The sequence below is a fragment of the Rathayibacter sp. VKM Ac-2856 genome (assembly GCF_013205055.1).
In the GTDB taxonomy this organism is placed as follows: Bacteria; Actinomycetota; Actinomycetes; order Actinomycetales; family Microbacteriaceae; genus Rathayibacter.
In genome coordinates this window covers 1188425-1299790 of record NZ_JABMLF010000001.1, presented here as the reverse complement: position 1 = coordinate 1299790, position 111366 = coordinate 1188425, and the positions used below count along the sequence as shown (strand labels likewise).

Below are 111366 nucleotides of genomic sequence, written 5' to 3'. Positions count from 1 at the left end.
TGTTCCCGTCCTTCCTGCCGATGCCGGAGGAGGGCGGCGCCCACGTGGTGGTGCTCGACCCGGACACCCTGCTGATGGCGGCGTCCGCACCCCGGAGCGCGGAGCTGCTCCGCGACCTCGGCTACCGCGTCGTCACGGTCGACGTCTCGGAGTTCGAGAAGCTCGAGGGCTGCGTGACCTGCCTCTCCGTCCGCGTCCGCTGACCCTGCACCGTCCAGGCGCAGCGGGGTGAGGACGCGCGATCGGAGCGTCGCGGCGGAGGGCGGTGGACGTCGTCGACCGACCGGGTATAGCCTGCAAGGCTGTCCCGAGCCCGTCACGGGCCGACGGCATCCCCGCCCCCGAGTGCTTCCGCGCGAGGGCTCCGTCCTCCGTCGCGAAAGCCCTGCACCGTGCTCGCACAGTCCTCTCCGTCCACCGCGCCGAAGCGTCCGAACACGCTCCGGACTCTGCTGCGCCTGGTCCCCTTCGTCGGGGACGCGCTGCCGCGCCTGACCGGCGGCATCGCGGTCGCGCTCGTGGCGAGCCTCGTCTCGCTCGCGATCCCGATCGTGCTGCAGCAGCTGGTCGACGGTCCGCTCGGCGACGGAGCGACCGCGGCCGGCTCGGGTGACCTCGGCCCGCTGATCGGCCCGGTCGTCGTCGTGCTGCTGCTCGGCGTGCTCGAGGCCGTGGCGATCGGGCTGCGCCGCCGGATGGTGCTCACGCCGAGCACGCGCGTCGAGGCGCGGATGCGCACCGCGCTCTACCGCCAGCTCCAGGACCTGCCCGTCTCGTTCCACGACCGCTGGCAGAGCGGGCAGCTGCTCTCGCGCGCCATGACCGACCTCAGCCTCATCCGCCGCTGGATCGCGTTCGGCTTCGTGCTGCTGGTGGTCAACGCGCTGACGATCGTCGTGGGCTTCGGTGTCCTCGTCTACTGGAACCCGATCCTCGGCGCGCTGTTCGTCGTCTGCTCGATCCCGGTCTGGATCTACGGCTTCGCCTTCGAGAAGCGCTACTCGCTCATCGCCCGCCGCAGCCAGGACCAGGCGGGCGACCTCGCCACGACCGTCGAGCAGTCGGTGCACGGCATCCGCGTCCTCAAGGCTTTCGGCCGCCACCAGCACGCGCTCGCCGGCTTCGCCGACCAGGCCGAGCGGCTGCGCGGCACCGAGGTGGAGAAGGCGAAGGCCATCGCGGGCATCTGGGTGGTCCTGCTGCTCATCCCCGACATCGCCTTCGCGCTCTGCCTCCTCGCCGGCGTCTGGCTCGCGGCCGACGGGCAGCTCAGCGTCGGCGAGCTGTTCGCGTTCTTCGCCACCGCGACCGTGCTGCGCTGGCCGGTGGAGTCGATCGGCTTCCTCCTCTCGATGACGTTCGACGCGCGCACCGCCGTCGACCGCTACTTCGAGGTGATGGACAGCCGGAACACGATCACCGACCCGGAGTCGCCCGAGACGATCGCCCGGCCGCTCGGCAGAGTGCGGTTCCGCGACGTGCACTTCGGCTACCAGGACGCGCCCGAGCGCTTCCCCGACCTCCTCGACGGTGTCGACCTCGAGGTCGAGCCCGGCGAGACGATGGCGCTCGTGGGCCTCACCGGCTCCGGCAAGACGACGCTCACCGCCCTGCTGCCGCGGCTGTACGACGTGACCGGCGGAGCGATCGAGATCGACGGCGTGGACGTGCGTCGGCTCCGGCGCGACGAGCTGCGCTCGCACGTCGGCATGGCCTTCGAGGACGCGACGCTCTTCTCCACCTCGGTGCGCGAGAACGTGCTGCTCGGTCGGCCCGACGCCTCCGAGGCGGAGCTGCTCGAGGCGCTCGAGATCGCCCAGGCCGACTTCGTGCACACGCTGCCCGACGGACTCGACACCACCGTCGGCGAGGAGGGGATGAGCCTCTCCGGCGGCCAGCGCCAGCGGCTCGCCCTCGCGCGCGCGATCGCCGCGCGGCCCACGGTCCTCGTCCTCGACGATCCGCTGTCGGCCCTCGACGTGGACACCGAGGCGCGGGTGGAGAAGGGCCTGCGGCGCGTGCTCGGCGACACCACGGCGCTGATCGTCGCGCACCGGCCGTCGACCGTCGCCCTGGCCGACCGTGTCGCCCTCCTCGAGGAGGGCCGCGTCACGGCCGTCGGCACGCACACCGAGCTGCTCGCGCGCAGCCCGCACTACCGCTTCGTCATCTCGAGCCTCGAGGAGGACGAGCTCACCCGCCCCCGCGGCACCGAGCGCGTCGGCTCCCGCCCGCGCGCGGAGGGCGACCGGACCGATGCGTCCGGGATCGCGACGACCGACCTGACCGACCTGACCGAGCTGGAGACCAGATCATGAGCACGCTCGGATCGACCGAGGAGCGCGACGACCTCACCCGCGCCGAGTCCGCGGCCCTGCGCCGCCGCTCGCTCGCACTGCTGGGCTCGCTGCTGCGGCCGCTGCGGATGCGGCTGGTGCTGACCGCGGTGGTCGTCGTCGTCTCGACGGCCGCCCAGGTCGCCGGGCCGGCGCTGATCGCGCTCGGGATCGACAACGGCCTGCCCGCCGTGCTCGACGGCGATGCGACGCCGCTCGCCCTGACCGTCGTCGCCTACGTGCTCACCGGCGTCATCGGCGCGGTCCTCGTCGCCTGGTACACGGTGCTCTCGGCGCGGGTCAGCCAGGCGATCCTGATCGATCTGCGCAAGCGCGTCTTCCTGCACACGCAGAAGCTGAGCCTGGAGTTCCACGAGAACTACACCTCCGGCCGGATCATCTCCCGCCAGACCAGCGACCTCGACTCCATCCGCGAGCTGCTGGACTCCGGCATCAACCAGCTGGTGCAGGGCGCGCTCTACATGGGCTTCGTCGCGATCGCGCTCGTCTCGCTCGACGGGGTGAGCGGTCTCGTCCTCGCCTGCTCGCTCGTGCCGCTCGCGATCCTGACCCGCTGGTTCCAGAAGCGGTCGCAGTCGCTCTTCCGCGGCACCCGCGTCGCCTCCTCCCGCCTGATCGTGCAGTTCGTCGAGACGATGACGGGCATCCGCGCCGTGCAGACGTTCCGCACCCAGGAGCGCAACGAGTCGGCCTTCGGCGTCGTCGTCGAGCGCTACCGGGTCGCCTACAAGAAGGTCTTCGGCGTCTTCGGCACGTTCGATCCCGGACTGGTCCTGATCGGCAACGTCACGATGGCGGCCGTGCTCTTCTTCGGCGGGATGCGGGTGCTCGACGGCGGTCTCGAGATCGGCGCTCTGCTGGGCGTGCTGCTCTACACCCGCCGCTTCTTCGCGCCGGTGCAGGAGATGGCGATGTTCTACAACTCCTACCAGTCGGCCGCGGCCGCGCTCGAGAAGATCTCCGGCGTCCTGGCGGAGGAGCAGAGCGTGCCGGATCCGGCTCACCCGGTCGATCTGCGCGAGGCGCGCGGGGCGCTCGGCTTCGAGGGCGTCCGCTTCGCCTACACGGCGGACCGCGAGGTCCTGCCGCGCTTCGACCTGCGGATCCCCGCCGGGCAGACCATCGCACTGGTCGGCTCGACCGGCGCCGGCAAGTCGACCCTGGCGAAGCTGATCTCCCGCTTCTACGACCCGACGGACGGCGTGGTGACGCTCGACGGCGTCGACCTCCGGCAGCTGCACCCGAAGGATCTGCGCCGCGCGATCGTGATGGTGACCCAGGAGGCGTACCTCTTCTCCGGTTCCGTCGCCGACAACATCGCGATCGGCCGGCCCTCCGCGTCCTACGACGAGATCGTCGACGCCGCCAAGGCGGTCGGCGCGCACGCGTTCATCCAGGCGCTCCCGGACGGCTACGACACCGACGTGAACAAGCGCGGAGGCCGGGTCTCGGCGGGCCAGCGCCAGCTGATCTCGTTCGCCCGCGCCTTCCTGGCCGACCCGGCGGTGCTGATCCTGGACGAGGCGACGTCCTCGCTCGACATCCCGAGCGAGCGCCTGGTGCAGACGGGTCTGCAGACGCTGCTCGCCGACCGCACCGCGGTGATCATCGCGCACCGGCTCTCGACGGTCGCGATCGCCGACCGGGTGCTGGTGATGGAGCACGGCCGCATCGTCGAGGACGGGACGCCGGAGGCGCTCATCGCGGGCGAGGGCCGGTTCGCCACGCTGCACGCGGCCTGGCGCGACTCCCTGGTCTGAGCCGGAGCGGCTGCCGCGGTCAGGGCGTCCAGCGCGCCGCGCGGACGTCGACGCGGTAGCCGCCCGCCGTCGTGACGAGGGGCGTGCCCTCGCTGTCGTAGTGCTCGCGGGCGCGGTCCTCGTGCCCGATCGCAGGGGCGCCTCCGGAGCGGACGACGCGCCACCAGGCGACGTCGGAGCCGTAGCGGGCGAGCACCGTGCCCACGGCGCGGGCCGCCCGGGTGCCGAGCACCGCGGCGATCTCCCCGTAGGCCATCACGCGACCCGGAGGGATCGCCTCGACGACGGCGAGCACCGCGGAGACGAAGTCCGCGGGGTCCGCGTCGGCCGGGCCGTCCGCAGGGCGATCGCTCAACGCTTCACCGCTCGGCGCTTCAGCACTCGGAGCTTCGGAACTCAGAGCTTCAGCGCCCCGATGTTCTCGCCGTAGGGGGTCTCGCCGATGACCTCGAAGCCGATCCAGCGGAAGAACTGCTCGGGACCGTCGACGCCGGACTCCCAGATGACGGTGAGGGTGTCGAAGCCGCGGGCGCGCGCCTCGTCGGCGGCGGCGCGGACGGCGAAGGTGCCGACGCCGCGGCCCTGCTTCGCCGCGTCGATGTTGATCCGCCAGATGCAGCTGCGGAACTCCTCGGGCGCCTCGGTGTCGAAGTGCGCGTGGATGAAGCCGACGAGCTCGTCGCCGTCGAGGACCGCGCGCTGCCAGGCGGCGCCCGGATCGATCACGGCGGCGGCGGCGGAGTAGGACTCGGGGGCGACGAACTGCTCCTGACCCGGTTTGAGGCTCAGTCCGTTCACGGCGGAGATGTTCGCGGCCGACAGCTCTTCCAGGCGGAGGTCACTCATGCGGCCAATCTAGCGGCCCGGCCCGGGGGCGGTCATCCTCCTCTCGGACGAGCGTCGCGCGGTGAACGGCGCCGGGCGCCGCCTCGCGCAGAACTGTCTCGACGTCGAGACAGTTCCGGCCTCGGGTAGGCTGGTCGAGGCCGTCTGGAGCGGCCGCGGAGCCACCCGTCCCTCGCAGCAGCGGGGCGGTGCAACGAGACCCTGGGAGTGCAATGTCGAAGATCAAGGTTGAAGGAACGGTCGTCGAGCTCGACGGCGACGAGATGACGCGGATCATCTGGCAGAAGATCAAGGACACCCTGATCCACCCGTACCTCGACGTGAACCTCGAGTACTACGACCTCGGCATGGAGTACCGCGACCAGACCGACGACCAGGTCACGATCGACGCGGCCCACGCCATCCAGAAGCACGGCGTCGGCGTCAAGTGCGCGACGATCACGCCCGACGAGGCGCGCGTCGAGGAGTTCGGCCTGAAGAAGATGTGGAAGTCGCCCAACGGCACCATCCGCAACATCCTCGGCGGCGTCATCTTCCGCGAGCCGATCATCATCTCGAACATCCCGCGCCTGGTGCCGGGCTGGAACAAGCCGATCATCATCGGCCGCCACGCCTTCGGCGACCAGTACCGCGCGACCGACTTCGTCTTCAAGGGCAAGGGCACGCTCACCGTCGAGTTCACGCCCGAGGACGGCTCGGAGCCGATGAAGTTCGAGGTCTACAAGGCCCCCGACGACGGCATCGCGCAGGTCCAGTACAACCAGGACGCCTCGATCCGCGACTTCGCGCGCTCCTCGCTCAACTACGGCCTGACCCGCAACTACCCGGTCTACCTCTCCACGAAGAACACGATCCTCAAGGCCTACGACGGCCGCTTCAAGGACATCTTCGAGGAGATCTTCGAGACCGAGTTCAAGGAGCGCTTCGAGGCCGCCGGCCTCACCTACGAGCACCGCCTCATCGACGACATGGTCGCCTCGGCCATGAAGTGGGAGGGCGGCTACGTCTGGGCCTGCAAGAACTACGACGGCGACGTCCAGTCCGACACCGTCGCGCAGGGCTTCGGCTCGCTGGGCCTCATGACCTCCGTCCTCTCCACGCCGGACGGCAGCGTCGTCGAGGCGGAGGCGGCGCACGGCACCGTCACGCGCCACTACCGCCAGCACCAGGCCGGCAAGCCCACCTCGACGAACCCGATCGCCTCGATCTACGCCTGGACGCGCGGCCTCGCGCACCGCGGCAAGCTCGACGGCAACCAGGAGCTCATCGACTTCTCGCTGACCCTCGAGGACGTCGTCATCAAGACGGTCGAGTCCGGCAGCATGACGAAGGACCTCGCCCTGCTGGTCGGCCCCGACCAGGCCTGGCAGACCACCGAGGAGTTCCTCGCCACGCTCGACGCCAACCTCAAGGCGCGCATGGCGGGCTGACCTCCCGCTCGCACGAACGGCTCCGGCTCGCGGGGATCCTCGGATCCCGCGGGCCGGAGCCGTCTCCGCGTGCGGGGCGCGTCAGAGGACGCGGGCCAGCTGCTCCATCGCCGCGGCGGGATCGTCGCCGATCGGCACGAGCACCGTGCTGGCCGCCCCCGCGGCGTGCAGCTCGTCGATCCGCGCGCGAGCCGTCTCCGGAGTGCCGACCACGGCGAGGCGGTCGACCCACTCGTCGGGCAGGTCGCGGACGAAGGCGGCGCGGTCGGCGCTCCGGGCGCGCAGCTGCGCGAACTCCTCGGCGAAGGGCAGCGGCTCGAGGTGCGGCGCCCAGTCCGGCTCGCCGATCCACTCCAGTCCGGGCCGCACGGCCGCGCGCGCGGTGCCCGCGTCGTCGGCCACCGCGGCCACGTTGTACGCGACGACGCGGCCGGGCGTCCCCATCTGCTCCCGGGCCCGCGCGAGGTACTCCGGCGCGACCGGCTCGGCGAGGATCGCGCCGTCGGCGATGCGGCCGGCCAGCTCGAGCGAGCGCGGTCCGCGGACACCGGCCAGCAGCGGCGGCACGGTGCTCGGCGGCGACTCGAGCCGCAGCCCGTCGACGTGCACGTAGCGGCCGTCGCGGGTCACCTCCTCGCCCGAGAGCAGTGCGCGGATCGCGTCGAACTGCTCGGCGAGGAGCGTCAGCGGACTCTTCGGCCAGACGCCGAGTCCGCGCATCCAGCCCGGCATGCCGTGGCCGATGCCGGCGTGCACGCGGCCGGGGAACAGCTCGGCGAGGGTGCCGAGCTCCATCGCGGTGAAGGCTGCGGTGCGGACGGCGGCGGGCAGGATGCCGATGCCGACGACGATCCGCTCGGTCGCGGCGAGCACGGCGCCGGCCTGGGCGATCCCGCCGCGGAAGCCGAGGTCCTCGACGACCCACAGCTCGTCGAAGCCGAGCGCCTCGGCGCGGCGGGCGTAGGGGAGGACCGCCGAGGCGGGGAGGTCGCGGGGGAGCATGACGCCGACGGCGGCGTCGGGATTCGGGGTGCGCATGCCGCCAGCGTAGGACCGGGCGGGTGCGGTCCCCGAAATGGGGGCAGCGGGATCCCCGGGGATCGCACGGCGCTGTCCCCCGAATGAGGACTTCGTTACCTGTTCGTAACAGAGCCGAGCGATCGAAATCGTAGGGTCGACTCTGTGCGGGATCCGATCCGGTTCCCAGCCACTGTGAGTAAAGGACATCGATTGCCGCTTCACTTGTCCCACCGTCCACCCGTCCGCCGCGCTGAGAAGCGCATCCTCGCCGGCCTCGCCGCCCTCGGCATCGCCGCCTCGGGCGCCTTCGCCGTCCAGGGAGCATCGGCCGCCCCGCTCGTCGGCGGGGCCGCTCTCGTCGGCGGACTCTCGATCCCGCAGACCTTCGACGACGGCGACTACGTCGTCACCCTCGTCGAGCCGTCCGCCGCCGTCTACGAGGGCACCGACGCCCGCTTCGCCCGCACCGCTCCGGAGGCCGGCGCTCAGCTGCAGGCCCGCTCGGCACCGGTGGAGGACTACTCCGCGCACCTCGAGCAGCGGCAGCAGGACGTCGCCGCCGCCGTCGACGCCGCGATCGGCTACCACTACACGGTCGCCCTCAACGGCTTCTCCGCCTCGCTCACGGCCGCGCAGGCCGGCGAGCTCGCCGCCCGCAAGGACGTCGCGCAGGTGCAGGAGGTCGAGGATCTGAAGCTCGACCGCGCCACCGCGTCGACGACCGCCGCTCCCGCCGCGGCGGACGCGGGCATCCCCGTCCCCGACACCGGTCAGGAGTCGTCCACGAGCTTCCTCGGCCTGGAGGGCGACGGCGGCGTCTGGGACACCGTCGGCGGTGTCGACGAGGCCGGCGAGGGCGTCGTCGTCGGAGTCATCGACTCCGGCATCGCGCCCGAGAACCCGTCGTTCGCGGGCGCTCCGCTCGCCACCTCCGCGGGTGCCGCTCCGTACACCGACGGCACGACCGTCACCTACCGCAAGTCCGACGGCACCACCTTCGCGGGCTCCTGCTCGCCCGGTCTCGCCGCGGCCCAGCAGTGGGACGGCGACGAGTGCAACCAGAAGCTGATCGGCGCCCGCTGGTTCCTCGGCGCGAACGAGAAGGCCGGCTCGCCGGACAACCCCGAGTACCGCTCGCCGCGCGACGCGGACGGCCACGGCTCGCACACCGCGAGCACGGCCGCCGGCAACGCCGACGTCGAGGCCTCGGTCGACGGCTACGACTACGGCATGATCTCCGGTGTCGCTCCCGCCGCCAAGGTCGCCGCCTACAAGGTCTGCTGGAACGGCGACGTGAACGGCACCGACGACGACGACTACTGCTCGGGCACCGGCATCCTCGCCGCCATCGACGCGGCCGTCGCGGACGGCGTCGACGTCATCAACTTCTCGATCGGCGGCGGCTCCGCCGTCTCGACGCTGACCCCCTACGACCAGGCGTTCCTGAACGCCGCGGCCGCGGGTGTCTTCGTGGCCGCCTCGGCCGGCAACTCCGGCCCCGGCGACTCGACCCTCGACCACGCCTCGCCGTGGTACACCACGGTCGCGGCCTCCTCGATCCCGACCTACACGGCCACCGCCACCCTCGGTGACGGCCGGGCCTTCGTCGGCGGATCGATCTCCGTGCACGACGACGTCACCGGACCCCTCGTGAACAGCGCCGACGTCGTCGTCGCCGGGACCGAGAACCCCGACATCTGCGCGCCGGGCTCGCTCGACGCCGCGAAGGTCGCCGGCAAGATCGTCGCCTGCACCGCCGGCACGACCGCGCGCGTCTCGAAGTCGGCCGAGGTCGACCGGGCCGGGGGCATCGGCATGCTGCTGCTCAACCCGTTCCCGAACGCCCTGCACGTCGACGACCACTCGGTCCCGAGCATCCAGATCGACTCGCAGGCCTACGACGCGATCACCGCGTACGCCGGCACCGCCGGTGCGACCGCGACGCTGACCGAGGGCAACGCCACCGGCACCGAGATCCCGGTCCCGCAGGTGGCGGGCTTCTCCTCCCGCGGACCCGCTGAGGCGGACGGCGCGGACGTGCTGAAGCCCGACATCACGGCGCCCGGCGTCGCGATCCTCGCCGACAGCTTCAACGCCGAGGGCGACGACCCCGCCTTCGCGTTCGAGTCCGGCACGTCGATGTCCTCCCCGCACATCGCGGGCCTCGCCGCGCTCATCCTCGGCGTGACCCCGAACGCGTCGCCGTCGTCGGTCAAGTCGGCCATGATGACGACCTCCTACGACAGCGTCGACCAGTCGGGCGCCGCGTCCGAGGACGTCTTCGCCCAGGGCGCCGGACACGTCGACCCGACCGCGTTCCTCGATCCCGGGCTGCTCTACGAGAGCGGCCCGAGCGACTGGATCGCGTTCCTCAAGGGCGCCGGCTACGTCTTCGCCGACCCCGAGCTCAACGCCGTCGAGGCGATCGACCCGTCCGACCTCAACCAGGCCTCGATCGCGATCGGCGCCCTGGCAGGCACCCAGACGGTCACCCGCACGGTGACCTCGACCGAGGCCGGCAGCTACACCGCCGACCTCGACATCCCCGGAGTCGACGCCGTCGTCTCGCCGTCGACGCTCTCCTTCACCGGAGCGGGTCAGACCGCCGAGTACACGGTGACCTTCACGCGGACGGACGCCGAGCTCGCCGAATTCGCGACCGGCTACCTCACCTGGTCGAGCGCCGACCACGAGGTGCGCAGCCCCGTGGCCGTGCGCCCCGTGCTGCTGGACGCGCCGTACGAGGTGTCGGGCTCCGGCTCGACCGGCTCGACGAGCGTCGAGATCGTCCCCGGCATCGACGGCGCGCTGCCGCTGACGCCGAGCGGTCTCGCGGTGGGAGTCCTCGCCGAGGACGAGACCGCGGCGGACGGCCACACCGGCACGCTGCCCGAGGGCGAGACGTTCGAGACGACCGTCACCGTCCCCGAGGGCACCGGGTTCGCCCGCTTCGACCTCGACTCGCTCGACGACACCGCCGACCTCGACCTGACGGTCTCGCGGATCGTCGACGGCGAGCCGGTGGCCACGGCGACCAGCGCGACCGGCTCGGCCGACGAGCGGGTCGACCTGGCCGCGCCCGAGGCCGGGGAGTACCTGGTCTCGGCGGACATCTACGCGGTGGGAGCGGACCCGGAGGCGACCTTCGACCTCCGCAGCTTCCTCATCTCGGCCGAGGGCGGCGAGGGCTCGCTGAGCACCGCGCCCGAGACCGTCGACGCCGTCCTGGGCGAGCCGACGAGCTACTCCGTCTCCTGGACCGGCCTGGCCGGCCCGGCGCAGTACCTCGGCAGCATCGCCTACGCCGACTCGGGTCTCTCGACCCTGGTCAGCGTGGATGTGACGGAGGCCTCGACGCCGGCTCCGACCGGGACGCCGACGGCGACCCCGACGGCCGAGCCCACGGCGACCCCGACCGCGGGACCGACGGCGACGCCGGCTCCCACCGGGACGCCGACCGCCGGACCGACCGCCGGACCGACCGCGCCTCCCGCGCCGACGTCCACGCCCACCGCCGGACCGGGCGCGCCCGGCCACGGCTCGGGCGGCCTGCCCTCCACCGGCTTCGGCGGCGGACTGCTCGGAGCCGGCGCCCTCGCGCTGATCGGCGCCGGAGCGGTCCTCACGGGCCTGCGACGCCGCGCCCTCGCGCAGCGTGAGGCGGGCGCGGCGGAGTAGTCCTCCGCCGACCGTCGCGACGGTCGTCCCGCTCGCCCCTCCGGGGGCGGCGGGGCGGCCGTCGCTCGTCGCGCGCGGCTCTCGGCACCATGCTGGTCGAGCAGCCCCGCACGGGCGTATCGAGATCCACCGTCGCCGACAGGTCGGTCTGTAGGCCGTCGTCTTGCAGCTGGTGGATCTCGATACGCCCGCTGTGCGGGCTACTCGATCAGCAGGATCGCGCGGGCTCCGGACCGCCCCGCGGCGTCAGCTCAGGGCGCGGCGTCCGGAGACGACACCCGAGACGACCGCGACGACGCCGAAGACGATGGCGACGATGGGCTGGCCGAGGTCGAGCCAGGCGAGGGCGGCGGCGCCCATGATCAGCAGCTCGATCAGCGAGCGGCCGTAGACGTCGATCGCGAGCACCGCGCGGGGCGACAGGAACAGCGCCCAGAGCAGGATCGCCAGCACCGGCGCGCCGATCCCGAGCACGATGCTCCAGGGCAGATCCCACGCGAGGAAGCCCCACAGCCCGAGGCTGACGAAGGCGAACAGCTCGAGCACGAAGCGCAGCACGTCGTTCGGCCCGACCTTGAGATCGGTTCGTGCCTGGCCCGCTGTCGCTCGATTCACGCGGACCATCGTATCCGCCCGCGGCGAGTCGCCCGAGAGGGCTCGTTCTCCCGCCCCACGGGCAGCCGTTCCGGGCGACTCGGCGTCTCAGCGGCGGCGCAGCGCCCGGCGTCAGCGGAAGATGATCGTCCGCGCCCCGTCGAGCAGCACGCGGTCCTCCGCGAACCACTTCACGGCCTGGGTGAGCGTGCGGCTCTCCTCGTCCTGCCCGATCGCGACGAGCTGGGCGGGGGAGTGCGAGTGGTCGACCCGCACCACGTTCTGCTCGATGATCGGGCCCTCGTCGAGGTCGCTGGTCACGAAGTGCGCGGTCGCGCCGATCAGCTTCACCCCGCGGGCGTGCGCCTGCTTGTACGGGTTCGCGCCCTTGAATCCGGGGAGGAAGGAGTGGTGGATGTTGATCGCGCGGCCGGCCAGCCGCGCGCACAGCTCGGGCGAGAGGATCTGCATGTAGCGGGCGAGGACGACGAGCTCGACGTCGTGCTCATCGACGACCTCGACGACGCGCTCCTCGAACGCGCGCTTGGACTCGGGCGAGGTGACCGCCCGCGACTCGAAGGGCACGCCGTAGAACCCGGCCAGACCCTCCAGGGTGCTGTGGTTCGAGAGGATCAGCGGCACGTCGATCGCGAGCTGGCCCGCGCGCTGGCGGAAGAGCAGATCGTTCACGCAGTGACCGGCGGTGGAGGCGAGCACCAGCGTGCGCAGCGGCCGGCCGACGACGTCGAGGCGCCAGGTCATGCCGTAGTGCTCGGTGACCGGGAGCAGCGCGGCCTCGAACTCGTCGCGGGTGACGGGCGACTCCACCTGCAGGCGCATGAAGAAGCGCCCGGTGTCCGCGCTCGAGAACTGCTGGCTCTCGGTGATGTTGCCGCGGGCCTGGACCACCGCCCCCGAGACCGCGTGCACGATGCCGGGCAGGTCGGGGCAGGCGAAGGTGAGCGTCCAGTGGTTGCCGGGACCGCCGTCGGCGCCGCCGTCCGCGAGGGGGGCCGCAGCGGCGGTCCGGTCGGGGGCGGGCGCGGCGGAGTCGGTCTGCATCCGCTCAGGATATCGGCCGCCCGTTGCTACACTGGCCGCGTCGCGACTGGCGTTCGGATGGGTGACCATCAGGGAGCGGCACCTCCTCCGGAGTCGATCCTCCGGACACTTTTCCTGCCGCTCGCCTGGGCCGGAACGGATACCGTTGGTCCGCGCGCCCGAGCGAGCTCGTCTCCTCGCGCGGACGCCATCCGTTTCGCAGCCAAGGAGCGCCCGTGTCCTCTTCCTCCACTCCGAGTGCAGTCTCCGCCTCGTTCAACGAACCCGTCTCCGTCGTCGATCCCGAGATCGCCGCCGTCCTGCAGCAGGAGCTCGACCGCCAGCGCGGCTACCTCGAGATGATCGCGAGCGAGAACTTCGTGCCGCGCGCGATCCTCGAGTCGCAGGGCTCGGTGCTCACCAACAAGTACGCCGAGGGCTACCCCGGCCGCCGCTACTACGGCGGCTGCGAGTACGTCGACGTCGCCGAGCAGCTCGCGATCGACCGCGCCAAGGCGCTCTTCGGCGCCGAGTTCGCCAACGTGCAGCCCCACTCGGGCGCGACCGCGAACGCGGCGGCGCTCGCCGCCCTCGTCCAGCCGGGCGACACCATCCTCGGTCTCGAGCTCGCGCACGGCGGCCACCTCACCCACGGGATGAAGCTCAACTTCTCGGGCAAGCTCTACAACGCCACGGCGTACGGAGTGGACCCGCAGACTTTCCGCATCGACATGGACGCGGTCCGCGAGAAGGCGCTCGAGGTCCGCCCGCAGGTCCTCATCGCCGGCTGGTCGGCCTACCCGCGCCACCTCGACTTCGAGGCGTTCCGCGCGATCGCGGACGAGGTCGGCGCCAAGCTCTGGGTCGACATGGCGCACTTCGCCGGACTCGTCGCCGCCGGGCTGCACCCCTCGCCCGTCCCGCACGCCGACGTCGTGACCACCACCGTGCACAAGACGCTCGCGGGTCCGCGCTCCGGTCTCATTCTGGCCAAGCAGGAGTACGCCAAGAAGCTCAACTCCGCCGTCTTCCCGGGCCAGCAGGGCGGGCCGCTCATGCACGTCATCGCCGCCAAGGCGACCGCGTTCAAGCTCGCGGGCGAGCAGGAGTTCGCCGACCGCCAGGCGCGCACCATCCGCGGCGCGCAGATCCTCGCCGAGCGCCTCACCGCCGCCGACTCGAAGGCCGAGGGCATCGACGTCCTCACCGGCGGCACCGACGTGCACCTCGTGCTCGCCGACCTGCGGAACTCTCCGCTCGACGGCAAGCAGGCGGAGGACCGCCTGCACGAGGTCGGCATCACGGTCAACCGCAACGCGGTGCCGTTCGACCCGCGGCCGCCGATGGTGACCTCGGGGCTCCGGATCGGCACGCCCGCCCTCGCGACCCGCGGCTTCGGCGACGCCGAGTTCGCGGTCGTCGCGGACGTCATCGCCGAGGCGCTCAAGCCCTCCGCCGACCTCGAGGCGCTGCGCGCGCGCGTCAAGGGGCTCACGGACGACTTCCCGCTCTACCCCGGGCTGTAGTCCGCACCGCGCCCGCGGGCGCACCCGCACCCGCGGGGTCCCGGCGCCTCGTGCCGTTGGACCCCGCGGATGCCCCGAACGACACAGCGGGACGACACCCCGAACGACACGCGCGCTCCGACGCGCCGGTGAACGAGGAGATGACGATGACGGCACAGGTACTCGACGGAGTCGCGACCGCAGCGACAGTCAAGGCGGAGATCGCCGAGCGCGTGGCGGCGCTGCGCGAGAAGGGCGTCGTGCCCGGCCTCGGCACGCTGCTGGTCGGCGACGACCCGGCCTCCCGCTCCTACGTCGCGGGCAAGCACCGCGACTGCGCCGAGGTCGGCATCGAGTCGATCCGCGTGGACCTGCCCGCGACCGCCTCCGCCGACGACATCCGCGCGGCCATCCGCCAGCTCAACGAGTCGGACTCGGTGACGGGCTACATCATCCAGCTCCCGCTGCCGAAGGGCATCGACGAGAACGCGATGCTCGAGCTGATGGACCCGGGCAAGGACGCCGACGGACTGCACCCGACCAACCTCGGCCGCCTCGTGCTCGGCGTCGAGGGCGAGCTCGACAGCCCGCTCCCGTGCACGCCGAACGGCATCGTCGAGATGCTGAAGCGCCACGAGATCCCGATCTCGGGGAAGCACGTCGTCGTCGTCGGTCGCGGCCTGACGGTCGGCCGCCCGCTCGGGCTGCTGCTGACCCGCAAGGGCCTCGACGCGACGGTGACCCTGACCCACTCCCGCACCACCGATCTGGCAGCCGAGGTGCGCCGCGCGGACATCGTCGTGGCTGCCGTCGGCGTGCCGGGGCTGATCGCGGCGGACTGGGTGAAGCCGGGCGCGGCCGTGCTCGACGTGGGGATCACGCGGGTCGAGAACCCGGAGACGGGGAAGGCGAAGCTGACCGGCGACGTGGCGCCGGACGTCGCGGAGGTCGCGGGGTGGCTGTCGCCGGTGCCGGGCGGGGTCGGGCCGATGACGCGGGCGATGCTGATCCACAACGTGGTGGGGGCGGCGGAGCGGGCTCTGCTCTAGCGGGGGTCCTTCCGCGGTCTGCTGCCGGGGGTGTCGGCGGGGGGAGGGGCGCGAGTGGGGACTGGGCTTAGCCGGCCGAGGAGGTTCGAGTCGTTGAGGGCCGGAATCTGGAGATCAGGAACCTGAGACAGGGACCGGGGACCAGGCACCGGCTGTCAGGGGTGGAAGCGGAGCTCGGTGCCGGGGGTGAGGTGGGCCAGGAGGTCGAGGGAGGCGGCGGCGACGACGGCGATGACGGGGTAGCCGCCGGTGACGGGGTGGTCGGGGCCGAAGACGACGGGGAGGCCCGAGGGCGGCAGCTGGATCGAGCCGTGGACGAGGCCCTCGCTGGGCAGCTCGGGGGCGTCGCCGGTCGGGAGCGGGGTGCCGGCCAGGCGGAGGCCGATGCGATCGGCGGAGGGGCTCAGGTGCCAGGGACCCGCGAGCAGGCGCTCCCAGGTGCCGGCGGGCAGGCGGTCGAGCCGGGGGCCGGGGTGCAGGCGCAGCACGGGGTCCCGGGGCGGATCGAGGGGCCACCAGTCGGGGAGCAGGACCGGGCCGGCGGGGGAGCCGGTGGCGAGCACGTCACCGGCTCGGAGCGGCTCCGGGCCGAGGCCGGAGAGGGTGTCGCGGGAGCGGGAGTCGAGGACGGGAGCGGCGTCGATGCCGCCGCGGACGCCGAGGGTGCGGCGCAGTCCGGTCGTCATCGGTCCGAGTCGGAGCACCGTGCCGGCCGGCGCGAGGACGGGCAGCACGCGGTCGAGGACGGCGCCGTCGAGGGTCGCGGCTCCGGCGCCTCCGGTCAGGCTGATCCAGGTCGGCGCCCCGACGCGCGCGGTGAAGCCGCCGCCGAGCAGCTCCAGCGCGGCGGCGGAGGGGGCGTTGCCGAGCAGGCGGTTCGCGAGGTGGAGCGCGCCGCGGTCCATCGCGCCCGAGCGTCCGGCGCCGACGGCGGCGAAGCCCGGGCGGCCCTCGTCCTGGACGAGAGCGAGGGGGCCGGGGTCGAGCACGCGCAGGGTCACGGCAGGGCCCGGAAGCGGATCTCGTCGCCGGGCGCGAGCAGCGCGGGCGGCACGCGCGCGGCGTCCCAGAGCACCGCGTCGGTCGAGCCGATCAGCTGCCAGCCCCCGGGGGAGGAGCGCGGGTAGATGCCGGAGTAGCCGGCCGCGAGCGCGACGGAGCCGGCGGGGACGCGGGTGCGCGGCGCGGCACGGCGGGGCACCTCCGGCCAGGGGGCGACCGCGACGAGGTAGGCGAATCCCGGGGCGAAGCCGCCGAAGGCCGCGCGCCATGGGGTGCTCGTGTGGCGGCGCACCAGCTCGGCCGGGCTCCAGCCGAGAGCGGCCGCCGTGTCGGCCAGATCGGCGCCGTCGTAGCGGACGGCGATGTCGTGCCGACGACCGGCGGACCCCGCTCCGGCCGGGTCGGAGGCGTCCGCGGTCCTCGTGATCCACTGCGACGCCGCGGCGATCGGCAGGGCGGCGTCGAGCACGACGAGGACGGTCCGCGCGGCGGGGACGAGATCCACGACACCCGGCGGCCGCGAGCGGTCGAGGGCGCCGGCGAGGGCGAGGGCGTCGTCGAGACCGGCGACCTCCACCAGCACCGCGCGGTCGCCGGAGGGCAGCAGGCGGACCGGGATCACGGTGCGGCGCTCGCCAGACCGACGCCCGCGTCGGCGAGGGCGGCGCGCACCGCCTCCGCCATCGCCACGGCGCCCGGGGTGTCGCCGTGCAGGCAGAGGGAGTCGACGTCGAGCCGGAGCCCCTCGCCGGAGGCCGCCGTCACCCGGCCGTCGAGGACCATCCGCACGGCTCGGGCGGCGATCTCGGCCGGGTCGCCCAGCAGGTCGCCCGGCTCGCCCCGGGGCACGAGGGTGCCGTCGGCGCGGTAGCCGCGGTCGACGAACGCCTCGCGCAGGAACGGCAGGCCTGCGCTCGCCGCGGCCCGCTCGACGGCCGAGGACGCGAGCCCCAGCAGGGGAAGGCCGGGCAGCGCGTCGCGGACCGCGGAGACCACCGCCTCCGCCCGCCGGTCGTCGTGCACGATCCGGTTGTAGAGGGCGCCGTGCGGCTTCACGTAGCGCACGCGGGTGCCGGCCGCCCGCGCGACGGCCTGCAGCGCGCCGAGCTGATAGACGACGTCGGCGTGCAGCTCGTCGGGGTCGACGGGCAGGTCGCGCCGCCCGAAGCCGGCGAGGTCCCGGTAGGCGACGTGCGCGCCGATCGCGACGCCGAGCCGGGCGGCGCTCCGGCAGGTGGCGAGCATGATCGAGGGGTCGCCGGCGTGGAAGCCGCAGGCGATGCTCGCGCTCGAGACGATGCCGAGCATCGCGTCGTCGTCGCCGAGCGACCAGACGCCGAAGCCCTCGCCGAGGTCCGCGTTCAGGTCGATCGTGCTCCGCATCCTCCGAGCCTACGGTCGGCGTCCAGGCGGAGGTCGCTAGCGTGGGCAGACGCGCTCGCGTTCCCACCCCCCACTTGGACCACGGCACGAGCGCGCCCCCACGAAGGAGAACCCATGCTGACCGTCAACGCCTACGCCGCCCCCTCCGCCACCGAGCCGCTCGTCCCCACCACGATCGAGCGCCGCGACGTCGGAGCGCACGACGTGCTCATCGAGATCGCCTACTCGGGCATCTGCCACTCCGACATCCACACCGTCCGCGGCGAGTGGGGCCCCGTGCAGTACCCCCTCACCGTCGGCCACGAGATCGTCGGCGTCGTCGCCGAGGTCGGCTCCGAGGTCACCAAGCACAAGGTCGGCGACCGCGTCGGCGTCGGCTGCATGGTGAACTCGTGCCGCGAGTGCGAGAACTGCCTCGCCGGCGAGGAGCAGTACTGCCTGAAGGGCAACACCGGCACCTACGCCTCCGTCGACCGCGACGGCACCGTCACCCAGGGCGGCTACTCCACCCACGTCGTCGTCGTCGAGGACTTCGTGCTCCGCGTCCCGGAGTCGATCCCCTACGAGGCCGCGGCGCCGCTGCTCTGCGCCGGCATCACCACCTACTCGCCGCTCTCGCACTGGGAGGCGGGCCCCGGCAAGCGGGTCGCCGTCGTCGGTCTCGGTGGACTCGGCCACATGGCCGTCAAGTTCGCGCACGCGATGGGCGCCGAGGTCACCGTGCTCTCGCAGTCGCTGAGCAAGAAGGAGGACGGCCTCCGTCTGGGCGCCGACCACTACTACGCGACGAAGGACGAGGAGACGTTCTCGACCCTCGCGAACCACTTCGACATCATCATCAACACGGTGAGCGCGCCGCTCGACCTGGACGCGTACCTCGGGCTGCTCCGCCGCAACGGCACCATGGTCAACGTCGGCGCGCCGGCCGAGGCCCTGCCGCTGCACGTGTTCACGCTGTTCGGCGCCCGCCGCTCCTTCGCGGGCTCGGGCATCGGCGGCATCCGCGAGACCCAGGAGATGCTCGACTTCTGCGCCGAGAAGGGCATCGCGAGCGAGGTCGAGGTCGTCTCGGCGTCGCAGATCAACGAGGCCTACGAGCGCGTGCTCGCCTCGGACGTGCGCTACCGCTTCGTCATCGACATCGCGACGCTGACGAAGTAGCGCCTTCCGCGGCCGCGGGGAGGGCTACGGTCGTTCGCATGAGCGAACGGAGCCACCCCGCGGTCGACCGCGTCCTGGCCGATCTCGACGTCCACGGCGTGCGACCGCCGATCCGCTGGCTCGACGACGCGGCGTCGACGGCGGCGCTCGCCGCGGCGGCCCTCGGGATCGAGGTCGGCCAGATCGCGAACTCGCTCGTCTTCCTGCTCGACGGCGCCCCGCTGCTCGTCCTGACCAGCGGGGCGCACCGCGTCGACACGGAGTGGCTGGGCGCCGAGCTCGGCGGGGCGATCACCCGCGCGTCCGCCTCCGTGGTGAAGGCGGCGACCGGCCAGACCATCGGCGGCGTCGCGCCGGTCGGCCACCCGGCCCCGCTGCCGACCGTCGTCGACACGGCGCTGGCCGAGTACGACACCGTCTGGGCGGCCGCCGGCCACGCGCACACCGTCTACCCGACGAGCGCCGCCGAGCTGGTCCGCGTCACCGGAGGCGCGCTGCGCCCGGTCGTCCCGCCCGCCGACTGAAGGGCGCTCCGCGCAGCGGAGCAGCGGAGCGCTGCGCCCACTCCGGAGCGGCGGAGCGCTGCGCCACCTTTGCTGATCGAGTAGCCCGCGGAGCGGGCGTATCGAGATCCGACGTGTGCAGGCGCGGGGTCTCGATACGCCGCTGCGCGCCTACTCGACCGGCAGGGGTCGGCGCGGGGTCTCGCGATCCCGCGCCGGCGGACCGGTCAGCGCACGCGACCCGCGCCGTCGGCCGCGGTCACGAGGAACAGCTCGGGGGTGCGGAAGCCCTTCTCGGCGAAGGCGGCGAGGACGGCCGCGCGGACCTCCTCCTCCTTCTCGACCGGGGTGAGGGCGATGGCCGAGCCGCCGAAGCCGCCGCCCGTCATCCGGGCACCGATCGCGCCGGCGGCGCGGGAGGCCTCGACGGCCGTGTCGAGCTCCGGGATCGAGATCTCGAAGTCGTCGCGGAGCGAGACGTGCCCGGCGTCGAGGAGCTCGCCGATCGCGCGCGGCCCCTGCTCGCGGAGGGTGCGGACGGTGGTGAGGACGCGGGCGTCCTCCGTCACCACGTGCTTGACCCGGCGGTAGGTCACGTCGTCGAGGAGCTCCACCGCCCGGGGCAGATCGTCGACCGACAGCTCGCGGAGCGACTCGACGCCCAGCGTCGCCGCGCCGAGCTCGCAGGACGCGCGGCGCTCGGCGTAGCCGCCGGTGGCGTGCGCGTGCTCGACACGGGTGTCGATGACGAGGAGCACGAGCCCCGCCTCCTCGAAGCCGAGGGGGACGACCTCGGTGTCCAGGCTCCGGCAGTCCAGGAAGACCGCCGCGTCGCGCTCGCCGAAGAGCGAGGCGGATTCGTCCATGATCCCGGTCGGGGCGCCGACGGCGACGTTCTCGGCTCGACGGCCCACGCGGGCGAGCGTCGCCCGGTCGAGGTCGAGCTCCCAGAGCTCGTTCAGCGCGACGGCCATCGCGCACATCAGCGCGGCCGAGCTGGAGAGACCGGCGCCCACGGGGACGTCGGAGTCGACGTAGGCGTCGAAGCCCGAGCGCGCGCCGAGGTCGACGCCGTACTCGGTGAGCGCCCAGACGACGCCGAGCGGGTAGGCCGACCAGCCGCCGATCGCGTCCGGGCCGAGGTCGTCGAGCGAGATCTCCACGTGCTCGGGGGAGAAGGCGCTCGAGATGCGGACGACGCGGTCCTCGCGCGGCGAGACCGCCATCGCGGTGGCGCGGTCGATGGCGAACGGGAACACGAAGCCGTCGTTGTAGTCGGTGTGCTCGCCGATGAGGTTGACCCGGCCGGGTCCGGCCCAGACGCCGACGGCGGGGTGGCCGTAGGCGCGCTCGAAGTCCTGTGCGGCGCGCTCGGCGACGGCGTCGAGGGCGGCGGTGGGCGTGGTCATCGGTTCTCCTCGGGAGCGGTGTCGGCGGTGGGCAGCGACGCGTCGGGGCGCGCGGCCGTCTCGGCGGCCAGGGTGGCGGCGTCGGCGCGCTCGATCGCCTCGCGCAGGGCGGCGGCGCTCGTCTCCGGTGCGATGTCGCCGATCCAGGCGCCCATCGCTGCCTCGCTGCCGGCCAGGTACTTGAGCTTCGTCGCCGCACGGCGCGGCGAGGTGATCTGCAGCATGAGCCGCACCTCGTCGCGGCGCTCGTGCACCGGCGCCTGGTGCCAGGCGGAGATGTACGGGGTGGGCGAGTCGTAGAGGGCGTCGATGCCGCGCAGGAGCCGCTGGTAGATCACGGCCAGCTCGTCGCGCTCCTCGGGCGTCGTCTCGCTGAGGTCGGCCACGTGGCGGTGCGGGAGCACGTGCACCTCGATCGGCCAGCGCGCGGCGAACGGCACGAACGCCGTCCAGTGCTCGCCGCGGACGAGCACGCGCTCGCCGGCCTGCTCGAACGCCAGGACGTCCGCGAACATGCCGGGCCCGTACGCGTCCAGCGAGGCGAGCAGTCGCGTCGTGCGCGGCGTGACGTAGGGGTAGGAGTAGATCTGGCCGTGCGGGTGGTGCAGGGTGACGCCGATCGCCTCCCCGCGGTTCTCGAACGGGAAGACCTGCTGCACGCCGGGCAGCGCCGAGAGCGCGGCGACGCGGTCGGCCCACGCCTCCACGACGGTGCGGGCCCGCGAGGCGGAGAGGGTCGCGAACGAGCCCTCGTGCTCGGGGCTGAAGCAGACGACCTCGCAGCGGCCGACGCTCGTCAGCGTGCGGCCGAGGCCGAGCGTGCGGAGGTCCTCGAGCGAGGCGGGTGCGTCCGCATCCTCGAGCAGGGGCCCGAAGGACGGCGACCGGTTCTCGAAGACGACGACGTCGTAGTCGCTCGGCACCTCCGACGGGTTCGTGGGCGACGCCGGGGCGAGCGGGTCGAGCTCGGCCGGCGGCAGGAAGACGCGGTTCTGCCGGGAGGCGGCGATCGACACCCACTCCCCGGTGAGGACGTCCTGGCGCATGCGCGCGGTCGCGGGACGGGGATCGAGCACGCGGGCATCCGCCGCGCGCTCGGGAGGGAGGGACGTGTCCGCGTCATCGAAGTAGATGAGGTCGCGGCCGTCGGCGAGGACGTGCGGGCGCTTGACGACGCCGGCGGAGAGGGGGATCGCTTCGTTCATGGCACCGCCCACGATAGCCGCCGATCTTCGGAAAGGAAAGCCTGCTTTCCCTTTGACAAGTCCGTGGCGCGCAGGGGAGCATGGAGCGATGAGGACGGATGGCGAGCAGGAGAGCCGCTCGGCGCTCGAGCGCCGACTCGAGATGCGGCTGCTCGCGGACCGCCAGGGCTTCGTCTCCGTCGCCGACCTCGCGGACCGCCTCGGCGTCTCCGTCGTCACCGTCCGCTCCGACCTCGATCGTCTCGCCGGCGAGGGCGCCGTCCAGCGCGTCCGCGGCGGCGCCGTCCCGGTCGGCGAGCGCCCGGGGGAGCGGTCCTTCGAGGAGGGACTCGCCTCCGCCTCCGACGAGAAGGCGGCGATCGGCCGCGAGGCCGCCGCGTCCGTCGCCTCGGGCGAGAGCGTGATCCTCGACGTCGGCACCACGCCGCTCGCGATCGCGCACGCGCTCGTGGCGCGGGACGACCTCCACGACGTCACCGTGATCACCAACGGGCTCACCATCGCCCTCGCGCTCGAGCCCGCCATCCCGCGCTTCACCGTCGTCGTCACCGGCGGCACCCTCCGCCCGCTGCAGCACTCGCTGGTGGAGCCGCTGGCCTCGGAGGTGCTCGAGCGGATCCGCGCCGACGTCGTCTTCGTCGGCTGCACGGGCGTGCACGCCGAGGCGGGCGTGACCAACGTCAACCTCCCGGAGGCGACGCTCAAGCGCCGCATGCTGCACGCCGCCGCCCGCCGCGTCGTCGTCGCCGACTCGAGCAAGCTCGGCGTCGTCGACCTGGGCCGGGTCGCCGGCACCGAGGAGTTCGACCGCCTCCTCACGGGAGCCCAGGCGAGCGACTCCGCCGTGGAGCTCCTGGAGGCGGCGGGGCTCGCCGTGACCCGCTGCGGCTCGGCCCCGCTCGGCGGGCACGCCGTCGTCGGCGCCGGTCCGTAGGATTCAGGAATGGCCGACTTCACTCCCGCCCCCGCAACCGGGCGCCAGTTCGCCCTCGACCTCACCGCCGAGGGACGCACCCTGCACGCCGTCGTCACGGAGGTGGCCGCAGGGCTGCGCCACCTCTCCGTCGACGGCGTCGAGATCACCGCCGGATACCCCGAGACCGTCGTCCCGCCGTTCGGCTCGGGCATCGTCCTGATGCCCTGGCCCAACCGGGTGAAGGACGGCCGCTGGCACCACGGCGGCCGCACCCTCCAGCTCGACATCACCGAGCCGAAGTACCACAACGCGATCCACGGCCTGCTGCGCAGCGCGTCCTACCGCGTCGTCGAGCAGGGCCCCTCCTTCGTCGAGCTCGCCGCGCCGGTCGTCCCGCAGAGCGGCTACCCGTTCCACCTCGGGACCACCGTCCGCTACGAGCTGCAGGCCGACGGCCTGAAGGTCGTCCACCGCGTCGTCAACGTCGGCGCCGACGAGGCGCCCGTCGCCATCGGCACCCACCCCTTCCTCGCGATCGGCGACGTCCCGACCGACGAGCTCGTGATCACGGTCGACGCGGCCGTGCACATCGAGGTCGACGAGCGGCTCAACCCGACCGGCCAGAGCCCGGTCGACGGCACCGACTGGGACCTCCGCGGGGGCCGCCGGATCGGCGACCTCGAGCTCGACGACGCCTGGGCCGACGTCACGATCGTCGACGGCGAGAGCGTCCACGGCCTCCGCGCCGCCGACGGCCGCCGCGTGCTGCTCTGGGCCGACGCCTCGCACAACTTCGTCCAGGTCTTCATCACCCGGATCTTCCCCGACGGCGACGACGTCAAGACCGCCATCGCCGTCGAGCCGATGACGGCCCCCGCCGAGGCGCTCAACTCCGGCCAGGGCCTGCGCTGGCTCGAGCCGGGCGAGGAGTGGAGCGTCGCCTGGGGCATCCGCCACGAGGGATTCCCCACCTCCGCATGACGACCAGCAGCGCGGCCGCCGTCCGCACCGCCGCCGGGCGCGACGACGACGCGAAGCGCGCCGCCCTCGTCGCGATGAAGCGGCTCGCCACCGGGCTGCTCGTGCTGATGGCGATCGTCTTCGCGGTCTCGTTCGCGCTGCAGGACCGCTACCCGTGGCTGCAGTGGGTCCGGGCGGCGAGCGAGGGCGGGATGGTCGGCGCGCTCGCGGACTGGTTCGCCGTCACGGCGCTCTTCCGGCGACCGCTCGGGCTGCCGATCCCGCACACGGCGATCATCCCCACGAAGAAGGACGAGATCGGCGCGAGCCTCGCCCAGTTCGTGGAGGAGAACTTCCTGCAGGGCGCGATCGTGCGGGAGAAGCTCGACTCCTTCGGCATCGCCCGCCGCGCCGGGCTCTGGCTCGCCGAGCCCGAGAACGCCCACCGCATCGGCGGCGAGAGCGCCGCGGCGGTGCGCTCGGCGATCGCGCTGCTCGACGACTCCGATGTGCAGCGCGTGATCGAGGCGCTCGCCCGGCGGCACCTGCTCGACCCGCAGTGGGGTCCGCCGCTGGGCTCGCTCGTCGGCAGCGTCGTCGAGGCGGGGCACCACCGCCGGCTCGTCGACACGCTCGTCGAGCAGGCCGAGGCCTGGCTGATCGCCAATCCGGAGAGCTTCACGAGGATGGTCAGCGGCCGACTGCCGAGCTGGCTGCCCTCCGCCGTCAGCCGCGCGGTCGACGAGCGGCTCTACCGCGAGGCGCTCGTGCTCGTGGAGACCGTCCGCGGCGATCAGGGCCACCCCTTCCGGCTCGCGGTGGACGGCTACCTCGCGACGCTCGCGACGGACCTCGGCAGCGACCCGGACCTCATCGCCCGCGTCGAGGAGATCAAGAACCGCGCCTTCGACAGCCCCCGGGTGCGCGAGCTCGCGGGGGACGCCTGGGAGGCCACGAAGGCGTCGCTGCTCGGCGCGATGGACGACCCGGCCAGCCCGCTCCGCGCGAGCATCGAGTCGATCGTCGTGGACCTCGGTCGCCGGCTCTCGACCGATCCGGCGCTCGCCGCGACCGTGGACACCTGGATCGGCACCGTCGCCGCGAACCTCGTCGACCGCTACCGCGGTGACATCGCCAGCATCATCGGCGAGACCATCAGCCGGTGGGACCCGCAGGAGACCTCCGAGAAGCTCGAGCTGCAGGTGGGCAAGGACCTGCAGTTCATCCGGATCAACGGCACCGTCGTCGGCTCGCTCGCCGGTCTGGTCATCTTCACCGTCGCGCACGCGCTCCTCGGCTCCTGACCGGGGAGGCGCCGGCCGGCGAGGCGCGCCAGGAACGGGTCGCGCGGGCCCGCTCCGCAAGCCCTCGCCGGTGTCGGTGGTCGGGCGTACGGTCGCAGCATGAGCGACGACATCCCCAACACCACCGATCCCGACGTCAAGACCGAGGGCGACGTCCTCGGCGCCCGTGCCGATGACGGCAGCGACACCAGCGCCAGCAAGGACCCGTCCGACTGGGTGACCGGCGACGAGCCGATGACCGGCCCGCAGCGCAGCTACCTCGACACCCTCGCCCGCGAGGCCGGCGAGACCCTCCCGGCCGACCTGACGAAGGCGCAGGCCTCCGAGCACATCGACCGCCTGCAGTCCTCGACCGGTCGCGGCGACGGCAGCAACTGACCTTCGGGCCACCCCTGCGGGCGGCGCACGACGACTGAGCTTTGCTGCTGTCGTGCGCCCCCGTGCCGGGGCCTTCGCGCAGTCCTGACCCTCCCTAGGGTCACGGGCATGACGATCTCCCGTACCACGCAGACGGCTCTCGATCTCATCGACGCGGTGCGGATCCCCTCGGGGATCGACCCGCGTCTCGCCCGCCAGGTCTCCCTCTCGCTGCGCCTGCTGCTCGAGTCCGACAGCTTCGGCCCGAGCGATCGCACACTGCGCCGCCGCTCCCGCAGGCTGCGCGCGGGTCGCCTCGTCTGAGGAGCGGGTCGCAACACCGTCGTGACCTCGCTGGGGGCAGACAGCGCTCTCCGCGCGGTCTAGAGTTCGGGTCATCCGGTCCGCCGGACGCCCGCGGAACCGCGCACCGAGGCGACGACGCCTCCCGTGCCGGGCCCGCCGTCCGCTCGCTCGACGAGCGCCCCTCCTGCCGACGCTCAGCGCCGACGCCGTCTCGATGAGGAGACCGTCATGCCGTCCTTCCGCTCCACTCTTCTCGCCCTCGCCGCCTCCGTCGCCCTCGTGGGCGCCGCAGCGACCCCCGCACTCGCCGACCACAACGCCGGCGCCAATCTCGACGGCTACGCCTCGACCGACGTCTCGTCGAACGGCTCCTGCTACTACGGCGCCCTCCTCGCGGGCTCGCCCGACATCAGCCTCTCGACGACCAGCTACCGCTTCGTCCGCACCGGAGCCTCGTTGACGCTGCTCTGCTCCTACACGGGGATCCCGTCGTTCATCCCCGGCACCGAGCAAGGCGACGGCGGGGACTGGTACGCCCCGAAGAGGCCGACCCGCTACGTGGCTCAGGACGCCTGTCTGCCGCCGGGCGTCGATTCGGCCGGAGAGGAGTACCTCGACGATCCCGGTCGCGCGGTCGACAAGGTCGACGCGAAGACGCTGTTCTACCGCTCGACCATGACGATGGTCTGCTTCTGGGCCGACGACCCCACGCGCTGATCCGCAGGGGCGGCCGGCGGTGTCCCCTTCCGCCGGTCGCCCCGCCCCGCGGCCACCTCCGCTGGGCAGCGACTCCGCTGCCCGCCGAATACGCCGGTCGAGTAGCCGCCTCTGGCGGCGTATCGAGACCCACCCGCCGACCGAGCAGCTCCCTCGAGCGCCCCGCCCTCGCCCCACCAGACAGGACCCGCACCGATGACCCACCGCCTCCAGGCCCACCAGAGCGTCACCGTCCGCCTCGTCCGCTGGGTCCGCACCGAGGACGGCTGGCGCTCCGAGGTCGTCCGCGGCCGCCTCCTCGAGCACCGCGACGGCGTCTGGCGCCTCCTCGACACCGAGGACGACGCCCCGCGCGAGTACCCCGACTCCGACTGGTCCCTCTGCCACGAGTAGCGGCTGCGCCGTCGCGCCGTCGAGCCGTCGTGCCGTTGAGCTCCGGCCGATCCGCGAGGAGATCCGCGCAGCGCGCCTCGGCGCGAAGCCGCGCGAGGAGAAGGCTGTGCAGGAGCGGGAAGTGGGCCCCGTCGGGCTCGAACCGACGACCCGCGGATTAAAAGTCCGCTGCTCTGCCAACTGAGCTAGAGGCCCGCGGCATCCAGGGTAGCGCCCCCGCGCGCCGGCACCCGCGTCGGGCATACCCGCACAGGCGCGCGCGTTACCCTCCTCGAACCCCCATGAAGCAGGACGCGTCCGCGTGCCCTGCCCGACCGCGGAAGGCGGCCCCATGACAGACGGCTTCCACAAGCCGACCAAGTTCCCCTCCCGCGTCTTCGAGGCGTTCCAGGGAGGCGAGGACCCGGCGCAGATCAGCCGGGTGGCCCACGAGACGGCGATCGCGCTGCTCAGTCGCGTCCGGGAGGATCCGGACCCGGTCGTCATCGATCGCCTGGTCGAGTACACCGACCACCACGGCATCGACGCGCTCGCCGAGCTGTGGGCGCGCTCGAGCCCGTCCAGCCTCCCCGGTGCCCTCTGGCGCATCTACCTGCTCCGGCTCGTGATCCGGCAGGATCCGGAGAGCACGAGCTTCCTCTACCAGCGCGGCGTCGAGCTCTCGGCGACCATCGACCCCGTCGTCGCCGGTGCCGTCGCGCCGACCGGCCCGGCCGAGATCACCGAGCTGGCCGACCGCATCCTCCGCGGTGTCTTCGACGGCGACTTCGCCGTCGCCCTCGACCGCGCCGCCGCCTTCTGCCGGGTCAGCGCCTCCGGTGCCGCCTCGGTGGCCGACGACGTCGAGCTGATCGACGGGCCGCGCGCGAGCCAGCTGACGACCCGCGCCCTCCGGCTCTCGACCACCGCCGCCGAGCTGGTCAGCTGCGCCCGCCTCTGGCGCAGCGACTCCCTCGAGTAGGGCCGCTACCCGATCACCCGGGGGCGCGGCACCCCGCGTTCTCGCTCCGCGAACGCCCCTCGCGGGCCCCCGGGGGACAGTGGTTACACTGGTGGAAGCCGGATCGCAGTAACCCCGGGCTCCACTTATAGCCGCTTCGAGCGGCCTCGCGCCGAGAGGCGTTTCTGCGGTCCGGCCCCTTTCCTCTCGACAGCATCCGCCCGCGGATCCCGACGGCGAGCGAGGGCCCAGTGACGGGTGGTCGACGGCTCTCGAGTCCTCTTCTCCCGGCAGAGTCCCCGACAGACAGGCGGCATCCGGCATGAAGAACCGCAGAGCGCTCCGGATCCTCGCGCGCTGGTGGGCCGGCCTCGGCCTCCTGGTGATCGCCGTCCTCCTCTTCCTCTCCGCGCCCGGCGTGGACGACGAGATCGGCGCGCTCCTGGGCAACGGCGTCGTCTTCTCGCAGGGCGCGCTGATGCGCACCCTCGCGGTGATCGACACGGCCGCGGCGCTCTGGGTCCTCATCCGTCCGCGCAGCTACGCCGGCCTCACCGCGGCGCTGGCGGGCGTGATCGGCCTGTGGCTCGCCCCGCGGATGGGCGCGGCGGCCCTGCTCGACGTGGGTGCGTTCGCCCTCGACGTGCGATTCGTCGTCCTGCCGCTCGAAGTGTCGGTCGTCGTCGCGGGGCTCGCCGTGACAGCCTTCTGGATGACGAGGAATCTGAAGACCCGCACGCGAGCAGGACAGAGCGCATGACCGACGACACCACCGGCGAACTCGGCGCGGCCCCCGATCTCGGCGCCCTCCTCGAGCGGATCGCCGCAGGCGAGCAGGCCGCGTTCGCCCAGCTCTACGACCTCGTCGCCCCGCGCGTCCTCGGTCTGATCACCCGGGTCCTCGTCGACCGGGCGCAGTCCGAGGAGGTGGCCCAGGAGGTCTTCCTCGAGATCTGGCAAACCGCTGGACGCTTCGCTCCGAATAAGGGAAGTGCGACGACCTGGATCCTCACGATGGCACACCGCAGGGCCATCGATCGGGTTCGCGCGGCCCAAGCGGGCCGTGATCGGGACGTCCGCATAGGAATCCGCGACCTCGGTCGCGACTACGACCAGGTCGCCGAACAGGCGGAGGTGTCTCTCGAGCACGAGAAGGTCACCGCCGCCCTGGGACGGCTGACCGAGCTGCAGCGGCAAGCGCTCCAGCTCGCGTACTACGGCGGCTACTCGCACAGCGAGATCGCCGGGATCCTGAACTGCCCCGTCGGTACCATAAAAACGCGCCTGCGCGACGGGATGATACGACTGAGAGAAGAGATGGGGGTGGCCCTGTGAACGACGTGCAAATCCCCGAAGATCCGCGCGAACTCGCAGCAGGACACGCACTCGGAATCCTCACCCCGGACGAGACCGCCCGGTACGAGAGATTCCTGGCCGACGATCCGGAGGCGCGCGGCGAGGCCGACGCCTTCTCCGCGGTGGCCGATGCGCTCGCCGCCGACGCTCCGGCGGTCGCACCGTCGCCGGGACTGCGCGCAGACCTGATGGCGCTCATCGCCACCACACCTCAGCTCCCGCGTGACGACACCTCCGACGCTCCGGCCGAGGAGGCCGTCGAGCACCAGGACGCTGCTCCGAGGCTCCGTGCCGTCGAGACGACCGCGGCGTCCACTCCGTCCGCCGCTGCGACCCCGTCCGCCGCTCCCACTTCCGGTCGCCACGGCGCCGAGGCCCGCGCCCGCGGTCGCTGGTTCACGCGCCCCGCCGTCTACCTCTCGGCCGCCGCCGCTGCCGCCGTCCTCGTGGTCGGGGGAGTGGCGCTCCCGCCGCTGCTCTCGCCCGACGCCGGGCAGAGCCAGCAGCTGACCGCGCTCGAGCAGATCCGCAGTGCTCCCGACGTTCAGGAGACGGTCGGCTCCGTCGCCACCGGCGAGACCGCGACGCTCGTCTGGTCGGCCTCGCTCGGCCGCTCCGCACTCGTCGTCGACGACCTCGCACCCCTGCCCGAGGACAAGACCTACGAGCTCTGGTACATCGGGGCGTCCGGTCCGGTCGCCGCCGGCACGTTCGACGGGGGCGACGGCCGCACGGTCGCGCCGCTGGAGGGCACGCTCGCCGAGGGCGCCGTCGTCGCGGTGACCGTCGAGGACGCGGGCGGCTCCACGACGCCGACCACGGACCCGATCCTGGCCATCGAGACCGCCTGACCCCGCCTCCGCGTCGGCAGCACGGCGCACGCACGAAAGAGCCGCACCCCGACGAGGGGTGCGGCTCTTCTGCGTTCTCGGGACGAGAGCCGACGGCGCCCGGAACTCCCCGGACAGCAGAAGAGCCGCACCCCCGGAGGAGTGCGGCTCTTCGACGGACGTCGGCGGATCAGCCGAAGCGGCCCGAGACGTAGTCCTCGGTCGCCTGGACCGACGGGCGGGAGAACATCGTGGCGGTGTCGTCGTACTCGATCAGCTTGCCGGGCTTGCCGGTGCCCGCGATGTTGAAGAACGCGGTGCGGTCCGAGACGCGCGAGGCCTGCTGCATGTTGTGGGTCACGATCACGATCGTGTACTCGTTCTTGAGCTCCTCGATCAGGTCCTCGATCGCGAGCGTGGAGATCGGGTCGAGGGCCGAGCACGGCTCGTCCATCAGCAGGACGTCGGGGGAGACCGCGATCGCCCGCGCGATGCACAGGCGCTGCTGCTGGCCGCCGGAGAGACCGGAGCCCGGCTTCTCGAGGCGGTCCTTCACCTCGTTCCAGAGGTTCGCGCCCTGGAGCGACTTCTCGACGAGGTCGTCCGCGTCGGACTTCGAGATGCGGCGGTTGTTGAGCTTCACACCGGCCAGCACGTTGTCGCGGATGGACATCGTCGGGAACGGGTTCGGGCGCTGGAAGACCATGCCCACCTGGCGGCGGACGAGCACCGGGTCGACGCCCGGGCCGTAGAGGTTGTTGCCGTCGATCAGGACCTCGCCGTCGACGTACGCGCCGGGGATGACCTCGTGCATGCGGTTGAGCGTGCGGAGGAAGGTCGACTTGCCGCAGCCGGAGGGCCCGATGAACGCCGTGACGGTGCGGGGCTCGATGGTGAGACCGACTCCCTCGACCGCGAGGAACTTGCTGTAGTAGACGTTGAGGTCGTTGACTTCGATGCGCTTGGACAACGGAGATCCTTAGGGTTAGCGGCCGAGCTTGGGGGCGAAGATGCGCGCGACCAGGCGTGCGAGCAGGTTGAGGAGCATGACGATCAGGATGAGGACCAGCGCGCCGGTCCAGGCCCGATCGATGTACGCGGCGGCGTCCGCTCCCTGATCCGCGTACTGGCGGAAGACGAAGACCGGGAGGGTCATCATCCGGTCGTCGAACGGGTTGTAGTTCATCGACTGGGTGAACCCGGCGACGATGAGCAGCGGGGCGGTCTCGCCGATGACGCGGGCGATCGAGAGCATGACGCCCGTGACGATGCCGGCGATCGAGGTCGGCAGGACGATCTTCACGACGGTGAGCCACTTCGGCACACCGAGGGCGAAGGACGCCTCGCGCAGCTCGTTCGGGACCAGCCGCAGCATCTCCTCGGTGGAGCGCACCACGACCGGGATCATCAGCACCGACAGCGCGATCGCGCCGCCGAAGCCCATCCGGACGCCGTCGCCGAAGAGCAGCACCAGGAGCGCGTAGGCGAAGAGGCCGGCGACGATCGAGGGGATGCCGGTCATCACGTCGACGAAGAAGGTGATGCCGCGGGCGAGCGCGCCCCGGCCGTACTCGACGAGGTAGATGGCCGTCATCAGGCCGATCGGGATCGAGATGACCGCGGCCAGCGCCGTGATGATCAGCGTGCCCGTGATCGCGTGCAGCGCGCCGCCGCCCTCGCCGACGACGTTGCGCATCGAGGAGGTGAAGAAGGTGATGTCGAAGCGCGCGGCTCCGGCCGAGACCGCCGTGTACATCAGCGAGATCAGCGGGATCAGCGCGATGACGAACGCAGCGGTGACGAGAGTGGTGACGACCCGGTCCGTGGCGCGGCGCGGACCCTCGACGAGGCGGGCGAGGACGAAGACGGCGACCGTGTAGAGGACGGCGCCGAAGAAGACGGTGCCGACGACGTCGAAGCCCTGGGTGGTGCCCGTGGCGGCGAGGAGGCCGTAGACGAGCGCCATGAGGGCGATGCTGCCGAGCAGCAGTGCGGCGGGCGCCCACTTGGGCAGCTGACCGCTGGTGAGGGTGTTGACCGGCGCAGGGACCGCGTCCTCGACGCGGCGCTGGCGGGGCGGAGTCATCGTGACCATCAGTTCGCTCCCGAGAAGGCCTTGCGGCGGTTGATGATGTAGCGGGCGAGCATGTTGACCAGCAGCGTGATGACGAAGAGCATCAGGCCGGAGGCGACGAGCTCGTTCACCTTGAGGCCGTAGGCCTCGGGGAAGCTCAGCGCGATGTTCGCGGCGACGGTGTTCGAGTTCGTCGACTGCAGCAGGGCGAAGTTCACGACGAAGGACGGCGAGAGCACGATCGCGACCGCCATCGTCTCGCCGAGCGCGCGGCCGAGGCCGAGCATCGACGCGGAGATGATGCCGGGGCGGCCGAAGGGCAGGACCGCGGTGCGGACCATCTCCCAGCGCGTCGCGCCGAGGGCCAGGGCGGCCTCCTCGTGCAGCGTCGGAGTCTGCAGGAAGACCTCGCGCGAGATGGCGGTGACGATCGGCAGGATCATCACCGCGAGCACGAGGGCCACGGTGAGGATCGTGCGGCCCGTGCCGGAGACCGGGCCGTTGAAGAGCGGGAACCAGCCGAAGGCGTCCGTCAGGAACGCGTAGAACGGCTGGACGAAGGGGGCCAGGACGGTGATGCCCCAGAGGCCGAAGACGACCGACGGCACAGCGGCCAGCAGGTCGATCACGTAGCCGAGGCCCTGCGCGAGCCTGCGCGGAGCGTAGTGCGAGATGAAGAGCGCGATGCCGATCGCGATCGGCACGGCGATGACCATCGCGAGTGCCGCGGCGTAGACGGTGCCGAACACCAGAGGTCCGACCCAGGCCCAGAAGCCCGCGCCGCCGGAGATCGAGTCCGGGGCGGCGGTGAGGGCGGGGACCGACTGGACGACCAGGAAGAGGGCGACGGCGGCGAGGATGACGAGGATCAGCGCGCCGGAGGCGACGGCCGTTCCGGAGAAGATCCGGTCTGCGGGCCGCTGCTTCGCCTTGATGGCGCCGACGGGCCGCTCTGCGGTGGTCATGTGGGTGTCCCTGCGTTCGGTGTGGGGGAGGGGGCCGAGCCGTGGCGCGGCCCCGGACCGGCGGGGGTCCGGGGCCGCGTCATGAGGGGGAGATTACTTGATCGACTCGATGGCCGTCGCGACCTGGGTCGACAGCTCGGACGAGAGCGGCGCGGCGCCGGCGGAGGTGGCGGCCTCGGCCTGGCCCTCTTCGCTCGTCACGTAGCCGAGGTACGCCTTGACGAGCTCGCCCGTCGCGGCGTCCTGGTACTCCTGGCAGGCGATGAGGTAGCTCACCAGGACGACCGGGTACACGCCGGCCTCCTCGGAGGCGTAGTCGATCTCGTAGACGATGTCGTTCTCGGGGCGGTCGGTCGCCTCGGGGGACGCGTCGACGATGGCGGCCGCGGCCTCGGGCGAGTAGGCGACGAAGTCCTCGCCGACCTTCACCTTGGCGGTGCCGAGGCTGCCGGCGCGCGAGGCGTCGGCGTAGCCGATGGTGTTCTGGCCGTTGGTGACGGTGTCGATGACGCCCGAGGTGCCCTGGGCCGCCTCGCCGCCCTCGTAGGGCCAGACTCCGTCGGGCTCGGCGTCCCAGACGTCGGGCGCGGTCGCGTTGAGGTACGCGGCGAAGTTCTCGGTGGTGCCCGAGTCGTCCGAGCGGTGCACGGCGGTGATGTTCGCCGAGGGGAGGGTCGCGTCGGGGTTCAGCGCGGCGATCTCGGGCGCGTTCCACGTGGTGATGGTGCCCTTGAAGATGCCCGCGATGGTCGCCGCGTCGAGGTTCAGCTCGTCGACGCCCTCGACGTTGAACACGATCGCGATCGGCGAGATGTAGGCCGGGACGTCGATGGCGGAGGTGCCCTCGACGCACTTGCCGAAGGAGCCGTCGAGCTCCTCGAGCTTGAGCGCGCGGTCGGAGCCGGCGAAGTCGGCACCGCCGGCGATGAACGCCTCGCGGCCCGCGCCGGAGCCGTCGGGGGAGTAGTTGACGGTGACGCCGGTGTTCGCCTGCTGGAAGGCGGAGACCCAGGCCTCCTGGGCCGAGCCCTGGGAGGAGGCGCCGATGCCGTTGAGGGTGCCCTCGAGGGTGCTGGCGGAGGAGGACGAGTCGCCGGAAGCGGCGGCACCCCCCTCGTTGGCAGCACAGGAGGTCAGCGTGATGGCTGCGACGGCGGCGATGACGGCCGCCTGGCCGAGACGCGAGAAACGCACAAGTATCCCTTTCGGGTAGGAAAGCAGGGGGATGGACGGGCTTGGTGCGGCCCGCGAGCGAGCGTACGGAGAGGTCGTGTCCTGGCCCCGTCCGCTCGGTGAACGCGGGGTGAACGACGGGTCGCCCCCAGGCGGAGCGGAGCGCGCAGGAGCAGTATTCGCGCGGCACTCCGGCGTCGCCCCCGCGGGCTCACTCGAGCGGTGCGTGCGTCTCGATCGCGACGATCCCCGAGCCCGGATGCTCGACGGAGAGGTGCACCACGGCGAAGCCGCCGGTGGGCAGATCGGAGGCCTCCTCGAGGTACGGGCCGATCGGCGTGGCTGTGGCCAGCGCCAGCTCGCGGAGGATCACGGGGATCACCGGCCGGTGGCTGCAGAGCACGGCACTCTTGCGCGCCCGCACCCGCTTGCCCACGAGGGAGCGGACGTCGGCACCGCCGTGCTCGTTCGCCTCCTGGCTGAGGTCCTCGGAGAGGCGGACCGGCCGCTTGATCAGGGTGGCGAGCGGCGCGATCGTCGCCCGGCAGCGCTTGGCCGTGCTCGAGACGAGCCGGCGGGGTCGCCAGGCGGCGACGGCGCGACCGGCGGCGGCCGCCTCCTCGACACCCCGGCGGTTGAGCCGCCGGGTCGAGTCGCGCCCGTCCCAGGAGGAGGCGGGGACGGCCTTGGCGTGCCGCAGCACCACGATCGCGAAGGTGTCGTGCGTGCCCCGCGCGACGATCCGGGCGAACTCGTCGACGATCTCCACGTCGTGCGGATAGGTGAGGTAGCTGCGCGCGCGCTTGATCGTGACCCACTCCAGCGCCTCGACCTCGTGATTCGGCACGAAGTCGGAGGCGAGCACGGCCTTCTCGGTCACCCGCGCGGCCCAGTAGTGCACCGCCTTCGGGCGCCCGTTGGGCAGCGTGTACTCGACGGATCCCAGGGGGACGCCGAGCGCGACCCGGAACCCGGTCTCCTCGCGGATCTCGCGCACGGCGGTCTCCGGCAGGGACTCGCCGGGGTCGACCTTGCCCTTGGGCAGGCTGACGTCCCTCCGGTGCGGCCGGTGGATGACGAGGACGTGCGGGCGTCCCTCGATCACCCGCCAGCAGACGGCGCCTGCCGCGTAGACGGTGCCCGTCACGGCGTCAGCGGGTGGAGGCTCGGGAGCCGGTGCGCGTCGCAGTGCGCTTCCGATGCGTGATGTGCGCCATCAGCCGGTTCTGCAGATCGGAGAGGGGCGCGCCGTCCTCGTCGAGGTGGTGCCGCGTCCAGATCCCGTCCGGGCCGAGCCACCACGAGGCGGTCTTCTCGTCCATCGCCCGGTCGAACATGTCGGCGATCTCGCTGAGATGCGCCGGCTCGATGATCCGCACCAGCGCCTCGACGCGGCGGTCGAGGTTGCGGTGCATCATGTCGGCGCTGCCGATGAAGACCTCGGGCTCGCCGCCGTTGACGAAGCTGAAGATGCGCGAGTGCTCGAGGTAGCGGCCGAGGATCGACCGGACCCGGATGGTCTCGGAGAGGCCCTCCTGCCCGGGCTTCAGCCCGCAGATGCCGCGCACCCAGACGTCGACCGGCACGCCGGCCTGGCTCGCCCGGTAGAGCGCGTCGATGACGGACTCGTCCACGATGGAGTTCATCTTGATCCGGATGCCCGAGGGGCGGCCGGCCCGCGCGTTCTCGGTCTCGGTCGCGATGCGCTTCAGCAGCCCCTTGCGGAGGTGGCGCGGGGCGACCAGCAGGCGCTTGAACTTCTTCTCGATGGCGTAGCCCGAGAGCTCGTTGAAGAGGCGGGTGAGGTCCTTGCCGACCTCGGGGTCGGCGGTCAGCAGGCCGAGGTCCTCGTAGATGCGCGAGGTCTTCGGGTTGTAGTTGCCGGTGCCGATGTGGGAGTAGTGCCGCAGCACGCCGCCCTTCTCCTGGCGGATCACCAGCGCGAGCTTGCAGTGGGTCTTCAGCCCGACCAGGCCGTAGACCACGTGCACGCCGGCCTTCTCGAGCTTGCGGGCCCAGGAGATGTTGGCCTTCTCGTCGAAGCGCGCCTTGATCTCGACCAGCGCGAGCACCTGCTTGCCCGACTCCGCGGCGTCGATGAGCGCCTCGACGATGGGGGAGTCGCCCGAGGTGCGGTAGAGCGTCTGCTTGATCGCCAGCACGTCCGGATCGGCCGCCGCCTGCTCGAGGAACGCCTGGACGCTCGTCGCGAAGGACTCGTAGGGGTGGTGCAGCAGCACGTCGCCGCGCGAGACCGCCTTGAAGATGTCCTGGCGCTGGTTCGGCTCGCTCGGCGAGAGCTGGACCGCCGTCGTCGGGACGTGGTTGGGGTACTTGAGGTCGGGCCGGTCGATCTTCTGCAGGCTGAACAGACCGCCGAGGTCCAGCGGCGCGGGCAGCTTGTAGACCTCCTGGGTGGTGATGTCGAGCTCGCGGACGAGGAGCCCGAGGGTCTCGTCGTCCATGTCGTCGGTGACCTCGAGGCGGATGGGCGGGCCGAAGCGACGGCGCAGCAGCTCCTTCTCGAGGGCCTTGATCAGGTTCTCGGTCTCGTCCTCGTCGACCTCGACGTCCTCGTTGCGGGTGACCCGGAAGACGTGGTGGTCGAGGATCTCCATGCCCGGGAAGAGGTCGTCGAGCTGGTTCGCGATCAGGTCCTCGAGCGAGATGAACCGCATCGGCTCGCCGGGAGCGGCGACACCGGCGATCCGCACGAAGCGCGGCAGCATCTGCGGCACCTTCAGGCGGGCGAACTCGGTCTTCTGCGTCTTGGGGTTCCGCACCCGCACCGAGAGGTTGAGCGAGAGCCCGGAGATGTAGGGGAAGGGGTGCGCCGGGTCGACGGCCAGCGGCATCAGCACCGGGAACACCTGCGCGGAGAAGTAGTCGTCGAGCACCTCGCGCTCGGCGTCGCTGAGCTCGCTCCAGCGGACGATGTCGATGCCGGCGTCCCGCAGGGCCGGCTCGACGAGCTCCTTGAAGGCGCGCGAGTGCCGCTGCTGCAGCAGGTGCGCCTTCTCCGAGATGTCGGTGAGCACGTCCACCGGCACGCGGCCGATGTTCGTGGGCAGCGCCAGCCCCGTGAGGATGCGGCGCTTCAGCCCGGCGACGCGGACCATGAAGAACTCGTCGAGGTTGGACGAGAAGATCGCGAGGAAGTTCGCCCGCTCGAGCGCGGGGACCAGCGGGTCCTCGGCCAGCTCGAGCACGCGCTGGTTGAACGCCAGCCAGCTCAGCTCGCGGTCGAGGTAGCGGTCGTCCGGCAGCAGGGGGTCGGAGTGGCCCTCCTCCTCCTCGTCGAAGTCGTCGTCGAGGTCGTCGCTCAGGCCGTCTTCGAGAATCAGGTTGTCGCCGTCCATGCGACCATCCTGGCACCGCGTCGGACGCGCTCGCGCCGCCCGTGGTGAATGCCGGGTGAACCCGGCCTGGGGAGGAGAGGCGGGGTCAGCGGACCGCGGGCCGGCGGTGCAGGTACTGCACGTCGACGGCGGCGTCGGTGAAGCCGAGCGAGCGGTAGAGCGCCACGGCGGAGCGGTTCTCGGCCTCCACGTAGAGATCCGCGATCGTGCAGCCGCGCTCCACCATCCGCGCGAGGCCGGCGCCGAGCAGCGTGCGGCCGAGGCCGCGTCCCGCCGTCTCCGGTGCCACGCCGAGCACGTAGATCTCGCCCGTGGTCGCCTCCGGTTCGATCTTCAGCCAGTCGTAGCCGACGAGCGCACCCGCCGCGTCACGGAGCAGCAGGAAGTCGCCGTCGTCGTACCAGGACTCGGCCCGGCGCGCGGCCAGGTCCTCCTCGGTGATCCGCCCCTGCTCGGGGTGCGCGGCGAAGACGCGGGCGTTGAGGGCGACCCACTCCGCCGGGTCGAGGTCGCGGCCGTCCGACAGCGAGAAGCCCTCGGGGACGACCACCTCGGGCGCGACCAGCGGATCGAGCGCGAGGTGCAGCAGCGTCCGCACCGGCGCGAAGTCGTGCGAGGCGGCGAGTGCCCTCGCCGCCGGGTGGTCGCCGTGCGCCCAGGCGAGCAGCCCGGTGCGCCCGCTCGCGAGCACCTGGTCGAGGACGGCGCGGCCGAAGCCCACGCCGCGCCACTCCGGATCGACGACGAACTCGAGCTCGCCCTGCCCGAGGATCGCGGCCGCCACCACGACGTCGGCGCGGAGGCCGACGAGCAGGGTCCGCGACCCCGCACGGGCGTCGATCAGGGTCTGATCGCTGAACGGGGGCCGGCCGTCGAACCAGGCGGCCCGGCCGATCAGGTGCTCGAGACCCGCGGCGACGGCGGGCTCGGCCAGGTTCTCAACCGAGAGATTGAGCGACTCGTTCATTGTCCTCTTCGTACACGTTGAAGCGGTATCCGACGTTGCGGACGGTCCCGATGAGCGATTCGAGGTCGCCGAGCTTGGCGCGCAGGCGCCGCACGTGCACGTCGACGGTGCGGGTGCCGCCGAAGTAGTCGTAGCCCCAGACCTCGCTGAGCAGCTGCTCGCGGGTGAAGACGCGCGACGGGTGCGTCGCGAAGAAGCGCAGCAGCTCGAACTCCTTGAAGGTGAGGTCGAGCGGACGACCGTGCACCTTCGCCGAGTAGCTCGCCTCGTCGATCACGACGCCGGACGCCTGGATGCGCGACGTCGACTGCTCCTGCGCGAGACGGCCGATGACCAGCCGGATGCGCGCGTCGACCTCCGCCGGGCCGGCGGAGTCGAGGATCACGTCGTTCACGCCCCAGTCCGCCGAGACGGCGGTGAGGCCGCCCTCGGTGAGGATGAGGATGAGCGGGACGTTGATGCCGGTGGTGGTCAGGATCTTGCAGAGCGACTTCGCGCTGGCCAGGTCCTGCCGGGCGTCGACGAAGATCAGGTCGCAGCTCGGGGCGTTCACGAGGTGCGCCGGCTCGGCGGGGATCTGCCGGGTCTTGTGGCTCAGCAGGCCCAGCGCGGGGAGGACCTCCGAGCCACCGGCTGAGGTCAGTATCAACAACTGCGCCACGGATCCTCCAGGATTGGTCTCCGGCAATACTAGCGGCGGGTCGGAGAGGCCGATTCCCTGAGGCACAATTGGGGGATGGGCAGGGATCGCGCGGGGGTGGGTGCGGTCTGGGCGCTCGCGCTGGTCGGCTCCGTCGTCACGCTCGTGCTCGCCCCGTCCGGCTCGCAGCAGCTCTGGCTCGCTCTGACCTTCGGCGGCTGCGTCCTCGCGACCTTCGCCGTGCAGCTCGCCGTCGCGAAGGCGAGCGGCTACCTGGTCCGCACCATGACGAGCGTGGTCGGCGCGATGATCGTCGTCGCCCTCGCCAGCGGGATCGCCGCGCTCACCTCGCTCTGATCGGGCCTCCTCCACCCCGCCGTGTCGGTGACCGCGGATAGGATGGAGCCATGCTTCTCGCCCTCGAACTCTTCTATCTCGGACTGCTCGGGCTCGCCTCCCTCGCGATCGCGTGGGTCTCCGGCGTGGTCGTCTACAAGCTCTACCGCGGCCAGCGCTGACCGCCGCCGGAGCAGATGTGATCTCCCTCCCCACGGGACTCCCGCCCGAGCTGGTCCCGCTCTCCTGGCTGCTCGGCGTCTGGGAGGGATCGGGTGTCATCGACTACGCCGTCGGCGACGACTCCGTGCAGGCGGAGTTCGGCCACCGGGTCAGCTTCAGCTACGACGGGCTGCCGTACCTCAACTACAGCTCCTACACCTGGCTGATCGAGGACGACAGCGAGGCCGGCCACCGCCCGCTCGTCAGCGAGACGGGCTACTGGCGCCTCAGCCGCCCGCTGACCGACGCCGACGCGGGCCCCGGGATGCTGCCCGGCCGCGGTGCCCCCGCCTTCCCCGATGCGGAGTCCGTCGAGACGCTGCGCAACGGCGCCGGCGGCTTCGACATCGAGGTGTCGCTCGTCCACCCCGACGGCGTCAGCGAGCTGTACCTCGGCCAGGTCAAGGGCCCGCGGATCGACCTCGCGACCGACGCCGTCATGCGCACGGCCGCCGCGAAGGACTACGCCGCCGCCACCCGCCTCTACGGGCTCGTCGACGAGCACCTGCTCTGGGCCTGGGACATCGCCGCGCTCGGCCAGGGGCTCCGCACCCACTCCTCCGGAAGGCTCGCCCGTGTCGAATGACGCCGCGTCCACCGCGCTGCCGCCGGTCTCCCCGCTCCTCTCCGTCCCCGGGGCCGTCGTCGGCACCAGCGCGGCCGAGCCCGGCGTCGCCGCGCACTACGGCGAGCCGTTCCGCGAGCAGCGCTCGCTCGCCGCGGGCACCGCGATCGTCGACCTCTCGGGCCGCGGCGTCGTCACCGTCACCGGTCCCGACCGCCTCACCTGGCTCGACTCGCTGACCAGCCAGGCGCTCGCCCGCCTCGCGCCCGGCGGCTCCGCCGAGACCCTGCTCCTCGACCCGTCCGGCCGGATCGAGCACCTCATCCGCGTCGTCGATGACGGCGAGACGGCGTGGCTCCTGCTCGACCGCGACGAGACCGCCGGGCTCGCGGCCTGGCTCGACCGGATGCGCTTCATGCTCCGCGTCGAGGTCGCCGACCGCACGGCGGAGTTCGCGACGCTCGCGACCCTCGGCGAGGGCCCCGCGACCGCGCTGGCCCTCGAGCTCGCGGGGGAGTCCGGCATCAGCTGGCTCGACCCGTGGGCGCAGGTGCAGCCCGGCGGCTGGCAGTACGCGACCGCCCCCGCGCATCCCGCGAGCGGCTGGAGTGCGCGCGAGACCCTGGTGCCGCGCGACGCGCTCGAGCAGCTCGCCGCGCGAGCCCGCGCCGCCGGCGTCGCCCTGGCCGGCGCGGACGCCCTCGAGGCGCTCCGCATCGCCGCCTGGCGCCCCCGGCACGCGACCGAGGTCGACGACCGGTCGATCCCGCACGAGCTCGACCTGCTCCGCTCCTCCGTGCACCTGGCGAAGGGCTGCTACCGCGGGCAGGAGACGGTCGCGAAGGTGCACAACCTCGGCCACCCGCCCCGCCGCCTCGTGCTGCTGCAGCTCGACGGCTCCGACTCCGCCCTGCCCCGGCACGGCGACGTCGTCACGGCGCTGAAGGGCGGCGAGCCGGTCGAGGTCGGCACCGTCACCGCGAGCGCCTGGCACTACGAGGACGGTCCCGTCGCGCTCGCCGTGGTGAAGCGCTCGGTCCCCGTCGACCTCGAGCTGACCGTGCTCGCGGGCGACGTCCGCGTCGCCGCCGCGCAGGAGGTCGTCGTCCCGCCCGGTGCGGGAGCGGAGGCGGGAGTGCCCCGCCTGCCCCGCCTCGGGGCAGCGACCAGGTAGGCCACGCCGTGGTGGCCGCAGGACCCGCTCGGCGGGGTCGGGCGGCCTCGCGGATCCGCGGCCTCGTCCGCCTCGACGACGTCCGGCCCGGCCGCGGCGTCGCCCGCGCGGTGGCGTCGCTGCCCGCGGTGCTGCAGATCGTCGTCGCGGCGGTCCTCGCCTACTCCGTCTCGCGCTTCGTCTTCGGGCACCCGGCGCCCGTGCTCTCGCTGACGGCGACGATCTCGAGTCTCGGCATCGCCCGCGACACCCGGCCCCGGCAGGTGGCGGAGACCGCGATCGGCATGCTGATCGGGATCACCGCGAGCGAGGTGCTGCTCCTGCTCTGGGGCACCGGGGTCTGGCAGCTGGCCGTCGTCCTCGCGATCGTCTTCACGGTGGGACGGGCGCTCTCGCCGTCCCCCGGCTTCGCGGTGGCGGCCGGCACCCAGGCGATGCTCGTGATGATCCTGCCCGCGCCCGACGGCGGCGTGTTCACGCGGAGCCTCGACGGGCTGGTCGGCGGACTCGCCGCGCTGCTGTGCACGGCGATCGTGCCGCGGAACCCGCTCCGGGCGGCGCGCGGGGAGGCGCGGTGGCTGGTCTCGGCGCTCGCCGAGACGATCGACGAGCTGGCCGACGCGCTCCGCCGGGGCGACCCGTCGGCGTCCGCCGCCGCCCTCGAGCGCGTCCGCTCCACCCAGCCCGTCATCGACGGCTGGACCGCGGCCCTCGACTCGGCGATCGGCGTCGCGCGGATCTCGCCGTTCGTGCGGCGGCACCGCGCCGAGCTGGAGCGCCAGCGCACGATGCTCGCCGCCCTCGATCTCGCGACCCGCAACCTCCGCATCGTCGCGCGGCGCACCGACTTCCTGGTCGGGGACGCCGTGCCGCGCCCGGCGCTCGCCGACGTCGTCGCGGGCTTCGGACCCGGGGTCTCGCTCCTCGGCCGGGCCGTCACCGAGCCCGCCGTGCTCGCCCTCGCCCGTCAGGACCTGGTCCTGCTCGCGACGACCCTCGACCCGCAGTCGCTGATCCCGGAGGCGCGACTGGCGGAGAAGACGCTGCTCGTCATCCTCCGCCCGCTCGTGGTCGACCTGCTGACGGCGACCGGGGCGACCGCGGCCGACGCGCGAGCCGCGCTGCCCGAGCTCGCCTGACTCGTCGCGGGCCCGGCGCAGAGCCCGGCTCGCAGGAGCCCGGCGGTGCAGAGCCCGGCGGTGCAGAGCCCGGCGGTGCAGAGCCCGGCGGTGCAGAGTCCGGCGGTGCAGAGATCAGAGGAGCGACGGGGTCGCCTCGAGCGGCGCGATCGCGTCCCAGGCGACGCTCACCTCTCCGAGCCGCCACCGCCGCCGCCCGCCGAGGATCGGCCACTCGCCGCGGAGGGACTCGACTGCCGCGATCCAGCGCTGGGTCGGCCCGTAGACGGCCAGCGGGGCGCCGTGCACCCAGGCCCGCTCGAGCGCGAGGAGGAACGCGTGCACCGGCTCGCCGGCGACGTTGCGGTGGATCAGCGCCTTCGGCAGCCGCTCCGCCGCGATCATCGGCGAGGGCACGGCGCCGAGCCGGAGCGACAGGGTGAGGGAGCGCGGACCCTCCCGCCCGATCTCGATCCAGGTGCAGATCCGGCCGATCTCGTCGCAGGTGCCCTCCACCAGCACTCCGTCGGGCGTGAGCCGGTCGGTCATCATGCGCCACGCCTCGGCGACGGCGGACTCGTCGTACTGGCGGAGGACGTTGAAGGCGCGGACGACGCTCGCGCGCTGCCGTCCGGGCAGGGGGACCTCGAAGCCGCCGCGCTCGAACCGCACCCGGGCGTCCGCGGGGAAGGCGGTCCCGCCCGCGCGGACCTGCTCGAGCTGCTGCCGCGCCGTCTCCACGCGCGCCGGCTCGATCTCGAAGCCGACCACGTCGACGCCCGGTGCCGCGCGGACGAGCCGGTGGTGCAGCTCGAGCGTCGTCACCGCGCTCGCGCCGAAGCCGAGATCGACCACGACGGGCGCCGCGGTGCTGCGCAGGACCGGCAGCTCGGCCAGCCGGCGATCGACGCGGCGGAGGCGGTTGGTGCCCGTCGTGCCGCGGGTGACGGCTCCGATCGGCATGGCTCCCAGCGTATCCGGGGGCGCAGGGGCCGCCTCTAAGCTGGACGCATGTCCGAGACCTACACCCTCATCCTCGTGCGCCACGGCAACAGCGAGTGGAACCAGAAGAACCTCTTCACCGGCTGGGTCGACGTGCGGCTCACCGAGCAGGGCGTCGCGGAGGCCACCCGCGCCGGCGAGCTGCTGGTCGAGGCGGGGCTGCACCCCGACGTCGTCTACACCTCACGCCAGACCCGGGCGATCCAGACCGCGAACATCGCGCTCGAGAAGGCCGACCGCCTGTGGATCGACGTGAAGCGCTCCTGGCGCCTCAACGAGCGCCACTACGGCGCGCTGCAGGGCAAGGACAAGGCGCAGACGCTCGCCGAGTACGGTCCCGAGCAGTTCATGACCTGGCGCCGCTCGTTCGACGTGCCGCCGCCCCCCATCGACGACGAGGACCAGTACTCGCAGGCGCACGACGAGCGCTACGCCGACCTCGGCGACGACCTGCCCCGCACCGAGTCGCTCAAGCTCGTCATCGAGCGGATGCTGCCCTACTGGGAGTCGGACATCAAGCCGGACCTCGCCTCGGGCAAGACCGTGATGATCACCGCGCACGGCAACTCGCTGCGCGCGCTGGTGAAGACCCTCGACGGCATCTCCGACTCCGACATCGCCGAGCTGAACATCCCCACCGGCATCCCGCTGGTCTACACGCTCGACGAGGACTTCGAGCCGATCGGCGAGGCCCGCTACCTCGACCCCGAGGCCGCCGCCGCCGGCGCCGCCGCCGTCGCGGCCCAGGGCGCCAAGAAGTAGCCGGCACGTCCCCTGCCGGTCGAGTAGCCGCGCTGCGCGGCGTCTCGAGACCCGCGCCTGCACCCCGGCGGATCTCGATACGCGCGCTGCGCGCGCTACTCGATCAGCATGACGTGAGCAGGTCGCGGTACGCGCCCCTGCCCATGCTGGTCGAGTAGCCGCGCTACGCGGCGTCCCGAGACCCCGCGCCCGAACGACGGTGGATCTCGATGCGCGCGCTGCGCGCGCTACTCGATCAGCATGGTTCGCGCGACACACGCGCTACTCGATCACCATGACGTGAGCAGGCCGCGGCACGCGCCCCCGCCCATGCCGATCGAGTAGCCGCGGCACGCGGCGTATCGAGACCCCGCGCCCGCACGACGGTGAATCTCGATACGCGCGCTGCGTGCGCTACTCGATCAACATGGTCCGCGTCCGCGCGACACTCGATCCCCTTGGTTCGACTAGGCCGCGGCACGCGCCCCTCCCCATGCCGGTCGAGTAGCCGCGGCACGCGGCGTATCGAGACCCCGCGCCCGCACGACGGTGGATCTCGATACGCACGCTGCGCGCGCTACTCGATCAACATGGTCCGCGCTGTGGCCGCTCTACTCGATCAGCATGGTCCGCGCGCTGCGCGCGCTACTCGATCAGCGTGGTCCGACGAGGCCGCGGCACGCGCCCCTGCAAGTAGCCGCGGCACGCGGCGCATCGAGACCCCGCGCCTGCATGCTCGCGCGCGACTCGATGAGCAGGGACGCTGAGCGCAGAGACCAGCCGCCCCCCACGAGGCGAACGGGTGAATCGCGTGCCAGCGATTCGCCCTAGCCGCACGCCCCCCGCTCTGCGGAACGCACCCCGCGCCCTGCCGACCGCGGTCGATATCGCGCTCGCGCGACATCGACAAATAGGCTCAGCCCCAGTCGCCCGAGACCAGGTACTGGACCTTCTTGGCGATCGAGACGGCGTGGTCGGCGAAGCGCTCGTGGTAGCGGCTGGCGAGGGTCGCGTCGACGGTGTCGGCGGCCTGGCCCTTCCACGCCTCGCTGAGGACCTTGTCGAAGACGCTGACGTGCAGCTCGTCGATCTTGTCGTCCTCGTCGCGGATCTCCTCGGCGATGCGGGGGTCCTGCGAGCGCAGCAGCTCGGTGAGCTTGTGCGCGACGACCACGTCGAGGCGGCCCATCTCGACGAACGTCGGGCGGAGCGACTTCGGCACGACCTTGTCGGGGAACCGGTAGCGCGAGAGCTGGGCGATGTGCTCGGCGATGTCGCCCATCCGCTCGAGCGACGCGCTGATCCGCAGCGCGGACACGACGGTCCGCAGGTCGCGGGCGACCGGTCCCTGGCGGGCGAGGATGTCGATCGCCAGCTCGTCGAGGCTGATGGCGAGCTCGTCGATCCGGGCGTCGCTCGCGATGACCTCCTCGGCGAGGGAGACGTCGGAGTGGTTGAACGCCTGGGTCGCCTTCTCGATCGCGATCTCGACGAGTCCGGAGATCTCGACGAGCCGATCCTGGACCTCGGCCAGCTCCTGCTGGAAAACTTCGCGCATCTTCTTCTCGACCCTCTCTGCGGCACGCTCGGAGGCCGGTGCCGTTCCGCGTCGCGCACGACGCTGTGACTGCGCCAGGTCGGCGCAGGCGCAGCAATGATGACCACGACAGGTTAACGAACGGTGCCGAGCGTTTGAACAGTACTCGACCCGCGACCCGTCGCCGGGCATCCGGTAGGGAGACGTCCGGTGGATGGTTAGCCTGGGTGCGTGGATCCGGGCCTGATCGTCGTGCTGTCGCTCGTTCTCGGCATCGTCATCGGGATCGTCGTCACCAGCGTCGTGATGCTCGCGGCGCGCCAGGGGCGGATCGCGACGGAGGTCGTCAGTGTCGGCCTGCCCGAGGGGATCGGCGCGATCATCGACGCCGTCGGCGCCCCCGCCTTCGTGACCGACCCGTCCCACAACGTCCTCAAGGCGTCCGCCCGGGCGATCTCGCTCGGCCTGGTCTCGCAGGACACGCTGCTGCACCCGGACCTCGTCGCGATCGTCGACCGGGTGCGCCGCTTCGGCGACGACATCGAGCAGGACCTGGAGCTCGCGACCAGCCCGCTCTCCGACGCCGCGGTCACCCTGGTCGTGCACGCCACGCGCCTGGGCTCCCGCTTCGTCCTCGTGCTCGCCGAGGACCACACCGAGGCCCGGCGGCTGGAGGCGGTGCGCCGGGACTTCGTCGCGAACATCTCGCACGAGCTGAAGACCCCGATCGGCGCCGTCGGCCTCCTCGCCGAGGCCCTCGACTCCGCCGCCGACGACCCGGTGCAGGTCCGCCGCTTCGCGCACCGCCTGACCCAGGAGTCGCACCGCCTCGCGAAGATCACCCGCGAGATCATCGAGCTGTCCCGCCTGCAGTCGGCCGACGTCGCCGGATCCGCCGAGGTGGTCCGCGTCGACGACATCGTGGTCGCCGCACTCGAGACCACGCACGTGCTGGCGGAGTCGCACGACGTCACCCTCGTCAAGGGCGGGATGAAGAAGGCGTACGTCGCCGGCCAGGAGAAGATGCTCGTCTCGGCGCTGCACAACCTGCTCGCGAACGCCATCCAGTACTCGCCTCCCGGCTCCCGCGTCGGGATCGGCGTCCGCTCCACCGGCGGCGTCGTCGAGATCGCCGTCACCGACCAGGGCATCGGCATCCCCGAGGAGGACCTCGACCGGGTGTTCGAGCGCTTCTACCGCGTCGACCAGGCGCGCTCGCGCCACACCGGCGGCACCGGTCTCGGCCTCAGCATCGTCAAGCACGCCGTGCAGAACCACGGCGGCGACGTCCGCGTCTGGTCCAAGCCCGGACGCGGCAGCACCTTCACCATCCGACTCCCCGAAGTAGACCCGGCCAGGACGCCGTTCGCGTCCTCCGCCCCGATAGGAGACACCGCGTGACCAGCATCCTGCTCGTCGAGGACGAGAGCGCCCTCAGCGAGCCGCTCAGCTACCTGCTCGAACGCGAGGGCTACGACGTCACCGTCGCCGAGGACGGCCTGCGCGCCGTCTCCGCCTTCGACGAGGGCGACTACGACCTGATCCTGCTCGACCTCATGCTCCCCGGCATGCCCGGCACCGAGGTGTGCCGCGAGATCCGCACCCGCTCCGCGGTCCCGATCATCATGGTCACCGCGAAGGACTCCGAGGTGGACATCGTCGTCGGACTCGAGCTGGGCGCCGACGACTACGTCACCAAGCCCTACTCGACCCGCGAGCTGCTCGCCCGCATCCGCGCCGTCCTCCGCCGCCGCACCGAGGACCCGGGGGAGGAGCGCATCGTCGTCGCCGGCCCCGTCCGCATGGACATCGAGCGCCACACCGTCGAGGTCGACGGCGTCGAGACGCCCATGCCGCTCAAGGAGTTCGAGCTCCTCGAGATGCTGCTCCGCAACGCCGGCCGCGTGCTCACCCGCGGTCAGCTGATCGACCGCGTCTGGGGCAGCGACTACTTCGGCGACACCAAGACCCTCGACGTCCACGTGAAGCGCATCCGCTCCAAGATCGAGAAGACGCCGAAGGAGCCGGTGCTCCTGGTTACTGTCCGCGGCCTCGGCTACCGCTTCGACGCCTGATCGCGATCGCGGGGCCTGGCGGAGGCGTCTGCGGCGTTGTCGTCGGTTGCGATACCGCCGGTATCGCGCCCTCCTCCGCCTTGCAGCCACCCCCACCAGGCCCCGCGATCCACTTCTGACAGCGGTCGGTGGGGCCGTCGCTGCGCGACGAGCCGGGGGTGGGGCCGTCGCTGCGCGACGAGCGAGGGCGGCGGCGGCCCATGCTGGTCGAGTAGGCGCCGGAGGCGGCGTATCGAGACCCACCGTGGCAGTGCATGCGGAGTGCAGACGGGGCCGTCGCTGCGCGACGAGCTAGGGGGCGGCGGATCATGCTGGTCGAGTAGCCGCCGGAGGAGGCGTATCGAGACCCACCGTGTCAGTGCATGCGGAGTGCAGACGGGGCCGTCGCTGCGCGACGAGCCGGGGGTGGGGCCGTCGCTGCGCGACGAGCGAGGGCGGCGGCGCAGACGACGAAGGCCCGGCCACCGGGGTGGACGGGCCTTCGAGGGGGGAGTGCTACTCGGCGGCGGGGGTGTCGACGCCCGGCTCGGCCGTCGGGGTCGGCAGCGCGGTCTGCGCCGGGTCCGGCGTCGGCGCGAGCGTCGGGGTCGCCGACGGGGCCGGGGTGAGCGTCGCGTACGCCTCGAGGTCGTTGCGCAGGATCGGCACGAGGAGCTCCGCGCCCTCCTCCGAGCCGTACTGGAAGTAGACGGGGAAGAGGCTGCCCGGCAGCGTGTCCAGGCCCTCCATCAGGACGGACTCGGTGCTGTCCGGGCGGATCTCCGTGCGACCGGGGACCGCGTCCACCGTGTCGCTCGTGCGGCCGGTGCTCGCGTCGTACTGCACCTCGACGCTGAGCGTCTCGTCGGTGTCGTTGATCAGCGAGACGACGAGCGTGCCGACCTCGCCGTCCTCCGAGATGATCATCGCGTTGCGGATGTCGAGGTCGCCGACCGTCGCACCCACCCCGTCGCTGGGGTCGTAGATGGCCCGGGTCGCCTGCGGGGCGACCAGGTTGCAGCCGGCGGTGGCGAGAGCGACGCCGACCGCGAGAACGACGGATGCAGCGATGCGCGCCTTCACGGGTTCCTCCAGATCATCGGCTCCGCCCACCCCGGACAGGGCGGATTCGAGGTGCAGGAGCCGCCAAAAGAATAGCGCAGCCTCGCCCGCGTCCCGGCCGGGCTGCCCCCTCCGCCCACCCGCTGCTACTCTGACCGGCGGCGAAAGGACGTCCCGTTGAACACCGTCACCGGACCGGCGCCGACCGCGGCCGTCGTCATCGTCGCCGCGGGCAGCGGCACCCGCCTCGGCCGCGAGCTCCCCAAGGCCTACGTCGAGTGCGCCGGCGTCACGATCCTCGAGCGCAGCCTCCGCACGGTGCTCACCCTCGCCGAGCCGGTGCAGGTCGTGGTGGTCGCGCCGGAGGCTCTTGTCCGCGAGACGGAGGAGCTCTGCCGCCGCGCCGCCGGGAGCGTCGAGGTCCTCGTCACCGCCGGCGGGGCCACCCGGCAGGACTCCGTCGCACGCGGACTGGCCCTCCTGGCCGCGGGCGTCGAGACCGTCCTCGTCCACGACGCCGCCCGGGCCCTCACCCCCGTCGCGCAGTTCGAGCGCGTGCTCGCCGCCGTCCGCACGACCGGCGGCGGTGCGATCCCCGGGCTGCCCGTCACCGACACCATCAAGCGGATCGACGCCGACTCGGCGATCCTCGACACCGTCGATCGCGCGCAGCTCGCCGCCGTGCAGACGCCCCAGGGCTTCCCCCGGCACCTGCTCGACGAGGCCTACGCCGCCGCCGGCCGCGAGTTCACCGACGACGCCGCGCTGCTCGCCGCCCACGGCCGCGGGTCCGTCGTCGTCCCGGGCGACCCGCTCGCGTTCAAGATCACGACCCCGTGGGACCTCGCCCGCGCGGAGCAGCTCCTGGCGCCGCCACTCGCGGCCGCGGTGCCGCGCGTCGGCATCGGCACCGACGTGCACGCCTTCGACGACGCGTCGCCGCTCTGGCTCGCCGGCCTGCACTGGCCGGGGGAGCGCGGCCTGTCCGGCCACAGCGACGGAGACCCGGTCGCCCACGCGATCTGCGATGCGCTGCTCGCCGCGGCGAACCTCGGCGACATCGGCTCCCGCTTCGGAACGGCCGACCCGCGGTTCCAGGACGCCCACGGCGAGGTCTTCCTCCGCGCGACGAGGGAGCTCGTCGAGGCGGCGGGGTTCACGATCGGCAACGTCTCCGTCCAGCTGATCGGCAACCGGCCGAAGTTCTCCCCGAGGCGCGACGAGGCGCAGCAGCTGCTCTCCGGCCTGCTCGGCGCCCCGGTCAGCGTCGCCGCCACGACCTCGGACGCGCTGGGCTTCACCGGGCGCGGCGAGGGGGTCGCGGCGACCGCGACCGCACTCGTCCTCCCCACCCCCGGATCCGGCCGCTGATCCACCGCACCGCCCGGCCGCCCGGGCGCGCCGCCCCCGCCCGGTAAACTCGCCGCGTGACTCTGCGACTGCACGACTCGAAGGCCCAGGCCCTCGTCGACTTCGTCCCCCTCCGCGAGAACGAGGTCGGGATGTACGTCTGCGGACCCACGGTGCAGTCGTCCCCGCACATCGGGCACCTGCGCTCGGCCCTGGTCTACGACCAGCTGCGCCGCTGGCTGGCGCACCGCGGCTACCGGGTCACCCTCGTCCGCAATGTGACGGACATCGACGACAAGATCCTCGCGATCGCCGAGCAGGCGCGGCGCGCGGCCGGCGAGGGCGAGCCCTCCGAGCAGTGGTGGGCGCTCGCCTACCGCGTCGAGCTCGAGTTCACCGCCGCGTACTCGGCGCTGGGGATCCTCCCGCCCACCTACGAGCCGCGCGCGACGGCGAGCATCGCCGAGATGATCGCTCTCGTGCAGCGCCTGATCGAGCTCGGGCACGCCTACCCCGCCCCGGACGACTCCGGCGACGTCTACTTCGACACCCGCTCCTGGCCCGACTACGGCGCGCTCACCCACCAGCGCCTCGAGAGCATGGAGGCGGCGACCGACGCCGACCCGCGCGGCAAGCGCGACCCGCACGACTTCGCCCTGTGGAAGGGCATGAAGCCCGACGAGCCCGAGTCCGCCTCCTGGGCCTCGCCCTGGGGGAGGGGCCGGCCGGGCTGGCACATCGAGTGCTCCGCCATGTCGACCAAGTACCTCGGCACGCAGTTCGACATCCACGGCGGCGGACTCGACCTGCGCTTCCCGCACCACGAGAACGAGCTCGCCCAGTCCAGCGCGGCGGGCCACGCCTTCGCGAGCTACTGGCTGCACAACGGCCTCGTCTCGGTCACCGGCCAGAAGATGAGCAAGTCGCTCGGCAACAGCGTGTTCGCCTCCGAGCTGCTCGACTCCGCCCGCCCGCTCGTCGTGCGCTACTACCTCGGCTCGGCGCACTACCGCTCGACCCTCGAGTTCCACGACGGAGCCCTCGAGGAGGCCGAGGCCGCCCTCGAGCGGATCGAGGGCTTCCTCGACCGGTCCCGCCGGCGGCTCGAGGGCACCCGCTTCGCCGCCGTGGGCGAGCCGGTCGTCCCCGAGGAGTTCGCCGAGGCGATGGACGACGACCTCTCGGTCCCGCAGGCCATCGGCGTCCTGCACGAGACCGTGCGGGCCGGCAACGCCGCGCTCGACGCGGAGGACCTCGGCACGGTGTCCGCGCTGCGCACGCAGGTGCTCGCGATGGCCTCCGTGCTCGGCATCGACCCGGAGGCCCCCGAGTGGGCGCGCTCCGACGACGAGCCCACCTACCGGGCCCTCACCGTGCTCGTCGACCGCCTGGTCGCCGAGCGCCAGACCGCGCGAGAGCAGCGCGACTGGGCGGCAGCCGACCGCATCCGAACCGATCTCGCTGCTGCGGGAATCACGATCGAAGACACCCAGACGGGTGCGCATTGGAGTCTCGATGGCGAATAAGCCCGGCCGCCCAGGAGCGGTCCGCAAGAAGAGCAAGGGCAAGGCCGTCGGATCCGGCGGTCAGGGCCGCCAGGCCCTCGAGGGCAAGAAGCCCACGCCCAAGGCGGAGGACCGGCCGTACCATCCCGCGGGCAAGGCGAAGGCGGCGCGCGAGCGCTTCGTCGCCGCCGGCGGCAAGGGGCGACCGGGAGCGGCGCTGACCGGCGCCGCCCGCGGCCAGGGCCGCCCGGCCCCGTCGCGCAAGCCCAAGAGCGGCGACGAGTCCGAGATGGTCACCGGCCGCAACTCGGTCCTCGAGGTGCTGCGCGCCAAGATCCCCGCGACCACGCTCTACCTCGCGACGCGCATCGAGATGGACGACCGGGTCAAGGAGGCGCTCAAGCTCGCCACCGCCCGCGGCATCCCCGTGCTCGAGGTCATGCGCCCCGAGCTCGACCGCCTCGCCGGACCGGACTCGGTGCACCAGGGCCTCGTGCTCAAGGTGCCGCCGTACGAGTACGCGCACCCGAGCGACCTGCTCGAGCGCAGCGTCTCGCGCGGAGTCGTCCCGCTGTTCGTCGCCCTCGACTGCATCACCGACCCGCGCAACCTCGGCGCGATCATCCGCTCCGTCGCCGCGTTCGGCGGCCAGGGCGTCATCGTGCCCCAGCGCCGCTCGGTCGGCCTGAACTCCGCCGCCTGGAAGACCTCGGCCGGCGCCGCCGCGCGCGTGCCGGTCGCCATGGCGTCCAACCTCACCGCGATGATCAAGGACTACAAGCGCGACGGCGTCTTCGTCATCGGCCTGGACGGCGACGGCGACACGATGCTCCCGGGCCTCGAGCTCGCCGACCGCCCCCTCCTCGTCGTCGTCGGCAGCGAGGGCAAGGGCCTCTCACGCCTCGTCACCGAGCAGTGCGACGCCGTCGTCTCCATCCCGATCAGCGCGGCCACGGAGTCGCTCAACGCCGGCATCGCGGCGTCGGTCGCGCTCTACGAGATCTCCAAACTCCGCGCCGCCTCCGAGTAGCGCGGGCGCCGGTACGGCGATCTGCGGCGTTGTCGTCGGGCGCGATACCGCCGGTATCGCTTCCTCCTCCGCCTTGCAGCTCACCGCGCGGGCGCCGGTACGGCGATCTGCGGCGTTGTCGTCGGGCGCGATACCGCCGGTATCGCTTCCTCCTCCGCCTTGCAGCTCACCGCACCGGCACCCGCGCCGCGCGGGAGCCGGGGGAGGAGGTGGGCCGCCTTCGGCGAGCCGGTGGGCTTGCTGATCGAGTCGCCCGCGGAGCGGGCGAATCGAGATCCACCGGCGGAGGCGTCGGCCTCTGCTGGCCGTGCGGCGCATCATGCTGATCGAGTAGGCCGCGCAGCGGGCGTATCGAGATCCGCCTGCATCGAGGTCGGGCCTGCGGGCTCGACCACGGCCGATGGTGGGTCTCGATACGCCCCTGCGGGGCTACTCGACCAGCATGGGGGCGTCAGGCTCGTGGGCCGGGGTCAGACGTTCTTCATCCAGTCGACGTCGGCGTCCTCGTCGGTCAGCTCGGCGTCGCCCGCGTCGTCGAGCACGAGGTTCGGCAGCGTGATCGCCTCGGTCGGCGGCGCGATCACGGTCGCCTCGTCGCGACGGTGGCGGAGGATGTCGTTCACGTAGGCGGTGACCGCCTCCGCCAGCGGCACGTCGCGCGCCTGCTGCTGCGACATGAACCAGCGGTGCTCCAGCAGCTGGTGGAACATCTCCGCCGGCTCCAGGCGCCCCTTCAGATCCCGCGGGATCGAGCGGATGACCGGCTCGAACACCTGCGCGAGCCACTCGTGCGCGACCATCTCCTCGTCCAGGCCCTGCTTGTCGTAGGTCGCCGTGTACGAGTCGAGGTCGTTCAGCAGTCGGCGCGCCTGGTTCTCCTGCGCGTCCAGCCCCGTGAGCCGGAGCAGCCGGCGCTGGTGATGACCCGCGTCGACGACCTTGGGCTGGATCCGCACCGTCGAGCCCGCCTCGTCGGTCTTGATCGCGAGCTCCTCGATGTCGAAGCCGAGCTCGTTCAGCCGGTTCACCCGGTCGTTGATGCGCCAGCGCTCGGAGGTCGAGAACGACTCCGCGCCCGTCAGCTCCTTCCAGAGGCTGCGGTAGGCGGCGACGATGCCGTCGGACACCGTGATGGGGTCGAGGTCGTCGTCGACGCGCCCGCCCGCCTCGAGGTCGAGCAGCTCGCCGGCGATGTTCACGCGGGCGATCTCGAGGTCGTTCTCGCGCTGGCCGTTCGAGAGGCCGCCGGAGTAGAGCTGCCCGGTCTCGGCGTCGACGAGGTACGCGGCGAAGGCGCCCGCGTCGCGCCGGAAGAGCGTGTTGGAGAGCGAGACGTCGCCCCAGAAGAAGCCGATCACGTGCAGGCGCACGAGGAGCAGCGCCAGCGCGTCGACGAGGCGCGTGGCCGTGTCCGGACGCAGCGTCTGCGAGAACAGCGCGCGGTAGGGGAGCGAGAACTTCAGGTGCCGGGTCACCAGCACCGCGGGGAGCTCGTCGCCCTCGTCGTCTGTGCGGTTCGTGATCACGGCGCCCGGCACGACGCACGGGACGTCCAGGCGCTGCAGCGTCTTCAGCATCTCGTACTCGCGGCGCGACATCTCCGCGGTCGTCTCCTTGACGGCGACGACGTGGCCGGAGAGGTGCGCGAAGCGGACCGTGTGCCGGGAGATGCCCTTGGGCAGGGCGGCGATGTACTCGTCGGGCCAGTCGTTCAGCCGGAGGTTCCACGGCAGATCGAGGAGGGCCGGATCGACCGTGGCCGAGGTGATGTTCAGGGAGCCGGACATGGCGCGCCGTTCGTGTCGTGGATCGGACGGTGGAGGGGCCCGAACGAACGCTGCCGCCGCCTCGGAGGAGACGGCGGCAGCGTGTGCACGGGGGCGGAGCCTAGGAGAGGCGCAGTCCCGACTCGCCGTCGAAGATGTGCACGCGGTGGTTCGCGGTCACGTAGACGCGGTCGCCCGCGGTCGGGTGCACGCGGCCGTCGACGCGCGCGACGATGTCGGTGCGGCGACCCTCGACCTCGGTGTGGCCGTAGAGGTAGCCGTCCGAGCCGAGCTCCTCGATGAGGTCGACCTCGATCGGCAGTCCGCCGGGCTGGGTCGAGACGGTGACGTCCTCGGGGCGCACGCCGAGCGTGACGACCTTCTGGGTGGTCTTCGCGAGCGCCTCGCGGGCGATCGGGAGGACCGTGTCGCCGAACTTGACGCCGCCGTCGGTGACGTCCGCGTGGAACAGGTTCATCGCGGGCGAGCCGATGAAGCCGGCCACGAAGACGTTGTTCGGGTTCTCGTAGAGGTCGCGGGGCGTTCCGACCTGCTGGAGCAGTCCGTCCTTGAGCACCGCGATGCGGTCGCCCATGGTGAGCGCCTCGGTCTGGTCGTGGGTGACGTAGACGGTGGTGATGCCCAGACGGCGCTGGAGCGTGCCGATCTGCGTGCGGGTCTGGACGCGGAGCTTGGCGTCGAGGTTCGACAGCGGCTCGTCCATGAGGAAGACCTGGGGCTTGCGGACGATGGCGCGACCCATCGCGACGCGCTGGCGCTGACCACCGGAGAGGGCCTTCGGCTTGCGGTTCAGGTAGGGCTCGAGGTCGAGCATCTTCGCGGCCTCGAGGACCCGCGCGGCGCGCTCGTCCTTGTTGATGCCGGCGATCTTGAGCGCGAAGCCCATGTTCTCGGCGACGGACATGTGCGGGTACAGCGCGTAGTTCTGGAACACCATCGCGATGTCGCGGTCCTTCGGCGGCACGTCCGTGACGTTGCGGTCGCCGATCAGGATGCGGCCCTCGTTGACCTCTTCGAGGCCGGCGAGCATGCGCAGGGAGGTGGACTTGCCGCAGCCCGAGGGGCCGACGAGGACGAGGAACTCGCCGTCTCCGACCTCGAGGTTCAGCTTGTCGACCGAGGCACGCGTGGCCCCGGGGTAGACGCGGGACGCGTTGTCATAGGTTACGGACGCCATTGTTCTTGCTCCTTCACCGGCAGGTACGTGCCGGACGATCCGAGTGAATGGAAGTGACGGTCGTCGTCGCGTGGGCGACTCCGACCAACCGTCACAGTATGCCACGCGGCACCCGAGTGGGGTGCGCGTCCCCGAGGCCGCGCACCCGGGGCGGGTGGTATCCGTCGTTTGGAGGTTTCCCAGGGCTCGCGCGTAGGATTCCGGCGAGTCGCAGCCCGGCGACACGTCTTCCCCTCTCATTCGGAGTGTTCTTGTCATGACCAACGGCGGAGCCAACGACCGTCTCTCGAAGAACCAGCGTCGAGAGGCCGCGCGCGAGAAGGCCCGCCGACTCCGCGAGCAGCAGAAGCGCCGCGACCGCGTCAGCCGCTTCGCGCTGCAGGGCGGTCTCGCGGTCGTCGTGATCGCGGTCGTCGCGATCGTCGTCTTCGCCGTGACCTCGAGCATCCGCCCGGCCGGCCCCGGCCCCGCCAACATGGCGAGCGACGGCGTCCTGGTCACCGAGGGCCTGGTCGCGTCCACCTCTGCGGCGATCCCGGCCGACGGCACGCCCACCCCGAGCACCGTCGATACCTCGACGGGCACCGTCGACATCCGGGTCTACCTCGACTACCTCTGCCCCTACTGCGGTCAGTTCGAGCAGACCAACGGCGAGCAGATCAAGGAGTGGGTGACCAGCGGCGCCGCCACGGTCGAGATCCACCCGATCGCCATCCTCACCACCCGCTCGAACGGCACGAAGTACTCGGAGCGCGCGGCCAACGCGGCCGCCTGCGTCGCCGACTCCTCGCCCGACTCGTTCTTCGACTTCAACTCCGCGCTCTTCGCCGAGCAGCCCGCCGAGGGCACCGACGGCCTCTCGGACGACCAGCTCAAGCAGGCCGCCGCGGACGCGGGCGTCGAGGACACCGCCGCGGTGAACACCTGCATCGACGACCAGTCGTTCGTCAGCTGGGTCCGCGCGGCGACGGAGCGGGCGACGGCCGGGCCGCTGCCCGGCACCGAGGTCGCCTCCGTCTCCGGCACGCCGACCGTCCTCGTCAACGGCGAGGCCTACACCGGCTCCCTGACCGACGCTGACGCGTTCAGCTCGTTCGTGCTCTCGGCCGCCGCCGACACCTACTCGTCGGCGACGCCGACGCCCACCCCCGCCGCCGGCTGAGCGGCCGCCCCGGCACTCCGGGGCGCACGACGACGAAGGGCCCCGGGAGACCGGGGCCCTTCGTCGTGCCGGCCCGAGAGCCGTCGCCCGCCGCAGCGGACGGGAGAGGAGTGGAGCCGACGACGGGACTCGAACCCGTAACCGCCCGATTACAAGTCGGGTGCGCTACCAATTGCGCCACGTCGGCAGGTGCCTCGCCGCACCGGGCCACCCTATCGCGGGGCCGGAAGCCGTCTCGGCTCCGGCCCGCGCGGGCGGATCACGGCTCGAGGATGCTCAGGTGCCGCTCGGCCGGGGTGGGCCGCTTGGGCCCGCCGATCTTGCCGTCCGGACGGCCCACGTAGAGCCAGCCGAGCAGCTCCTCGCCCTTCTCCAGGCGGTGCGCCTTGCGCACGGCCTTGGCGCGCGTGTACGAGCCGGTGCGCCAGAAGACGCCCCAGCCCGCCTCGTCGAGGAGGAGGCTGAGCAGGTGCGCGACGCCCGAGGCGACCGCCTCCTGCTCCCAGGCCGGGACCTTCGACTTCTTCACGCTGACCACGACCGCGAGCAGGAGGGAGGCGCGGTGCGTCTTCTCGATGTGCTTGCGGGCGTCCTTCTTGTCACCGGACGCGGCGGCGAAGCTGCGGCCGATGCGATCGCGAGCGGCACCGCGGATCTCGATGACCCGCCAGGGCCGGAGCGAGCTGTGGTCCGCCAGCCGCGAGGCGGCCGAGACGTACGCCGCGATCTCCTCGTGCCCCGGCGCCTCCGCGGTCACCTTCGAGCGGGAGCGCCGGGCCAGGACGGCCTCGAGCACGGGAGTCGCGGACACGGTCACTCGCCCTCGGTGGTGAAGTTCATCGCGATCGAGTTCATGCAGTACCGGTCTCCGGTCGGCGTGCCGAAGCCGTCGGGGAAGACGTGGCCGAGGTGCGAGCCGCAGTTGGCGCACCGGACCTCGGTGCGGACCATGCCCAGGGTGCTGTCCTCGATGAGCTGGACCGCATCGGGGCGGATGGACTCGTAGAAGCTCGGCCAGCCGCAGCCGGAGTCGAACTTGGTGCCGCTCTTGAACAGCTCGGCGTGGCAGGCGGCACAGGTGTAGAGCCCCTCGCGGTGCTCGTCCAGCAGCTCGCCGGTCCACGGGCGCTCGGTGGCGGCCTGGCGCAGCACCGAGTACTGCTCGCGGTCGAGCTCCTCGCGCCACTCGGCGTCGGTCTTGTTCACGGAATACGACGACATGGGTCTCCCTAGGAATCCTCGTCAGTGTACGGGGGAGGGCGCTCCCCCTCTCCTCTCGTAAACTCTCCGCCGTGCAGCTGAATTCCGTGATCTCGAAGGCGTGGAGCGAACTCACGACGGAGGAGGTCCACGCGTTCGCGCGGCTGCGGACCGACGTCTTCCTCCGCGAGCAGCGGGTCGACGACGAGGAGCTCGACGACCGCGACCTGGAGCCGTCGACGACGCACTGGTGGATCGCCGACGAGCGGGGCGTCGCCGCGTACCTGCGCACACTCCGGGACGAGCGGCCGGAGCACCGGGACGCGCACCGGATCATCGGCCGCGTCGTGACCCGCGCCGATCGACGCGGGCAGGGGCTCGCCCACCTGCTCGTCAGGGCGGTCGTGGCGCGCCACGGTGACGAGGCGATGCTGCTCCACGCGCAGACCTACGTCGCGGGGCTCTACGCGCGGTCGGGCTTCGAGCCGTTCGGCGACGAGTTCGAGGAGGCGGGCATCCCGCACATCGGCATGTACCGGAGCGCCTCCCCGGTCGGCGGCGCGGGCCTGCCTACTGTGGAGGAATGAGCGGCGCCACGGACTTCGAGCGGACGACGGGCTCCGCCCTGTCCGATCGGGACCGCCGCGTCCTGGAGTTCGAGGCGGAGTGGACGGCCCGCTCCGGCGACAAGGACGACGCCATCCGCGAGCGGTTCGGTCTCTCGGTCGCCCGCTACTATCAGGTGCTCAGCGCGGTTCTGGCCTCCCCGGCCGCCCTCGCTCACGACCCGATGCTCGTCAAGCGGCTGCAGCGCATCCGCGACGGTCGCGCCGGCGCACGCGCCGCACGACGCCTCGGGCGCCCCGAGTAGACGAGCTGCTCGGGCCCACGAACGGAAGGCCGGCCGTACCGACGATGACCACCACCGCTCCGAAGGACCGCTTCGACGAGATCCCGGCCACCGAGGGGCGCGTGGGTGCGCACCGCCGCCCGCCCGCTCCGCATGCCCGGGCGATCGCCCTGGCCTGGGCGGCGCTCGCGACCGGGGTGATCGTGCTGCTCGGCTTCATCGGTCTGCTCGTCATCGACAACCGCGTGCAGTTCAACGACGTCTTCACCCCGCCGTCCGGCCTCGCCGAGACCGAGGCCCCGGCGGTCGTTCCGACGGTGGACCCCGCGCTCGCGATCGCCGTCCTGAACGGCACGGCGACGGAGGGACTGGCCGCGAGCGCCGGGGACGCCCTCGCGGAGGCGGGCTGGAGCGTGCCCACGGTCGCGAACGCGAACACCGAGGACGAGGCGACCACCACCGTCTACTACACCGACCCGGGACTCGAGGGAGCGGCGCTCGGCGTCGCGCAGTCGCTCGGCGTCGGGGTCACCGCCCTCACCTCGGACTTCGTCGAGACGGGCCCCGTCGTCGTCGTGCTCGGCTCGGACTATCCGACGCAGTAGGACGGGCGGCCCCCTCGCGCACCCCCGGAACAGGGCCTCCGAGCCGCTGTCCGGGGGTGTTCTGTTTCCGGCACGTTTAATTCATGTTGAATCCCGGGCAACTCTTTCCCGCAGGCGCATTCCACCGTTTTCCGGCGCGAAACGCTCGATTAGGATTCCTGACCAGGCACCTGCGCATCGCTCGTGTCGCAGGCATTCAGCACTTTGGGAGTAAGAGATGGCGAACGGAACCGTCAAGTGGTTCAACTCTGAGAAGGGCTACGGCTTCATCACGGTCGACGGCGGCGGACAGGACGTGTTCGTCCACTACTCCGCCATCGACATGTCGGGATACAAGGTCCTCGAGGAGGGCCAGCACGTCGCGTTCGAGGTCGGCACGGGATCCAAGGGTCCGCAGGCCGAATCGGTGCGCGTGGTCTGAGGCCGCCGCCCGTCCTGGAGCCGTCGTCCGCGTCCCGCGGGCGGCGGCTCCTTCCGTTGCGCCAGGGGTCCGCGTCACTTGCACTCCTCCCGGGTGAGTGCCAGAATCGCTGTTGGCACTCGCTCCAGTCGAGTGCCAACGACGGAATTCCCCTGACGTCCGGGAGGGACGAAGAACACACATGGCCAAGATCATTGCTTTTGACGAAGAAGCCCGCCGCGGCCTCGAGCGTGGACTCAACACCCTGGCCGATGCGGTCAAGGTGACCCTCGGCCCGCGCGGCCGCAACGTCGTGCTCGAGAAGAAGTGGGGCGCCCCCACCATCACGAACGACGGCGTCTCGATCGCCAAGGAGATCGAGCTCGACGAGCCGTACGAGAAGATCGGCGCCGAGCTCGTCAAGGAGGTCGCCAAGAAGACCGACGACGTCGCCGGCGACGGAACGACCACCGCGACTGTCCTCGCCCAGGCGCTCGTCCGCGAAGGCCTGCGCAACGTCGCGGCCGGCGCCGACCCGATCAGCCTGAAGAAGGGCATCGAGAAGGCCGTCAAGGCCGTCACCGCCGAGCTCGTCGCCGGCGCCAAGGCGATCGAGACCAAGGAGGAGATCGCGGCCACGGCCTCCATCTCCGCCGCGGACCCCGAGATCGGCGCGATCATCGCCGAGGCGATCGACAAGGTCGGCAAGGAGGGCGTCGTCACCGTCGAGGAGTCGAACACCTTCGGCACCGAGCTCGAGCTGACCGAGGGCATGCGCTTCGACAAGGGCTACCTGTCGCAGTACTTCGTCACGGACCCCGACCGCCAGGAGGCGGTCTTCGAGGACCCGTACATCCTGATCGTCAACTCCAAGGTCTCGAACATCAAGGACCTCCTCCCCGTCGTCGACAAGGTGATCCAGGCGGGCAAGCAGCTGCTGATCATCGCCGAGGACGTCGACGGAGAGGCGCTGGCGACCCTGGTCGTCAACAAGATCCGCGGCATCTTCAAGTCGGTCGCCGTCAAGGCCCCCGGCTTCGGCGACCGTCGCAAGGCGCAGCTCCAGGACATCGCGATCCTCACCGGCGGCCAGGTCATCTCCGAGGAGGTCGGCCTCAAGCTCGAGAACGTCACCCTCGACCTGCTCGGCTCGGCCCGCAAGGTCGTCATCACCAAGGACGAGACCACGATCGTCGAGGGTGCCGGCGACGCCGAGGCCATCGCCGGTCGCGTCGCGCAGATCCGCGGCGAGATCGAGAACACCGACAGCGACTACGACCGCGAGAAGCTCCAGGAGCGCCTCGCGAAGCTCGCCGGTGGCGTCGCGGTCATCAAGGCCGGAGCCGCGACCGAGGTCGAGCTCAAGGAGCGCAAGCACCGCATCGAGGACGCCGTCCGCAACGCGAAGGCCGCCGTCGAGGAGGGCATCGTCGCCGGTGGTGGCGTCGCCCTCATCCAGGCCGGCAAGCTCGCCTTCGAGAAGCTCGAGCTGGTCGGAGACGAGGCGACCGGCGCGAACATCGTCAAGGTCGCCATCGACGCGCCGCTCAAGCAGATCGCGCTGAACGCCGGTCTCGAGCCGGGCGTCGTCGCCGCCAAGGTCCGCGAGCTGCCCACCGGACACGGCCTCAACGCCGCGACCGGCGAGTACGTCGACCTGATCGCCGCCGGCATCATCGACCCGGTCAAGGTCACGCGCTCCGCTCTGCAGAACGCCGCCTCGATCGCCGGTCTGTTCCTCACCACGGAGGCCGTCGTCGCCGACAAGCCCGAGCGGAACCCCGTCGCCGCAGGCGGAGACCCCACGGGTGGCATGGACTTCTAGTCCGACCCGAACAACGCAGAAGGCGGTTCCCCTCCGGGGGAGCCGCCTTCGGCGTTTCCGGGGGCGGTGCTCGGTCAACGCTCCCGGCGCACAGTCGACGGCGCTCCGCAGTCGGCCTCGTCGGAGGACAGCGCCCACGGAGCCGTCGCCGCCCGCTCAGATCGCGAACAGCCGCGCGTTCGCCTCCTCCGTCTCGGCGTACTGCCGACTCGCCGCACCGAGGGCGACCCCGATCGACTCGAGCCCGTCGTCGACCTGGCCCTGCGTCGTCCGCCAGAGCCCGACGACGCCCTGGAACGCGGTCGAGGCCTGGCCCGTCCAGGAGCCCTCGAGGCTGGTGAGCAGGCCGAGCAGGCCGGCGACCTCGGCGCGGATGCGCTCCGAGTAGCCCTGGAGCGATCCGGTGGCGGTGGTCATCGCGTCGACGTCGGTCTGGAAGTGGGTCATGGGAGGTCCTCTCGTTCGTCTCCGCCGGTCGGCGGGTGCGAGAGAACGTACGCCGGGCGGCCTCTGCCGCGCGGCGGATCAGGCCGAGGCTGGGGAGGACTCGGTGCTCTGGTCGACGGTGAGGAGAGGCAGCGCGACGCGGAAGGTGGCGCCGCCGCCCGGGGTCTCGACGACGTCGACGCGTCCCTTGTGGGCGGCGACGATGGAGGACACGATCGCCAGGCCGAGGCCGCTGCCGCCGGTCTCGCGCGTGCGCGAGGTGTCCGCGCGCCAGAAGCGCTGGAAGATCTTCTCCCGGATCTGCGGCGGGATGCCCTCGCCGTGGTCGATGACCTCGAGGAAGGCGAGTCGGCGCGCGCGGTCGACGGCGACGCCGACCTCGATCGGCGTGTCCTCGGGGGTGTAGCGGACGGCGTTGCCGATCAGATTGGTGAGCACCTGGCGGATCTTGTTCTCCTCCGCCATCACGAGTGCCGGGACGCCCTCCTGCTCCGGCTCCGGAGCCGTGCCGGCCGCGATGTCCTCCGCCATGACGACGCGACGCGGGCGGCGACGGAAGCGCGCCAGGCGGGCGCCGGCGGCCGCGATCGGTCCCGTGAGCCCGGCGGGGAGGATCTCCATCGTCTGGGTCGGCGTGCCCGAGGGCTCGTCCATCTCGAGGGCGGGGGTCTCGACGGGGGTGTCGTCGCGCGTCTCCACGCCGAAGTCGCGGTCGGGCCAGGAGGCCATCGCATCCATCGCGGCGTCACGGGCGAGCGGCATCAGGTCGACGGGGGAGAGGGCGAGCGGCTTGGTCTCGTCGAGGCGGGCGAGCTCGAGGAGGTCCTCGACGAGGCCGCCCATGCGGATCGCCTCCTTCTCGATGCGCTCCATCGCCTGGCCGACGGCCTCGGGCGTCTGCAGAGCGCCCATCCGGTAGAGCTCGGCGTAGCCGCGGACCGAGACCAGGGGAGTGCGCAGCTCGTGGCTCGCGTCGCCGACGAAGCGGCGCATCTGGTCGATGGTGCGGGCCCGGTCGCGGAAGGCGCTGTCGATGCGCACCAGCATCGCGTTGAGCGAGCGGTTGAGGCGGCCGACCTCGGTGTTCGGCGTGGTGCCGTCGAGGCGCTGGCTGAAGTCGCCGTCGGCGATGGCGGCGGCGGTCTGCTCGACCTCGCGCAGCGGTGCGAACGTGGTGGTGACGAGCAGGCGCGTCAGCATCGCGCCGATGACGACGATCGCGACGCCGAACCCGAGGAAGATCGTCAGGTAGATCGTCATGATGTTGTCGATGTCGCGCGTCGAGGTCGCGAGGAGCAGCGTCGTGATCTGGCTGCCGTCGGAATAGGTCGTCGCGACGTAGTGGTACTCCACCTTGCCGCTCGCGCTGTAGATGGTGGCCGACTTGTCACCGAGCCCGAGAGCGTCCTCGAGCGAGAACGTCGCCGGGAACACCGGGTCGTTCGGGCCGACCGCGGTCGTGTCCTGCTGCCGGCCGAGGGAGTCGTAGAGCGCGCCGACGTAGCGCTTGTCCGTGTCGTCCATCCCGGCTTCGCGCTCGGTGACGAGGAGGTTCGCCGTCTCCTGGGCCTTCGCCCGCAGATCGACGTCGAGCTGGGTGACCAGCTGGGGCTTCAGCAGTGTCATCGTGCCGATGCCGGACACGAGCAGACCCAGTGTCAGCAGCAGGACGGTGACGGCGGTGATCTTGGTGCGCAACGAGATGGAGTTCCACCGCTCGGCCAGACCCTGGTGCATGGCGGTGGAACTCCCTCGAAGTCGTGCGGGCACCGGCTCCCTCACGGGGCCGGCGCCGGGGCGGCGGAGGTCAGACCTTCGCGACCTTCAGCATGTATCCGAATCCTCGCTTGGTCTGGATGAGCGATTCCTCCGAATGCGTGTCGAGCTTACGTCGCAGGTAGGAGATGTAGGACTCGACGATGCCCGCATCGCCGTTGAAGTCGTACTCCCACACGTGGTCGAGGATCTGCGCCTTGCTGAGGACCCGGTTCGGGTTGAGCATCAGGTAGCGCAGCAGCTTGAACTCGGTCGGGCTGAGCTCGACCGGCTCGTCGCCGACGAGGACCTCGTGGGTGTCCTGGTCCATCGTGAGCTCGCCGGCGCGGATGACCGCGTCCTCCTCGGCGTGCATCGTGCGGCGGAGGATCGCCTTGATGCGCGCGACGATCTCGTCGAGGCTGAACGGCTTCGTGACGTAGTCGTCGCCGCCGACGGTGAGGCCCGTGATCTTGTCCTCGGTGTCGTCCTTCGCCGTGAGGAAGAGGATCGGCGAGGTGTAGCCCGCCGAGCGCAGGCGCTTGGTGACGCCGAAGCCGTTCATGTCCGGCAGCATCACGTCGAGGATGATGAGGTCCGGCTCCTCCTCGAGCACTGCGGAGATCGCCTGAGCGCCGTTGCCGACCGCGCGCACGGCGAAGCCGGCGAAGCGGAGGCTCGTGGTGAGCAGGTCGCGGATGTTGGGCTCGTCGTCGACGATGAGAATGCGGGGTCCGTCCATGCGGACAGTATCTGCGCGTGGCCTGGACGAAGTCTGGGAGTCGAGTGACCGGTTTCTCTCCGCTGACCCGACGCCGACGGAAGGACGTCCGCGCTAGGAGGTCCGGCGGCGCCGGACGCCCACGATCAGCATCGCGATCATCATCAGGAACGCGATCGGCAGGCCGACCAGCGGCAGCGCGATCACGAACTGCCACAGCGCGCCGCTGTAGTCGCGGACGCCCATCATCGGCGCGACCAGGACCGCGATGAACGCGAGGACCGTCACGACGATGATCGCGACGAACATGTAGGCGAGGGTGCGCTCTGCGCGTCCGATGCCCGCAGGCTGCTGTGGCTTCACGGGTCAAGGATAGGGCGGGTGCCGTCCACTAAACTGATGGCTGCTTCATTTCCAGGAGGGGTTCTGCATGCCTACCGGCAAGGTCAAGTTCTACGACGAGGAGAAGGGCTTCGGCTTCATCAGCACTGATGACGGCCAGGAGGTCTTCCTGCACGCTTCCGCGCTGCCCTCCGGGACCGCGGTGAAGGCCGGCACCCGCCTCGAGTTCGGCATCGCCGACGGCAAGCGCGGTGCGCAGGCCCTGTCGGCCCGGATCATCGACACCCCGCCCAGCATGGTCAAGCTCAACCGCAAGTCGGCCGACGACATGTCGGTCATCGTCGAGGACACGGTCAAGCTGCTCGACGGCATCGGCACGGGCCTGAAGCGCGGCCGGTACCCCGACAAGGCGCACGGGCGCACGATCGCGACGCTGCTGCGCCGGGTTGCGGACGAGCTGGATGCCTGACGCCGGCGAGACGACCGGCGAGCCGACGACCGAGAACGACGTCGCGGCCACCGAGACCGAGTCGACCGAGGTCGCACCCGCTAGTGGCGAGCCGGCGGTGAGGACCGGATCGGCGGCGGTCTGGAGCGACGAGATCGACGACGTCGACGAGGACGAGGAGGACGACTCCGAGTCGGACGACGCTCCCGCCCCGGAGACGGCGACCGCCGCCGTCGCGCCGGAGCCCGAGCCCGTCCATGAGCTCGACACCGTGCTCGCCGGCTCCGAGGACCGCGCGCGCGAGGCGCTCGCCGACATCACCCCCGCCGACACGATCGGCGAGCTGGTCGCGACGATCGCGCAGGGCGAGCACGTCGTCTCGCTGCAGTTCGCGAACCTGATGCGCGGCTACCCGGGCTGGCTCTGGACGGCGACGCTGTCCAGGATCGACGAGTCCGAGGCCGTGAACGTCCTCGAGGTCGAGCTGCTGCCGGGCGAGGGCGCCGTGCTGGCGCCCGACTGGGTCCCGTGGTCGGTCCGCCTCGCGGACTACCGTGCCGCGCAGGACGCGAGCGGTGAGCGCGACGAGACCGAGGACGACGAGTACGAGGACGACACCGTCGTCGACGACACGGCCGAGGTCGACGAGGACGAGATCCTCGACGACGACGACGAGGCGGACGACGACGACGTCTCGGACGAGGACGACTCGGACGACGACGATTCCGATGACGACGACTCGGACGACGACGACTCGGACGACGACGATGACGACGACGACTCCGATGAGGACGACGAGGAGTCGGACGACGACTCCGACGACGCTCCGCGCGGCGGCTCCGCCCAGGGAGGCTCCGGCGACGGCCGCCGCGGCGGCAGCGGTCGCGGTCGTCGACGCCGTCGCCGCTGACCCGCACCGGCCGGGTGGGGGTCTCCCCGCCCGGCCGCGCTGACGAGCGCACGCCGGAGCGAGCCGCGCCGGGCGGCTGCGCTCAACGGCGGTTGCGGCTGTAGAAGAGGCCGATCGTCCCGAGCACGACGCCGATCACGACGGTCGACAGGACGAGCGGCGGCACGGACGTGCCCGCCGCGACGGCGATCAGCACGACGACCAGGGCGAGCACCCAGACGAGGCATCCCACCAGCAGCGCCGTCGCGTCGTCGGACGCGTACGGCGGCGGAGCGGGGCGGCGCTCATCGGGTCGGAGCCAGAGCCTCATCCCGCGCCTCCCCGCTCCGCCGGATCGATCAGACGGCCAGGCGCTCGACGACGTAGTCGATGCAGCTCAGCAGCGAGCGGACGTCGTCCGGCTCGATCGCGACGAACGTCGCCACCCGCAGCTGGTTGCGGCCGAGCTTGCGGTACGGCTCGGTGTCGACGATCCCGTTGGCGCGGAGGATCTTCGCGACCAGCGCGGCGTCGACCGAGGCGTCGAAGTCCACCGTGGCGACGACCTGCGACCGGTGCTCCGGCACCTCGACGAAGGGGGTCGCGATCGGCGAGGCCTCGGCCCACTCGTAGATCGCCGACGAGGACTCGAGCGTGCGGGCCGAGGCCCAGGCCAGGCCGCCGCTGGAGTTCATCCACTCGAGCTGCGACTCCATCAGCAGCAGCGTCGAGAGGGCGGGAGTGTTCAGCGTCTGGTTCAGGCGCGAGTTGTCGACCGCGTTCTGCAGGCTGAGGAACTCGGGGATGTAGCGGCCGCTCGCGGCGATCCGCTCGATCCGCTCGATCGCGGCCGGCGAGAACAGGCCGAACCAGAGTCCGCCGTCGGAGGCGAAGTTCTTCTGCGGGGCGAAGTAGTAGACGTCGGCCTCGGCGGCCTCGAAGTCGATGCCGCCCGCGGCGCTGGTCGCGTCGATCACGGTCAGCGCGCCGTCGTCGCCGTGGACGCGCTGGACGGGCGCCATGACTCCGGTGGACGTCTCGTTGTGCGGCCAGGCGTAGACGTCGACGCCCTCGAGGATCTCGACCTCGCTGCGCGAGCCGGCCGGAGCCGCGACGACGTGCGCGGGCTCGAGGAAGGGCGCGGAGGCGGCCTTGGCGAACTTCTGGCCGAACTCGCCGAAGGTGAGGTTCTCGGCACGGCGGTCGACCAGCGAGTAGGCGGCGGCGTCCCAGAAGGCGGTCGAGCCGCCGTTGCCGAGCAGCACCTCGTAGCCCTCCGGGATGCGGAAGAGCGTCGCGAGGTGCTCGCGCACGGAGCCGACCAGGTTCTTCACCGGCGCCTGCCGGTGGGAGGTTCCGAGGAGGTGCGCGCCCTGCGTCGCGAGGTGCGCGAGCTGGTCGTGCCGCACCTTGGACGGGCCGCAGCCGAACCGCCCGTCGTGGGGGAGGAGCTCGCGAGGAATGGTGACGTCCGGCATGCGTTAATACTAGGGTTCCCGGCCCGCCCCGCCTTCGACCATCGGAGGCCCTGCGCCCTGCCCCGTCGACGACGATGGGACACGGTGCCCAGTATGGTTGTGCGCGCTGAGACCGGAAGGCTGAGATGACGGATCTGATCGACACGACCGAGATGTACCTGCGCACCATCCTGGAGCTGGAGGAGGAGAACATCGTCCCCCTCCGGGCCCGCATCTCCGAGCGGCTCAGCCACTCCGGTCCCACCGTCTCGCAGACCGTCGGCCGCATGGAGCGCGACGGGCTCGTCGTCGTCTCCGGCGACCGCCACCTCGAGCTCACGGGCGACGGACGCCGCAAGGCGATCCACGTCATGCGCAAGCACCGCCTCGCCGAGCGGCTCCTCCACGACGTCATCAAGCTCGACTGGGAGTTCGTGCACGAGGAGGCCTGCCGCTGGGAGCACGTGATGAGCGAGCAGGTGGAGCGCCGCCTCCTCGAGATGCTCGACCACCCGACGGAGTCGCCCTACGGGAACCCGATCCCGGGGCTCGACGAGCTGGGGGACACCCCGGCGTCGCGCTTCGCGGACGGCGTCATCAGCATCCCCCGCTTCGTCGCCGGATCGGCGGAGCCGCAGCGCGGCGTCGTGCGCCGGCTGGGCGAGCCCGCGCAGGTCGACCCCGAGCTGCTGCTCCAGCTCAAGCAGGCCGGCGTCGTGCCCGGCGCCGAGGGCGAGTTCTCGGCACTGAACGGCTACGTGCTCGTCCGCATCGACGGTGCGGAGGCGGGGATCGAGCTGCCCAACGAGGTGGCTGCGCACATCTTCCTCGTCAGCTGAGCGTCCGCTCCACGCGCACTAGCGCATCGGACCGGCCGAAAGGGTCACGATCTCCTCTCCGGTTGGTGACAAATCGGTAACGGTCGCTTACGCTCTGTGGAGCCCTGCGCCCGAACCCCGGTCGTGAGGCGCGGGGTCCGACGTCCCTTCCCGTCTCGGACTCCGTGAACGCCGATGCTTCGCGCACGCGAGACGGGACAGCTGCCTGGGCTGGCGGGACGTCGGAGGTCCTCCCCCTTGCCCCAGAACCCCACCACCCCCGCCGGTTCCCCCGACCGGTTCCGCTCCACCCACCCGGACAGCCCCCGCAACGCGTCCTCCTTCGAGGACCGGCCGCCGGTGATCCGCGCCCGCTACACCGACGAGGCGCCCGTCGCCCGCCGGGCGGTGCCGACGGCGCCGTCGCGCCAGGCCGACGTCACCGATTTCGTCCCGACGCCCGCCGGCTCGCCGCGCAAGCGCAGCCGCGGCCGCACGATCGGCAAGGTCGCCATCGTCGGATTCGCGGGGGCGCTCGTCGCCACGATGGCGCTGCCCGCCTACGCCTTCTCGCCCGGCACCGAGAGCGACGGTCTCTTCGCCGCCTCGCAGGCCGACCGCCTTCGCCAGGGCGACGCCCAGAGCGTCGCGGTCGCCGGCGGTGTCGTCCAGGCCGCGATCGCGCGCGACGGCTTCACCGCCGAGGCCGCGCCGCCGCCGCCGCCGCCGCCCGAGCCGGAGCCGGTCGTCGAGCCCGTCGTCGACACCACCGACGTCGCCGAGGCCCGCGCCGAGACCGCCGAGAGCTTCACCTCCTACGAGGGCGCCTCGGCCAGCGAGCTCGCGGCCAGTGCCCCGAGCACGAGCTACAGCCTCTCAGCCGTCTTCAACACGGCGCTCCAGTACCAGGGTGTGCCCTACGTCTTCGGCGGCGCGGACCCGAGCGGCTTCGACTGCTCCGGGCTCGTCATGTACGTCTTCGCGCAGTACGGCATCTCGATGCCGCACTCGGCCGCGGGCCAGGCGGCCATGGGCACCCAGATCCCGCTGTCCGAGGCGCAGCCCGGCGACCTGGTGATCATGCCGGGCCACGACGGCTTCTACGCGGGCAACGGCAACATCCTGCACGCGCCGTACGAGGGCGCGAGCGTCCGCGTGCAGCCGATCTGGACGAGCAACTACACGATCGTCCGCATCTCCGGCTGACGCTCGAGTCCCTGCGCTCCCAGGAGCCCGTCCCGATCCCGGGGCGGGCTCCTCCGCATTCCCGGGCGGCGCCGTCCGCGGCGGCGACGTGTGAACTGCGGATGACGAAATCCCCGGTTCCTCTGGTGTTCCGGGCGCGAAGGGTTAATCTGAACCTCAGTCCGCTCGCGTGGCGAGCGGATCGATTCGTCGAGGGACGGAGTGCCGGATGGCCGAGCGGAACGGGTACCACTGCGTGGGGCTGCGTTCGCGCGTGCGGCGGACCGATGCGATCCGCGCGGGGGTCCTCCTCGCCGCTCTCCACTCCGCCGACACTCGGATACGGCACCACGACTCCGTGCGGCTCCGCGCCGCGGCCTCGAAGGGCGCCGTCATGACGACGGCGCCCTTCGTCGTCGTCGCGGCGGATCGGCGCGGCGGCGTGCGACAGCACGGAGGTCACTGATGCGCACACTCGTCCTCAACGCCGGCTACGAGCCGCTCGCCGTGGTGTCGTTCAAGCGGGCGCTGGTGCTGCTGATGAGCGAGAAGGCGATGATCATCGTCGCCGACGAGGAGCACCCGGTGCACGGTGCGAACGGCGACTACGTGCGGCCCTCGGTGATCGTGCTGACGCGCTACGTCCGCATCCCGAGCTCGCGCAGCGTGCCGGTCTCGCGCCGCGGGGTGCTGCGGCGCGACAACCACCGCTGCGGCTACTGCGGGCAGCACGCCAACACGATCGATCACATCCAGCCCAAGTCGCGGGGCGGCCGCGACTCGTGGGAGAACCTGGTCGCCTGCTGCCACCGCTGCAACAACCTCAAGAGCGACCGGACGCCGCTCGAGATGGGCTGGCAGCTGCGCTCCGTGCCGCGGATGCCGCGGGCCGGCTCCTGGCTCGTCCGCGGTGCCGAGCGCACCCAGCCCGAGTGGGACGACTACCTGGGCGCCTCCGCCGCCTGACCCCTTCCGCGAGATGCCACTTGTGCACGCCCGACACGGCGTGTCGCGTGCACAAGTGGCATCTCGCGAAGAGGGGGAGGGGGGAGGGGCGGGGGCTACTCGTTGTCGCCGCCGGTGGCGGTCGAGGCGTTGCCGGAGCGGGTGCCGGACCAGGTCCAGTTCGCGACCTCGGGAATGTCCTCGCCGTGCTCGCGGGTGTACGCGCGGGCGCGGATCCGGGCGTCCTGCATCTCCTGGCGGAGGCCGGCGGCCTTCGCGCCCAGACCCGGGGTGCGGTCGATGACGTCGATCACCAGCGAGTAACGGTCGAGGTCGTTGAGCATCACCATGTCGAACGGCGTGGTCGTCGTGCCGTTCTCCTTGTAGCCGCGGACGTGCAGGTTGCCGTGGCCGGTGCGCTTGTAGGTCAGGCGGTGGATCAGCCACGGATAGCCGTGGTAGGCGAAGATCACCGGCCGGTCGGGGGTGAAGATCGCGTCGAACTCGCGGTCGGAGAGACCGTGCGGGTGCTCGGACTCGGACATCAGCCGCATCAGGTCGACGACGTTGACGGTGCGGATCGCCAGGTCGGGGAGGGCCTCCCGCAGGATGCTGACGGCGGCGAGGGTCTCGAGCGTCGGGACGTCGCCCGCGCAGCCCATCACGACGTCCGGCGACTCGCCGCTGCGCTCGCTGCTCGCCCACTCGAGGATGCCGAGGCCGCGGGTGCAGTGGTTCACCGCCTCCGCCATGGTGAGCCAGGCGGGGGCGGGCTGCTTGCCGGCGACGACGACGTTCACGTAGTCGACGCTGCGGAGGCAGTGGTCGTAGACCGAGAGCAGGGTGTTGGCGTCGAAGGGCAGGTAGACGCGGACGACCTCCGGCTTCTTGTTGACGACGTGGTCGATGAAGCCCGGGTCCTGGTGGCTGAAGCCGTTGTGGTCCTGGCGCCAGACGTGGCTGGAGAGCAGGTAGTTCAGGCTCGCGATCGGTCGGCGCCACTCGATGTCGCGGGTGCCGTCGAGCCACTTCGCGTGCTGGTTGAACATCGAGTCGATGATGTGGATGAAGGCCTCGTAGCAGGTGAAGAGACCGTGCCGGCCGGTGAGGAGGTAGCCCTCCAGCCAGCCCTGGCACTGGTGCTCCGAGAGCACCTCCATCACGCGGCCCGCTCGGGCGAGGTGGTCGTCGAGCGGGCTCGTCTCGGCGTTCCACTGCTTGTCGGTGGCGGCGTAGACGCTCCGCAGCCGGTTGCTCGCGACCTCGTCGGGGCCGAAGATCCGGAAGTTCGTCGGGTTCTCGCGGATCACGTCGGCGAGCCACTCGCCGAGCACCTTCGTCGCCTCCGCGATGGTGCCGCCCGGCTCGTGCACGACGACCTCGTAGCGGCGGAAGTCGGGCAGCCGGAGCGTCTGGCGGAGCAGACCGCCGTTGGCGTGGGGGGTCGCGCTCATCCGCAGGTCGCCCTCGGGCGCGAGCGAGCGGACGCGGTCGGCCACGCCGCCCTCCTCGGTGAAGAGCTCCTCGGGGCGGTAGGAGCGCAGCCAGTCCTCGAGCAGGCGGGTGTGCGCCTCGGTGTCGCGTGCGTTCGCGAGCGGGACCTGGTGGGCGCGGTAGGTGCCCTCGACCTGGACGCCGTCGATCTCGGCGGGGCAGGTCCAGCCCTTCGGGGTCTTCAGGATGATCATCGGCCAGGCGGGACGGGTGAGGTCGCCCTCGGCCGCGCGCGCCTTGATGGCGGCGATACGGTCGAGCACCGTGTCGAGGACCGCGGCGAAGCGCTCGTGCACCCGCATCGGGTCCTCGCCGTCGAAGCCGCCCTCCACGGTGAAGGGCTCGTGGCCGTAGCCGCGCATCAGGCTCTCGAGCTCCTCGTGCGGGATGCGGGCGAGGACGGTCGGATTGGCGATCTTGAAGCCGTTGAGGTGCAGGATCGGCAGGACGACGCCGTCGGTCGCGGGGTTCACGAACTTGTTGGAGTGCCAGCTGGTGGCGAGCGGGCCGGTCTCGGCCTCGCCGTCGCCGACGACCGCGGCGACGAGCAGGTCCGGGTTGTCGAACGCGGCGCCGTAGGCGTGGCTGAGGGCGTAGCCGAGCTCGCCGCCCTCGTGGATGCTGCCGGGCGTCTCGGGGGCGGCGTGGCTCGGGATGCCGCCGGGGAAGCTGAACTGGCGGAAGAGGCGGCGCAGGCCGTCCTCCGTCTCGTCGATGTGCGAGTAGATCTCGCTGTAGGTGCCGTCGAGGTAGGCGTTGGCGACCATGCCCGGGCCGCCGTGGCCGGGGCCGGTGATGTAGAGCGTCGGCTGCGCGCGCTCGGCGATCGCGCGGTTGAGGTGCGCGTAGATCAGGTTGAGACCGGGGGTCGTGCCCCAGTGGCCGAGCAGGCGCGGCTTGATGTGCTCGCGGGCCAGCGGCTCGCGCAGCAGCGGATTGGCGAGCAGGTAGATCTGGCCGACCGCGAGATAGTTCGCGGCGCGCCACCAGGCGTCGATGGTCTCGAGGGCTGCGGGGTCGAGCGGGGCGTCGAGGTCGATCGCCGTGTCGCGGGCGACCCAGGTGTGCGGGGCGGGCGGAGAGCTGAAGGATGCGGCCATGGGGCAACGCTCGCAGGAGAGAGTGCGGGGCGGAAGGGCCTTGCGGGGAGCGGTGCTCCGGCCGATCCTCGCTCGTCGCCGCGGAACATCAGCTGAGAGAGGGTGGCGTCGCTCCTCGGAGGACGCCCCCTCGTCTCAGCTGATGGTGTGCGGCGGGCTCAGCCGCGCGGGGTGGCTCGGCGCAGGAGCAGGTAGCCGATGACCGCCGACAGCGCCGTCGGGACGAGCAGGAGAGCGGCGGCGCCCGTGAAGCCGATCGCCTCGGCGGCCCGCCAGAGGGCGTCCCAGCTCTCGGTGAGGGTGAACAGGGCGATCAAGCCGACGATCAGAGCGCCGAGGCCGAGGAAGAAGACGGTCGTCCCGGTGGCGCGCCAGCGGACGTACACCGCGGCGACGGCCGTGCCGGCGAAGAAGAAGAAGAGGAACAGGCTGAAGGTCGCGAAGGTCTGGGCGAGCCACGAGACGTCCTCGTAGGCCATCGCGCGGAACATGTAGCCGCCGAGCCCCCAGCCGTTCGTCGCCTGCTCGAGAGCGGACATCGCGGAGTAGAGGACGGTCCAGCCCGCGGACAGCCCGACGAAGGTCAGAGCGCTGCCGAGGACGTAGTCGCGCCGGGTCGATCCGTAGCCGAGTGCGAGGGCGAAGGTGACGTTCGTGGCCTGGATGGCGACGACCAGCATGTAGATGAAGATGAACGTCGTGCCGCCGGTGATCTGCACGCCGGAGTCGCCGCCCGCTTCGGGCACGCCGACCATCCGCAGCACGAGCAGCCAGATGATCAGGCTGCCGGCGAAGATCGCGCCGAGGATCGCGAGCGGGGTGGCGAGCAGCGTCGCGGGGTTCGCGAGGTGCAGGCGGACGATGCTGAGGAGGCGGTGGCGCGCGCCGGAGCGCTGCGGGGCGAGGGCGGTCATGAGGCGGCCTTTCCGGTGGTCAGCTGGACGACGAGCTGCTGGAGGGAGACGGGCTCGAGCTCGAGCCCGCGGTGACGGGCCTCGGCGCGGTCGGCGGTGTCGAGGCGGGGGAGCGTCGCGGTGGCGAGACCGCCGACTCCGCTGCGGGAGAGGACCTCGCGGCCCTCGGTGAAGGAGTCGACCGCGGCGCGGCTGCCGGTGACGGTCGCCGCGGCGCCGCGCAGCTCCTCCGTGTCGCTGTCGACGAGGAGGCGGCCGTCGTCGATGACGAGGACGTGCTCGAGCAGGGTGCTGACCTCGTCGATCAGGTGGGTGGAGAGGACGACGGTGCGCGGGTGCTCGGCGAAGTCGGCGAGCAGGCGGTCGTAGAAGAGCTGGCGGGCGACCGCGTCGAGACCGAGGTAGGGCTCGTCGAAGAAGGTGAGCGGCGCGCGGGAGGCCAGGCCGACGATGACGCCGATCGCGGAGAGCTGGCCGCGGCTGAGCTTCTTGACGCGGCGGTCGAGCGGGAGGCGGAAGTCGACGACGAGCTCCTGGGCGAAGTCCTCGTCCCAGCCGTCGAAGAACCAGCGGGCGCTGCGGAGGACGTGCTTGACCTTGAAGTCCTCCGGGTACTTCTGGCTCTCCTTGATGAAGCAGGTGCGGGAGAGGACCGCCGCGTTCTCGACGGGTGTCTCGCCGAAGACGCGGATGCTGCCGGTGCTGGCGAACTCCTGGCCGGTGAGCAGCGACATCAGGGTGGTCTTGCCGGCGCCGTTGCGGCCGAGGAGGCCGTGGATGCGGTTCTCCTCGAGGGCGAAGCTGACGTCGGTGACGGCGTGCATGCTTCCGTAGTGCTTGCTGAGGCCGGCGACCTCGATGACCGCGCTCATCGCGATCCTCCTTCGATGTCGGTGATCATGGCGGAGAGCTGCTCGCGGGTGAGGCCGAGCTTGGCGGCCTCCGCGAGGAGCGGCGCGACGAACTGGTCGCGGAACTGCGTGCGGCGCTTCTCGACCAGTCGGTCGCGCGCCCCCTCGGCGACGAACATGCCGATCCCCCTCTTCTTGTACAGGACGCCCTGGTCGACGAGCAGGTTCACGCCCTTGCCGGCCGTGGCCGGGTTGATGCGGTGGAACGCGGCGAACTCGTTCGTCGACGGGACCTGGTCCTCCTCGGGCAGCGCGCCCGCGATGATGTCGTTCTCGATCTGCTCCGCGATCTGCAGGAAGATCGGGCGGGAGTCGTCCATGGGGCTCCTTCCCTGTGGTCCGCACGGTGTGATGCGACCTGGTGTGTTGGTTAGTTGGTGCAGTAACTAACCAACCATGCGGGTCGTGCCGTGTCAAGCGTGCGGGGCGCGGGCGGTCGGTACACTGGTCGGCACCGGCCTCTGTAGCTCAATGGAAGAGCGACTCCGTCCTAAGGAGCAGGTTGGGGGTTCGAGTCCCTCCAGGGGCACCACGTTTCCGCGGTCTGCGAGCACGTCTCACGCGGTGCGGAGACGCGCTCGGCCGCTCGGAGCTCATGCGCGCGAGACCTGTGCGCGCGGGCTCGCGCATCGTCGGCAGATGCGGTCAGCGCCGCGGATTGACGTCACCCTCCCGTCGATCTGAGTTCTCAGCGCCTGCCGGGCGAGGAATGTCACTCGTCACTGGAGAAGACCTTCGAGCGCTGCCTGCATGACCCGTTGTTCGTCCAGACGAGTTCAGCTGAAGACGGCGTTTCCCGGACGCAGTTGCGGCCCGGCGTCGGGCTCACCGCAGCGTCTCGCCGTGGGACTCGGCGCGGTACTCCGAGGGGCTCGTGCCGTTGACGGCGCGGAACTGGCGGGAGAAGTAGAAGGCGTCGGAGTAGCCGACGGCGCGGGCGATCTCGGCGATCGGCATGTCGGTGGTGATCAGGAGCTCGCGGGCGCGGGCGCTGCGGAGGCGCTTGATGTACTCCACGGTGCTCATGCCGGCGGCCCGCTTGAAGAGGGCGGAGAAGTGCGAGGTGCTCATGCCGGCCAGCGTCGCCAGCTCGGTGATGCTGATGGGGGAGTCCAGGTGCTCGCGGAGGTGGTCCTGGGCGGTGCGGATGCGGTCGCCGGAGACGAGGGGGCCGCGGGCCCGGTCCGCGGCGAGCTGGGCCAGGAGGTGCCAGGCGGCGCCGCTCGCGGCGTAGAGGCTGGCGTCGGTCTCGTCGCGCTCGAGAGCGACGACGGCGTTCTCGATCAGGGCCCTCGCGGAGTAGGCGTCGCGTGCGGGGACGACGGGGGACGTCGGGTCGTCGAGGACGGCGGACACCAGCGCGGGCGCGTCGGCTCCGGTGACGTGCAGCCACCAGATCGTCCACGGGTCGCTGGAGTCGGCCCAGTACCGGTGCGGGACGCCCGCGGGGAGGACGGCCACCTCGCCGGGGCCGATCGCGTCGGTGCGCTCGTCGACCCGCACCGAGCCGCGGCCGGCCGTGCAGAGGATGACGACGGCCTCCCGCGCGCCCTGCGGACGGCTGCGGCCGTGCTCGGCCGCGTGCGGGAAGTGCCCGGCGTCGGTCACGAGGAGCCGGCCGGTGATCGGCGCCGCGAGCGCCTCGCTCACCCGCGGCCTCGGGAGCACCCGCAGCCGCTGGCCGAGGAAGCCTTCCGGGATGAGCATGCCGACGAGCATACGCAGGAGCGGAGGATCGTCCAGCGATGGCGTAGAACGTTTCATTCACCGGCGCTCCGCACCTGCCTAGGCTGGCGGAATGCTCACAGCCGAGACGTCCTCCTACCAGCCCGTACCGCTCGCGGATCACCTCCCCGAGCGCCTCACCATCACTCTCTGGGACTTCTCCTGGTACGTCCGCACCGGGCCGGGTGAGCCGTTCGAGGACCTCGACGCCGCGTTCGCCGGTGCCGTCGACCGCGGCTACAACACGATCCGGATCTGCGCGATGCCGTTCCTCCTCTTCGGCTCCGGACTCGACACCCGGGAGCTCCGCCTCGGTCCGCTCGGCGGCGACTACGCGCAGCGGGTGCGCTGGTACGACGTGGCCGGACCGACCGTGATCGACGGCCGCGCCCACCTCCTCGCGCTGTTCGCGGCGGCGAAGCGGCACGGGGTCTTCGTCATCCTCTCCTCGTGGGAGTACCAGCAGTCCTCGTCCTTCGCTCTCGTGCGCGACTGGTTCGACGGCTTGATGGCCGTGCCGCCGGAGCAGCGGGCCGAGCGACTGGCGGAGGCGCAGGCGGCGCTCGTCGGCTTCCTCGCGGAGCACGGCCTCGACGACCGGATCGCCTTCGTCGAGCTGCACAACGAGGTGCAGGCGGGCCACCTCACCGAGGGGCTCGACTACGACCGCGCCGACCTCGATGCGGCGACGCTCGCGCTCACTCCGCGGCTCACCCGCGGCATCGACCGGTTCCACGAGCTGACCGAGGGCGTGCCGTGCTCCGTCAACTACGCGCACGTGCCGGTCGGCGGCATGCGCGGCATCCCGTGGAACTCGGACGTGCTCGTCCTGCACCCCTACATCTACGGGGTGCTGAACGAGCTCATCGCCGACTTCGGGCTGCGCGGCCCGATCGAGGACTTCGCGCAGGAGCTCGCGGCCCGGACGTTCCTCCTGGACGGTGCGCCGCCGATCGCCGAGTGGACGCTGCCGGCCGAGGACCAGTGGAAGCTGACGGCGACGATCGTCGGCAGGGGCGAGATCTACGCGCACGACTGGGGCGACGCCGAGCAGATCGATCGCTGGCTGCTCGAGCACTACGGGGCGCACCACCTCGAGATGCGCTCGACGCTCAAGACCTGGATCGCCGTCGCGGCCGATCACGCCGCGCTACGCGGGGTGCCCCTCGTCTTCGGCGAGGGCTGGGTCGGTTACACGCCGCTCGAGGGCCGCTTCGAGGAGGGGCCGATCGGCGCGGAGTACTGCCGGCTCGCGATGCGCGAGTCGCGGCGGGTGGGCGCGCGCGGGTCGATCGTCTGCTCGAACGGCGCGCCGCAGCACCCGATGTGGGAGGACGTGGACCTGCAGCGGGAGTGCAACGCACTCTTCACCGGACCCGCTCCGATCGGCGGTCCGCCCGCCTAGAGGGCTGCGCGCGGGGCCGGCCCCGGAACGCCGGTGCGGCGCGCTCTCTCGGGAGCGCGCCGCACCTGTCAGTCGCGGTGGAAGAGGAGCCGCGCGGGCAGGCTCGTGACGAAGTAGTCGGTCGAGCCGTCGTCGAGCGTCGCCTGCGGCGCCTGGACGAGGGGTCGCGCCTCGCCGAGCGAGGCCGGCGGGGTCGCGGTGTCGAGTCCGAGCGCCGTGCGCGCCGCGTCCCAGGCGGCCAGAGTGCGGCCCTCGCCGCCCTCCCAGGGCTGGAAGCGGCGCGATTCCAGCAGCGACAGCGCCTCCTGCGCACGGCCCGCCTCGAGCAGCAGGTCGGCGTACTCGGCCGTGAGGTCGTCCCGGGAGAGCAGGAGGGCGCGCTCGCTGTCGAGGCGCTCCAGCCGGTCGGCGGCCGAGTGGCCCAGGCGCGCGGCGAGCTGGTCGAGCTCGTAGAGCAGCCGGGCGTCGCGCGGAGCGAGCTCGCGGGCGCGGAGGTAGTGCCGCCAGGCCGCCTCGTCGTCGGCCTCGTCGTTGTAGGCGGCGAGACCGGCGTTGCGGTGGGTCACGGCGTCGGTGCTCCCGCCGTCGATCGCCCAGCGCCAGTGCTCGGCGGCCTCGGTGCGGCGGCCGGCGCCGTAGAGGAGCATCCCGAGCAGCGCGTGCGCGGTGGTGTCGGCGGGGTCTGCGGCGACCGCGGCGGTCAGCGCGTCGTGCGCGTCGAGGCCGGCGGGGAAGGCGCGGGTCAAGTCGAGGGCGCGGACGTCGACGGGCTCGCCCCATCGGGCCAGCAGGCAGGCGGCGATCGGCGCGGCGTTGCCCGCTCCCACGGCGCCCCCGTCGCCGTGCACGACGGCGCGGAGCAGGCGGGCCGCCTCCTCCTCCTCGCCGAAGGAGGCGAGGTCGAGCGCGACGTCGATGCACTCGTGCGGGTCGCTCGGGTCGGTCCCGGTGAGGGTGCGGGCGAGCTGGTCGAGCGGGTCGAGGCGCAGGGTCGCGCGGAGGACCTGCTCGGCCTCGTCCGTGCGGCCGAGCGCGCGCAGGCAGACCACCCGGAGCGCGCGGGCGCGGAGATCGTCGGTGTCGAGGCGCAGGGAGGTCGCGAGATCCTCCAGTGCCGCGGCGTGGTCGCCGGCCGCGGCGGAGAGCCGGGCGCTCTCGAAGAGCGCCGCGTGCGCCCACTTGCCGTCCCAAGCGGCCTTGCCGAAGGCGGCGGCGGCCTCGCGGGTGCGGCCGAGCCTGCGCAGGATCAGCCCGCGCAGGTGGAGGGCCTCGGCGTCGGCGGGGTTGCCGTTGCGTGCGGTGAGGCGCCGGATCGACGCGTCGAGCCGGTCGAGCGCCTCCGCGTACTCGCCGCGGCGGTAGGCGTGGTCGGCGAGGGCGAGCAGCACGCGCGCGTCCCCGGGGTCGCGCCGCAGCGCCTCCTGCCAGTAGGGCAGCGGCGAGCGGGTGGGGTGCCGGTACTGGGCGAGGTGGACGCCGACGAGGTAGAGCTCGTCGACGGAGGCGGTCTCGGCGGGGGAGGGTGGCTCGGTCGCGACCTCCGGCTCGGTCTCGTCGTACTGCGCGGGCACCTCGTAGGCGAGGACGGTCGAGCCCTGGGCGACGACGGTGAGGACCAGACCCTCCGGACCGGTGCGGGTCGTCGGCAGGTCGGCGAGGAGCGGCTCGCCGGGGGCGAGGTCGAGCGTCCACTCGTGCAGAACGGCGCCCTCGGCGCGCAGGGTCACGGTCGCCCCCGGGAACCGGCGGGTCGTCGCGACGCCCACGCGGATGCTCCCGGCCTCGACGTCGAGGTGGACGGCGGCGTCGCGGGTGGCCTGGTGCGCCACTCCGATGCCGCTGATCGGGTACCAGTACTGCGAGAAGGTCTTGGTCTCGCCCGGCATCAGCCAGGAGAAGTCGGGCTGGTTGTCGGTGTAGACGCCGGCCATCAGCTCGACGTAGGGGCCGTCGGCGTCGGTGAGCAGGCCGTCCCAGGCGTGCCCGAACGGGGCGTCGCCCCAGGTCCACTGCTTCTTGCCGGGGGCGAAGCGGCGGTCGGCCCAGTGCACGAAGCCGGCCCCGGCGCGGTGGTCGTAGCCGCCGAAGAACGAGTCGTCGGTGCGGACGACCATGTAGGAGGTGGGGACGGGGATGTTGCGGTACCAGTCGAGGCGGTCGGCGGGCGGGGCGTCGGCTGCCGGGCCGTCGCTCCGCGCGGCAGCGAGAGCGGGGTAGTCGACGCCGTAGTAGGGCCGGTCGGCGGCGGGGAAGGCCGTGATCGCGCGGCGGGCGTGGTCGGCGACGTAGCGGACGTCGCGGGGGAAGAACGACTGGTAGTCGTCGTGCACGCGCGCCGCGACGTTGGCCCACCAGAGGAAGGTGTGCCGCTCGCTGGTGCGGTTGTGCAGGCGGACGTCGAGCTCGACCAGGCTGGACCCCGGGCGCAGGCGCACGCCGTGCATCCCCTTCATCCGGCTGAACGGGTCGTGATCGCTGCACCGGACGACGACCGAGCCGTCGTCGGAGTGCTCGAGGCTCCAGGTGGTCGGCAGGTAGGTGCCGGGGCGGTGGTGCTGCGGCCAGTTGAACTCGACGCCTCCGCTGATCCACGGACCGGCCAGCCCGACGAGCGCGGGCTTGATGACGGTGTTGCGGTAGAAGAAGTCGTAGCCGGTGGTCTTGTCGTAGCCGGAGTAGATCCGCCCGCCGAGCTCGGGCAGCACGACGACCTGGACGAACTCGTTCTCGAGCACGACGACGCGCCAGTCGTGGTCGATGGGGTCGGAAGCGATTCGGTCGATGAACGGCAGCGGATACACCCGGCCGCTCGAGCCCTGGTAGACGCGGCGATCGAGGAACATCGGGAGCCGCTGCGGCTCCTCGGGGGTGTAGGTCGGGAGGGTGAGCGTCGTCTCCCAGGCCGCCGCGCCACCGCGGGCGAGGAGGTCGGCGGCCGCCTGCGGGGGCGCGATGAGCTGCGGTGCTTCTGCGGTGACGGGCATGGAACGAGGGTAGGGAGCCCGGCGAGGGCGGAGGAATGGGCGATCGGCCGGGTCCCCTGGACGATTCGCGGGCGACACCTCTTCGCGCTGGCGACCGTCGGATCGTCGGGCGGCTCGGTGGACGACGTCCTCTCGGGCTCGGGCGGCCGGATCAGATCGGCTACGACCGCAGGATCGCCTCGAGCTCGGCGACGACGAGGTCGGGGCGGGAGAGGAACGGGTGGTGGCCGGTCGGCAGGTCGACCGAGCGGGTGGCGCGCTCGGCGTGCACGCGCTGGAGGCCGACCGAGGTGCTGCCGTCCTCGGTGCAGACCAGGTAGGTGGAGTCGACGCCCTGCCAGCCGGCGACGGAGGTCGGGGTGGTGAAGGCGGCGATCGACTGGGTCGTGACGCGCTCCCAGGCGGCCCGCTGCGCGCTCTCGTCGGCGTCCTGGAGGAAGCGCCGGCCGAACGAGGCGGCGTCGTAGCCGGCGACGCCGAGCGTGCCGTCGTCGTGGGGCGCGATCGAGACGGGGTCCGTCTCCCCGGCCATGATGTCGCCCTGGGCCGAGCCGATGTCCGGGAGGTAGGAGGAGATGTAGACGAGGCCGGCGACGGCGGCGTGCGCTCCGGCCTCGGCGATCACCGTGCCACCGTAGGAGTGGCCGACGACGATCGCCTCGTCGTCCTCGATGTCGTCGAGCGCGGCGCGCAGAGTGGCGGCGTCCTCGACCAGGCCGCTGTCGGCGCGGTCCGCCGCCGACTCGCCGCAGGAGGGCAGGGCGACCGCGCGGCTCTCCACGCCCGTGCGCTCGAGGAGCAGCTCGGCGGTGCGGTGCCACCACCAGTCGCCGTCGCGGACCAGGGCGCCGTGCACGAAGAGCAGTTCCATGGCAGGAGTCTGCCCTCGATCCTCGGGCGGCGCTTCTCCGGAGCGGCACCGGAGGCCCGCGTCCGCTGACAGCGGAGCGGATCGGTGCTCCTCGCGTCGGAGCGGACGTTCTCGGCTGCTGGAGGGCGTTCCACCGGGCTTCGCTCAGGAGGGCCCGACACTATCGAAGCTGTTACCCGACGGAAGGTCCCCTGTGAGCACTCTCAAGCGCATCATCAGCATGGCGTCGAAGGCGCTCGACTCCAAGAGCTCGTCGAGCTCCTCCTCGCGCCCCGCGTCCTCGAGCGGCGGAGGGACGGACTGGCGCGACATGGTCCGCTCGGCCGCGAACGCGGTGACGGGCGACTCCCGCACGCCCTCGCCGAGCACCTCCGCACCACGCACCCCCACTCCCGCCTACGGATCGCCGCAGTCCTCGGGGCGGCCGCAGGACGCCCGCCCGTCGGCCGCCGTCGCGCCGGAGGACCGGGCCGCGATCGCGCGCTACGACTACCTCCTCCGCACCGCCGACCCCGAGCAGCTGGAGCAGGTGCACCGCGACGCGTTCGCGAAGCTGACCCCGGCGCAGCGCGCCCAGGTCGAGGGGCGCCTGCGCGACGAGCTGCCCGCGAACGAGCAGCCGCGCTCCTCCGCTCCGGACGATCTCGCCCGGGCGGCGACGCGCGGTGAGGCGCACAACCCCGGTTTCCTCAAGAAGATGTTCTCCAAGCCCGGCACGAAGGGCGCGCTGGCCGGTGCCGGCGTGGGTGCTGTCGCCGGCGTCGGACTCGGTGCCGCGGGCGGGCTGCTCGCAGCCGTCGCGGGCGGCGCGGTGCTGAGCAGCGTGGCCGGCCCGCTGCTCGCGCAGGCGGCGGGGATGGGCGTCGACTTCGAGAACCTGGCCGGCGGGCTGGGCGAGTTCGGCGACCTGGGCGAGTTCGGCGACATCACCGGCGGGGCGGGCGAGTTCGTCTCCGGTGCCGGCGAGCACGTGTCGGGGCTCGGCGAGCAGGTCTCGGACTTCGGCTCGAACTTCGAGATGCCCGACCTCGGCGGGCTCGGCAACCTCTTCGACCGCTGAGTCAGCGGGCGCGGCGCCGCACGAGGAGTGCGAGCGCCGTGCCCACCACTCCCAGGAGCGAGAGCGCGGCGCCGACGATCGCGACGGCGGTCGTGGACCAGTCGGGCGCGCTCTCGACGACGGTGCCGTCCAGCAGCTCCCAGCGGCAGGTGCCGCCGAGCGGCCACCAGGACCAGGAGCCGACGACGAGCGATCCCTCCTCGGCCGGAACGCGGCCGACGCTGGCGAGGCAGACGTCGTCGAAGCCCTGCGCGGCGAGGGTCGAGTACTGCAGGGCGACCAGCCCGAGGAGTGCGAGGCCGACGACCAGCGCGGTCAGCGCGGCGATCAGCGCGACGCGGCGCGGGGTGAGGAGGCGGCGTCTCGCGGGGGCGGGGGTCGGCGCGCTCATCCGTCGATGGTGTCATGCGGCGGCTGGGAGGCGGGGTGCGTGTTCGTTCTGCCGGTGATCCCGAGCAGAGAGCGCGTTCTTCCGTGCGCGCCGTCCCGGGCGCCGCGGCTCACCTGCAGATCGGACGGGCGGCAGGCGCGAGCGCGACCTCAGAGCCGGTGACCCGCGAGCCGGAGGGCCGTCGCGAGCAGCAGCGCCGCGGTCGCCAGACCGACCGCGAGCAGGAAGATCCGCGGGTCGTACCCGGTGACGGTGAGGGGGAGCAGGGCGCCCGACGCGGACGAACCGCGACTTCGAGGATGCTCAGGGGTTCGGCGACGTACCCTCGGGGGCATGGGTGTTCTGTTCTCGCTGCTGACCGTCGTGCTGATGGTGCTGGCGCTCGTGGATGTCGTGCGTCAGCCGGACAACGTGGTCCGCAATCTGCCCAAGATCGTCTGGATCCTGCTGATCGTGTTCATCCCGCTGATCGGCGTGACGATCTGGTTCCTGCTCGGGCACGACTGGAAGAAGGGCGAGGGCGCCTCCTTCGTGCCCGGCGGACGGCCGAAGCGGCCGCGCCGGTCGAAGACGCCCCCGGCGCCGACCATGGTCGTGCGGCCGCCGACCAAGAGCACCGAGGAGCAGCTCGCGGATCTCGAGCGCGAGGAGGCGCACTACGCGCGGCTCGCGGAGGAGCAGCGCCGGCTCCGCGAGGGCGAGCGGCCGCAGGACGCCTGAGGCGCCGAGCGGCCGCGCCCGGCCTAGCCGGCGGCTCCGAAGGTCGACGCCGACCACTGCACCGAGGCGATCTTCGCCTGGCCCGCGATGCTGGGGTGGAAGTAATCGGTGGTGCCGATCAGCGCCCTGGTGACGGGCGTCGCGGTCAGCGCGCCGCCGTCCCAGTCGCAGAGGGTCCCCGCCGCCGAGCACGCGCTCTGCAGGGCGGTGTTGTACTGGGTCGTCCGGGTCTTCGCGGCGGTCGCGGAGGCCGCGGCGGCGGTGGTGCTGAGGCGACCGCCGGTCGCGCTGACCCCGCGGGTGGTGCGGCAGAGGTTGCCTGAGGCCCAGATCACCGAGCCGAAGCCGCCCTTGACGACCGCCCACTCCGCGGCCACGTTCGGCATCGAGGACAGCACGATCTTCGCGGCGGGCCAGGTGCTGCGGATCTTCGTGATCGCGGTGCTCGCTCCGGTGCTGAAGGCGGCGGCGGTGGTCATCGTGTAGCCGTCGGCGGCGACCGGGTTCTTCGCGGAGCAGAGGTCGTTGCCCCCGATCAGCAGGGTGACGACGTCGGGGCGGACGCCCGCGGCGACGGCGGCGTCGATCCGCGCGGGCACGCCGGCGACCAGGTCGCCGGTCTGGGCGAAGTTGGCGGTGGTCACCGTCGTGCCCGGGTTCGCGGTGCGCAGGCGGCTGGCGAAGGAGTTGACGGTCGCGTTGGTGCCGGTGGACCAGTTGTTGCGCGGGCAGTCGGCGAACTGGCCGCAGGTGCCGTAGGCCTGGGTGATCGAGTCGCCGAGGCTGAGGACGGACAGGGTCGGGGTCGCGGCGGAGGCGGCGCCCGCGGGCACCACCGCGGCGGCCAGGGCGAGCACGGCGCCGGCGGCGAGCGCGCGCACGCGGCGGCTCCCGATGCGGCGCGGGCGGAGGGAGGTGGGGAGGCGCATGAGGGGGAACCGCTCTCGGTCGGGGGACAGCGGTGGGGGCCGCCGATCCTGACGTTAGGCCTGCGGGTTCTCCGCCGGTCCTGCGGGCGTGGCCCCAGAAGGGGGCCGGATCGTCCGCGCCGGACCACCCGGGCCGGATCGGATCATCTGCGCCGGGTCAGTCGCGTCGGTCGCCTCGGTCGCGCGGAGCCTGCAGGCGGCTGAGCGCCCACACCACGGCGCCCGAGAGGACGAACCCGGCGGCGATGATCAGGACGTAGACCGCGACACGGTCGTAGCCCATGGAGGGGTCGAGGAAGGGGTACGGCACCCAGCCGTCGGTCGCGCCGCGGATCAGCACGACGACCAGCCAGAGGATCGGGTAGATCGTGACGACCCAGAGGCGGCGCCAGGGCAGCGGCGGCCGGTCGGTGACGAAGATCCAGTCGAGGAGGCCGTAGACCGGGAAGAGCAGGTGCATCACGGTGTTGGCCCACGGCAGTGCCACTCCGCCCGCGAGCCCGACCAGCAGAGTGTTGTAGACGAGGCCGACGACGATGATGTAGCTCGTGGTCGCGCCGCGGACGAGCGACAGGAGCGCTCCCTCCTCCCGGCCGGAGAGGGAGCGGACGGCGGTGACCAGGAGGACCGCGGCGAACAGCAGGTTGCCCTGGATGGTGAAGTAGCCGAAGAAGTTCACCGGGATCAGCGGCGTGCGCGATGCGGAGTCGATCGCGGTGGCGGCGACGGCGGCGAGCACCACGAGGGCGACCGCGAGGCGCAGGACGGCGACGAGGACCCGCGATGCGCGCGGCCCTCGAGTGGGGGAGATCGGCGTCATCGCACGAGCGTAGCGAGCGCGAGGACGGGCGCGCCCGGCGGGTAGCCTGACCGGATGCTCACCATCGGTGTCGATCTCGCCGCGGAGCCCGTGCGGACGGCGGTCGCGACGCTGGAGTGGGGCGAGGGACGGGCGGTCGTCCGCGCGCTGGTGCTCGGCGCCTCCGACGAGGATGTCGTGACCGCCTCGCGGGGAGCGACGAGCATCGGCATCGACTGCGCCTTCGGCTGGCCGCTCGAGTTCGCGGCGTTCGTGTCCGCGCACACCCGCCGCGAGATCGCGCCGCGGACGCTCGCCGGACGCGACTGGCGGCGGCGTCTCGCCTACCGGGAGACCGACCGCGCCGCGCGCGAGGTGACGGGTCGGTGGCCGCTGAGCGTGTCCACCGACCGCCTCGGGATGACGGCGATGCGCTGCGCGGAGCTGCTCGAGGCGTTCGCCGCCGCAGGCGAGGAGGTCGACCGCTCGGGCGGCGGCCGGCTGGTCGAGGCGTACCCCGCTGCGGCGCTGCGGCTCTGGGGCGTGGACACGACGGGCTACAAGACGCGGCCGGACGCGGTGGCGCTCGCCGTGGAGGTGCTGCGCGGGGCGGCGCCGTGGCTGGTGCTGCCGCCGGAAGCCGCCGCGCTGATGGCGCGGTCGAACGATGCGTTCGACGCGGTGATCGCGGCGCTGAACGCCCGGGCGCACGCGCTCGGCCGGACAGTGCCCGTACCGGAGGAGCTCCGGGCCGCTGCGGAGGCGGAGGGCTGGATCGCCCTGCCGACGTGCCGGCTGGACGAGCTCATCTCCTGAGGGGTCGGGCCGAGCCCTCCGGTCAGGCCGCCGGCTTCGGTCGGGCCGAGAGCGGCGGTCAGGCCGAGAGCTTGCGGTCGGCGGCCGAGGTGATCGCCTCGGCGGCGCGCTCGGCCTCCTCGACGGTCGAGAAAGGGCCCGTGAAGGCTCCGGTGAGGACGGCTCGTCCGGGTTCGATCTCGAGTCGGAACCGGGGCAGCTCCGCCCCGGGGACGACGACGATCCGTACTCCGTTACGACTCCATCGTGCGGGCTGAAGAATGGGGATCTGGGTCATGGTGCTCTTTCGCGTGCGTCGTGCTCGGGAGGCTGTCGCCTCGACCGTGCGTCACCACGCTAGGACCGGGGAGGCGGTTCCCGAACGGGGTTGACCTCTCAGGTACGCAGGCGTAGTCAGCGACGGGACACCGTGTCGTACGCCTCGTCGGCGAGGGCGGACTCGATCTCGTCGCTGAGGGTCGACTCGATCTCGTCGGGGTGGGACGGGTCCTCCTCCTGGTCGCCGCGGCGCGGGATCGGGGCGGTGAGTCCGCGGCGGACGCGCGAGCGGTGGCCGATCACGATCCCCGCGAGGGCGAGCAGGAGGACGGCCAGGCCGGTGCCGGCGATCGGGATCGCGACGGTGCCGAGGGAGCCGGGGACGGCGTCGCCCTCCTCCGTGACGGTGAGGGTGACGCGGGTGGCCTCCGGGACGCCCTGCGCGTCCTGCTCCGCGGCGATCCGCTCGAGCAGGGCCGACGTCGCGAGGCGGGAGAGCTCGACGGCGCGGGCCGGGTCGTAGGAGGAGCCGATCACGGACAGGATCGGCAGCGTGAAGCGGCCGCCGCTGGACTCGTCGCCGCGCGGCTGGGTGGTGCGCCGGACGGCGCCGACGCCGTCGCCCTCCTGGAGCGGGCCGGCCTGGGCGGTGACGGCGGCGCGCACCTCCTCGCCGCTGGCGAGGTAGGCGTAGAGGGCGGCGGTATTGCCGAGATCGGCGAGGCGGTCCTCCTCGACACCGGGCGCGCGCTCGGCGCCGGGGATCTCGGCGGCGTAGGGGGTCTTCGGGCCGCCGCCGAGCAGCACGGTGACCGCGGCGCTGTGGTCGCGGTCGCCGCGGTACACGAGCCCGTCGTCGGTGACCGTGAAGTGCGCGGCGGTGGCGACGAGCACGGCGAGGACGGCGCTCGCGACGACGAGGAGCTTGCAGCGCCAGAGGACGAGGAGATAGGTCGGCGGTTCCACTGCTCCAGCGTGACCGGCGGAGCCTTTCGCCAGCCTGAACAGGGCGCTCGGCGGCAGAGCATCAGCCGAGAGGGTCCGTCATCGCCGATGGGCGATGAGAGGGCGATCCAGCTGATGCTGTGCGGTCAGTCGAGCGCCGGCAGCCGGATCTCGAGGCGGGCGCCGCCGAGCGGGGACTCGATCAGGCGCGCGCTGCCGCCGCCGGCCCGCGCCGCCTCGGCGACGATCGCGAGTCCGAGGCCCGAGCCGCCGGTGTCGCGGGCACGGGCGTCGTCACGGCGCTCGAAGCGGTGGAAGACCCGCTCGCGGTCCTCCTCCGGGACGCCCGGTCCGTCGTCGTCGACGAGCACCACCGCGGTGCCGGCCTCCTGGCGCACGGTGAACGCGACGACCGACGCCGCGTGCCGCCGTGCGTTCTCGGCGGCGTTCCGCACGGCACTGCGCAGGAGCGGCTCGGCGCCGTGCACCTGCGCAGGGCCGACGGAACCGGTCCGCACCTCCACCCCGAGCGCTCGGAGTCGCGCGGCCTCGGCCAGGACGAGGTCGTCGAGGTCGACGTCCTCCTCCGGCACCGGGTCGCCCTCGTCGATCCGCGCGAGCAGCAGCAGGCTGGTGACCAGCTGCTGCATCCGCTCGCCCTCGTCCTCGACGACACCCGCGAGGTCGGCCAGCGGGACCGCGTCGGGATGCCGCAGCGCGACCTGGGCGTGCTGGCGGATCGCGGCGACGGGGGAGCGCAGCTCGTGCGAGGCGTTCGACACGAAGCGGCGCTGGGCCGCCTGCGAGCGCTCCAGTCGGTCGAGGAGCCCGTTCATCGTGCGGGCCAGGCGGGCGAGCTCGTCGCTCCCGGGCGGCTCCTGCACCCGCCGCTCGAGGTCGGCGGCCTCGATCGCCTCGACGTCGGCGCGGATCCGCTCGACCGGTCGCAGCGAGCGGCCGACGACGAAGCGGACCAGCACGCCGACGACCAGCGTGACGAGCGGGACGGCGACCGCGAGCAGCCGGAGGGCGGAGCCTGCCGCGTCGTCGGCTCCCGCGAGGGTGCGCGCGACGACGACGGTCTCGCCCGGGTCGCCGCCGAGCTGCAGATCCTCGGAGCCGACGACGAAGCGGGTGCCGTCGAGTGAGACGATCCGGGGCTCGTCCGCGACGGGCAGGGGTGCGGTGTCGATCCGGTCGTCGTCGGACACCGCGACGACCTCCCCCTCCCGCTGCAGCTGGATCACGACCTCGTCGCTGTCGAAGGGCGGCAGGCGCCCGGCGCTCTCGGTGTCGGTCGCGATCTGGCGGGCCTGCTGATCCGCGGTGAAGGCCTCCGCGTCGACGAGGGACTGGCGCAGCAGCGCGGCGAAGGCGACGGACCCGGCGAGCAGGACCGCGAGGATCACGGCGGAGACCAGGGCGGTCAGCCGCACGCGGATGCTCCAGGGCGGGCGGCGGATCATCGGTCCTCAGCCCTCGCCGAGCCGGTAGCCGGCGCCGCGGAGGGTCGTGATCGACTCCGTGCCGAACGGGCGGTCGAGCTTGGCCCGCAGCCGCGCCACATAGACCTCGACGATGTTGAGGTCGCCGTCGAACGCGTCGTCCCAGACGCCCTCGAGGATCTCGCGCTTGGAGACGACGCGGTCCCGGTTGCGGGCGAGGAAGTCGACGACGGCGAACTCGCGCGAGGTCAGCCGGATGGCGACGGCGCCGCGGTGCACCTCGCGCAGGGCGGGGTCGACGACCAGGTCGCCGAACCGGTGGACGGTCGGCCGCTCCGGTCGGCCTCGCCGCACCAGGGCCCGCAGGCGCGCCACCAGCACGGAGTACTCCAGCGGCTTCACGACGTAGTCGTCGGCCCCGGCGTCGAGGCCCTCGATCTGGTCCCGGTCGCCGTCCTTCGCGGTGAGCATCAGCACCGGGGTCCAGTCGCCCTCGTCGCGGAGGGTGTGGCAGAGGGCGGAGCCGCTGAGGCCCGGCATCATCAGATCGAGCACGATCGCGTCGTAGACGACCTCGCGGGCGCGCCACAGGCCGTCGACGCCGGTGTGGGCCACGTCGACGGAGAAGCCCTCCGCCTCGAGGCCCCGGCGCACGCCGTCGGCGAAGACCGCCTCGTCGTCGACCACCAGGATGCGCATCCCGTCGAGTATCGCCGAGGCGGCGCGGCCGGTGCACGGGACCGGCCGGGCGAGCCCTCAGTCGAGACGGTCGAGCGTCGCGCTGATGGTGCGCAGGCACTCGATGAGGACGCCGATCTGGCGGGAGTCCAGGTCCGCGAGGACCTCGCCCTCGGCCGCGACCAGGTGCCGCATCGCGTCGTCGACCCGCTTGGTGCCGCGGGGGGTGAGCGAGACGATCTTGCTGCGGGAGTCGGCGGCGTTCTGCTCGCGGACGACGAGGCCGCGGGCGCCGAGCCGGTCGACTCGGCTGGCGAGGTTGCCGCTGGAGATGCCCAGCCGCGTCGACAAGACGGAAGGGGTCATCGTCCCGGCCGGGTTCTGCCGCAGCAGCGAGAGGAGCTCGAACTCCCACGGCGCGAGCTCGCCGGCCGCGAACGACAGGCGGCGCACCTCCTGCACCCGGGGGCTCAGCCGGCGCAGGCGGGAGAGGACGTCGAGCGGGGCGAAGTCGAGATCGGGCAGGGCGTCGGCCCACGCGTCGATCACCAGATCGACATCGTCGTCTTCACGCATCCTCCGATTATCGTCGGCCCCGGCGGGGCGCGGCGACGGCTGGCCGCGTCGGCGCGAGGGGCCTACCCTGCCCGACCGCACTCCGTCGGCGGCGGCCCGCTAGCCTGGACGGGTCGGAAGGACTCCCGTGCGCGCGCACCTCGAGCAGCTCCTCGCTCTGCTGAGCGGGACCCTGCTGCTGCTCGCGCTCGTGTCGAGTCCCGACGCCGCCGTCGTGCTGGTGGTCACCACCACGGCGGTCGCCGCCCTCGTCCTCGGGGCGCGCTACCTCGCCGTCGGCGCTCGCCGCCCCGTGCTGTCGATCGGGCGCCGGGCCCGGGAGCACCGGCTCGGCCTCGCTGCGCAGCCCTCGCCGCAGCACCCGCGCACCGCGGGACGGGTGCGCTCGCGGGCGCCGGGTCTGCCGGGACCGGTCACGTAGCCCGAGTTCTGCCCGGGAGGCGCGACCGCATGCGATCGCGCTCACCTCCCGACGACAGGACTCCCATGAACCCCTACGACCTCCCGCCCCTCGCGGCGGCGCTCGACGCCGCCTCCCACCTCGTCACCGGCCTCGCCTCGGCCCTCGAGCCGCTCGCGGGCGGCGCCTCGGCCGCCGCCGCGATCGTGCTGGTGACCCTCCTCGTCCGCACCCTGCTGATCCCGGTCGGGATCTCGCAGGGGCGGGCCGAGATCACCCGGCGCCGCCTCGCCCCGCTGCTGCGCGAGCTGCAGCGGAAGCACGCGAAGAACCCGGAGGCGCTGCAGCGGGCCACGATGAAGCTCTACGCCGACGAGAAGGCCTCGCCGCTCGCGGGCTGCCTGCCGGTGCTGCTGCAGGCGCCCGTGGTCTCGCTGCTCTACGGCCTGTTCGTGCATCCGGACATCGCGGGGCACGGCAACGCGCTGCTCGACGCGCAGCTGCTCGACGTGCCGCTCGGGCGGTCGTTCGTCGCGGCGCTCGGCGGCGGCGAGCCCGCGCAGACGGCGGTGTTCGCGGTGCTCCTCGGGGTGATCGCGCTCGTCTCCTGGCTGGCGCGGCGGGTCGCGCTGCGTCAGGCGGCGCTCACTCCGGTGCCCGAGGGGACGCCGGCGGCCGTCGCGCAGCTGACGGGCGTGCTCAGCTGGATGCCGTTCCTGACGGTGGTCTTCGCGGCGTTCGTGCCGCTCGCGGCGACGCTGTACCTGACGATCACGACCACGTGGACGCTGTGCGAGCGCGTGATCGTGCGGCGAGTGCTGGCCGGCGCGGCGCGGGGGTGAGGCCGCGGCCGCTCACCAGCCCGTCGTCAGCACCTCGTCGAGCTGATCGGCGAAGAAGTCGGCGCTCTCGACGGTGAAGCAGAGCGGCGGCTTGATCTTCAGCACGCACTGGCGGTCGGAGGTGGGCTGCACGATCACTCCGCGCTCGCGGAGGCGCTCGCAGATCGCGCGCGTCTCCGCCGTCGCGGGCTCCAGCGTCTCGCGGTCGCGCACCAGCTCGAGGCCCAGGTACAGCCCGCTGCCGTGCACGGCGCCGATCAGCGGGTGGCGCTCGGCGAGCTCCTCGAGCCTCCGGCGCAGGTGCGCGCCGGTCGTCCGCGCGTTCTCCTGCAGCCGCTCGTCGGCCAATACGTCGAGCACCGTCGTGCCCACCACGGAGCTGACCGGGCTGCCGCCCGCCGACGAGAAGAAGGAGCCCTGCGAGCGGTAGCGGTCGGCGATCTCGCGCGTCGTCACGACCGCGCCGAGCGGGTGGCCGTTGCCCATCGCCTTCGCGACGGCGACCACGTCGGGCACGACGCCCTGCTGCTCGAAGCCCCAGAACCAGTCGCCGAGGCGGCCGTAGCCGACCTGCACCTCGTCCGCGATGCAGAGACCGCCGAGCGCGCGGACGGCCGGGTAGACGGCGGCGAGGTAGCCGTCCGGCAGGGGGATCCCGCCGGCGTTGCCGTAGAAGGTCTCGGCGATGAGTCCGCCCGGGGGAGTGCCGGCGGCGGCCAGCTCCTCGATCCGGGCGACCGCCTCGGGGGCGTAGCGGTGCGCCTCGGCGCCGCGGTGCGTGCCGCGGTAGCTGTTCGGGGCGTCGAGGGTGTGCACCCACGGCGGCCGCGTCGAGAGCGCCTCGGGGTTGTCGGCGACGGAGGTGGAGACCGCGTCGGACAGCCCCGACCAGCCGTGGTAGGCCTCGCGGACCGCCAGCACGTCGTCCCGGCCGGACCAGGCGCGGGCGATGCGCAGCGCCAGATCCGTCGCCTCGGTGCCGCTGTTGACGAGCAGCACCGTGTCGAGACCGTCCGGCAGCAGGGCCGCGAGCCGCTCGCAGAACTCGCCGATCGCGGGGTAGGAGAAGCGCGAGTTGGTGTTGAGCAGCCGCCACTGCCGCGCGACCCGCTCGACGAGCAGCGGGTGGGCGTGGCCGATCGAGGTCACGTTGTTGAGCACGTCGAGGTGCACGCGGCCGGAGTCGTCGACGAGGTGCTGGCGCCAGCCGCGGAGCATCGTGGGCGGGGTCTCGAAGTAGTGCTCCTGGACGTCCGCCACGTGCGCCAGCCGGCGCTCGAGCACCGACGGGTCGGGGCGGGGAGCGGGAAGCGCGTGCCCGAGCAGCAGCGGGGTGGGGTCGACGAGGACGTCGAGCCAGGCGTCGGCCCAGCGGGCGGTCGCGAACGGCGGGAGCTCGACCGCGTCGAGCAGGCGCGGGGCGGCCTGGGCGCGCAGGAGCCCCGCCGCCGAGCCGAGCGCCATGCCCGCGGACACCCGGGTGCCGGGCGCCGGTGCCTCCTCCACCCCGTCGAGCCGCAGGCGGACGCCGTCGCCGAGGAGGGTCACTCCGCCGGGGACGCCGTCGCCGACCTCCGCGTCGAACGGCGCGACCAGGGGTGTCGCGGCGGCGAGGTGGACCTCGGTCACCAGCGCGGTCGTCGCGGGCTCGAGCGCGGTGTGCGGGCGGGCGCGGGTGAGGCGGCGCTCGCCGCAGCGGAGCACGGCGGCCTGCGCGCCGCCGGCCAGGGCCTCCCGGGCGAGGGCGGTCTCGGCGTCGTCGTCGAGCCAGGGGCCGGCGTCGAGCGCGGGGCTCTCGGGCGAGAGGTCGACGACGACCGCGTCCAGGCCGCCGAGGGCGGGCACGGCGGAGGCGTGTGCGGCGGAGGGGGCGGCCGGTGCGCTCGGGCGACCGAGGGCGCGTCGGACCAGCGCCTGCAGCACCGGGAGCGGCGCCGCGGTCGCCCGATCGAGGATCAGCCGCTCGTGCTCGAGGTTCTCGCGCGCGTAGTCGTTGCCCGGGTCGCCCGCGAGGACGTCGTGGGCGCTGACGACGAGCACCGCCGCGCGGAGCACCACGAGCGGCCAGAGCGCCTCGACCTCGGCGTCCTCGAGCGGGCGCACGGAGTCGTAGGCGGCGGCGGCGCGGAGCACCGTGGCCGCGTCGGCGTCCGCGTGGTGCAGGAGCGAGGACAGCGTGATCGCGAGCTCGCCGACGGCCCAGCCCGCACCGAGATCGCCGAAGTCGATCACTCCGTCGGGGAGGACGCCCGCGTCGACCACCACGTTGTCATCGGTGAGATCGCCGTGCACCAGCTGCACCGCGAGCGCGGGGGCGAGCGGATCGACGACCGCCCGTGCGGCGTCGACGGCCGTCCGGATCGCCCGCGCGGAGCGCCGCGGCACCCCGCCGAGCAGCGCCTCGACGACCTGCCCGGCCCGCCGCAGATCCCACTGGTCGGTCTCCTCCAGACCATCGAGCGGCTGCTCGGCGAGCGCGACGTCGACCCGGGCGGCGAGCTCGCCCATCGCCCGGACGACGGCGGGGGAGAGGTAGCCGGAGCCAGAGAGGGTGCGGCCGGGGACGAAGTCGAGCACCCGGGCGACGGCGGTCGTTCCGCCGAGGTCGATCTCGTGCAGCGTGCGTCCCTTGCGGTCGGGGCGCACGCGCGGGAGCCGCACGCCCTCGAGCCGGTCGGCGAGGCGCGCGACGGCGGCCGTCTGCGCCTCGATCCGCCCGACCGGCGTCGCCGGGTTCGCGATCTTGAGCAGGAGCCGCTCGTCGCCGGTGTCGACGAGGACGTTGCGGTCCTGGTTGCTGCCGAGCTCGCGCAGCGCGCCCTTCAGCCGGTAGCGCTTGCGCAGCAGGGCCGCGGCGGCCCCGTGGTCGAGGGCGGGCGGCGGCGGCGGGGCGGCGTCGGACGGCATGCGGGGTCCTGTCGAGCGGGGAGCGGGTGCGTCCATGATCGCGCGTCGAGGGGCGTGCCGCCTCCTTGCCGGTCGTGGCTCCGCGGGGCATGCCGCCTTCATGCTGGTCGAGTAGCCCCGGAGGGGCGTATCGAGACCCGGTCGCGTCCGTGGACGCGGGGACCAGAGCCTCGCGTCGGCGTAGGTGGATCTCGATACGCCCGCTGCGCGGGCTACTCGATCAGCATGAGCTCAGGAGCGCGTGTTCGCGTGAGTGGACCCGTACCGGGCCCTGCACATGCGCCGGACACCGTTCCGCGTCCACTCGCGCGCCACCTCCATGCTGGTCGAGTAGCCCCGGAGGGGCGTATCGAGACCCGGCCGCCATCGCGGGGGCGGGTGCAGATCCCCGCGTCGGCGTAGGTGGATCTCGATACGCCCGCTGCGCGGGCTACTCGATCAGCATGAAGGAGGCCCGTTGCGCGGGCCGCTCGATCAGCATGCAGGGGCCCGCGGCGCGGGCTGCTCGATCAGCATGGTCGGGCCCGCCGCGCGGGTCGTCAGCGGGCGAAGGCCGCCGGGTCGAAGCGGCTGAGCTCCTCGCGGAAGGCGAAGGCGAAGTCGGGCCAGAGCAGGGTGAGGCGGCGGGAGGCGGCGTCGACGTACCAGCTCTCGCAGCCGCCGTTCGTCCAGACCGTGTCGGCGCTCAGTGCGTCGAGACGCGCGAGGGCGGCGGTCTCGGCCTCCGCGGTCACCTCGAGGAGCTCGACGCCGGCGCTCTCGCGGTGATCGAGCGCGGCGAGCACGTAGTCGATCTGCGACTCGATCATGTGCACCGCGGAGTTGTGGCCGAGGCTCGCGTTCGGCCCGTTGATCACGAACAGGTTGGGGAAGCCGTGCACCGCGGTCGAGTCGTAGGCGGACATCCCCGCACTCCAGCGGTCGGCCAGGAGCTCGCCGCCGCGGCCGCGGATCCGGCGCGCGAACGGCGGGCGCGTGGCGTGGAAGCCGGTCGCGAAGACCAGCGCGTCGACGTCGTGCGCGACTCCGTCGTCCCCCAGCGCCGCGGACCCCTCGACCCGGCGCAGCGGACTCGGCACGACGCGCACGTGCGGCTGTGCCAGCGCGGGGTAGTAGTCGTCCGAGAGCAGCACCCGCTTGCAGCCGATCTCGTAGTCCGGAGTGAGCACGGCGCGCAGCGCCGGGTCGGCGACCTGCGCGGCGAGATGGCCGAGGGCCTCCGCGCGCAGCCGGCCGATGGCGTCGGGCACGCCCACCCGGCCGGCGAAGCCGAGCTCGGCGCGCCAGAACAGCTCGGAGCGCAGCCGCTCCACGGCGCCCGGCGCGCGAGCGAGCGTCCGGCGCTCCTCGGGCGGGTACGCGCGGTTCCGGCGCGGGACGACGTACGGCGCCGAGCGCTGGAACAGCACGACCTCCGCCGCCCGCTCGGCGAGGTGCGGCAGGATCTGCACCGCGGAGGCGCCGGAGCCGACGAGTCCCACGCGCGCGCCGTCCAGGTCGACGTCGTCCCGCCAGCAGGCGGAGTGGAAGACCGGCCCGTCGAAGCCGTCGAGCCCGGGCACGTCGGGCAGCCGCGGCTCCGAGAGCCGACCGGCGCAGACCACCAGCACGGCCGCATCGAAGTCCCCCCGGGAGGTGCGCACCCGCCAGCGACCGGCGGTCTCGTCGAAGGTCATCTCGAGCACGTCGGTGCCGAGGTGCAGCTGAGGCGCGAGCCGCTCGCGCTCGACGACGCGCTCGAGGTAGGCCTGGATCTCGGCGCCCGGCGCGTAGAAGGCCGACCAGTCGGGCTCGGGAGCGAACGAGTACGAGTACAGGTGCGAGGGGATGTCGCAGGAGACGTTCGGGTAGCGGTTGTCGCGCCAGGTCCCGCCGACGCTCTCGGCGCGCTCGAGCAGCGCGAAGGAGACGTCGCCGCGGCGGGCGAGGCGGGCGGCCGCTCCGATGCCGGCGAAGCCCGCGCCGACCACGACCACGTCGACGGAGATCGCCATCAGACGATCATCCGGGGGAGCACGGAGCCGGCCGGGTGGCGGTGCGGATCGGCGGCGAAGTGCTCGATCAGCGCGAGCAGCTCGGCCGGTCGCTCGGCCAGCACGCAGTGCCCCGCGTCGATCGTGGCGTAGCGGGCGTCGTCGATCGCACCGAGCAGCGCCTCCGACCCGTCGAGTCCGACGACGGAGTCGGCGGTGCAGCCGATCACGAGCGCGGGGATGCTCAGGCGCCCGGCGGCGCCGGTCGCGTCGGCGCGGGCGGCCGCGGTCAGGAGGGCGGCCGTCGCGGCGTCCGCGGCGATCGGAGCCGCGCGCTCGGGTCCGAGGTCGGCGAGCGCGCGCACTCCGGTGAGCCGTGCGAGGTCCGCGCGGTCCGCGGGACGCTCGGCCAGTGACTCCCAGAGCCGCGAGAACGCGACGAGGCGCTCGGTCGGGCGCAGCCAGCCGGCGGCGAGCACCAGCGCGCGCACCCGCGGGTCCGCGTCCGCCGCCGTGACGGCCGCCCAGGCGCCGAGCGACACCCCGACGACCACGGCCCGCTCCGTGCCGAGCGCGTCGAGCGCGGCGGAGACCGCCCGGGCAGCATCCTGCAGCGGATCGTGCAGGTCGGCGAGCTCGAGCGCGGCCACCCGGTGCCGACGAGCGAGCATCGGCAGCAGCAGGGCTCCGTCGGCCCGCGCCCCGCGGCCCGGCCCGGTCACGAGCAGCACGACCGCCGGTGAGAGCTCGCCGCCGGAGTGCAGGCGGACCGCGTCGTCGCCGACCGTGATCGTCGACTCGCTGATCAGCGCCGCCTGGCGCTCGAGGTACGCCGCCGACCGCGTCACGAGGCGCGGCCGGCCGCGCGCACCGGGAGGCGCAGCCGGTGCGTCGCCGTGCGGCCGGGGGCCGGCACCGTCATCGCGCGCTCGGGATCGACGTGCCCGTAGTCGGTGGTGCGCTGGCGCCAGGGCCGGCCGATCTCGGCCGTCAGGCGCGCCACGGTGGCGATGTCGAGCGAGCGGTGCGCCTCGGCGCCCGACTCCGGGCTCATCGCGCCGTCGAGCAGCAGCCCGCCGAGGTCGTCCGCTCCGCCGCGCAGCAGCTCCTGCGACAGCTCCAGCCCGAGCTTCGTCCAGGCCGTCTGCACGTGGTCGATCCGCCCGTGCAGCAGCAGCCGCGCCACGGCGTGCACCGCGCGGGTCTCCCGCCGGGTCGGTCCGCCGCGGGTCTGCGCGACGACCGCGGGCGGGGCCTCGGCCGGGACGAACGGCATCGCGATGAACTCGGTGAAGCCGCCCGTCTCGTCCTGGATCGCGGCCAGCGCGCGGAGGTGGTCGATCTGCTGCTGCGGGGTCTCGACGTGGCCGTAGACCATCGTCGCGGTCGAGCGGAGGCCGCCGCGGTGCGCGGTCGTCACCGAGTCGCGCCACTCGGCGACGCTCGGGTCGGCGCCCTCGCTCAGGATCGCGCGCACCTCGTCGTCGAGGATCCGCGCGGCGGTGCCGGGGACGGAGTCGACGCCCGCCTCGCGCAGCACGGCCAGCATCTCGGCGGGCGTGCGCCCGGTGGCGAGGGCCGCGTCGAGGATCTCGCCCGGCCGGAACGCGTGCAGGTGCAGGGACGGGTGCCGCGCGTGCAGGGTGCGCACGATCCGCAGGTGGTCCTCACCCGGGCTCGCGAGCGGCCCCTGCAGGCACAGCTCGGTGGCGCCGAGCGCGACGGCCTCGTCGGCGAGCTGCTCGAGGGACTCGACCGTGAGCCCGCCGGCGCCCCAGAGCGAGGTGTCGATGTTGCGGTTCGCCACCACGGTGACGGTGTCGCCCACGGCGGAGCGGCGGACGTCGTCCGCGAGCGCGGCCAGCGCGTCGAGGTCGTCGCCGTCGGCGGCGAGCAGGGCCAGGCAGTCGGCGTCGTCGAGACCGGCCGGGTCGGCAGCGGCGCGCTCGAGCACGGCGGCGAGGGTCGGCGCGGCCGGGCGCGGGGCGGGCGGGAGCTCCTCGCGGTACTCGCGCGGCACGATCGGCGCCTCCTCGTCGGCCAGCCACGACTCGCGGTCGGCCAGCGCCAGGACGTAGGGCGCGACCCGCGGATCGATCCAGGTCTCCGCGTCGGCGAGGTAGCGCGGGTGCGCGGTGAGGCGCTCGTGCAGCCGGTAGCCGGAGTCGGCGGTCAGCCGCGCGAGGTCGTCGATGTTCGGCCAGGGCCGCTCGGGGTTCACATGGTCCGCGGTCAGCGGGCTCACTCCGCCCCAGTCGTCGATCCCGGCGCGCAGCAGCAGGCCGAGCTCCTGCTCGTCCGTGAGGTTCGGCGGCACCTGGATCGTCATATCGGCGCCGAGGACGAGGCGGGCGACGGCGACGTTCGCGACGTACTCCTGCAGCTCGAGGTCGACCTCGTTCTGCATCGCGGTGCGCGGCTTCGCGCGGAAGTTCTGCACGATGCACTCCTGCACGTGACCCCAGAGCGCGTGCGACTCCCGGATCGCGAACAGCGCGTCGGCCCGCTCCGCCGTGTTCTCGCCGATGCCCAGCAGCACCCCCGTGGTGAACGGGATCCGGCTGCGCCCGGCGTCGTCGAGCACCCGCAGCCGCAGCGCCGGGTCCTTGTCCGGCGAGCCGTAGTGCACGCCGCCCTTCTCGGACCACAGCCGCTCAGCGGTCGTCTCGAGCATCATCCCCATCGAGGGCGCGACCGGGCGGAGGCGCTGGAGCTCGGCCCACGACATCACGCCGGGGTTGAGGTGGGTCACCATGCCGGTCTCGGTCATCACCAGCACGGCCATCGCCCGCACGTACTCCAGCGTCGACGCGTAGCCGTGCTCGGCGAGCCAGGCGCGGGCGACGGGCCAGCGGTCCTCCGGCCGGTCGCCGAGGGTGAACAGCGCCTCCTTGCAGCCCAGCGCGGCACCGGCGCGGGCGACCTCGAGGATCTCCTCCGGCTCCATGAAGGTCGACTCGCGCTTGAGCGCGAGGCCGCCGGGGGTCTCGACGAAGACGCAGTAGTGGCAGCGGTCGCGGCAGAGTTTGGTCAGCGGCACGAAGACCTTGCGGCTGTAGGTGATGACCCCGGGCCGGCCGCGGCGAGCGAGCCCCTCGTCGCGCAGCCGCCCGGCCGCCAGCAGGACCGCGTCGAGGTCGTCCCCCCGGGCCTCGAGGAGCACCTCGGCGCTCTCGCGCGTGATCGGCTCGCCGTCGGCGAGGCGGGCGAGGAGGGTGGGCACGGTCATGCGGAGGCGGCTCTTCCGGAGGGGTCGGTCGGCGGGCTGCCGACGGGTCGCTGGTGCGGGGGGTCGCGGCGGTCGGGCGGCCGCTCGCGACGGTGTCAGAGGGCGCGCAGGCGCGGTGCGAGGTCGCGCTCGAACGCGTCGAAGAAGCGCTGCTGGTCGTCGCCGGGCGCGTGGAACACCAGGTGGTTGAAGCCCGCATCGACGTAGGGCTTGATCTGCGCGACCGTCTCGTCCGGGTCGGAGCCGACGATCCAGCGCTTGGCGACCTGCTCGATCGGCAGCTCGTCCGCGGCCCGCTCCATGTCGACCGGGTCGGTCAGGGAGTGCTTCTGCTCGGGCGTGAGAGAGAGCGGCGCCCAGAAGCGCGTGTTCTCGAGGGCGAGAGCGGGGTCGGGGTCGTAGGAGAGCTTGATCTCGATCATCCGGTCGAGCGCGGCGGAGTCGCGTCCGCCGGCCGCGGCGCCCTCCTCGACGGCGGGGAGGAGCTTCTCGGTGTAGAGCTCCATGCCCTTGCCGGACGTGCAGATGAAGCCGTCGCCCGCGCGGCCGGCGTACTTCGCGACGACGGGTCCGCCCGCGGCGATGTAGACGGGGACGCCGTTCTCGGGCTTGTCGTAGATGGACGCCTCGTGGGTGGAGTAGTACTCGCCGTCGAAGGAGACGCGGTCGCCGGCCCAGAGGGCGCGCATGAGGCGCACGGCCTCGCGGAGGCGGGCGAAGCGCTCCTTGAAGTCCGGCCAGGTCTGCTCGCCGGCGCCCTGGTAGCCGGTCGCGATCTCGTTCAGCGCCTCGCCGGTGCCGACGCCGAGCATGATCCGGTCGGGGTAGAGCACGCCGAGCGTGCCGAACGCCTGCGCGATCACGGCGGGGTTGTAGCGGTAGTGCGGCGTCATCACCGAGGTGCCGAGCCGGATGGTCGAGGTGCGCTCGCCGGCCGCGGCGAGCCAGGCGAGCGAGAACGGCGCGTGGCCGCCGGTGTGGCGCCAGGGCTGGAAGTGGTCTGAGACCACCGCGCTCTCGAAGCCGTGCCGCTCGGCCGAGACGGCCAGCTCCACGAGCTCGCGCGCCCCGAACTGCTCCGCCGATGCCTTGTATCCGAGCGTGATCGTCATAGTGCCGCCTTCGTCAGAGGGAGGGACCGCTCGGGTGACCGGGCGGTCCCTCCATTCTGCGCCCGCGCGGACGGCGATCGGGACGCTCAGTCGGACGCGGCCGAGATGTTGACCATCCAGTGCACGCCGAAGCGGTCGGTCAGCATCCCGAAGCGGTCGCCCCACGGGGACGCCGTCAGCGGCTCGGCGACGGTGCCGCCGGCGGCGAGTCCGTCCCAGTAGCCGCTGAGCTCGGCGTCGTCGTCGCCGAACAGCGCGACGGTGATGCGCGCGCCCTCCTCGAACGGGATCGAGCTCGGAGTGTCGGACGCCATCAGGATCAGGCCGTTCGGGGTGACCAGCTGCGAGTGCATGATCAGGTCCTGCTCGGCGGGATCCTCGCTCGCGTGGAAGTCGGCGAAGGTGCTCGAGCTCAGCTCCCCGCCGAAGACCGAGTGGTAGAACTTCATCGCCTCGCGGGCGTTGTCGCGGAAGCCGATGTACGGGCTGAGACTCGTGGACATGACGCGCCTTCCTGGTCGAGGAGGGCCCCAGTATCGACCCGCCGGCGCCTCCCCGGCAACGGCCGCGGAGCGGGCGCCCCCTGCTGAACGAGCAGCCCGCGGAGCGGGCGCGCCATGCTTATCGAGTAGCCCGCGGAGCGGGCGCATCGAGATCCACGCGTCCGGCAGGGGTGGGTCTCGATACGCCGCCGGTGGCGGCTACTCGACCAGCAGGGATGGTGCGACTGCCGCGTCCGCAGTCCGCGCAGCGGCCCCGTCATGAGGTCGAGCCGACTGCGCAGCGGCCGTCCCTGTCAGTCGAGCCGCCCGCGGAGCGGACCGCCTTCATGCTGATCGAGTAGCCCGCGGAGCGGGCGTATCGAGATCCGCGTCCGGGCGGGTCCGCTGCTACAGCTCGGCGCGGGTGGGCGGGTTGGCGCCCGAGCGGGAGGTGGTGATGCCGGCGACGCGGGCGGCCCAGTGGCCGATCGCGTGCAGGGACGGCTCGTCGAGGAGCGCGCCGTTCGGGGCGCCGAGGCCCTGGCGGAACGCCTCGTCGAGGATCGCGCCCATCGCGGAGTCGCCCGCGCCGATGGTGTCGGCGACGACGATGCGCGCGGCGGGCACGGTCGCCCGGGCGACGGCCGACGCGAGCAGCAGGCCCTCGCCGCCGCGGGTGACGACCGCGAGCTGCGCGCCGAGCTCGAGCAGGCGCGAGAGCACCTCGTCGAGCTGCATCGTCGGGTACAGCCACTCCGCGTCCTCGTCGCTGAGCTTGACGATCTCGCAGCTCGCGGCGACCCGCTCGAAGCGCGCGAGCGCGTCGCCGTGCCGGCCGACGAGGGCGGGGCGGATGTTCGCGTCGACGCTCGCGGTCACGCCGGCGGGCAGCGCCTCGAGCAGCTCGACGATCGCGGAGCCGCCGGGCTCGAGGTAGACGGCGATCGAGCCGGTGTGCACGTGGGTCGCGCTCGTCGGATCGGCGGCCGGCGGGTTCCAGGAGAGGTCGAAGACGTACTCCGCCGACCCGTCCTCGCGGAGCACCGCGCGCGCGGTCGAGGTGCGCTCGGCGTCGCCGTGCAGCACGGTCACTCCCGAGGCGCCGAGGTGCTCGGCGATGCGCCGGCCGCGCTCGTCGTCGGCGATGTCGGTGACGAGCGTCGCGTCGCGCCCGAGCCGGGCGAGGGTGAGCGCGACGTTCGCGGGCGAGCCGCCCACGTGCTCCGTGCTCTCGCCGTCGCGCTCGACGATGTCGATCAGGGCTTCGCCGATGACGAGGATGCGGGGCGCCGCGCGGTCGCGGTCGTCGATGGAGGACATGCCGACATCATGCCGGTCCGCGCTCCTCCGTTGCGAGACTGAGCGGTGCCTCCCGGCCGGCGCCCTTCCGCGGTCAGTCGCGGTCGCCGGCTCCCGCCAGCACCTCGTCCACAGTGGTCAGCGTGATCAGCGGTGCGAAGAGCGCCATCGCGTCGAGCGCGCGCGCGTGGTCGGCCTCGGAGGCGCCCGCGCAGGCGTCGGCGACCACGCGCACCTGCACGCCCGCGTCGGCCGCGGCGAGCGCCGTCGCGATCACGCAGCAGTCGGTCGAGACGCCGGTGAGCACGAGCGAGCGGGACGCGTCGAGCTGCGCCTCCAGCTCGGCGCCCCACTTGCCGAAGGTGGGCGCGGTGACGGTGCGGTGCCCCTCGAAGCCCGGGACGAGCTCGTAGAGCGGGTCCTCGTCGGGCACGAGCGCGAAGGGCCACTCGCGGTAGTACGGCACCCAGGCCCCGCTCGGCTCGGCCGGCGCGACGAAGCGGGTGGTGACGACGCGCTCGCCGAAGCGGGGGAGCAGGCGGGCCGTCCCCTCGGCCGCGCGGGCGAACTCCGCCGAGGCCCAGGGCGAGGTCGCGTCGGCGAACACGTGCTGGAGGTCGATCGCGACCAGCAGGCTCACGCGCCGGCCTCCTGGCGCCGCACGGCGGAGCGCGAGAGCAGAAGGGTCCCGGCGAAGCCGATCGCCAGCGCGACCAGGACGCCGAGGTTGGCGCCGGCCCACTCGCCGTCGCGGCCGCCGAGGGGGCCGAGCAGGTAGCCCTCCCACTCGAAGCCGGGGGAGTAGTTGACGACGAGCCCCCAGCCGATCACGGCGCCGACGACGACGAGCAGCACCGGTGCGAGCGAGACGCTCCCGTAGCGTCCGCGGGAGCTGTACAGCGCCTCCTGGTCGTAGTCGCGGCGGCGCAGCAGCAGATCGGCGAGGAAGACGCCGAGCCAGCCCGCGATCGGCACGCCGAGGGTGATCAGGAAGCCCTGGAACGGGCCGAGGAAGTCGCCCGCGACGAACACGACGTAGATCGCACCGAGCACCATCAGCACGCCGTCGATGCCGGCGGCGACGGGTCGCGAGACCTTGAGGCCGGTGCTGAGCAGCGCGAGGCCGGAGGAGTAGATGTCCATCACCGCGCCGCCGATCAGCCCGAGCAGGGCGACGACGATGAAGGGGAGCAGGAACCAGGTCGGCAGGATGCTCGCGAGCGCGCCGATCGGGTCGGCCGCGATCGCGTCGGAGAGCTCCTGCGAGGAGGCGGCGAGCAGCAGGCCGACGACCACCAGAACGACGGGGGCGACCGCGCCGCCGATCGTGGTCCAGCCGATGACCCCGGCGGTGCCGGCGGTGCGCGGCAGGTAGCGCGAGTAGTCGGCCGCCGCGTTCACCCAGCCCAGTCCGAAGCCGGTCATCATGAAGACGAGTCCGCCGATGACGGCTCCCGCGGAGCCCGCGGGCAGGCTGCCGACGGCGGCGAGGTCGATGCGGTCGAGCACGAGCACGACGTAGACGACGGTCAGCACGGCGGTCGCGACGGTGATCGCGAGCTGCAGGCGCATGATCAGCCGGAAGCCGGCGATCCCCGCGATCACGATCAGCGCGGCGACGACGATCAGCGCGACGACCTTGGTCAGCACGCCGCCGTCCCAGCCGAACTCCTCGAAGACGGTCGCAGTCGCGAGGACCGCGAGGGAGGCGAGCACCGTCTCCCAGCCCACGGTGAGCAGCCAGGAGATCACCGCGATCAGCCGGTTCCCGTCGACGCCGAAGGAGGCGCGGCTGAGCACCATCGTCGGCGCCGAGCCGCGCTTGCCCGCGACCGCGACGAAGCCGCAGAAGAGGAAGGAGACGACGATGCCGATCACGGCGACGGCGGTCGCCTGCCAGAACGAGAGGCCGAAGCCGAGCAGGAACGAGCCGTAGCTGAGCCCGAGCACCGAGACGTTGGCGGCGAACCACGGCCAGAACAGGTCGCGCGGGCGGCCGTGCCGCTCCGACTCCTGGATGGTGTCGAGGCCGTTCAGCTCGATCCCGCCGGCGGGCCGGGCGGTGGTGGGGTCGGGAGAGGTCATCGCATCCCTCGTTCTCGCGCGGACAGCCCGGGCGAACGCCGGATCGAGTCGAATGTAGTGCAGGATCGGCGCCCGATCGCGGTCGGCGGCCGGACCGGTGGAGGACGCCCGCGAACCGGGCCCGGGGAGGAGCCCCGCGGCCCGCGAGCTCAGTCCTCCGCGGACTCAGCCCCCGGCGCGCTCAGTCCTCCGCACGCTCCAGCAGCAGGCGCAGCGTCTCGAGGTCGGCGGCGACCCGGTCGCAGTCCTCGTCCCACTGCTCCGGCGTCATCCCGTCGTGCCGCCGGACGGTGAAGGCGATCTCCGCCCCGTCCCCGTTGGCCAGGATCCGCAGCGGGTTGTCGAAGACCCGCCCGTCCGCGGTGATCACCCGGTGATCGGCCACGCCGTAGGGGTTCCGCGGTGCGAAGACGATCTCGACCCGGCCCATCGGCGACTCGGCGAACCAGCGGCCGTCCACCTCCTCGACGGAGGCCTGCGCGAGCCCCGCCGCCCAGAGCGAGAGGTTCGAGGGGTCGACGACGAAGGAGTACACCTCGTCCGCCGGGGCGTCGATCACGACGCCGACCGGGCGCGACTCGTACAGGACCATCTCAGTCTCCTTCCGCGGCGAAGCTCGCCACCAGCAGTGCCGCGAGCGCCGTCCGCTCGAGCATTCCCTCGATGCTCACCGATTCTCCTCGGGCGTGCGCGCCCTCGCCCGGCGCGCCGAGCCCGTCGAGCACCGGGATCCCGAGCGCAGCGATCAGATTGCCGTCGCTCGCCCCGCCCACCGCGGTCTCGGTCAGCGGCAGGTCCATCGTCTTCGCGATCCGCTCGGCGCGGCGGTACAGCGCGCCGACCGCGGCCGTCCGCTCGAACACGGGCCGCTGCCACGAGCCGCGCACCTCGATCCGGATCCGCTCGTCCGAGGCCTCGAGCGCGTTCATCTCGGCCTCCACGCGGGCCGCCTCGGCCGCGCCGCGGATCCGCACCTCCAGCTCGAGCCGCACCTTCGCGGTCGTCACGTTCACGCGGCTGCCGCCCCGGACCACGCCGATGTTGACGGTCGTCCCCGCCTCGGGCCGGGCGATCCCGAGCACGCGGGGGATGAGCGCGCCGAGCTCGTGGATCGCGCTCGCGCCCTTCTCCGGCTCCACTCCGGCGTGCGCCTCGAGGCCGACGACGTCCACGACGAAGTTGCCGATGCCCTTCCGCGCCGTCTTCACCGCGGTCCCGATGGCCCCCTCGAAGACGAGCGCCGCCTCCGCCCCGCGGCTCTGGTGCTCGAGGAAGCTCCGCGAGGTGAGGCTGCCCACCTCCTCGTCGCCGTTCATCACCAGCCGGACGGCCGGGTGCGCCAGGCGCGCGTGCCGCAGCGCCAGCACCAGCCAGACCATCTGCACCAGGCCGACCTTCATGTCGTAGCTGCCCGGACCGCTGAGGCGGTCGCCGTCGATCGCGAACGGCCAGCCGCGGGTGGTGCCGAGCGGCCAGACGGTGTCGTAGTGGCCGAGCAGCGCCACGAACGGCCGGGAGCCCCGGGGACCTCGGCCGGCGGCGCTGCCCGGGAAGGTCCAGCTCGAGGCGCTCGGGCAGTCCTGCTCGCGCTGGTGCTCGACCTCGCCCGCGTGCCCGAGCCGCTCGCCGACCCAGTGCACCAGGTACGCGTGCAGCTCGTCGAGGGCGTCGAGCGAGTCGCTCGGGCTCTCCGTCATCACGAGGTGCCGGACGTCGTCGAGGATGCGCGCGCGGTGGTCGCGGAGGAAGGTGCGGACACGGGCGGCGTCGGCGGCATCGGGGAAGGTCACCGCTCCGGAGTACCAGAGTGCGGGGCCGGGCGCGAACCGGGGACCGGAGTGAACCGGACGCCGCCCCTCTACGTTGAAGGGGGAGAGGTGGAGATGTCCGAGGATCAGGCCGAGATGCTGCGTGCGCTGCACGACGAGCACTCGGCGGCGCTGTGGCGGTTCGTCCTCCGGCTCACGGGCGATCGCCAGCTGGCGGAGGACGTGGTGCAGGAGGCGCTCCTGCGCGCCTGGAAGCACCCGGAGATCCTGGCGCAGGGCGAGGCCGCGGCCCGCTCCTGGCTCTACACGGTGGCCCGCAACATCGTCATCGACGACCGCAGGAGCGCCCGGCACAACCGCGAGTTCGGCACCGACGAGGTGCCCGAGCGCGCGCACGGCGACCGCACCGACCAGGTGCTCGACGCCTGGCTGCTCTCGGAGGCGCTGAGCACCCTCAGCCACGACCACCGCGCGGTGATCGTGCACGCGTACTACGGCGGGCGCACCGTCGGCGAGATCGCCGAGCTGCTGGGCATCGCGCCCGGCACCGTCAAATCGCGGATGCACTACGGAATGCGGGCGCTCAAGCTCGCCCTGGAGGAGAAAGGCGTGACCGAGCCGTGAGCACCGATCCGACCCGCGACGACGCCTTCCGAGACGACGCCTTCCGAGACTGGGACGCGGCGTACCTCCTCGGCGCCCTCTCGCCCGCCGACCGCCGCGCCTACGAGCAGCACCTGCGCGGCTGCCCCGACTGCCGCGAGGCGCTCGGCGAGTTCGTCGCGATCCCCGGCCTGCTCGCCCACCTGCCGAAGGAGGACGCGCTCGGCCTGCTCGAGACGGAGCAGCGCGCCGAGGAGTCCGCCCCGCCCGCCCTGCTCCCGCGCCTCGCCCGCGCCACCGACGCCGTGCGCCGCCGCACCCGGTTCCGCATCGCGGGCCTCGTGCTCGCCGCCGCCGGAGTCTCGGCCGCCGCGGCCGTCGCCCTCCCTCTCGTCGTCGGCGCACCGCCCACGGTCGTCGAGAACACGGTGGCGCTCGCCGCGGCCCCCGGCGTGCCGGTCGAGGCGTCGGTCCGCTTCGTGCCGGAGCAGTGGGGCACCCGGATCGAGATGGACTGCAGCTGGGGGGACGGCGGCCAGGAGGACGCAGGCCAGGAGCCGGCCGGCGGCACGACGCCCGCCGACAGCTCGTCCGTCGGCCCCGCGTCCGTGGGGTACGTGATGTACGTGACCGACACCGCCGGCTCGTCCGAGGCGATCGGCTCGTGGACGAGCACGCCCGGCTCGACGGTCGAGCCGAGTCTGTCCACCGGGCTCCCGCTGGCCGAGATCGCCTCGGTCGAGGTGCGCCTGCAGGGCTCCGACCAGGTCGTCCTCACCGGCAGCCCCTGACGCGGGGTCCGGCGCCGAGCCCGATCTCCCAGGTGCGGGGTCCCAGGACTGAGTAGCTTCTCAGTCATGACGATCGCGACCCTCGCCCTCGCCCCTGCCACCGTGACGGCGGCCTCCTCCACCGACAGCATCGACGAGCTCTCCGGTCTCGTCGGCGTCGCCGCCCGCGTGATCGCGGCGCTCGGCGAGGTCGGCGTCGGTCTGCTGACGCTGATCGAGACCGTGTTCCCGCCGATCCCGAGCGAGCTGGTGCTGCCCCTGGCCGGCTTCCTCGCCCAGCAGGGCCGGATGAACCTGGTGCTCGTCGTGATCACGGCGACGCTCGGCGCCTACCTCGGCGGCCTGATCCTCTACTGGCTCGGGTACCGCATCGGCACGGAGCGCTCGATCCGGCTGCTCTCGAAGCTGCCGCTGGTTGACCGCGAGGACTTCGAGAAGGCCGTGGGCTGGTTCCGCCGGCACGGCACCTGGGCGGTGCTCTTCGGCCGCCTCATCCCCGGGGTGCGGAGCCTGATCTCGCTCCCCGCGGGCGCCGAGCGGATGAACCTGCTGCTGTTCTCGGGGCTCACGATCCTCGGCTCCGGCGTCTGGAACGGCCTGCTGATCGGCCTCGGCGCGGCGCTCGGCACGCAGTACGAGCTGGTCGACCAGTACGCGGGGGTGCTCGACGCGATCATCTACGGCGCGATCGGCGTCCTCGTGCTGCTGCTCGTCGTGCGCAGCATCCGCCGCCACCGCGCCGCCCGCGGCACCCACACGGGCCGCCGGCACTGACCCGCACGGGCCCGCGGCACTGACCCGGGCGCGCCCGCGGCCGGAGGGTAGCGGGCGCGCGCGCCGAGGGCGACCGTCCCCCCGTGTCCTGTCCGCCGCGGCGCGAAGTGCCCTAGCGTTCGAGGGGTCCGCCCCCGACGAGAAGGAAAGCGCCATGACCGAGAACCGCCATGTCTGAGAACACCGTCGAGAACTCCGCCGCTCCCGCCCTCTCCCGCACCGCCGTCGAGCGCAGCTGGATCATCGGCGTCTCGCTGATCGCCATCGCGCTCGGCGTGATCGCGGTGCTGATCCCCGGCCCGACCCTGCTGACCGTCGCGATCGTCTTCGGCATCCACCTGATCGCCGCCGGAGTCTTCCGGCTCCTGCTCGCGTTCACCGCCACGCGGCTGCAGACGCGGGTGCGCTGGCTCGCCGGGCTCCTCGGCGCGCTGATCCTGGTCGCGGGCATCCTCTGCCTCTCGAACCCGTTCGAGTCGCTGAGCATCCTCGGCCTCGTGATCGGCCTGGGCTGGATCCTCGACGGCGTCTCGAGCATCACCAGCGGCCGCACCGTCGCCGGGCCCGCCTGGCTGCCGATCGCCGCGGGCATCGCCTCGGTGATCGCCGGAGTCCTGACGATCATCATGCCGGTGCTCGCGCTGTCCGCCTTCGTGACCGTCGCGGCGATCCTGCTGATCGTCGTCGGCGTCTCGGGCCTGCTGCTGCTGCCCGGCCGCACGAAGCCGGCGCAGGAGAGCGCCGCGACCCGCTAGGCGCCGGGCCAGAGACCGAGCATCGGCACCGTGATCGCGTAGGCGAACCAGGAGAGTGGTGCGAGGATCCAGGTCGCGAGGATCCGCCGACGGCCGTCCGCGTGCGCGAGCACCACGGCCACCTCGGAGCGCGCGATCCGCTTCGAGTAGATCAGCGGTGCGTTCACCACGATCGACAGCAGTGCGCCGAGGAGCACGGGCCCGCCGGCGAGGACGGCGATCCCCGGCACGATCTGCAGGGCGATCGCCAGGGCGGTGACCAGCCAGATCACGAGCAGGGTGACGGCGCTCGCCCGGGTCGCCCGCTGGGCGCGGCTCCGGCCGGAGGCGATCACCGGGTCCAGCGGCTCGGCACGGTCCCGGCGCACAGCCCGCACGGCGCTGATCCGGAGCACGGCGGCGACGGCGAGCGCCAGCACCGCGTAGGGCAGCCCCGCCCGTGTCAGCGCGAGCGGCAGCCAGGGCGTGCCGAGGAAGAGGATGCCGCCGAGGAGCGAGCCGGCCACCAGCAGGACCACCGGCACGACGACGGCGAGACCGAACGGGAACCGCGGGGGACCGTCGATCCCCGGGCGGAGGTGCTCCCGGTCCGCATCGCCGTCCGGTCGCCCGCCGGTCGCCTGCGGGGCGTCCGTGTCGTTCCCGTCGTCCCCGAACGCCGTGCTCCCCGTCCCCATGCCGTCGACCCTAGCCCGGGCCCCGCGCCGCTGCGCGGCTGCGGACGCGTGGCACGATGGCGCCGTGAGCGCCGCCGACCAGGTCCCCGACCCCGCCATCGACCCCGCCATCGACCCCGCCCTCGAGCCCGACCTCGTCCCCGAGCTCCTCGTGACGGACCTCGAGCGCAGCCTCGCCTTCTGGTGCGGCCCCTGCGGCTTCGCGATCCGCTACGCGCGGCCGGAGGAGGGCTTCGCCTACCTCGTCCGGGGCAGCGCGCAGGTCATGCTCGACCGGATCGGCAGCACCCGTGACTGGATCACCGCCCCGCTGGAGCACCCGCTCGGCCGGGGCCTGAACCTGCAGATCCGCGTCGACGACGCCGACGCCGTCGCGGCGGCCCTCGACGCGGCGGGAGTGGCGCTGTTCGCCCCCGCCGAGACCCGCTGGTACCGCACGGGGGAGGAGGAGGCGGGTGTCCGCCAGGTCCTCGTCACCGACCCGGACGGCTACCTCCTCCGCTTCCAGTCCTCGCTCGGGCGGCGCCGGGCGACATGAGCCGAACGGAGCGCGTCGTCATGCCTGCGGAGGACGTCGGAGACCCCCGACGGCTGCTTCGATTGATCGCATGCCCACTCCGTTCACCGGCACTCTCGCGCTGCCGAGCAGCGACCCCGCACCCTCCGGCCGCCCCGTCCCGGTGGACGACGACGCCTCCCCGGTCCAGCCCGCCGACCTCGTCACCGCGCTGACCGGCG

Annotated in this window: 111 protein-coding genes and 3 tRNA genes (2 of these 114 only partly in view); 54 read left to right on the top strand and 60 right to left on the bottom strand. The window is 72.6% G+C overall.

Features of this window, described 5'->3' with window-relative positions; all coding sequences use genetic code 11:
- The 3 genes from ddaH to HQQ82_RS06000 form a co-directional block, all read left to right on the top strand.
- Positions 1–203, top strand: the end of a protein-coding gene (gene ddaH / locus HQQ82_RS20280) for a dimethylargininase (protein ID WP_367947833.1). Its footprint begins 1087 nt before the window's first position; only the last 203 of its 1290 coding nucleotides appear in the window; its start codon lies beyond the left edge, outside the window; the stop codon is at positions 201–203.
- A gap of 189 nt (positions 204–392) precedes the next feature.
- The gene (locus HQQ82_RS06005) at positions 393–2318 is read left to right on the top strand and encodes an ABC transporter ATP-binding protein (RefSeq protein ID WP_173232085.1); all 1926 of its coding nucleotides are present in this window, start codon (positions 393–395) and stop codon (positions 2316–2318) included.
- Positions 2315–4117 carry an ABC transporter ATP-binding protein gene (locus HQQ82_RS06000; RefSeq protein WP_173232084.1) on the top strand — a complete coding sequence of 601 codons (1803 nt, stop codon included), beginning with the start codon at positions 2315–2317 and terminating at the stop codon, positions 4115–4117. The genes HQQ82_RS06005 and HQQ82_RS06000 overlap by 4 nt, the downstream gene beginning before the upstream one ends.
- 19 nt (positions 4118–4136) lie before the next feature.
- On the opposite strand, the gene HQQ82_RS05995 is transcribed toward HQQ82_RS06000, so the two are convergent.
- Both HQQ82_RS05995 and HQQ82_RS05990 read right to left on the bottom strand, forming a co-directional pair.
- Positions 4137–4472, bottom strand: coding sequence for an MGMT family protein (locus HQQ82_RS05995; RefSeq protein WP_173232083.1), 336 nt, complete (start codon positions 4470–4472; stop codon positions 4137–4139).
- 41 nt (positions 4473–4513) lie between these two features.
- Positions 4514–4963 (bottom strand): GNAT family N-acetyltransferase, encoded by a 450-nt coding sequence (locus tag HQQ82_RS05990; RefSeq protein ID WP_173232082.1) that lies wholly within the window; start codon positions 4961–4963, stop codon positions 4514–4516.
- A gap of 212 nt (positions 4964–5175) precedes the next feature.
- Between HQQ82_RS05990 and HQQ82_RS05985 the strand changes: the two genes are divergently transcribed.
- Positions 5176–6393: an NADP-dependent isocitrate dehydrogenase gene (locus HQQ82_RS05985; RefSeq protein WP_173232081.1), complete on the top strand. Its 1218-nt coding sequence runs from the start codon at positions 5176–5178 to the stop codon at positions 6391–6393.
- A gap of 81 nt (positions 6394–6474) precedes the next feature.
- Here the strand turns inward: HQQ82_RS05985 and HQQ82_RS05980 are convergent, their stop codons facing one another.
- Positions 6475–7431 carry an LLM class flavin-dependent oxidoreductase gene (locus HQQ82_RS05980; RefSeq protein WP_173232080.1) on the bottom strand — a complete coding sequence of 319 codons (957 nt, stop codon included), beginning with the start codon at positions 7429–7431 and terminating at the stop codon, positions 6475–6477.
- 204 nt (positions 7432–7635) lie between these two features.
- On the opposite strand from HQQ82_RS05980, the gene HQQ82_RS05975 reads away from it, so the two are divergent.
- On the top strand, positions 7636–11091 hold the full coding sequence (locus HQQ82_RS05975) for a S8 family serine peptidase (RefSeq protein ID WP_173239156.1): 3456 nt from the start codon (positions 7636–7638) through the stop codon (positions 11089–11091).
- 246 nt (positions 11092–11337) lie between these two features.
- Here the strand turns inward: HQQ82_RS05975 and HQQ82_RS05970 are convergent, their stop codons facing one another.
- Positions 11338–11706 (bottom strand): YrdB family protein, encoded by a 369-nt coding sequence (locus HQQ82_RS05970; RefSeq protein WP_367947832.1) that lies wholly within the window; start codon positions 11704–11706, stop codon positions 11338–11340.
- A 111-nt stretch (positions 11707–11817) separates the two neighbouring features.
- On the bottom strand, positions 11818–12747 hold the full coding sequence (gene purU / locus HQQ82_RS05965; protein ID WP_173232077.1) for a formyltetrahydrofolate deformylase: 930 nt from the start codon (positions 12745–12747) through the stop codon (positions 11818–11820).
- 215 nt (positions 12748–12962) lie between these two features.
- Between purU and glyA the strand changes: the two genes are divergently transcribed.
- A complete protein-coding gene (glyA, locus tag HQQ82_RS05960; RefSeq protein ID WP_173232076.1) occupies positions 12963–14252 on the top strand; it encodes a serine hydroxymethyltransferase in 1290 nt (429 codons plus the stop codon).
- Between the two features lie 146 nt (positions 14253–14398).
- Positions 14399–15280: a bifunctional methylenetetrahydrofolate dehydrogenase/methenyltetrahydrofolate cyclohydrolase gene (locus HQQ82_RS05955; RefSeq protein WP_173232075.1), complete on the top strand. Its 882-nt coding sequence runs from the start codon at positions 14399–14401 to the stop codon at positions 15278–15280.
- Positions 15281–15435: 155 nt separating this feature from the next.
- On the opposite strand, the gene HQQ82_RS05950 is transcribed toward HQQ82_RS05955, so the two are convergent.
- Genes HQQ82_RS05950 through HQQ82_RS05940 form a run of 3 tightly spaced genes read right to left on the bottom strand, consistent with a single transcriptional unit; the run spans position 15436 to position 17665 of the window.
- Positions 15436–16281 (bottom strand): biotin-dependent carboxyltransferase family protein, encoded by an 846-nt coding sequence (locus HQQ82_RS05950; protein ID WP_367947831.1) that lies wholly within the window; start codon positions 16279–16281, stop codon positions 15436–15438.
- Positions 16278–16904 carry an allophanate hydrolase subunit 1 gene (locus HQQ82_RS05945; protein WP_367947830.1) on the bottom strand — a complete coding sequence of 209 codons (627 nt, stop codon included), beginning with the start codon at positions 16902–16904 and terminating at the stop codon, positions 16278–16280. The genes HQQ82_RS05950 and HQQ82_RS05945 overlap by 4 nt, the downstream gene beginning before the upstream one ends.
- Complete coding sequence (locus HQQ82_RS05940) at positions 16901–17665, bottom strand: LamB/YcsF family protein (RefSeq protein WP_173232074.1); 765 nt, start codon at positions 17663–17665, stop codon at positions 16901–16903. Before HQQ82_RS05940 ends, HQQ82_RS05945 begins: the two co-directional genes overlap by 4 nt.
- 114 nt (positions 17666–17779) lie before the next feature.
- Here HQQ82_RS05940 and HQQ82_RS05935 point away from each other — a divergent pair, with 114 nt between their 5' ends.
- Both HQQ82_RS05935 and HQQ82_RS05930 read left to right on the top strand, forming a co-directional pair.
- Positions 17780–18826 carry an NAD(P)-dependent alcohol dehydrogenase gene (locus HQQ82_RS05935; protein ID WP_173232073.1) on the top strand — a complete coding sequence of 349 codons (1047 nt, stop codon included), beginning with the start codon at positions 17780–17782 and terminating at the stop codon, positions 18824–18826.
- Between the two features lie 38 nt (positions 18827–18864).
- Positions 18865–19350: a YbaK/EbsC family protein gene (locus tag HQQ82_RS05930; protein WP_173232072.1), complete on the top strand. Its 486-nt coding sequence runs from the start codon at positions 18865–18867 to the stop codon at positions 19348–19350.
- 206 nt (positions 19351–19556) lie between these two features.
- Here HQQ82_RS05930 and galK read toward each other — a convergent pair whose 3' ends face one another.
- Positions 19557–20738, bottom strand: coding sequence for a galactokinase (gene galK / locus HQQ82_RS05925; RefSeq protein ID WP_173232071.1), 1182 nt, complete (start codon positions 20736–20738; stop codon positions 19557–19559).
- The gene (galT, locus tag HQQ82_RS05920; protein WP_173232070.1) at positions 20735–21943 is read right to left on the bottom strand and encodes a galactose-1-phosphate uridylyltransferase; all 1209 of its coding nucleotides are present in this window, start codon (positions 21941–21943) and stop codon (positions 20735–20737) included. Before galT ends, galK begins: the two co-directional genes overlap by 4 nt.
- 88 nt (positions 21944–22031) lie before the next feature.
- Here galT and HQQ82_RS05915 point away from each other — a divergent pair, with 88 nt between their 5' ends.
- The 7 genes from HQQ82_RS05915 to HQQ82_RS05885 all read left to right on the top strand — a co-directional run bounded on the left by HQQ82_RS05915 (position 22032) and on the right by HQQ82_RS05885 (position 26896).
- Entirely contained in the window at positions 22032–22877 is an 846-nt protein-coding gene (locus tag HQQ82_RS05915) for a DeoR/GlpR family DNA-binding transcription regulator (RefSeq protein ID WP_173232069.1), read from the top strand.
- 9 nt (positions 22878–22886) lie between these two features.
- Positions 22887–23840: an aldose 1-epimerase family protein gene (locus HQQ82_RS05910; RefSeq protein ID WP_173232068.1), complete on the top strand. Its 954-nt coding sequence runs from the start codon at positions 22887–22889 to the stop codon at positions 23838–23840.
- Positions 23837–25123: a DUF445 domain-containing protein gene (locus tag HQQ82_RS05905; protein WP_173232067.1), complete on the top strand. Its 1287-nt coding sequence runs from the start codon at positions 23837–23839 to the stop codon at positions 25121–25123. Before HQQ82_RS05910 ends, HQQ82_RS05905 begins: the two co-directional genes overlap by 4 nt.
- A gap of 99 nt (positions 25124–25222) precedes the next feature.
- Positions 25223–25501, top strand: coding sequence for a DUF3072 domain-containing protein (locus tag HQQ82_RS05900; RefSeq protein WP_160087752.1), 279 nt, complete (start codon positions 25223–25225; stop codon positions 25499–25501).
- 108 nt (positions 25502–25609) lie between these two features.
- Positions 25610–25804, top strand: coding sequence for a hypothetical protein (locus HQQ82_RS05895; RefSeq protein WP_160087754.1), 195 nt, complete (start codon positions 25610–25612; stop codon positions 25802–25804).
- 210 nt (positions 25805–26014) lie between these two features.
- Positions 26015–26503: a hypothetical protein gene (locus HQQ82_RS05890; protein WP_173232066.1), complete on the top strand. Its 489-nt coding sequence runs from the start codon at positions 26015–26017 to the stop codon at positions 26501–26503.
- A 195-nt stretch (positions 26504–26698) separates the two neighbouring features.
- Positions 26699–26896, top strand: a complete 198-nt coding sequence (locus HQQ82_RS05885) for a hypothetical protein (RefSeq protein ID WP_173232065.1) — start codon at positions 26699–26701, stop codon at positions 26894–26896.
- 122 nt (positions 26897–27018) lie between these two features.
- Here the strand turns inward: HQQ82_RS05885 and HQQ82_RS05880 are convergent.
- Positions 27019–27091 (bottom strand) — tRNA-Lys (locus HQQ82_RS05880).
- 136 nt (positions 27092–27227) lie between these two features.
- Here HQQ82_RS05880 and HQQ82_RS05875 point away from each other — a divergent pair.
- The 4 genes from HQQ82_RS05875 (at position 27228) to HQQ82_RS05860 (ending at position 30043) form a co-directional block, all read left to right on the top strand.
- Positions 27228–27857 carry a DNA-directed RNA polymerase subunit beta gene (locus HQQ82_RS05875; RefSeq protein ID WP_173232064.1) on the top strand — a complete coding sequence of 210 codons (630 nt, stop codon included), beginning with the start codon at positions 27228–27230 and terminating at the stop codon, positions 27855–27857.
- A 301-nt stretch (positions 27858–28158) separates the two neighbouring features.
- Positions 28159–28596, top strand: a complete 438-nt coding sequence (locus HQQ82_RS05870) for a hypothetical protein (RefSeq protein ID WP_173232063.1) — start codon at positions 28159–28161, stop codon at positions 28594–28596.
- Positions 28593–29171, top strand: a complete 579-nt coding sequence (gene sigK / locus HQQ82_RS05865) for an ECF RNA polymerase sigma factor SigK (RefSeq protein ID WP_173232062.1) — start codon at positions 28593–28595, stop codon at positions 29169–29171. The genes HQQ82_RS05870 and sigK overlap by 4 nt, the downstream gene beginning before the upstream one ends.
- Positions 29168–30043 (top strand): anti-sigma factor, encoded by an 876-nt coding sequence (locus tag HQQ82_RS05860; protein ID WP_367947829.1) that lies wholly within the window; start codon positions 29168–29170, stop codon positions 30041–30043. Before sigK ends, HQQ82_RS05860 begins: the two co-directional genes overlap by 4 nt.
- Before the next feature lie 169 nt (positions 30044–30212).
- Here the strand turns inward: HQQ82_RS05860 and pstB are convergent, their stop codons facing one another.
- The 8 genes from pstB to HQQ82_RS05820 all read right to left on the bottom strand — a co-directional run bounded on the left by pstB (position 30213) and on the right by HQQ82_RS05820 (position 39221).
- A complete protein-coding gene (gene pstB, locus HQQ82_RS05855) occupies positions 30213–30992 on the bottom strand; it encodes a phosphate ABC transporter ATP-binding protein PstB (protein ID WP_159985721.1) in 780 nt (259 codons plus the stop codon).
- 15 nt (positions 30993–31007) lie between these two features.
- Positions 31008–32108, bottom strand: coding sequence for a phosphate ABC transporter permease PstA (gene pstA / locus HQQ82_RS05850; RefSeq protein WP_173232061.1), 1101 nt, complete (start codon positions 32106–32108; stop codon positions 31008–31010).
- Between the two features lie 8 nt (positions 32109–32116).
- Positions 32117–33061: a phosphate ABC transporter permease subunit PstC gene (gene pstC, locus HQQ82_RS05845; RefSeq protein WP_173232060.1), complete on the bottom strand. Its 945-nt coding sequence runs from the start codon at positions 33059–33061 to the stop codon at positions 32117–32119.
- A 93-nt stretch (positions 33062–33154) separates the two neighbouring features.
- Positions 33155–34255 carry a phosphate ABC transporter substrate-binding protein PstS gene (locus tag HQQ82_RS05840; protein ID WP_173232059.1) on the bottom strand — a complete coding sequence of 367 codons (1101 nt, stop codon included), beginning with the start codon at positions 34253–34255 and terminating at the stop codon, positions 33155–33157.
- 190 nt (positions 34256–34445) lie between these two features.
- Positions 34446–35381, bottom strand: a complete 936-nt coding sequence (locus HQQ82_RS20275) for an NUDIX hydrolase (RefSeq protein ID WP_173232058.1) — start codon at positions 35379–35381, stop codon at positions 34446–34448.
- A gap of 4 nt (positions 35382–35385) precedes the next feature.
- Complete coding sequence (locus HQQ82_RS05830; protein WP_173232057.1) at positions 35386–37593, bottom strand: RNA degradosome polyphosphate kinase; 2208 nt, start codon at positions 37591–37593, stop codon at positions 35386–35388.
- A gap of 85 nt (positions 37594–37678) precedes the next feature.
- The gene (gene mshD / locus HQQ82_RS05825; RefSeq protein WP_173232056.1) at positions 37679–38560 is read right to left on the bottom strand and encodes a mycothiol synthase; all 882 of its coding nucleotides are present in this window, start codon (positions 38558–38560) and stop codon (positions 37679–37681) included.
- Positions 38532–39221, bottom strand: a complete 690-nt coding sequence (locus tag HQQ82_RS05820; RefSeq protein WP_123445147.1) for a winged helix-turn-helix domain-containing protein — start codon at positions 39219–39221, stop codon at positions 38532–38534. The genes mshD and HQQ82_RS05820 overlap by 29 nt, the downstream gene beginning before the upstream one ends.
- 75 nt (positions 39222–39296) lie before the next feature.
- Between HQQ82_RS05820 and HQQ82_RS05815 the strand changes: the two genes are divergently transcribed.
- From HQQ82_RS05815 to HQQ82_RS05800, 4 genes are all read left to right on the top strand, one after another.
- Positions 39297–39557, top strand: coding sequence for a hypothetical protein (locus HQQ82_RS05815; RefSeq protein WP_173232055.1), 261 nt, complete (start codon positions 39297–39299; stop codon positions 39555–39557).
- Positions 39558–39735: 178 nt separating this feature from the next.
- Entirely contained in the window at positions 39736–40344 is a 609-nt protein-coding gene (locus HQQ82_RS05810; RefSeq protein ID WP_173232054.1) for an FABP family protein, read from the top strand.
- Positions 40334–41497: a folate-binding protein YgfZ gene (locus HQQ82_RS05805; RefSeq protein ID WP_367947828.1), complete on the top strand. Its 1164-nt coding sequence runs from the start codon at positions 40334–40336 to the stop codon at positions 41495–41497. The genes HQQ82_RS05810 and HQQ82_RS05805 overlap by 11 nt, the downstream gene beginning before the upstream one ends.
- 8 nt (positions 41498–41505) lie before the next feature.
- Positions 41506–42636, top strand: a complete 1131-nt coding sequence (locus HQQ82_RS05800; protein ID WP_173232053.1) for an FUSC family protein — start codon at positions 41506–41508, stop codon at positions 42634–42636.
- Positions 42637–42750: 114 nt separating this feature from the next.
- On the opposite strand, the gene HQQ82_RS05795 is transcribed toward HQQ82_RS05800, so the two are convergent.
- Entirely contained in the window at positions 42751–43578 is an 828-nt protein-coding gene (locus HQQ82_RS05795) for a class I SAM-dependent methyltransferase (protein WP_173232052.1), read from the bottom strand.
- A gap of 48 nt (positions 43579–43626) precedes the next feature.
- Here HQQ82_RS05795 and HQQ82_RS05790 point away from each other — a divergent pair, with 48 nt between their 5' ends.
- A complete protein-coding gene (locus HQQ82_RS05790) occupies positions 43627–44379 on the top strand; it encodes a phosphoglyceromutase (protein WP_173232051.1) in 753 nt (250 codons plus the stop codon).
- A gap of 895 nt (positions 44380–45274) precedes the next feature.
- On the opposite strand, the gene phoU is transcribed toward HQQ82_RS05790, so the two are convergent.
- Positions 45275–45916, bottom strand: a complete 642-nt coding sequence (gene phoU, locus HQQ82_RS05785; protein ID WP_173232050.1) for a phosphate signaling complex protein PhoU — start codon at positions 45914–45916, stop codon at positions 45275–45277.
- 210 nt (positions 45917–46126) lie between these two features.
- Here phoU and HQQ82_RS05780 point away from each other — a divergent pair, with 210 nt between their 5' ends.
- Both HQQ82_RS05780 and HQQ82_RS05775 read left to right on the top strand, forming a co-directional pair.
- Positions 46127–47296 (top strand): ATP-binding protein, encoded by a 1170-nt coding sequence (locus HQQ82_RS05780; protein ID WP_173232049.1) that lies wholly within the window; start codon positions 46127–46129, stop codon positions 47294–47296.
- Complete coding sequence (locus HQQ82_RS05775) at positions 47293–47970, top strand: response regulator transcription factor (RefSeq protein WP_173232048.1); 678 nt, start codon at positions 47293–47295, stop codon at positions 47968–47970. Before HQQ82_RS05780 ends, HQQ82_RS05775 begins: the two co-directional genes overlap by 4 nt.
- Before the next feature lie 495 nt (positions 47971–48465).
- Here HQQ82_RS05775 and HQQ82_RS05770 read toward each other — a convergent pair whose 3' ends face one another.
- Positions 48466–49032 carry a hypothetical protein gene (locus tag HQQ82_RS05770; protein ID WP_173232047.1) on the bottom strand — a complete coding sequence of 189 codons (567 nt, stop codon included), beginning with the start codon at positions 49030–49032 and terminating at the stop codon, positions 48466–48468.
- Positions 49033–49188: 156 nt separating this feature from the next.
- Here HQQ82_RS05770 and ispD point away from each other — a divergent pair, with 156 nt between their 5' ends.
- The 3 genes from ispD to rlmB are packed head-to-tail and all read left to right on the top strand — an operon-like array spanning position 49189 to position 52896.
- Complete coding sequence (ispD, locus tag HQQ82_RS05765; RefSeq protein ID WP_173232046.1) at positions 49189–50382, top strand: 2-C-methyl-D-erythritol 4-phosphate cytidylyltransferase; 1194 nt, start codon at positions 49189–49191, stop codon at positions 50380–50382.
- 56 nt (positions 50383–50438) lie between these two features.
- Positions 50439–51887, top strand: coding sequence for a cysteine--tRNA ligase (cysS, locus tag HQQ82_RS05760; RefSeq protein WP_173232045.1), 1449 nt, complete (start codon positions 50439–50441; stop codon positions 51885–51887).
- On the top strand, positions 51877–52896 hold the full coding sequence (gene rlmB / locus HQQ82_RS05755; protein WP_173232044.1) for a 23S rRNA (guanosine(2251)-2'-O)-methyltransferase RlmB: 1020 nt from the start codon (positions 51877–51879) through the stop codon (positions 52894–52896). The genes cysS and rlmB overlap by 11 nt, the downstream gene beginning before the upstream one ends.
- 470 nt (positions 52897–53366) lie before the next feature.
- On the opposite strand, the gene HQQ82_RS05750 is transcribed toward rlmB, so the two are convergent.
- Positions 53367–54683: a DUF4032 domain-containing protein gene (locus tag HQQ82_RS05750; RefSeq protein ID WP_173232043.1), complete on the bottom strand. Its 1317-nt coding sequence runs from the start codon at positions 54681–54683 to the stop codon at positions 53367–53369.
- Positions 54684–54783: 100 nt separating this feature from the next.
- A complete protein-coding gene (locus tag HQQ82_RS05745; RefSeq protein WP_123702257.1) occupies positions 54784–55860 on the bottom strand; it encodes an ABC transporter ATP-binding protein in 1077 nt (358 codons plus the stop codon).
- Between the two features lie 256 nt (positions 55861–56116).
- On the opposite strand from HQQ82_RS05745, the gene HQQ82_RS05740 reads away from it, so the two are divergent.
- On the top strand, positions 56117–57022 hold the full coding sequence (locus HQQ82_RS05740; RefSeq protein ID WP_173232042.1) for a thioredoxin domain-containing protein: 906 nt from the start codon (positions 56117–56119) through the stop codon (positions 57020–57022).
- 111 nt (positions 57023–57133) lie between these two features.
- Here HQQ82_RS05740 and HQQ82_RS05735 read toward each other — a convergent pair.
- From HQQ82_RS05735 to msrB, 3 genes are all read right to left on the bottom strand, one after another.
- Positions 57134–57209 (bottom strand) — tRNA-Thr (locus HQQ82_RS05735).
- Between the two features lie 72 nt (positions 57210–57281).
- On the bottom strand, positions 57282–57833 hold the full coding sequence (locus HQQ82_RS05730; protein WP_367947827.1) for a nitroreductase family protein: 552 nt from the start codon (positions 57831–57833) through the stop codon (positions 57282–57284).
- A gap of 2 nt (positions 57834–57835) precedes the next feature.
- A complete protein-coding gene (gene msrB / locus HQQ82_RS05725) occupies positions 57836–58243 on the bottom strand; it encodes a peptide-methionine (R)-S-oxide reductase MsrB (RefSeq protein WP_123445164.1) in 408 nt (135 codons plus the stop codon).
- Between the two features lie 71 nt (positions 58244–58314).
- Here msrB and HQQ82_RS05720 point away from each other — a divergent pair, with 71 nt between their 5' ends.
- The 5 genes from HQQ82_RS05720 to groL all read left to right on the top strand — a co-directional run bounded on the left by HQQ82_RS05720 (position 58315) and on the right by groL (position 61902).
- A complete protein-coding gene (locus tag HQQ82_RS05720) occupies positions 58315–58809 on the top strand; it encodes a GNAT family N-acetyltransferase (RefSeq protein WP_367947826.1) in 495 nt (164 codons plus the stop codon).
- Positions 58806–59093 carry a DUF3263 domain-containing protein gene (locus HQQ82_RS05715; RefSeq protein ID WP_173232041.1) on the top strand — a complete coding sequence of 96 codons (288 nt, stop codon included), beginning with the start codon at positions 58806–58808 and terminating at the stop codon, positions 59091–59093. The genes HQQ82_RS05720 and HQQ82_RS05715 overlap by 4 nt, the downstream gene beginning before the upstream one ends.
- Positions 59094–59137: 44 nt before the next feature.
- A complete protein-coding gene (locus HQQ82_RS05710; protein WP_173232040.1) occupies positions 59138–59677 on the top strand; it encodes a LytR C-terminal domain-containing protein in 540 nt (179 codons plus the stop codon).
- A gap of 217 nt (positions 59678–59894) precedes the next feature.
- Positions 59895–60098 (top strand): cold-shock protein, encoded by a 204-nt coding sequence (locus tag HQQ82_RS05705; protein WP_123445168.1) that lies wholly within the window; start codon positions 59895–59897, stop codon positions 60096–60098.
- Between the two features lie 181 nt (positions 60099–60279).
- A complete protein-coding gene (groL, locus tag HQQ82_RS05700; RefSeq protein WP_123445169.1) occupies positions 60280–61902 on the top strand; it encodes a chaperonin GroEL in 1623 nt (540 codons plus the stop codon).
- Positions 61903–62058: 156 nt separating this feature from the next.
- On the opposite strand, the gene HQQ82_RS05695 is transcribed toward groL, so the two are convergent.
- From HQQ82_RS05695 to HQQ82_RS05680, 4 genes are all read right to left on the bottom strand, one after another.
- The gene (locus HQQ82_RS05695) at positions 62059–62349 is read right to left on the bottom strand and encodes a WXG100 family type VII secretion target (protein WP_173232039.1); all 291 of its coding nucleotides are present in this window, start codon (positions 62347–62349) and stop codon (positions 62059–62061) included.
- Between the two features lie 78 nt (positions 62350–62427).
- Positions 62428–64086: an ATP-binding protein gene (locus HQQ82_RS05690; protein ID WP_173232038.1), complete on the bottom strand. Its 1659-nt coding sequence runs from the start codon at positions 64084–64086 to the stop codon at positions 62428–62430.
- A gap of 70 nt (positions 64087–64156) precedes the next feature.
- Positions 64157–64846, bottom strand: a complete 690-nt coding sequence (locus HQQ82_RS05685) for a response regulator transcription factor (protein ID WP_085475163.1) — start codon at positions 64844–64846, stop codon at positions 64157–64159.
- Positions 64847–64939: 93 nt separating this feature from the next.
- The gene (locus tag HQQ82_RS05680; protein WP_367947825.1) at positions 64940–65188 is read right to left on the bottom strand and encodes a hypothetical protein; all 249 of its coding nucleotides are present in this window, start codon (positions 65186–65188) and stop codon (positions 64940–64942) included.
- 67 nt (positions 65189–65255) lie between these two features.
- Here HQQ82_RS05680 and HQQ82_RS05675 point away from each other — a divergent pair, with 67 nt between their 5' ends.
- On the top strand, positions 65256–65636 hold the full coding sequence (locus tag HQQ82_RS05675) for a cold-shock protein (RefSeq protein WP_160087822.1): 381 nt from the start codon (positions 65256–65258) through the stop codon (positions 65634–65636).
- Positions 65629–66525: a DUF3027 domain-containing protein gene (locus HQQ82_RS05670; protein ID WP_216848211.1), complete on the top strand. Its 897-nt coding sequence runs from the start codon at positions 65629–65631 to the stop codon at positions 66523–66525. Before HQQ82_RS05675 ends, HQQ82_RS05670 begins: the two co-directional genes overlap by 8 nt.
- A gap of 82 nt (positions 66526–66607) precedes the next feature.
- Here HQQ82_RS05670 and HQQ82_RS05665 read toward each other — a convergent pair whose 3' ends face one another.
- Positions 66608–66835, bottom strand: a complete 228-nt coding sequence (locus HQQ82_RS05665) for a DUF2530 domain-containing protein (protein ID WP_173232037.1) — start codon at positions 66833–66835, stop codon at positions 66608–66610.
- Between the two features lie 28 nt (positions 66836–66863).
- Positions 66864–67982 (bottom strand): phosphoserine transaminase, encoded by a 1119-nt coding sequence (gene serC, locus HQQ82_RS05660; protein WP_173232036.1) that lies wholly within the window; start codon positions 67980–67982, stop codon positions 66864–66866.
- 125 nt (positions 67983–68107) lie between these two features.
- Here serC and HQQ82_RS05655 point away from each other — a divergent pair, with 125 nt between their 5' ends.
- The 3 genes from HQQ82_RS05655 (at position 68108) to HQQ82_RS05645 (ending at position 70930) form a co-directional block, all read left to right on the top strand.
- The gene (locus HQQ82_RS05655) at positions 68108–68800 is read left to right on the top strand and encodes a metal-dependent transcriptional regulator (RefSeq protein ID WP_173232035.1); all 693 of its coding nucleotides are present in this window, start codon (positions 68108–68110) and stop codon (positions 68798–68800) included.
- Between the two features lie 237 nt (positions 68801–69037).
- The gene (locus HQQ82_RS20270) at positions 69038–69985 is read left to right on the top strand and encodes a C40 family peptidase (RefSeq protein ID WP_301952386.1); all 948 of its coding nucleotides are present in this window, start codon (positions 69038–69040) and stop codon (positions 69983–69985) included.
- A gap of 444 nt (positions 69986–70429) precedes the next feature.
- Positions 70430–70930, top strand: coding sequence for an HNH endonuclease (locus tag HQQ82_RS05645; protein WP_173232034.1), 501 nt, complete (start codon positions 70430–70432; stop codon positions 70928–70930).
- Between the two features lie 95 nt (positions 70931–71025).
- Here the strand turns inward: HQQ82_RS05645 and HQQ82_RS05640 are convergent, their stop codons facing one another.
- The 4 genes from HQQ82_RS05640 to HQQ82_RS05625 all read right to left on the bottom strand — a co-directional run bounded on the left by HQQ82_RS05640 (position 71026) and on the right by HQQ82_RS05625 (position 75648).
- Positions 71026–73503, bottom strand: coding sequence for a phosphoketolase (locus HQQ82_RS05640; RefSeq protein ID WP_173232033.1), 2478 nt, complete (start codon positions 73501–73503; stop codon positions 71026–71028).
- Positions 73504–73661: 158 nt separating this feature from the next.
- Complete coding sequence (locus HQQ82_RS05635) at positions 73662–74417, bottom strand: ABC transporter permease (RefSeq protein ID WP_173232032.1); 756 nt, start codon at positions 74415–74417, stop codon at positions 73662–73664.
- Positions 74414–75289 carry an ABC transporter ATP-binding protein gene (locus tag HQQ82_RS05630; RefSeq protein WP_173232031.1) on the bottom strand — a complete coding sequence of 292 codons (876 nt, stop codon included), beginning with the start codon at positions 75287–75289 and terminating at the stop codon, positions 74414–74416. The genes HQQ82_RS05635 and HQQ82_RS05630 overlap by 4 nt, the downstream gene beginning before the upstream one ends.
- On the bottom strand, positions 75286–75648 hold the full coding sequence (locus tag HQQ82_RS05625; protein ID WP_173232030.1) for a GntR family transcriptional regulator: 363 nt from the start codon (positions 75646–75648) through the stop codon (positions 75286–75288). The genes HQQ82_RS05630 and HQQ82_RS05625 overlap by 4 nt, the downstream gene beginning before the upstream one ends.
- A 137-nt stretch (positions 75649–75785) precedes the next feature.
- Here HQQ82_RS05625 and HQQ82_RS05620 point away from each other — a divergent pair.
- Positions 75786–75860: transfer RNA gene (locus tag HQQ82_RS05620), tRNA-Arg, on the top strand.
- 293 nt (positions 75861–76153) lie between these two features.
- Here the strand turns inward: HQQ82_RS05620 and HQQ82_RS05615 are convergent.
- Positions 76154–77035, bottom strand: a complete 882-nt coding sequence (locus tag HQQ82_RS05615) for an AraC family transcriptional regulator (RefSeq protein WP_254071174.1) — start codon at positions 77033–77035, stop codon at positions 76154–76156.
- A 91-nt stretch (positions 77036–77126) separates the two neighbouring features.
- Between HQQ82_RS05615 and HQQ82_RS05610 the strand changes: the two genes are divergently transcribed.
- Complete coding sequence (locus tag HQQ82_RS05610) at positions 77127–78458, top strand: cellulase-like family protein (RefSeq protein ID WP_173232028.1); 1332 nt, start codon at positions 77127–77129, stop codon at positions 78456–78458.
- A 68-nt stretch (positions 78459–78526) separates the two neighbouring features.
- Here the strand turns inward: HQQ82_RS05610 and HQQ82_RS05605 are convergent, their stop codons facing one another.
- Both HQQ82_RS05605 and HQQ82_RS05600 read right to left on the bottom strand, forming a co-directional pair.
- Positions 78527–81442 carry a DUF5107 domain-containing protein gene (locus HQQ82_RS05605; RefSeq protein WP_173232027.1) on the bottom strand — a complete coding sequence of 972 codons (2916 nt, stop codon included), beginning with the start codon at positions 81440–81442 and terminating at the stop codon, positions 78527–78529.
- 160 nt (positions 81443–81602) lie between these two features.
- The gene (locus tag HQQ82_RS05600; RefSeq protein WP_173232026.1) at positions 81603–82313 is read right to left on the bottom strand and encodes an alpha/beta hydrolase; all 711 of its coding nucleotides are present in this window, start codon (positions 82311–82313) and stop codon (positions 81603–81605) included.
- Positions 82314–82506: 193 nt separating this feature from the next.
- Here HQQ82_RS05600 and HQQ82_RS05595 point away from each other — a divergent pair, with 193 nt between their 5' ends.
- Positions 82507–83373 (top strand): cation-transporting ATPase, encoded by an 867-nt coding sequence (locus HQQ82_RS05595; protein ID WP_173232025.1) that lies wholly within the window; start codon positions 82507–82509, stop codon positions 83371–83373.
- A 1-nt stretch (position 83374) separates the two neighbouring features.
- Here HQQ82_RS05595 and HQQ82_RS05590 read toward each other — a convergent pair whose 3' ends face one another.
- Positions 83375–83764, bottom strand: a complete 390-nt coding sequence (locus HQQ82_RS05590) for a hypothetical protein (RefSeq protein ID WP_173232024.1) — start codon at positions 83762–83764, stop codon at positions 83375–83377.
- 333 nt (positions 83765–84097) lie between these two features.
- Here HQQ82_RS05590 and HQQ82_RS05585 point away from each other — a divergent pair, with 333 nt between their 5' ends.
- A complete protein-coding gene (locus tag HQQ82_RS05585; protein ID WP_173232023.1) occupies positions 84098–84484 on the top strand; it encodes a PLD nuclease N-terminal domain-containing protein in 387 nt (128 codons plus the stop codon).
- A gap of 23 nt (positions 84485–84507) precedes the next feature.
- Here HQQ82_RS05585 and HQQ82_RS05580 read toward each other — a convergent pair whose 3' ends face one another.
- Positions 84508–85413: a GDSL-type esterase/lipase family protein gene (locus tag HQQ82_RS05580; protein ID WP_173232022.1), complete on the bottom strand. Its 906-nt coding sequence runs from the start codon at positions 85411–85413 to the stop codon at positions 84508–84510.
- A 157-nt stretch (positions 85414–85570) separates the two neighbouring features.
- Positions 85571–86233: a Pr6Pr family membrane protein gene (locus HQQ82_RS05575; RefSeq protein WP_173232021.1), complete on the bottom strand. Its 663-nt coding sequence runs from the start codon at positions 86231–86233 to the stop codon at positions 85571–85573.
- A gap of 54 nt (positions 86234–86287) precedes the next feature.
- On the opposite strand from HQQ82_RS05575, the gene HQQ82_RS05570 reads away from it, so the two are divergent.
- Positions 86288–87028 carry a DUF429 domain-containing protein gene (locus HQQ82_RS05570; RefSeq protein ID WP_173232020.1) on the top strand — a complete coding sequence of 247 codons (741 nt, stop codon included), beginning with the start codon at positions 86288–86290 and terminating at the stop codon, positions 87026–87028.
- A gap of 58 nt (positions 87029–87086) precedes the next feature.
- On the opposite strand, the gene HQQ82_RS05565 is transcribed toward HQQ82_RS05570, so the two are convergent.
- From HQQ82_RS05565 to HQQ82_RS05545, 5 genes are all read right to left on the bottom strand, one after another.
- Positions 87087–87305, bottom strand: coding sequence for a hypothetical protein (locus tag HQQ82_RS05565; RefSeq protein WP_173232019.1), 219 nt, complete (start codon positions 87303–87305; stop codon positions 87087–87089).
- A 116-nt stretch (positions 87306–87421) separates the two neighbouring features.
- The gene (locus HQQ82_RS05560) at positions 87422–88252 is read right to left on the bottom strand and encodes a hypothetical protein (RefSeq protein ID WP_173232018.1); all 831 of its coding nucleotides are present in this window, start codon (positions 88250–88252) and stop codon (positions 87422–87424) included.
- 125 nt (positions 88253–88377) lie between these two features.
- Positions 88378–89697, bottom strand: a complete 1320-nt coding sequence (locus tag HQQ82_RS05555) for a cell wall metabolism sensor histidine kinase WalK (protein WP_173232017.1) — start codon at positions 89695–89697, stop codon at positions 88378–88380.
- A gap of 6 nt (positions 89698–89703) precedes the next feature.
- On the bottom strand, positions 89704–90375 hold the full coding sequence (locus HQQ82_RS05550) for a response regulator transcription factor (protein WP_173232016.1): 672 nt from the start codon (positions 90373–90375) through the stop codon (positions 89704–89706).
- A gap of 57 nt (positions 90376–90432) precedes the next feature.
- Positions 90433–90930 (bottom strand): MarR family winged helix-turn-helix transcriptional regulator, encoded by a 498-nt coding sequence (locus HQQ82_RS05545; protein ID WP_123445211.1) that lies wholly within the window; start codon positions 90928–90930, stop codon positions 90433–90435.
- Positions 90931–91057: 127 nt separating this feature from the next.
- Between HQQ82_RS05545 and HQQ82_RS05540 the strand changes: the two genes are divergently transcribed.
- Entirely contained in the window at positions 91058–91351 is a 294-nt protein-coding gene (locus tag HQQ82_RS05540; protein WP_173232015.1) for a hypothetical protein, read from the top strand.
- A gap of 65 nt (positions 91352–91416) precedes the next feature.
- Positions 91417–92172 (top strand): membrane protein insertase YidC, encoded by a 756-nt coding sequence (locus HQQ82_RS05535; RefSeq protein WP_173232014.1) that lies wholly within the window; start codon positions 91417–91419, stop codon positions 92170–92172.
- 12 nt (positions 92173–92184) lie between these two features.
- Here HQQ82_RS05535 and HQQ82_RS05530 read toward each other — a convergent pair whose 3' ends face one another.
- From HQQ82_RS05530 to HQQ82_RS05480, 11 genes are all read right to left on the bottom strand, one after another.
- Entirely contained in the window at positions 92185–95079 is a 2895-nt protein-coding gene (locus HQQ82_RS05530; protein ID WP_173232013.1) for an aminotransferase, read from the bottom strand.
- Positions 95080–95618: 539 nt separating this feature from the next.
- The gene (locus tag HQQ82_RS05525; RefSeq protein ID WP_173232012.1) at positions 95619–97073 is read right to left on the bottom strand and encodes an NAD(P)/FAD-dependent oxidoreductase; all 1455 of its coding nucleotides are present in this window, start codon (positions 97071–97073) and stop codon (positions 95619–95621) included.
- Positions 97073–97900 (bottom strand): alpha/beta fold hydrolase, encoded by an 828-nt coding sequence (locus tag HQQ82_RS05520; protein ID WP_173232011.1) that lies wholly within the window; start codon positions 97898–97900, stop codon positions 97073–97075. The genes HQQ82_RS05525 and HQQ82_RS05520 overlap by 1 nt, the downstream gene beginning before the upstream one ends.
- Entirely contained in the window at positions 97897–100281 is a 2385-nt protein-coding gene (gene cofG / locus HQQ82_RS05515; RefSeq protein WP_173232010.1) for a 7,8-didemethyl-8-hydroxy-5-deazariboflavin synthase CofG, read from the bottom strand. Before cofG ends, HQQ82_RS05520 begins: the two co-directional genes overlap by 4 nt.
- Before the next feature lie 95 nt (positions 100282–100376).
- Positions 100377–101393: a glucose-6-phosphate dehydrogenase (coenzyme-F420) gene (gene fgd / locus HQQ82_RS05510; RefSeq protein WP_173232009.1), complete on the bottom strand. Its 1017-nt coding sequence runs from the start codon at positions 101391–101393 to the stop codon at positions 100377–100379.
- A gap of 86 nt (positions 101394–101479) precedes the next feature.
- A complete protein-coding gene (locus HQQ82_RS05505) occupies positions 101480–101896 on the bottom strand; it encodes a VOC family protein (RefSeq protein ID WP_173232008.1) in 417 nt (138 codons plus the stop codon).
- 387 nt (positions 101897–102283) lie between these two features.
- Entirely contained in the window at positions 102284–103195 is a 912-nt protein-coding gene (locus HQQ82_RS05500) for a carbohydrate kinase (RefSeq protein ID WP_173232007.1), read from the bottom strand.
- Positions 103196–103268: 73 nt separating this feature from the next.
- Positions 103269–103814: an isochorismatase family protein gene (locus tag HQQ82_RS05495; RefSeq protein WP_173232006.1), complete on the bottom strand. Its 546-nt coding sequence runs from the start codon at positions 103812–103814 to the stop codon at positions 103269–103271.
- Positions 103811–105259 carry a cytosine permease gene (locus HQQ82_RS05490; protein WP_173232004.1) on the bottom strand — a complete coding sequence of 483 codons (1449 nt, stop codon included), beginning with the start codon at positions 105257–105259 and terminating at the stop codon, positions 103811–103813. The genes HQQ82_RS05495 and HQQ82_RS05490 overlap by 4 nt, the downstream gene beginning before the upstream one ends.
- Positions 105260–105440: 181 nt before the next feature.
- A complete protein-coding gene (locus HQQ82_RS05485) occupies positions 105441–105851 on the bottom strand; it encodes an SRPBCC family protein (RefSeq protein WP_173232002.1) in 411 nt (136 codons plus the stop codon).
- 1 nt (position 105852) lies between these two features.
- Complete coding sequence (locus tag HQQ82_RS05480; RefSeq protein WP_216848208.1) at positions 105853–107049, bottom strand: M20/M25/M40 family metallo-hydrolase; 1197 nt, start codon at positions 107047–107049, stop codon at positions 105853–105855.
- 93 nt (positions 107050–107142) lie between these two features.
- Between HQQ82_RS05480 and HQQ82_RS05475 the strand changes: the two genes are divergently transcribed.
- The 4 genes from HQQ82_RS05475 (at position 107143) to HQQ82_RS05460 (ending at position 109951) form a co-directional block, all read left to right on the top strand.
- The gene (locus HQQ82_RS05475) at positions 107143–107652 is read left to right on the top strand and encodes a sigma-70 family RNA polymerase sigma factor (RefSeq protein ID WP_160087927.1); all 510 of its coding nucleotides are present in this window, start codon (positions 107143–107145) and stop codon (positions 107650–107652) included.
- Positions 107649–108422: a zf-HC2 domain-containing protein gene (locus tag HQQ82_RS05470; protein ID WP_173232001.1), complete on the top strand. Its 774-nt coding sequence runs from the start codon at positions 107649–107651 to the stop codon at positions 108420–108422. The genes HQQ82_RS05475 and HQQ82_RS05470 overlap by 4 nt, the downstream gene beginning before the upstream one ends.
- A 66-nt stretch (positions 108423–108488) precedes the next feature.
- Entirely contained in the window at positions 108489–109196 is a 708-nt protein-coding gene (locus HQQ82_RS05465; RefSeq protein ID WP_173232000.1) for a DedA family protein, read from the top strand.
- A 170-nt stretch (positions 109197–109366) separates the two neighbouring features.
- Positions 109367–109951 carry an HdeD family acid-resistance protein gene (locus tag HQQ82_RS05460; RefSeq protein WP_173231999.1) on the top strand — a complete coding sequence of 195 codons (585 nt, stop codon included), beginning with the start codon at positions 109367–109369 and terminating at the stop codon, positions 109949–109951.
- Here HQQ82_RS05460 and HQQ82_RS05455 read toward each other — a convergent pair.
- Positions 109948–110628, bottom strand: a complete 681-nt coding sequence (locus HQQ82_RS05455) for a hypothetical protein (RefSeq protein WP_173231998.1) — start codon at positions 110626–110628, stop codon at positions 109948–109950. The genes HQQ82_RS05460 and HQQ82_RS05455 overlap by 4 nt on opposite strands.
- Positions 110629–110692: 64 nt before the next feature.
- Here HQQ82_RS05455 and HQQ82_RS05450 point away from each other — a divergent pair, with 64 nt between their 5' ends.
- On the top strand, positions 110693–111166 hold the full coding sequence (locus tag HQQ82_RS05450; RefSeq protein WP_216848207.1) for a VOC family protein: 474 nt from the start codon (positions 110693–110695) through the stop codon (positions 111164–111166).
- 70 nt (positions 111167–111236) lie between these two features.
- A protein-coding gene (locus HQQ82_RS05445; protein ID WP_173231997.1) for a hypothetical protein crosses the window boundary here: on the top strand, positions 111237–111366 show its 5' portion. It continues 287 nt past the right edge of the window; the window shows 130 of its 417 coding nt (coding positions 1–130); its start codon is at positions 111237–111239; the stop codon falls past the right edge of the window.

Excerpts from the sequence above, each read along its gene's own strand:
- sigK (WP_173232062.1), top strand. The coding sequence starts at position 28,593 with ATGACCGACGACACCACCGGCGAACTCGGCGCGGCCCCCGATCTCGGC.
- HQQ82_RS05685 (WP_085475163.1), bottom strand. The coding sequence starts at position 64,846 with ATGGACGGACCCCGCATTCTCATCGTCGACGACGAGCCCAACATCCGC.
- galK (WP_173232071.1), bottom strand. The coding sequence starts at position 20,738 with ATGACCACGCCCACCGCCGCCCTCGACGCCGTCGCCGAGCGCGCCGCA.
- HQQ82_RS05610 (WP_173232028.1), top strand. The coding sequence starts at position 77,127 with ATGCTCACAGCCGAGACGTCCTCCTACCAGCCCGTACCGCTCGCGGAT.
- pstC (WP_173232060.1), bottom strand. The coding sequence starts at position 33,061 with ATGACCACCGCAGAGCGGCCCGTCGGCGCCATCAAGGCGAAGCAGCGG.
- HQQ82_RS05695 (WP_173232039.1), bottom strand. The coding sequence starts at position 62,349 with ATGACCCACTTCCAGACCGACGTCGACGCGATGACCACCGCCACCGGA.
- HQQ82_RS05590 (WP_173232024.1), bottom strand. The coding sequence starts at position 83,764 with ATGAGCGCGCCGACCCCCGCCCCCGCGAGACGCCGCCTCCTCACCCCG.
- HQQ82_RS05935 (WP_173232073.1), top strand. The coding sequence starts at position 17,780 with ATGCTGACCGTCAACGCCTACGCCGCCCCCTCCGCCACCGAGCCGCTC.
- HQQ82_RS05580 (WP_173232022.1), bottom strand. The coding sequence starts at position 85,413 with ATGCGCCTCCCCACCTCCCTCCGCCCGCGCCGCATCGGGAGCCGCCGC.
- HQQ82_RS05715 (WP_173232041.1), top strand. The coding sequence starts at position 58,806 with ATGAGCGGCGCCACGGACTTCGAGCGGACGACGGGCTCCGCCCTGTCC.
- HQQ82_RS05890 (WP_173232066.1), top strand. The coding sequence starts at position 26,015 with ATGCCGTCCTTCCGCTCCACTCTTCTCGCCCTCGCCGCCTCCGTCGCC.
- HQQ82_RS05830 (WP_173232057.1), bottom strand. The coding sequence starts at position 37,593 with ATGGACGGCGACAACCTGATTCTCGAAGACGGCCTGAGCGACGACCTC.
- HQQ82_RS05740 (WP_173232042.1), top strand. The coding sequence starts at position 56,117 with ATGACCAACGGCGGAGCCAACGACCGTCTCTCGAAGAACCAGCGTCGA.
- HQQ82_RS05955 (WP_173232075.1), top strand. The coding sequence starts at position 14,399 with ATGACGGCACAGGTACTCGACGGAGTCGCGACCGCAGCGACAGTCAAG.
- groL (WP_123445169.1), top strand. The coding sequence starts at position 60,280 with ATGGCCAAGATCATTGCTTTTGACGAAGAAGCCCGCCGCGGCCTCGAG.
- HQQ82_RS05910 (WP_173232068.1), top strand. The coding sequence starts at position 22,887 with ATGGCCGACTTCACTCCCGCCCCCGCAACCGGGCGCCAGTTCGCCCTC.
- HQQ82_RS05570 (WP_173232020.1), top strand. The coding sequence starts at position 86,288 with ATGCTCACCATCGGTGTCGATCTCGCCGCGGAGCCCGTGCGGACGGCG.
- HQQ82_RS05930 (WP_173232072.1), top strand. The coding sequence starts at position 18,865 with ATGAGCGAACGGAGCCACCCCGCGGTCGACCGCGTCCTGGCCGATCTC.
- HQQ82_RS05915 (WP_173232069.1), top strand. The coding sequence starts at position 22,032 with ATGAGGACGGATGGCGAGCAGGAGAGCCGCTCGGCGCTCGAGCGCCGA.
- HQQ82_RS05600 (WP_173232026.1), bottom strand. The coding sequence starts at position 82,313 with ATGGAACTGCTCTTCGTGCACGGCGCCCTGGTCCGCGACGGCGACTGG.
- HQQ82_RS05690 (WP_173232038.1), bottom strand. The coding sequence starts at position 64,086 with ATGCACCAGGGTCTGGCCGAGCGGTGGAACTCCATCTCGTTGCGCACC.
- HQQ82_RS05550 (WP_173232016.1), bottom strand. The coding sequence starts at position 90,375 with ATGCGCATCCTGGTGGTCGACGACGAGGCGGTCTTCGCCGACGGCGTG.
- HQQ82_RS05640 (WP_173232033.1), bottom strand. The coding sequence starts at position 73,503 with ATGGCCGCATCCTTCAGCTCTCCGCCCGCCCCGCACACCTGGGTCGCC.
- HQQ82_RS05645 (WP_173232034.1), top strand. The coding sequence starts at position 70,430 with ATGCGCACACTCGTCCTCAACGCCGGCTACGAGCCGCTCGCCGTGGTG.
- HQQ82_RS05465 (WP_173232000.1), top strand. The coding sequence starts at position 108,489 with ATGACGATCGCGACCCTCGCCCTCGCCCCTGCCACCGTGACGGCGGCC.
- HQQ82_RS05990 (WP_173232082.1), bottom strand. The coding sequence starts at position 4,963 with ATGAGTGACCTCCGCCTGGAAGAGCTGTCGGCCGCGAACATCTCCGCC.
- HQQ82_RS05555 (WP_173232017.1), bottom strand. The coding sequence starts at position 89,697 with ATGATCCGCCGCCCGCCCTGGAGCATCCGCGTGCGGCTGACCGCCCTG.
- HQQ82_RS05655 (WP_173232035.1), top strand. The coding sequence starts at position 68,108 with ATGACGGATCTGATCGACACGACCGAGATGTACCTGCGCACCATCCTG.
- HQQ82_RS05705 (WP_123445168.1), top strand. The coding sequence starts at position 59,895 with ATGGCGAACGGAACCGTCAAGTGGTTCAACTCTGAGAAGGGCTACGGC.
- HQQ82_RS05710 (WP_173232040.1), top strand. The coding sequence starts at position 59,138 with ATGACCACCACCGCTCCGAAGGACCGCTTCGACGAGATCCCGGCCACC.
- HQQ82_RS05575 (WP_173232021.1), bottom strand. The coding sequence starts at position 86,233 with ATGACGCCGATCTCCCCCACTCGAGGGCCGCGCGCATCGCGGGTCCTC.
- HQQ82_RS05500 (WP_173232007.1), bottom strand. The coding sequence starts at position 103,195 with ATGTCCTCCATCGACGACCGCGACCGCGCGGCGCCCCGCATCCTCGTC.
- fgd (WP_173232009.1), bottom strand. The coding sequence starts at position 101,393 with ATGACGATCACGCTCGGATACAAGGCATCGGCGGAGCAGTTCGGGGCG.
- HQQ82_RS05455 (WP_173231998.1), bottom strand. The coding sequence starts at position 110,628 with ATGGGGACGGGGAGCACGGCGTTCGGGGACGACGGGAACGACACGGAC.
- HQQ82_RS05630 (WP_173232031.1), bottom strand. The coding sequence starts at position 75,289 with ATGAGCGCGGTCATCGAGGTCGCCGGCCTCAGCAAGCACTACGGAAGC.
- HQQ82_RS05505 (WP_173232008.1), bottom strand. The coding sequence starts at position 101,896 with ATGTCCACGAGTCTCAGCCCGTACATCGGCTTCCGCGACAACGCCCGC.
- HQQ82_RS05625 (WP_173232030.1), bottom strand. The coding sequence starts at position 75,648 with ATGGACGACTCCCGCCCGATCTTCCTGCAGATCGCGGAGCAGATCGAG.
- HQQ82_RS05750 (WP_173232043.1), bottom strand. The coding sequence starts at position 54,683 with ATGTCCGGCTCCCTGAACATCACCTCGGCCACGGTCGATCCGGCCCTC.
- HQQ82_RS06000 (WP_173232084.1), top strand. The coding sequence starts at position 2,315 with ATGAGCACGCTCGGATCGACCGAGGAGCGCGACGACCTCACCCGCGCC.
- HQQ82_RS05535 (WP_173232014.1), top strand. The coding sequence starts at position 91,417 with ATGAACCCCTACGACCTCCCGCCCCTCGCGGCGGCGCTCGACGCCGCC.
- HQQ82_RS05875 (WP_173232064.1), top strand. The coding sequence starts at position 27,228 with ATGACAGACGGCTTCCACAAGCCGACCAAGTTCCCCTCCCGCGTCTTC.
- HQQ82_RS05900 (WP_160087752.1), top strand. The coding sequence starts at position 25,223 with ATGAGCGACGACATCCCCAACACCACCGATCCCGACGTCAAGACCGAG.
- HQQ82_RS05545 (WP_123445211.1), bottom strand. The coding sequence starts at position 90,930 with ATGCGTGAAGACGACGATGTCGATCTGGTGATCGACGCGTGGGCCGAC.
- msrB (WP_123445164.1), bottom strand. The coding sequence starts at position 58,243 with ATGTCGTCGTATTCCGTGAACAAGACCGACGCCGAGTGGCGCGAGGAG.
- HQQ82_RS05475 (WP_160087927.1), top strand. The coding sequence starts at position 107,143 with ATGTCCGAGGATCAGGCCGAGATGCTGCGTGCGCTGCACGACGAGCAC.
- HQQ82_RS05635 (WP_173232032.1), bottom strand. The coding sequence starts at position 74,417 with ATGACCGCCCTCGCCCCGCAGCGCTCCGGCGCGCGCCACCGCCTCCTC.
- HQQ82_RS05605 (WP_173232027.1), bottom strand. The coding sequence starts at position 81,442 with ATGCCCGTCACCGCAGAAGCACCGCAGCTCATCGCGCCCCCGCAGGCG.
- HQQ82_RS05905 (WP_173232067.1), top strand. The coding sequence starts at position 23,837 with ATGACGACCAGCAGCGCGGCCGCCGTCCGCACCGCCGCCGGGCGCGAC.
- HQQ82_RS05895 (WP_160087754.1), top strand. The coding sequence starts at position 25,610 with ATGACGATCTCCCGTACCACGCAGACGGCTCTCGATCTCATCGACGCG.
- galT (WP_173232070.1), bottom strand. The coding sequence starts at position 21,943 with ATGAACGAAGCGATCCCCCTCTCCGCCGGCGTCGTCAAGCGCCCGCAC.
- HQQ82_RS05745 (WP_123702257.1), bottom strand. The coding sequence starts at position 55,860 with ATGGCGTCCGTAACCTATGACAACGCGTCCCGCGTCTACCCCGGGGCC.
- rlmB (WP_173232044.1), top strand. The coding sequence starts at position 51,877 with ATGGCGAATAAGCCCGGCCGCCCAGGAGCGGTCCGCAAGAAGAGCAAG.
- HQQ82_RS05980 (WP_173232080.1), bottom strand. The coding sequence starts at position 7,431 with ATGCGCACCCCGAATCCCGACGCCGCCGTCGGCGTCATGCTCCCCCGC.
- HQQ82_RS05585 (WP_173232023.1), top strand. The coding sequence starts at position 84,098 with ATGGGTGTTCTGTTCTCGCTGCTGACCGTCGTGCTGATGGTGCTGGCG.
- HQQ82_RS05485 (WP_173232002.1), bottom strand. The coding sequence starts at position 105,851 with ATGGTCCTGTACGAGTCGCGCCCGGTCGGCGTCGTGATCGACGCCCCG.
- HQQ82_RS05675 (WP_160087822.1), top strand. The coding sequence starts at position 65,256 with ATGCCTACCGGCAAGGTCAAGTTCTACGACGAGGAGAAGGGCTTCGGC.
- HQQ82_RS05815 (WP_173232055.1), top strand. The coding sequence starts at position 39,297 with ATGGGCAGGGATCGCGCGGGGGTGGGTGCGGTCTGGGCGCTCGCGCTG.
- HQQ82_RS05490 (WP_173232004.1), bottom strand. The coding sequence starts at position 105,259 with ATGACCTCTCCCGACCCCACCACCGCCCGGCCCGCCGGCGGGATCGAG.
- HQQ82_RS05985 (WP_173232081.1), top strand. The coding sequence starts at position 5,176 with ATGTCGAAGATCAAGGTTGAAGGAACGGTCGTCGAGCTCGACGGCGAC.
- HQQ82_RS05565 (WP_173232019.1), bottom strand. The coding sequence starts at position 87,305 with ATGACCCAGATCCCCATTCTTCAGCCCGCACGATGGAGTCGTAACGGA.
- HQQ82_RS05870 (WP_173232063.1), top strand. The coding sequence starts at position 28,159 with ATGAAGAACCGCAGAGCGCTCCGGATCCTCGCGCGCTGGTGGGCCGGC.
- HQQ82_RS05795 (WP_173232052.1), bottom strand. The coding sequence starts at position 43,578 with ATGCCGATCGGAGCCGTCACCCGCGGCACGACGGGCACCAACCGCCTC.
- HQQ82_RS05665 (WP_173232037.1), bottom strand. The coding sequence starts at position 66,835 with ATGAGGCTCTGGCTCCGACCCGATGAGCGCCGCCCCGCTCCGCCGCCG.
- purU (WP_173232077.1), bottom strand. The coding sequence starts at position 12,747 with ATGCAGACCGACTCCGCCGCGCCCGCCCCCGACCGGACCGCCGCTGCG.
- HQQ82_RS05530 (WP_173232013.1), bottom strand. The coding sequence starts at position 95,079 with ATGCCGTCCGACGCCGCCCCGCCGCCGCCGCCCGCCCTCGACCACGGG.
- HQQ82_RS05885 (WP_173232065.1), top strand. The coding sequence starts at position 26,699 with ATGACCCACCGCCTCCAGGCCCACCAGAGCGTCACCGTCCGCCTCGTC.
- phoU (WP_173232050.1), bottom strand. The coding sequence starts at position 45,916 with ATGCGCGAAGTTTTCCAGCAGGAGCTGGCCGAGGTCCAGGATCGGCTC.
- HQQ82_RS05670 (WP_216848211.1), top strand. The coding sequence starts at position 65,629 with ATGCCTGACGCCGGCGAGACGACCGGCGAGCCGACGACCGAGAACGAC.
- cofG (WP_173232010.1), bottom strand. The coding sequence starts at position 100,281 with ATGACCGTGCCCACCCTCCTCGCCCGCCTCGCCGACGGCGAGCCGATC.
- HQQ82_RS05460 (WP_173231999.1), top strand. The coding sequence starts at position 109,367 with ATGTCTGAGAACACCGTCGAGAACTCCGCCGCTCCCGCCCTCTCCCGC.
- mshD (WP_173232056.1), bottom strand. The coding sequence starts at position 38,560 with ATGAACGAGTCGCTCAATCTCTCGGTTGAGAACCTGGCCGAGCCCGCC.
- pstA (WP_173232061.1), bottom strand. The coding sequence starts at position 32,108 with ATGACTCCGCCCCGCCAGCGCCGCGTCGAGGACGCGGTCCCTGCGCCG.
- HQQ82_RS05790 (WP_173232051.1), top strand. The coding sequence starts at position 43,627 with ATGTCCGAGACCTACACCCTCATCCTCGTGCGCCACGGCAACAGCGAG.
- HQQ82_RS05940 (WP_173232074.1), bottom strand. The coding sequence starts at position 17,665 with ATGCGGAGCACGATCGACCTGAACGCGGACCTCGGCGAGGGCTTCGGC.
- serC (WP_173232036.1), bottom strand. The coding sequence starts at position 67,982 with ATGCCGGACGTCACCATTCCTCGCGAGCTCCTCCCCCACGACGGGCGG.
- HQQ82_RS05525 (WP_173232012.1), bottom strand. The coding sequence starts at position 97,073 with ATGGCGATCTCCGTCGACGTGGTCGTGGTCGGCGCGGGCTTCGCCGGC.
- HQQ82_RS05615 (WP_254071174.1), bottom strand. The coding sequence starts at position 77,035 with ATGCTCATCCCGGAAGGCTTCCTCGGCCAGCGGCTGCGGGTGCTCCCG.